The 89,996-nt window shown below is 40.4% G+C and carries 79 protein-coding genes, 3 tRNA genes and 2 pseudogenes; 74 read left to right on the top strand and 10 right to left on the bottom strand.

Annotated elements, in window-relative coordinates; all coding sequences use genetic code 11:
* The 21 genes and pseudogenes from ACLR96_RS01760 to ACLR96_RS01860 form a co-directional block, all read left to right on the top strand.
* Window positions 1-334 (top strand): annotated as a pseudogene (locus ACLR96_RS01760) (2-iminoacetate synthase ThiH); the annotation flags it as partial.
* On the top strand, window positions 327-953 hold the full coding sequence (locus ACLR96_RS01765; protein WP_177268791.1) for a thiamine phosphate synthase: 627 nt from the start codon (window positions 327-329) through the stop codon (window positions 951-953). The pseudogene ACLR96_RS01760 and the gene ACLR96_RS01765, both read left to right, overlap by 8 nt.
* Entirely contained in the window at window positions 934-1,581 is a 648-nt protein-coding gene (gene thiE, locus ACLR96_RS01770) for a thiamine phosphate synthase (protein WP_207722958.1), read from the top strand. The genes ACLR96_RS01765 and thiE overlap by 20 nt, the downstream gene beginning before the upstream one ends.
* 26 nt (window positions 1,582-1,607) lie before the next feature.
* Window positions 1,608-2,417: a bifunctional hydroxymethylpyrimidine kinase/phosphomethylpyrimidine kinase gene (thiD, locus tag ACLR96_RS01775; protein ID WP_177268789.1), complete on the top strand. Its 810-nt coding sequence runs from the start codon at window positions 1,608-1,610 to the stop codon at window positions 2,415-2,417.
* A 266-nt stretch (window positions 2,418-2,683) separates the two neighbouring features.
* Window positions 2,684-3,943, top strand: coding sequence for a CNNM domain-containing protein (locus tag ACLR96_RS01780; RefSeq protein ID WP_177268787.1), 1,260 nt, complete (start codon window positions 2,684-2,686; stop codon window positions 3,941-3,943).
* A gap of 18 nt (window positions 3,944-3,961) precedes the next feature.
* Window positions 3,962-6,734, top strand: a pseudogene (gene secA / locus ACLR96_RS01785) (preprotein translocase subunit SecA).
* A 64-nt stretch (window positions 6,735-6,798) separates the two neighbouring features.
* A protein-coding gene (prfB, locus tag ACLR96_RS01790; protein WP_177268785.1) for a peptide chain release factor 2 occupies window positions 6,799-7,900 on the top strand; the annotation gives its coding sequence in 2 pieces (ribosomal slippage) (window positions 6,799-6,873 and window positions 6,875-7,900; 1,101 coding nt in all).
* A 3-nt stretch (window positions 7,901-7,903) separates the two neighbouring features.
* Window positions 7,904-10,165 carry a Tex-like N-terminal domain-containing protein gene (locus ACLR96_RS01795; protein WP_177268783.1) on the top strand — a complete coding sequence of 754 codons (2,262 nt, stop codon included), beginning with the start codon at window positions 7,904-7,906 and terminating at the stop codon, window positions 10,163-10,165.
* A 26-nt stretch (window positions 10,166-10,191) separates the two neighbouring features.
* Window positions 10,192-10,842, top strand: a complete 651-nt coding sequence (locus ACLR96_RS01800; protein WP_177268781.1) for an HAD-IA family hydrolase — start codon at window positions 10,192-10,194, stop codon at window positions 10,840-10,842.
* 241 nt (window positions 10,843-11,083) lie between these two features.
* The gene (gene fabK / locus ACLR96_RS01805; protein ID WP_412265089.1) at window positions 11,084-12,037 is read left to right on the top strand and encodes an enoyl-[acyl-carrier-protein] reductase FabK; all 954 of its coding nucleotides are present in this window, start codon (window positions 11,084-11,086) and stop codon (window positions 12,035-12,037) included.
* Entirely contained in the window at window positions 11,994-12,974 is a 981-nt protein-coding gene (locus tag ACLR96_RS01810) for an acyltransferase domain-containing protein (protein WP_177268777.1), read from the top strand. Before fabK ends, ACLR96_RS01810 begins: the two co-directional genes overlap by 44 nt.
* 25 nt (window positions 12,975-12,999) lie before the next feature.
* Complete coding sequence (gene fabG, locus ACLR96_RS01815) at window positions 13,000-13,743, top strand: 3-oxoacyl-[acyl-carrier-protein] reductase (RefSeq protein ID WP_177268775.1); 744 nt, start codon at window positions 13,000-13,002, stop codon at window positions 13,741-13,743.
* A gap of 28 nt (window positions 13,744-13,771) precedes the next feature.
* Window positions 13,772-15,004, top strand: a complete 1,233-nt coding sequence (fabF, locus tag ACLR96_RS01820) for a beta-ketoacyl-ACP synthase II (RefSeq protein ID WP_177268773.1) — start codon at window positions 13,772-13,774, stop codon at window positions 15,002-15,004.
* Window positions 15,005-15,025: 21 nt separating this feature from the next.
* Window positions 15,026-15,445: a 3-hydroxyacyl-ACP dehydratase FabZ gene (gene fabZ / locus ACLR96_RS01825; RefSeq protein ID WP_346727770.1), complete on the top strand. Its 420-nt coding sequence runs from the start codon at window positions 15,026-15,028 to the stop codon at window positions 15,443-15,445.
* Window positions 15,446-15,454: 9 nt separating this feature from the next.
* Window positions 15,455-16,921 carry a geranylgeranylglyceryl/heptaprenylglyceryl phosphate synthase gene (locus ACLR96_RS01830; protein WP_412265090.1) on the top strand — a complete coding sequence of 489 codons (1,467 nt, stop codon included), beginning with the start codon at window positions 15,455-15,457 and terminating at the stop codon, window positions 16,919-16,921.
* A gap of 15 nt (window positions 16,922-16,936) precedes the next feature.
* Complete coding sequence (locus ACLR96_RS01835) at window positions 16,937-20,266, top strand: PD-(D/E)XK nuclease family protein (RefSeq protein WP_177268767.1); 3,330 nt, start codon at window positions 16,937-16,939, stop codon at window positions 20,264-20,266.
* 91 nt (window positions 20,267-20,357) lie between these two features.
* A tRNA-Thr gene (locus ACLR96_RS01840) sits at window positions 20,358-20,433 on the top strand.
* 3 nt (window positions 20,434-20,436) lie between these two features.
* Window positions 20,437-20,512: transfer RNA gene (locus tag ACLR96_RS01845), tRNA-Ala, on the top strand.
* Window positions 20,513-20,687: 175 nt separating this feature from the next.
* Window positions 20,688-20,969, top strand: coding sequence for a hypothetical protein (locus ACLR96_RS01850; RefSeq protein ID WP_177268765.1), 282 nt, complete (start codon window positions 20,688-20,690; stop codon window positions 20,967-20,969).
* Between the two features lie 6 nt (window positions 20,970-20,975).
* Window positions 20,976-21,239 (top strand): hypothetical protein, encoded by a 264-nt coding sequence (locus tag ACLR96_RS01855; RefSeq protein WP_177268763.1) that lies wholly within the window; start codon window positions 20,976-20,978, stop codon window positions 21,237-21,239.
* A 26-nt stretch (window positions 21,240-21,265) separates the two neighbouring features.
* The gene (locus tag ACLR96_RS01860; protein WP_177268761.1) at window positions 21,266-22,402 is read left to right on the top strand and encodes an MBL fold metallo-hydrolase; all 1,137 of its coding nucleotides are present in this window, start codon (window positions 21,266-21,268) and stop codon (window positions 22,400-22,402) included.
* Window positions 22,403-22,420: 18 nt separating this feature from the next.
* On the opposite strand, the gene ACLR96_RS01865 is transcribed toward ACLR96_RS01860, so the two are convergent.
* Window positions 22,421-23,296 carry a hypothetical protein gene (locus ACLR96_RS01865; protein ID WP_177268759.1) on the bottom strand — a complete coding sequence of 292 codons (876 nt, stop codon included), beginning with the start codon at window positions 23,294-23,296 and terminating at the stop codon, window positions 22,421-22,423.
* A 212-nt stretch (window positions 23,297-23,508) separates the two neighbouring features.
* On the opposite strand from ACLR96_RS01865, the gene ACLR96_RS01870 reads away from it, so the two are divergent.
* The 19 genes from ACLR96_RS01870 (at window position 23,509) to tuf (ending at window position 41,263) form a co-directional block, all read left to right on the top strand.
* Complete coding sequence (locus ACLR96_RS01870; RefSeq protein WP_177268757.1) at window positions 23,509-24,471, top strand: hypothetical protein; 963 nt, start codon at window positions 23,509-23,511, stop codon at window positions 24,469-24,471.
* A 14-nt stretch (window positions 24,472-24,485) separates the two neighbouring features.
* Complete coding sequence (locus ACLR96_RS01875; RefSeq protein WP_177268755.1) at window positions 24,486-25,058, top strand: xanthine phosphoribosyltransferase; 573 nt, start codon at window positions 24,486-24,488, stop codon at window positions 25,056-25,058.
* Window positions 25,059-25,348: 290 nt separating this feature from the next.
* Window positions 25,349-26,761 (top strand): glutamate synthase-related protein, encoded by a 1,413-nt coding sequence (locus ACLR96_RS01880; RefSeq protein ID WP_177268753.1) that lies wholly within the window; start codon window positions 25,349-25,351, stop codon window positions 26,759-26,761.
* A gap of 112 nt (window positions 26,762-26,873) precedes the next feature.
* The gene (locus ACLR96_RS01885; protein WP_177268751.1) at window positions 26,874-27,977 is read left to right on the top strand and encodes a BMP family ABC transporter substrate-binding protein; all 1,104 of its coding nucleotides are present in this window, start codon (window positions 26,874-26,876) and stop codon (window positions 27,975-27,977) included.
* Window positions 27,978-28,094: 117 nt separating this feature from the next.
* On the top strand, window positions 28,095-29,615 hold the full coding sequence (locus ACLR96_RS01890; protein WP_346727753.1) for an ABC transporter ATP-binding protein: 1,521 nt from the start codon (window positions 28,095-28,097) through the stop codon (window positions 29,613-29,615).
* On the top strand, window positions 29,615-30,691 hold the full coding sequence (locus ACLR96_RS01895; protein WP_177268749.1) for an ABC transporter permease: 1,077 nt from the start codon (window positions 29,615-29,617) through the stop codon (window positions 30,689-30,691). Before ACLR96_RS01890 ends, ACLR96_RS01895 begins: the two co-directional genes overlap by 1 nt.
* Before the next feature lie 2 nt (window positions 30,692-30,693).
* The gene (locus ACLR96_RS01900) at window positions 30,694-31,620 is read left to right on the top strand and encodes an ABC transporter permease (protein WP_177268747.1); all 927 of its coding nucleotides are present in this window, start codon (window positions 30,694-30,696) and stop codon (window positions 31,618-31,620) included.
* 3 nt (window positions 31,621-31,623) lie between these two features.
* The gene (locus tag ACLR96_RS01905; RefSeq protein WP_177268745.1) at window positions 31,624-32,169 is read left to right on the top strand and encodes a DJ-1 family glyoxalase III; all 546 of its coding nucleotides are present in this window, start codon (window positions 31,624-31,626) and stop codon (window positions 32,167-32,169) included.
* An 8-nt stretch (window positions 32,170-32,177) separates the two neighbouring features.
* Window positions 32,178-33,029 carry a PHP domain-containing protein gene (locus ACLR96_RS01910; protein ID WP_177268743.1) on the top strand — a complete coding sequence of 284 codons (852 nt, stop codon included), beginning with the start codon at window positions 32,178-32,180 and terminating at the stop codon, window positions 33,027-33,029.
* A 180-nt stretch (window positions 33,030-33,209) separates the two neighbouring features.
* Entirely contained in the window at window positions 33,210-34,310 is a 1,101-nt protein-coding gene (locus ACLR96_RS01915) for a peptidoglycan DD-metalloendopeptidase family protein (RefSeq protein ID WP_177268741.1), read from the top strand.
* Between the two features lie 174 nt (window positions 34,311-34,484).
* Window positions 34,485-35,273 (top strand): serine O-acetyltransferase, encoded by a 789-nt coding sequence (gene cysE, locus ACLR96_RS01920; protein ID WP_177268739.1) that lies wholly within the window; start codon window positions 34,485-34,487, stop codon window positions 35,271-35,273.
* Window positions 35,260-36,657 (top strand): cysteine--tRNA ligase, encoded by a 1,398-nt coding sequence (gene cysS / locus ACLR96_RS01925; protein ID WP_177268737.1) that lies wholly within the window; start codon window positions 35,260-35,262, stop codon window positions 36,655-36,657. The genes cysE and cysS overlap by 14 nt, the downstream gene beginning before the upstream one ends.
* Window position 36,658: 1 nt before the next feature.
* Window positions 36,659-37,045, top strand: a complete 387-nt coding sequence (locus ACLR96_RS01930) for a Mini-ribonuclease 3 (protein ID WP_177268735.1) — start codon at window positions 36,659-36,661, stop codon at window positions 37,043-37,045.
* Between the two features lie 18 nt (window positions 37,046-37,063).
* Window positions 37,064-37,894 (top strand): thymidylate synthase, encoded by an 831-nt coding sequence (gene thyA / locus ACLR96_RS01935; protein ID WP_177268733.1) that lies wholly within the window; start codon window positions 37,064-37,066, stop codon window positions 37,892-37,894.
* Between the two features lie 30 nt (window positions 37,895-37,924).
* Window positions 37,925-38,410 (top strand): dihydrofolate reductase, encoded by a 486-nt coding sequence (locus ACLR96_RS01940; RefSeq protein ID WP_177268731.1) that lies wholly within the window; start codon window positions 37,925-37,927, stop codon window positions 38,408-38,410.
* A gap of 18 nt (window positions 38,411-38,428) precedes the next feature.
* Complete coding sequence (gene rlmB / locus ACLR96_RS01945; protein WP_177268729.1) at window positions 38,429-39,154, top strand: 23S rRNA (guanosine(2251)-2'-O)-methyltransferase RlmB; 726 nt, start codon at window positions 38,429-38,431, stop codon at window positions 39,152-39,154.
* A gap of 3 nt (window positions 39,155-39,157) precedes the next feature.
* Window positions 39,158-39,778 (top strand): sigma-70 family RNA polymerase sigma factor, encoded by a 621-nt coding sequence (locus ACLR96_RS01950; RefSeq protein ID WP_177268727.1) that lies wholly within the window; start codon window positions 39,158-39,160, stop codon window positions 39,776-39,778.
* Between the two features lie 91 nt (window positions 39,779-39,869).
* Window positions 39,870-39,946, top strand: a tRNA-Thr gene (locus ACLR96_RS01955).
* A 123-nt stretch (window positions 39,947-40,069) separates the two neighbouring features.
* Window positions 40,070-41,263 (top strand): elongation factor Tu, encoded by a 1,194-nt coding sequence (gene tuf / locus ACLR96_RS01960; protein ID WP_177267439.1) that lies wholly within the window; start codon window positions 40,070-40,072, stop codon window positions 41,261-41,263.
* A gap of 137 nt (window positions 41,264-41,400) precedes the next feature.
* On the opposite strand, the gene ACLR96_RS01965 is transcribed toward tuf, so the two are convergent.
* Complete coding sequence (locus tag ACLR96_RS01965; RefSeq protein WP_177270325.1) at window positions 41,401-43,155, bottom strand: hypothetical protein; 1,755 nt, start codon at window positions 43,153-43,155, stop codon at window positions 41,401-41,403.
* Window positions 43,156-43,561: 406 nt separating this feature from the next.
* Here ACLR96_RS01965 and nifJ point away from each other — a divergent pair, with 406 nt between their 5' ends.
* The 3 genes from nifJ to ACLR96_RS01980 all read left to right on the top strand — a co-directional run bounded on the left by nifJ (window position 43,562) and on the right by ACLR96_RS01980 (window position 50,713).
* The gene (nifJ, locus tag ACLR96_RS01970) at window positions 43,562-47,104 is read left to right on the top strand and encodes a pyruvate:ferredoxin (flavodoxin) oxidoreductase (protein WP_187525303.1); all 3,543 of its coding nucleotides are present in this window, start codon (window positions 43,562-43,564) and stop codon (window positions 47,102-47,104) included.
* A gap of 230 nt (window positions 47,105-47,334) precedes the next feature.
* Window positions 47,335-49,053: an amidohydrolase family protein gene (locus ACLR96_RS01975; RefSeq protein WP_177270329.1), complete on the top strand. Its 1,719-nt coding sequence runs from the start codon at window positions 47,335-47,337 to the stop codon at window positions 49,051-49,053.
* 13 nt (window positions 49,054-49,066) lie between these two features.
* Window positions 49,067-50,713 (top strand): amino acid permease, encoded by a 1,647-nt coding sequence (locus tag ACLR96_RS01980; RefSeq protein WP_177270331.1) that lies wholly within the window; start codon window positions 49,067-49,069, stop codon window positions 50,711-50,713.
* 20 nt (window positions 50,714-50,733) lie between these two features.
* On the opposite strand, the gene ACLR96_RS01985 is transcribed toward ACLR96_RS01980, so the two are convergent.
* From ACLR96_RS01985 to ACLR96_RS02010, 6 genes are read right to left on the bottom strand one after another with little or no spacing between them, the layout of a single operon-like run.
* Complete coding sequence (locus tag ACLR96_RS01985) at window positions 50,734-51,675, bottom strand: helix-turn-helix domain-containing protein (protein WP_177270333.1); 942 nt, start codon at window positions 51,673-51,675, stop codon at window positions 50,734-50,736.
* Window positions 51,676-51,695: 20 nt separating this feature from the next.
* Window positions 51,696-54,107 (bottom strand): Sua5/YciO/YrdC/YwlC family protein, encoded by a 2,412-nt coding sequence (locus ACLR96_RS01990; protein WP_177270335.1) that lies wholly within the window; start codon window positions 54,105-54,107, stop codon window positions 51,696-51,698.
* Window positions 54,065-54,520: a hydrogenase nickel incorporation protein HypB gene (hypB, locus tag ACLR96_RS01995; RefSeq protein ID WP_412265094.1), complete on the bottom strand. Its 456-nt coding sequence runs from the start codon at window positions 54,518-54,520 to the stop codon at window positions 54,065-54,067. The genes ACLR96_RS01990 and hypB overlap by 43 nt, the downstream gene beginning before the upstream one ends.
* Window positions 54,487-54,735 carry a hypothetical protein gene (locus ACLR96_RS02000; RefSeq protein ID WP_412265091.1) on the bottom strand — a complete coding sequence of 83 codons (249 nt, stop codon included), beginning with the start codon at window positions 54,733-54,735 and terminating at the stop codon, window positions 54,487-54,489. The genes hypB and ACLR96_RS02000 overlap by 34 nt, the downstream gene beginning before the upstream one ends.
* 33 nt (window positions 54,736-54,768) lie before the next feature.
* Complete coding sequence (hypA, locus tag ACLR96_RS02005) at window positions 54,769-55,110, bottom strand: hydrogenase maturation nickel metallochaperone HypA (RefSeq protein WP_177270339.1); 342 nt, start codon at window positions 55,108-55,110, stop codon at window positions 54,769-54,771.
* A gap of 32 nt (window positions 55,111-55,142) precedes the next feature.
* Window positions 55,143-55,499 carry a molecular chaperone Hsp90 gene (locus ACLR96_RS02010; RefSeq protein WP_177270341.1) on the bottom strand — a complete coding sequence of 119 codons (357 nt, stop codon included), beginning with the start codon at window positions 55,497-55,499 and terminating at the stop codon, window positions 55,143-55,145.
* A 215-nt stretch (window positions 55,500-55,714) separates the two neighbouring features.
* Between ACLR96_RS02010 and ACLR96_RS02015 the strand changes: the two genes are divergently transcribed.
* The 6 genes from ACLR96_RS02015 (at window position 55,715) to ACLR96_RS02040 (ending at window position 60,751) form a co-directional block, all read left to right on the top strand.
* Window positions 55,715-57,220: a sodium-dependent transporter gene (locus ACLR96_RS02015; RefSeq protein ID WP_177270343.1), complete on the top strand. Its 1,506-nt coding sequence runs from the start codon at window positions 55,715-55,717 to the stop codon at window positions 57,218-57,220.
* Window positions 57,217-57,324 (top strand): methionine/alanine import family NSS transporter small subunit, encoded by a 108-nt coding sequence (locus ACLR96_RS02020; protein WP_177270345.1) that lies wholly within the window; start codon window positions 57,217-57,219, stop codon window positions 57,322-57,324. The genes ACLR96_RS02015 and ACLR96_RS02020 overlap by 4 nt, the downstream gene beginning before the upstream one ends.
* A gap of 278 nt (window positions 57,325-57,602) precedes the next feature.
* Complete coding sequence (locus tag ACLR96_RS02025; protein WP_177270347.1) at window positions 57,603-57,818, top strand: HypC/HybG/HupF family hydrogenase formation chaperone; 216 nt, start codon at window positions 57,603-57,605, stop codon at window positions 57,816-57,818.
* 4 nt (window positions 57,819-57,822) lie between these two features.
* On the top strand, window positions 57,823-58,869 hold the full coding sequence (gene hypD / locus ACLR96_RS02030; protein WP_177270349.1) for a hydrogenase formation protein HypD: 1,047 nt from the start codon (window positions 57,823-57,825) through the stop codon (window positions 58,867-58,869).
* An 11-nt stretch (window positions 58,870-58,880) separates the two neighbouring features.
* Complete coding sequence (gene hypE / locus ACLR96_RS02035; protein WP_177270351.1) at window positions 58,881-59,861, top strand: hydrogenase expression/formation protein HypE; 981 nt, start codon at window positions 58,881-58,883, stop codon at window positions 59,859-59,861.
* A gap of 20 nt (window positions 59,862-59,881) precedes the next feature.
* A complete protein-coding gene (locus ACLR96_RS02040) occupies window positions 59,882-60,751 on the top strand; it encodes an MBL fold metallo-hydrolase (RefSeq protein WP_177270353.1) in 870 nt (289 codons plus the stop codon).
* On the opposite strand, the gene deoC is transcribed toward ACLR96_RS02040, so the two are convergent.
* Window positions 60,752-61,417 (bottom strand): deoxyribose-phosphate aldolase, encoded by a 666-nt coding sequence (deoC, locus tag ACLR96_RS02045; protein WP_177270355.1) that lies wholly within the window; start codon window positions 61,415-61,417, stop codon window positions 60,752-60,754.
* Between the two features lie 164 nt (window positions 61,418-61,581).
* On the opposite strand from deoC, the gene metF reads away from it, so the two are divergent.
* The 7 genes from metF to ACLR96_RS02080 all read left to right on the top strand — a co-directional run bounded on the left by metF (window position 61,582) and on the right by ACLR96_RS02080 (window position 68,327).
* Complete coding sequence (metF, locus tag ACLR96_RS02050; protein ID WP_177270357.1) at window positions 61,582-62,448, top strand: methylenetetrahydrofolate reductase [NAD(P)H]; 867 nt, start codon at window positions 61,582-61,584, stop codon at window positions 62,446-62,448.
* 11 nt (window positions 62,449-62,459) lie between these two features.
* Complete coding sequence (locus tag ACLR96_RS02055) at window positions 62,460-63,101, top strand: vitamin B12 dependent-methionine synthase activation domain-containing protein (RefSeq protein ID WP_177270359.1); 642 nt, start codon at window positions 62,460-62,462, stop codon at window positions 63,099-63,101.
* Entirely contained in the window at window positions 63,097-65,508 is a 2,412-nt protein-coding gene (locus ACLR96_RS02060) for a homocysteine S-methyltransferase family protein (protein WP_412265095.1), read from the top strand. Before ACLR96_RS02055 ends, ACLR96_RS02060 begins: the two co-directional genes overlap by 5 nt.
* Window positions 65,505-65,939, top strand: a complete 435-nt coding sequence (locus ACLR96_RS02065) for a hypothetical protein (RefSeq protein ID WP_412265092.1) — start codon at window positions 65,505-65,507, stop codon at window positions 65,937-65,939. The genes ACLR96_RS02060 and ACLR96_RS02065 overlap by 4 nt, the downstream gene beginning before the upstream one ends.
* Window positions 65,940-65,967: 28 nt before the next feature.
* On the top strand, window positions 65,968-66,714 hold the full coding sequence (gene lgt, locus ACLR96_RS02070) for a prolipoprotein diacylglyceryl transferase (RefSeq protein ID WP_177270361.1): 747 nt from the start codon (window positions 65,968-65,970) through the stop codon (window positions 66,712-66,714).
* Between the two features lie 312 nt (window positions 66,715-67,026).
* Window positions 67,027-68,118: a redox-regulated ATPase YchF gene (gene ychF, locus ACLR96_RS02075; protein WP_177270362.1), complete on the top strand. Its 1,092-nt coding sequence runs from the start codon at window positions 67,027-67,029 to the stop codon at window positions 68,116-68,118.
* A gap of 68 nt (window positions 68,119-68,186) precedes the next feature.
* Window positions 68,187-68,327 carry a CDIF630_02480 family spore surface protein gene (locus ACLR96_RS02080; RefSeq protein ID WP_177270365.1) on the top strand — a complete coding sequence of 47 codons (141 nt, stop codon included), beginning with the start codon at window positions 68,187-68,189 and terminating at the stop codon, window positions 68,325-68,327.
* A gap of 101 nt (window positions 68,328-68,428) precedes the next feature.
* Here the strand turns inward: ACLR96_RS02080 and ACLR96_RS02085 are convergent, their stop codons facing one another.
* Window positions 68,429-68,917 (bottom strand): hypothetical protein, encoded by a 489-nt coding sequence (locus ACLR96_RS02085; RefSeq protein WP_177270366.1) that lies wholly within the window; start codon window positions 68,915-68,917, stop codon window positions 68,429-68,431.
* A gap of 152 nt (window positions 68,918-69,069) precedes the next feature.
* Here ACLR96_RS02085 and sfsA point away from each other — a divergent pair, with 152 nt between their 5' ends.
* From sfsA to ACLR96_RS02175, 18 genes are all read left to right on the top strand, one after another.
* Window positions 69,070-69,783 (top strand): DNA/RNA nuclease SfsA, encoded by a 714-nt coding sequence (gene sfsA, locus ACLR96_RS02090; protein WP_177270368.1) that lies wholly within the window; start codon window positions 69,070-69,072, stop codon window positions 69,781-69,783.
* A 314-nt stretch (window positions 69,784-70,097) separates the two neighbouring features.
* The gene (mraZ, locus tag ACLR96_RS02095; protein ID WP_177270370.1) at window positions 70,098-70,541 is read left to right on the top strand and encodes a division/cell wall cluster transcriptional repressor MraZ; all 444 of its coding nucleotides are present in this window, start codon (window positions 70,098-70,100) and stop codon (window positions 70,539-70,541) included.
* Window positions 70,531-71,472 (top strand): 16S rRNA (cytosine(1402)-N(4))-methyltransferase RsmH, encoded by a 942-nt coding sequence (gene rsmH, locus ACLR96_RS02100; protein WP_177270458.1) that lies wholly within the window; start codon window positions 70,531-70,533, stop codon window positions 71,470-71,472. The genes mraZ and rsmH overlap by 11 nt, the downstream gene beginning before the upstream one ends.
* Window position 71,473: 1 nt before the next feature.
* Complete coding sequence (locus ACLR96_RS02105; RefSeq protein ID WP_177270372.1) at window positions 71,474-71,926, top strand: cell division protein FtsL; 453 nt, start codon at window positions 71,474-71,476, stop codon at window positions 71,924-71,926.
* A 113-nt stretch (window positions 71,927-72,039) separates the two neighbouring features.
* Window positions 72,040-74,031, top strand: a complete 1,992-nt coding sequence (locus ACLR96_RS02110) for a penicillin-binding transpeptidase domain-containing protein (protein ID WP_177270374.1) — start codon at window positions 72,040-72,042, stop codon at window positions 74,029-74,031.
* 10 nt (window positions 74,032-74,041) lie between these two features.
* Window positions 74,042-75,436 (top strand): UDP-N-acetylmuramoyl-tripeptide--D-alanyl-D-alanine ligase, encoded by a 1,395-nt coding sequence (locus ACLR96_RS02115; protein WP_177270376.1) that lies wholly within the window; start codon window positions 74,042-74,044, stop codon window positions 75,434-75,436.
* An 8-nt stretch (window positions 75,437-75,444) separates the two neighbouring features.
* The gene (gene mraY, locus ACLR96_RS02120) at window positions 75,445-76,413 is read left to right on the top strand and encodes a phospho-N-acetylmuramoyl-pentapeptide-transferase (RefSeq protein ID WP_177270378.1); all 969 of its coding nucleotides are present in this window, start codon (window positions 75,445-75,447) and stop codon (window positions 76,411-76,413) included.
* Window positions 76,414-76,440: 27 nt separating this feature from the next.
* A complete protein-coding gene (murD, locus tag ACLR96_RS02125) occupies window positions 76,441-77,820 on the top strand; it encodes a UDP-N-acetylmuramoyl-L-alanine--D-glutamate ligase (protein WP_177270380.1) in 1,380 nt (459 codons plus the stop codon).
* Between the two features lie 9 nt (window positions 77,821-77,829).
* Window positions 77,830-78,984, top strand: coding sequence for a putative lipid II flippase FtsW (ftsW, locus tag ACLR96_RS02130; RefSeq protein ID WP_243206936.1), 1,155 nt, complete (start codon window positions 77,830-77,832; stop codon window positions 78,982-78,984).
* A complete protein-coding gene (gene murG / locus ACLR96_RS02135) occupies window positions 78,985-80,094 on the top strand; it encodes an undecaprenyldiphospho-muramoylpentapeptide beta-N-acetylglucosaminyltransferase (protein WP_177270382.1) in 1,110 nt (369 codons plus the stop codon).
* A 58-nt stretch (window positions 80,095-80,152) separates the two neighbouring features.
* Window positions 80,153-81,409, top strand: a complete 1,257-nt coding sequence (gene murA / locus ACLR96_RS02140; protein ID WP_177270384.1) for a UDP-N-acetylglucosamine 1-carboxyvinyltransferase — start codon at window positions 80,153-80,155, stop codon at window positions 81,407-81,409.
* The gene (locus ACLR96_RS02145; RefSeq protein ID WP_177270386.1) at window positions 81,399-82,151 is read left to right on the top strand and encodes an FtsQ-type POTRA domain-containing protein; all 753 of its coding nucleotides are present in this window, start codon (window positions 81,399-81,401) and stop codon (window positions 82,149-82,151) included. Before murA ends, ACLR96_RS02145 begins: the two co-directional genes overlap by 11 nt.
* Before the next feature lie 168 nt (window positions 82,152-82,319).
* Entirely contained in the window at window positions 82,320-83,432 is a 1,113-nt protein-coding gene (ftsZ, locus tag ACLR96_RS02150) for a cell division protein FtsZ (protein ID WP_177270388.1), read from the top strand.
* Window positions 83,433-83,494: 62 nt separating this feature from the next.
* Window positions 83,495-84,271 carry a TrmH family RNA methyltransferase gene (locus ACLR96_RS02155; RefSeq protein ID WP_177270390.1) on the top strand — a complete coding sequence of 259 codons (777 nt, stop codon included), beginning with the start codon at window positions 83,495-83,497 and terminating at the stop codon, window positions 84,269-84,271.
* Between the two features lie 12 nt (window positions 84,272-84,283).
* The gene (gene pheS, locus ACLR96_RS02160) at window positions 84,284-85,306 is read left to right on the top strand and encodes a phenylalanine--tRNA ligase subunit alpha (protein ID WP_177270392.1); all 1,023 of its coding nucleotides are present in this window, start codon (window positions 84,284-84,286) and stop codon (window positions 85,304-85,306) included.
* A gap of 12 nt (window positions 85,307-85,318) precedes the next feature.
* Window positions 85,319-87,790, top strand: coding sequence for a phenylalanine--tRNA ligase subunit beta (pheT, locus tag ACLR96_RS02165; protein WP_177270394.1), 2,472 nt, complete (start codon window positions 85,319-85,321; stop codon window positions 87,788-87,790).
* A gap of 11 nt (window positions 87,791-87,801) precedes the next feature.
* A complete protein-coding gene (locus tag ACLR96_RS02170) occupies window positions 87,802-88,365 on the top strand; it encodes a cell division protein ZapA (protein ID WP_177270396.1) in 564 nt (187 codons plus the stop codon).
* 6 nt (window positions 88,366-88,371) lie between these two features.
* Window positions 88,372-89,996 (top strand): endonuclease MutS2 (locus ACLR96_RS02175; RefSeq protein WP_412265093.1); only part of this gene is annotated, 1,625 nt, incomplete at its 3' end.

An 89,996-nucleotide genomic window follows, 5' to 3' on the forward strand; every position in this document is an offset into this window, starting at 1 on the left:
TGATAAGATAAACCCGCTGGATGTCCATGAGAAACAGCTTTGCCAGATAATCTGTGCATATAGGATCTTCCTGCCTTTTGCAGGGATTACCGTATCGTCAAGGGAAAGTGAAAGCTTTAGAAATGGTATTGTAAAAATCGCAGCGACAAAAGTATCCGCCGGTGTTTCTACGGGAATAGGCGATCATGAGAGCAAGTATACAGGAAAGGAGAGCGGCAGTAAGGAAGGCGACGAGCAATTTGAGATAAATGATGACAGAAGCTTTGAGGAAATGTATAAAGATATTTCCCAAGAAGGACTGCAGCCTGTGCTGAACGATTATCTTTATGTCTGATATAATATGTGTTACCAATAGACATTTATGCGACGGAGATTTCATTGAAAGGATAAATAAAATAGCAAAGTGCAGTCCTGCCGGAATAATCTTGAGAGAAAAAGATATGACAGAAGGACAGTATGAGAATCTTGCAGGTGATGTAATGGAAATTTGCAGGAAATCAGGAGTTATATGCATACTGCATAGCTTTAAAGATGTGGCGGCAAGATTATCAGCGCGGGCTCTGCATATGCCGATGGAACTTTTGAAGAAAATGCCTGAGAAAGAAAAAGCAAGATTTGACATAATAGGAGCATCGTGCCATTCTGTCGAGGAAGCGCGGAAAGCCCAGAGACTGGGATGTACATATATAACAGCAGGTCATATTTTTCCTACTGGCTGTAAGAGAAATCTGGAACCGAGAGGAATTGAATTTCTCAAAGAGGTATGTGTGGCAGTGTCTGTTCCGGTGTATGCAATAGGAGGAATAGGACCTGATAATATCGGAGAAATAAAACAGGCAGGAGCAGAAGGGGCTTGTATAATGAGCGGCATGATGACATGCAGAGAACCGGGTAAATATTTTCAGAGCATTGAGACAAGGAGTGGAAAGGATTATGGGGACAGTGAAATTTGAAAAGGAACAATTGCTGCTTTATGCTGTGACAAACCGTGTTCATGCAGTTAAAGAAACCTTATATTCGCAGGTGAGGGATGCTCTTGAAGGCGGAGTGACATGTGTTCAGCTGAGAGAAAAATATATGAAAGAAGAGGATTTCACAGCGGAAGCGGTAAAGCTGAAAGCTCTGTGTAAAAATTACAGTGTACCTCTTATAATAAATGATAATTTGAATGTTGCTTTAAGATCCGGAGCGGATGGGATACATGTCGGCCAGGAAGATATGTCGGCTGAAGAAATCAGGAAACTGGCAGGCAGAGAGTTCATAATAGGTGTCACGGCAAAGACTGTGAAACAGGCAAAAATGGCAGAAGCGGCAGGAGCGGATTATATAGGAGTAGGTGCGGTATTCCCTTCTCCTACTAAGCAGGGCGCCATAAGAATAACCAGACAAGAACTGAAAGATATATGTGAAGCAGTATCCATTCCTTCTGTAGCTATAGGCGGCGTCAATATTGAAAATATGAAACAGCTGAAAGGAATGGGTATGGATGGTTTTGCCGTCGTTTCCGCATTGTTTGCAGCAGAGGATATACAGTCTGCGGCAAGAAGTCTTATATCAGAGGCTCGGGCTGTTGTTTATTGAAACTGAATTAAAAAAGGTGAAAGAATATGAAAAAGAAAGCTGTGCTGACAATAGCAGGAAGTGATTGCAGTGGGGGAGCGGGAATACAGGCGGATCTGAAAACCATGATAATGAACGGTGTATACGGGATGAGCGCTGTAACTGCATTGACTTCTCAGAATACCATGGGTGTATCAGAGATAGTAGAGGTGACTCCGGAATTCCTGAAGAGGCAAATAGATGATATTTTTTGTGATATACGGCCGGATGCGGTAAAGATCGGAATGGTATCTTCTCCTTCTCTCATAGAGGTTATAGCCGGCAGGCTGAGCGAATACAATGCACAAAACGTAGTGGTTGATCCTGTCATGATATCGACCAGCGGGTCGAGACTTATGCAGGAAGAAGCAGTCTGGACTTTGAAAAACAAGCTCTTTCCGCTGGCTGCAATAGTAACTCCTAATATACCGGAGGCGTCAGCTCTGACAGGTTTTGAGATTGCAGAAAAGGAAGATATGGAGATGGCGGCTATGGCGATAAGTAAAAATTATGGCTGCGCTGTGTTGTGTAAAGGCGGGCACAGTGAATCAGATGCTGATGATATATTGTATTCCAAAGGAAATATCAGCTGGATCGGCGCAAGACGTATAGACAATCCCAATACACATGGTACAGGATGTACGCTTTCAAGTGCCATAGCATCAAATTTAGCTAAGGGATTTGATCTTAAAGATGCTGTAGCTGAGGCTAAGGCATATATATCAGGGGCATTGTCGGCGATGCTTGATTTGGGACACGGAAGTGGGCCTGTAGATCACGGGTTTGATCTCAGCGGGAGATTTGCGGAAAAAAAATAATATTGCAGATGATGAAAAAACTGAGACAGCTGTTTTACCAGAACAGCTGTTTTTTTGTATAAAGAATCGAACCGGATCAGGGTACAAACTTCGTATTTTGTTTGATATTCGAGAAAAGAGTAAAGCACCGACACATTATTTTCAGAGAATTTAACATAATAAATCTCCTGTTATTTATTCCATTTCAAGGTAAAATAAGGTATACTGATTAATTAGATAATTTATAAATATAAAAGATGTGTTTTGAAAGGGGAGAATTGCGTTTAATGGGCAGTGTCATTATCAAAGATACAGTGATAATAATAGTGCTTATAATGTTTTCAGCATACTTTTCAGCAACTGAAACTGCATTTACATCGGTAAACAGAATAAGACTTAAGAATATGGCCGGCGAAGGCAATAAGAAGGCGGATCGGGTTCTGAAACTTTCTGATAAATACGATAAGCTCCTGACTACTATACTGATAGGAAATAATATCGTCAATATTGCAATGACATCTATTGCTACGATGTTGTTTGTAAATCTCATGGGCTCGTATGGGGCTACTGTCGCTACTGCAGTCATCACTGTGGTTGTGCTGATATTCGGAGAGATAACGCCTAAGAGTATATCTAAGGAAAAACCTGAGAGCTTTGCCATGCTTTCGGCTCCTATGCTGAAAAAGCTTATGACTTTAATGACTCCGATAAATTTTTTGTTTACGAAGTGGAAGCTATTTATATCGAAATTGTTGAAATTAAATAACGCAGATATTATTACAGAAGATGAAATCAAAACTATGGTTGAGGAGGCTGAAACCGCAGGAACCATTGAAGGAAAGCACAGTGAGCTTATTCAGAATGCCATAGGATTTTTTGATCTTACAGCAGAAGATGTAATGACTCCGAGACCTGAGATCTGTGCGGCAGATGTCAGATGTTCCAACGAGGAATTGGCGAAGATATTTGTAAAAACAGGTTTCTCGAGACTTCCCGTCTATGAGGAAGATATAGATAGGATAACGGGCGTCATAAATCAAAAGGATTTTTATAATTATGTGATGGGGACTGAAAAAAGTGTTGCTGATGGGGTTGTCCCTGTAGTTTTTGTCAGTACTGTAATGAAGATATCCGATCTTCTTAGAAAAATGCAGCATTTAAAGACACATATGGCCATAGTGACAGATGAATACGGCGGGACCGAGGGATTGGTCACAATGGAAGATATCATAGAAGAACTGGTGGGAGAGATATTTGATGAGCACGATGCAGTAATATCAAATGATATAATACCGCTTAACAACGGCAGTTTCAGAGTAAAGTGCAGTGCTAATATCAATAAGGTGTTTGATTATTTTGGCATAGATGATATACCAGATGTAGTTACCGTAAACGGATGGGTCGTTATGAGCATGGACAAGCTTCCGGCTAAGAATGACACCTTTGAAGAAATAATAGGAGATAAAAAGCTGAGGGTACGGATAATTAAGGCCAACGAAAGAAAGGCTATAGAAATAAATCTGAAAGTGGAAAATGCAGGAAGTTAAAAATAGAAAGGGGAAGTCATAATGGGTTTAATGGAAAAGATCTTTGGTGATCTTAATGAAAAAGAAGTAAAAAAGGTTTCGAAAATAGCAGACCGGGTTATGAGTCACGAAGACGAGATGGCGGCGCTTACAGATGAACAGCTTCGTGAAAAAACGGAGGAATTCAAAAAACGTGTGCAGGAAGGCGAGTCTCTTGATGATATATTGCCTGAAGCATTTGCTGTATGTAGAGAAGGCGCGTGGAGAAGTCTGGGAATGAAACATTTTTATGTGCAGGTAATAGGAGGTATCGTTCTTCATCAGGGAAGGATATCAGAGATGAAGACTGGTGAAGGTAAGACTCTTGTGGCTACGCTTCCGGCCTATCTCAATGCGCTTGAAGGTAAAGGTGTGCATGTGGTAACTGTAAATGATTATCTGGCAAAGCGTGACATGGAGTGGATGGGCAAGCTTTATACATTCCTGGGGCTTACGGTGGGATGCGTCGTACACGGAATATCTGAAGATGAGCGGCGTGCGGCATATCAGGCTGACATTACTTACGGAACAAACAATGAGTACGGATTTGACTACCTTAGAGACAACATGGTTATATACAAGGAAGCTATGATGCAGAGAGAACTCAATTATGCCATCATAGACGAGGTAGACTCCATTTTGATAGATGAAGCAAGAACACCACTGATAATATCGGGAAAAGGTGACAAATCAACAGATATGTATAAGAGGGCTGATGGGTTCGTCAGAACTCTTAAAGAGGGCGAGGAGGCGGACTTTACCATAGAGGAAAAGGATAAGCAGATAGCTCTTACCGATGAAGGTGTTGCAAAATGTGAGAAATATTTTGACGTAGAGAATTTTTCCGATCCTGAGAACATGGAGATAAACCATCATGTGCTGCAGGCTTTGAAGGCAAGAAATATGATGAAGCGTGATGTGGATTATATCGTTAAGGACGGAGAGATCGTTATTGTAGATGAATTTACAGGACGCCTTATGTTCGGAAGAAGATACAGCGATGGACTTCATCAGGCTATTGAAGCAAAAGAAAATGTTCTTGTCCGTTCTGAATCAAAGACTTTGGCTACTATAACGCTGCAGAATTATTTCAGGATGTATCAGAAATTGGCAGGCATGACAGGTACAGCCAAGACTGAAGAGAGTGAGTTCAGAGATATATACAATATGGATGTAGTGGTTATTCCTACCAATAAGCCAATAGTCAGGGAAGATCTTCAGGATGCGGTGTATGCTACAGAAAACGGGAAATATAAATCTATAGTTGATCGTGTAGAGGCGGCGCATAAGGAAGGACAGCCGGTTCTTGTAGGTACGATTTCCATAGAGAAATCGGAGCTTATCGCCGATGCTCTTAAAAAGCGGGGAATTAAAGACTTCAACATACTGAATGCCAAGCAGCATGAGAAGGAAGCACAGATAATCGCTGAAGCAGGACGTCTTGGCGCCATAACCATAGCTACTAACATGGCCGGAAGAGGTACCGATATCATCTTGGGAGGAAATCCGGAGTTTGAGGAAAGAGATGGTTCAAAAAGGATATGACGAAGAATCGATAGCCTTTGCTACAAGTTTTGTTCAGTCTGATGATGCCGAGCTTCTTAAAGCGCGGGAGGAGTACAGAAAACTTCTTGAGAAGTACAAGGAGGAAAGAAAGGCAGAGCAGGAAAAAGTTGTTGAGCTGGGAGGTCTGTGTATAATAGGTACAGAGCGACACGAATCTCGAAGAATAGACAATCAGCTGAGGGGACGTTCCGGAAGGCAGGGAGATCCCGGACAGACGCAGTTCTGTATATCAATGGAAGATGACCTCATGAGACTTTTCGGCGGAGAGAGGATGCAGGCTATCGTTCAGAGACTTGGCGTAGAAGAAGATGAGGCTATTGAAGCCAAGATGATTACCAAGCAGATAGAAAACGCACAGAAAAAAGTAGAGGGTAAAAACTTTTCAATAAGAAAATATGTGCTTCAATATGATAATGTGATGAATAAGCAGCGTGAAATCATCTATGGCGAGCGTAAAAAAGTGTTGTTCGGAGAGAACCTCAGAGAAGATCTTATATCTATGACACATCAGCTGGTAAATGAAGTTGTAGATCCTGTAGTAATACAGTCTAAGTTTGCAGAAGAGTGGGATTTTGACACTATAAATAAAGGTCTGAGAAAAATTTCGCCTAAGTTTGAACCTTTGAATTTTGATCAGGAAACACTCTCCGATATGGATGAGGAAAGCCTTAAAGCCGGAATATATGCGGATTTTGAAGATCTTTATCAGCAAAAAGAAGAAGAGATCGGCATAGACAAGCTCAGAGAAGTGGAGCGAATGATACTTATAAGAGTTGTCGACAATAAGTGGATGGATCATATAGACGCTATGGATCAGCTTAAAAGCGGAATAGGACTCAGAGGGCTTGGAGGACAGGATCCTGCGGCAGCATATGCGCAGGAGGGCTTTGATATGTTTGAACTGATGATAAATTCCATTAAGGAGGATTTTGTTAAATTCTGCTATAACGTGACTGTTCAGACCACTACAGAGAGGAAAGATGTGTTGGGAAGCGGAGAAGGTCATAAAGATGAATTCTCGGAGGAAGACGCACTTATGGCAGGCGGAGGTCAGGATGTTCCGGCAGAAGCGGTGATTCCGCAGAGAGAGCATAAACAACAAACAGTCAGAAGGGATGCTCCGAAAGTAGGAAGAAACGATCCATGCCCATGCGGAAGCGGTAAAAAATATAAACACTGCTGTGGGAGGACGACTCCCCAAGAATAGCTTGCGAAGCAAGGTATGACATCATAAAGATATATTAAAATAAAAATAAAAAGGATGTGAGAATATGATACAGCTTGACCAGATAAAAGGTCAGATACCTGCACTGCAGGGGCTGCTCAAAGAGGCAGGTGAGTCCCTTTGACCCGGAAGGGCTTAAAGGAAGACTTGAGGAGATAGAATCCGAAATGAACAAAAGCGGTTTTTGGGATGATCCTGAATCCGCTCAAAAGATAATGAAGGAGAAAAAATCTCTGGACGATAAATTATCCGAGCTGGATAGTTTAAGCGGACAGATGGAAGATCTGGAGGTCATGATTGAGATGGCTGATGAGGAGCAGGACGAGTCATTGGCTGAAGAGGCACAGGAAGCTTTTGACAAACTGTCAGCGGATCTTGAGGATCTGAGACTGAGGACCCTTTTAAATGGCAAATATGATAAAAATAATGCCATAATTTCCGTACACGCAGGCTCCGGAGGTACAGATGCTCAGGATTGGGCGGAAATGCTTTTCAGGATGTATACCAGATGGTGTGAAAAGAAGGGTTACAAAGCGAAGCTCATAGATATGCAGGAAGACCCGGAGGGAGGAATAAAGAGTGCAACACTTCTTGTGGAAGGGGAGAACGCCTATGGATATCTTAAGAATGAAAAAGGCGTTCACAGAATAGTAAGGATATCGCCTTTCGATTCATCAGGTAGAAGACATACATCATTTTCATCGTTGGACGTGGTACCGGAAATCGATGATGATGTGGATGTGGAGATAAACAGTGAAGATCTAAGAATAGATACTTTCAGATCCAGCGGCGCAGGCGGGCAGCATGTTAATAAGACGGACTCTGCCATAAGAATAACCCATATACCGACTAACATAGTAGTAACGTGCCAGAATGAAAGATCACAGCACCAGAACAGAGAAACTGCAATGAAGCTGCTGATGTCGAAGCTGATAGAATTAAAAGAGCAGGAAAAGAAGGAAAATCTGGATGAGCTTAAAGGCGACTACAGTCAGATAACATGGGGAAGCCAGATAAGATCGTATGTCTTTCATCCGTATACTATGGTAAAAGATCATAGGACTGGAGCAGAAGTCGGCAATGTGGAAGCGGTGATGGATGGCGACCTGGACTATTTTATTAACGAAAAACTAAAGCAAAAGGAGTAGCAGATGAACATCATTGAGATGATTGCAAAAGAGTTTCAGCTTAAAGAAACTCAGGTGCAGCAGACGGTGGCCCTTATAGACGAAGGAAACACCATACCTTTTATAGCCAGATACAGAAAGGAAGTTACCGGAGGGCTCAGTGATGTGGTCCTCAGAGATATGGATGAGCGACTCACTTATCTGAGAAATCTGCAGGAAAGAAAAGAAGAAGTCATAAGACTTATAGAGGAACAGGGAAAGCTTACAGATGAACTTAGACAGCAGATAGAGGAAGCAGAAGTTCTTCAGAGAGTAGAGGATCTGTATAAGCCTTATAAAAAGAAAAAGGCAACCAGAGCTTCAAAGGCAAAGGAAAAAGGGCTGGAGCCGCTGGCTTTGAAGATTTTGGAACAGAGACAGGAAACCGGAAAGGCCGAAGATTTTGCGGCGGAATTTGCAGATGCCGAAAAAGGTGTTGAATCAGCAGAAGATGCTATTCAGGGCGCATGTGATATAATCGCCGAAATGATTTCTGATGATCCTGAGCTGACAGCAGCCATAAGAGAAAAAACCAGAGATACAGGAGTAATAACTACGGAGGCGGTAGATCCTGAGGAAAAAACTGTATACGAAATGTATTACGAATACAGCGAAGGAATAGATAAGATACCTAATCACAGGATTTTGGCCATTAACAGAGGTGAGAAGGAAAAGAAACTCAAGGTAAAGGTGAAGACTGATGCCGGCAAAATGGAAGAGCTTTTATGTGATTCGGCAATAACTAATGAGAAATCTATATTTACAGAGCTTATCAGAGATACTGTTGCAGATGCTTATAAAAGGCTGATAGCACCTGCTGCCGAGCGTGAAGCACGTAATATGCTGACAGAGAGAGCCGAGGCAGAAGCGGTTAAGGTGTTTGCTAAAAATACGGAAAAGCTGCTTATGGTACCTCCTGTAAAAGGAGCGAGGATTATTAGCATAGATCCGGGATACAGGACAGGATGCAAAATCGCTGTTCTTAATGAAACCGGAAAGTTGCTGGCGTATACAACTGTTTATCCTACAGAGCCAAAAAAGGACATCAAAGGAACAGAAGCTGTGCTGGCTAAACTGGCAGATAAATTTAAAATAAGCACAATCGTAATCGGCAATGGAACGGCATCAAGAGAGACAGAAGAAGTAGTTGCGGATTTCATCAGAAAGTCAGGCAGAGATATAAATTATACCATAGTAAATGAAGCAGGAGCATCAGTGTATTCGGCATCAAAGCTGGCAACTGAGGAATATCCTGATCTGGATGTTACCGTAAGAGGCGCCATGTCTTTGGGCAGACGTCTTCAGGATCCTCTTGCAGAACTGGTGAAAATCCCCACAAAGAGCATAGGTGTGGGGCAGTATCAACACGATATCAATCAGGGGCTTCTTGAAAATGCTCTTGACAATGTGGTGGAAGACTGTGTAAACAGAGTAGGTGTCGAGCTTAACACGGCATCACCTTCACTTCTTGCTCATGTGGCCGGAATAAATATGAGTATTGCCGGAAATATAGTAGATTACAGAGAGAAGAATGGGTCTTTTAAGGAGCGTAAAGAGCTGAAAAAGGTTGCAAAGCTGGGGGAAAAAACTTTCAATCAGTGTGCGGGATTTATAAGAATTTCTGATGGAAAGAATCCTCTTGACAGTACTTCAGTTCACCCTGAATCATATTCTGTAGCTGAAGCAATGCTGTATAAGCTGGGAATAGATAAAACAGAGCTTCAGCGAGGAGGAATTCCAGATATAGACGACAGAATATGGGCAGTTTACGGAGAAGAAGAAAAATCTAAGCAGCTAAAGACAAGAGCTAAAGGTCTTGCTGCTTTGAAGGAACTTTCAAAAAAGAATGAAAAACCTAAGAGAAATATGAAAAGAGCCATAGAAAAAATGGCGGCCGATCTGAATGCAGGAGTGCTCACACTTTCAGACATAGTAGCGGAAATGAAAAAGCCGGGACGTGATCCGCGTGAGGACGCTCCGTCTGTGGTTTTTCGAAACGATGTAAAATCATTTGACGATCTTAAACTTGATATGGAACTTGAAGGAACCGTTAGAAATGTGGTGGATTTCGGAGCGTTCGTAGATATTGGGGTCAAAAATGACGGACTTGTTCATATATCTCAGATGAGCAGCAAATATATTAAGCATCCTATGGATGTGGTGTCGGTGGGCGATACAGTAAAGGTCAAAATAATAAATATAGATCGTGACAAGCAGAAAATAGGACTGACAATGAAACTTAAATAATATATTTACCGGAGGATATTTTTCATATGAGCAATATAGATACAGTGCTTTTCGATTTTGACGGGACCGTTATGAATACAAATGATGTTATACTGATGTCCTGGCAGCATACTTTCAGAACACTTGAAAATCGCGAAGAAGATCCCGAACGGCTGATAAATACTTTTGGGGAACCTTTGGAGCAGACCATGAAAAAGTTTTTCCCGGATGTACCGGCAAAAGATTCGCTGGAGGTATACAGGAGTTTTCATCGTGATAATTTCGGTGAACTTATAAATTTGTTCCCGGGAATGAAAGAACTGTTGGCGGAGGTCAAAGGAAGAGGGTACAAGACAGCACTGGTAACATCCAGACTGTACAGCACCACTATGCAGGGTCTGGAAAAATATGAAATAAAAGATTACTTTGATACAGTGTTGACGGCAGATGATACTACGAGACATAAGCCTGATCCCCAGCCAATAAATATAACATTGGAAAAATTGGGATCTGTCCCTGAAAATGCTATAATGTTGGGAGATACGCTATTTGATTTGCTTTGTGCAAAAAATGCAGGTGTAAAGTCGGTTCTGGTTTCATGGTCACTGGCTCTTGGCGGAAAAACGAAAGAAGAATTGGGAGATGCGGCTCCGGATTACATACTGGAAAAGCCGTCAGATTTATTGGAAATAATATAGAAAAAGTGTGAAGAGGTGTATATTGACAGTGCATCTCTTTTTTATTTAATTTGTTGACGAGGAGAGTAAGCGTATTTTGTCTCTGGCATTTTAAGCTATTGATAAAGCGGGACAGCGGCTGTTGGGGACAGTACTTGACTAAATCAACTCTAAATAGTATCATATAATTTAGTTTGATAATCAAAGTATTTGAACTTACAATTAGAAATTAGAATAAAGAACATTAAACAGGAGGAATAACATGTTGAATGTCTGTGAAATTTTAGGAACAAAATATCCTATTATCCAAGGTGCAATGGCGAGAATAGCAGAGTATCATCTTGCGGCAGCTGTGAGCAACGGCGGCGGACTCGGAATAATTGCTGCCGGAGGGCAAAGCGGAGATTGGCTGAAAGATCAGATAAAGAAAACGAGAGAAATGACGGATAAGCCTTTCGGCGTTAATATAATGCTGATGGCGGACAATGTAGATGAACTGGTTGAGGTGGTATGTGAAGAAAAGGTTCCGGTAGTTACGACAGGAGCAGGAAACCCGGGTAAATATATTGCAAAGATGAAGGAACATGGAATTAAGGTGAGTCCCGTAGTTGCCAATGTGACTTTGGCTCTCAGAGTGGAGCGTGCGGGAGCGGATGCTGTTGTTGCGGAAGGAACAGAGGCGGGAGGACATATCGGAGAGACTGCGACTATGGCTCTTGTTCCGCAAATGGTAGCTGCTTTGAATATACCTGTAATTGCAGCAGGAGGCATTGCTGACGGCAGAGGAATCGCTGCGGCATATATGCTGGGAGCGAAGGGTGTTCAGCTTGGAACGAGATTTCTGGTAGCTGAGGAATGTATCATACATCAGGGATATAAGGACGCAATTCTTAAAGCGAAGGACTCTTCAACAGTGGCTACGGGGAGAAGTACAGGACATCCGGTGAGAATAATCAAAAATAAGCTGGCGAGAAAAATACTTTCTTTGGAGAAGAAGAACGCTCCGGAGGAAGAAATCAACGAGCTGTGTACAGGAACGCTGGCTGCTGCGGTAAGAGACGGCGATGCAGACAATGGCAATATCATGTCCGGTCAGATCGCAGGACTGGTGCATAAAGAACAGACAGCAGCTGAAATGATAGAAGAAATGTTCAAGGAGGCGGAGAAGATTTATGAAGATAGGAATAGTATTTGCAGGTCAGGGAGCACAGTATAGCGGAATGGGAAAGGATCTTTACGAGACTTATCCGGAAGCAAAGACCATATTTGATATGGCAGGAGATCAGGTGAAGGCATGGTGTTTTGAAGGAGATGAAGAAACTCTTAAGCAGACGCATGTTACACAGCCTACGATTTATACTACCACTATGGCAGCCTATGAAGCTTTCATGGCGGAAATAAAAAAACAGGCAATGACAGATGATCTGGAGGTGGTGGCTCTTGCAGGATTCAGTTTGGGAGAGTATTCGGCACTTACGGCAGCAGGAGCCATAGACGAAATAAGCAAAGGAATTGATATTGTTTCAAAGCGAGGTGTTCTCATGCAGCAGGCGGGCCTTGATGAAGAAGGCAATGCCAAAGGCGGAATGGCGGCAGGTATAGGAGACCGCAAGGCAATACTTGAAGCGGTAGAAGATGCGAGAGAGGACGGAATTCTTGAGGGGGTCAACTTCAATTCACCTGTTCAGACTGTAGTGGCAGGGGATAAGGCGGCTTTGAAGCGTTTCAGAAGGGCTGCAAAGGCAAAAGGCGTAAAAGCGATTCCTTTGGGCGTAAGTACAGCCTTTCACAGTCCTATGATGATATCGGCGGCGGAAAAGCTTAAAGACGTTTTGCTTGAGGCGGATCTTAAGGCGCCGAAAAAGAAGGTATATGCAAATGTAACTGCAGACGATATCATGAAAGATTTTGATGGTCAGGATGAAGGACAATATCTTACCGATATGCTGGCAAAACAGGCCATGAGTCCGGTATACTGGGAAGAAATAATAAAGAAATTTCAGACAGAAGGAGTAAAGGCTATCGTAGAAGTCGGACCGGGGAAGACATTGACAGGACTTACGAAAAAAACATGCCCCGAAATAACGGCTCTCAATGTAGAGAATGTTGAAACACTACAGAATGCAGTTGCACAGCTGAAAGAGCTTATTTAGATTCGTTAAATGATCGGAGGAAATAATGTTAAAAGATAAAACAGCAGTGATAACAGGAGGCGTAAGAGGTATAGGAAAAGCCATCGCCAGAGTTTTCTGCGAGAACGGCGCTAATGTTGTCCTGTGCTACAGAAGCAATGATGCAGAAGCAGAAAAAACTGCAGATGAACTTAAAGAGATGGGAACGGAGGTTCGCGTACTAAAAGGTGATGTAGCTGATCCCGAAACAGCCAAGAAAATTGCGGAGCTTATAAAAACTGATTTTGACAAAAAAGTCGACATACTTGTCAATAATGCGGGGATTACAAATGATAAACTCATGATGAGAATGAGTGATGAGGATTTCACAAAAGTGATAAATGCGAATCTTAACGGAGCATTTTATATGATGAAGGAGCTTTCTGCGCTGATGGTGAAAAAAAGAAGCGGATCTATAATCAATATGGCTTCTGTATCAGGGCTTAAAGGAAATCCCGCTCAGGTAAATTACAGCGCATCGAAGGCAGGAATAGTAGGCATGACATTGTCAGCGGCAAAGGAACTGGGCAGACGCGGAATAAGAGTTAACGCGATTGCTCCCGGATTTATTGAGACAGATATGACGGCGGTACTGACAGATGAACAGAAAGATAATGCGGCTAAGAACATAACGCTTGGAAGGCTGGGGCAACCGGAGGATATAGCTAATGCAGCGCTTTTCCTTGCTTCAGGCATGAGTTCATATGTTACAGGACAGGTAATAAGTGTGGATGGCGGATTGATAATGTAGATAGGCAAGTTCATAAGGAGGAATTGATATGGAAAAGAGAGTTGTAGTTACAGGGCTCGGCGTTGTCTCCCCTGTAGGAAACGACATAGAAACTATGTGGGAATCTATAAAGGCCGGAAAACACGGCATAGGCAGAATTACAAGATTTGATCTTGAAGGACATAAAGTTACTTTAGCTGCTGAGGTAAAAAATTTTGATTTCGGAGATAAGAGAGCAGCAAGGAGACTTGATATAGCAGATCAATATGCTCTCGTGGCTGCGAGAGAAGCTGTAGCTGACAGCGGAATCGTAAGCGGAGAGAATGTAGATTCTGACAGATTCGGAGTATATGGCGGTACAGGGATAGGCGGCTTGGCTACTCTTGAAAGCGAAGTTACTAAATGTGTGAAAAAAGGGACCACTGCAAGGGCGTCGGCTCTTTTAGTACCTATGATGATGCCAAATGCTGTCGCCGGTAATATTTCAATGGAATTTAAAGCAAAGGGAGCCAGCTTTGGTATTGTATCGGCGTGCGCTGCAGGAACTCATAATATAGGAGAAGCATACAGAAATATTAAACATGGATATAATGATGTTGTGATAGCGGGAGGAGCTGAATCGGTTCTCGCCCCTGTATCGTTTTCCGGATTTTCCAATATGACAGCTATGAATACTACAACTGATCCTGACAGAGCTTCTATTCCTTTTGATGAGGATAGAGCTGGGTTTATTCTCGGCGAAGGTGCAGGGTTCCTTATTCTCGAAGAACTCGAACATGCAGAGAAAAGAGGCGCTGAGATATATGCAGAGATTGTAGGATACGGCGCTACATCTGATGCTTATCATATTACTTCACCTGATCCTGAAGGCGAAGGAGCAGCGAAAGCAATAAAGATGGCAATAGAGGATGCCGGAATAACTCCCGATGATGTGAATTATATTAATGCTCACGGTACAGGTACTCCATATAATGATGCTTTTGAAACTATTGCTATAAAAAAGGTGTTCGGAGAAGATACAAAGGTACCTGTAAGTTCTACTAAGAGCATGACCGGGCATTTGCTGGGAGCAGCAGGCGGACTTGAAGCTGTTATTTGTGCGAAAGCTATAGTTGAGAATTTTATCCCGCCGACTGCGGGTCTTCAGAAACAGGATCCTGAATTGGATCTTGATTATGTTCCGAATGTGGGAAGGAAAGCAGAGCTTAATTATGTTCTCTCAAACTCTCTCGGTTTTGGCGGGCATAATGCAACCCTTATCATGAAAAAATACAATAGATAGAAAGAGGTAGCCAAGATGTTGATGGATAAAGAACAGATAAAGGAAGTGCTTCCTCACAGAGAGCCGTTCCTTCTTGTAGATCAGGTGGAAGAAATGGAAGTAGGAAAATCCATCGTTGCCACCAAGTTTGTTACAGCAGATGAGTATTATTTTAAGGGACATTTTCCGGGCAGGCCTATAATGCCCGGAGTCCTCATTGTGGAATCACTGGCGCAGGCCGGAGGAATAACTGTGCTTTCTATGCCGGAGAATAAGGGCAAGCTGGCTGTCTTTGGAGCTATAAAGAATGCGAAATTTAAAAAACAAGTGGTTCCGGGAGACACTCTTACGCTTAAAGTCAGCATGGAAAGGCTAAGGAGTAATTCAGGCATAGGACTGGCGGAAGCTTATGTCGCAGATGTGCTGGCCTGTAAATGTGAGATAATGTTTGCCTTCAGTTAGGAAACCGACATGGATAGGGAAATAAAAAAACTCAATGATATATTTGTAAATCTTTTCAATACTGTGCTGAGGCTTGAGGAAGAAGCTATTCAAAATGCGTCTTATGGAGATATTTCCATCACGGAAGTTCATACTTTGGAAGCTGTAGGAACAGGAAGACCCAAAACCATGACTCATATAGCCAATATACTTGGTATAAAGGTCAGTACTCTTACGACAGCTATAAACAGACTTGTAAAAAAGGGATATGCACAGCGTCTGAGAGATGAAAATGACAGACGTATAGTGAAAGTCAGTCTTACAGAGCGCGGAATGGATGCCGTAAAGGAACATGAGGATTTTCATGAATCCATGATACGTGAAGCTATCGCTCAGATACCGGAGGAAAGTATAAGACAGTTTGTCTCTTCGGTGGACAATATAAACAATTTTCTGGTGATGAGAAGCAGTATGGCTTACAAGAAAGATACTTCTTTTGAATTGGCTCCTATGGAGCTGGCCGGAAACCATCTGCCTGTTCCTATAGTACAGGCGGGAATGAGTATAGGTGTCGCCGGCAGCAGTCTGGTGTCCGCTGTAGCTATAGAAGGAGGGCTTGGCCTTATAGGGACTTCTGAAATAGGATATGGTACGAATGATTATGAAGAGAATCCTCTTAAAGCAAATTTATCAGCTATAGAGAAAACTGTGTCTGAGGCGAGAAATATGGTAAAAAAGGCGAAAGGAAAAGGCCTCGTAGGAGCAAGCATCATGTGGAATAATCCTAATGCCGGAGAGTACGTGAAAGCGGCTATAAGAGGAGGCGCTCAGGTTATAGTAACAAGCGCAGGAGTTCCTAAAAATCTTCCCGAATATTGTTCTGACAGGAAGATTGCACTTATGCCAACTATATCATCAAAAAGAGCAGCTTCCGCCATAACAAAAGCTTGGACTCAGAAATACAACAGAACTCCTGACGGATTTATTTTCCAGGGTCCTCTTGCGGCGGGACTTTTAGGTTTTAAAGAAGAAGAGCTGGAGAAAGCTACGGGAGACAGGTATAAAATAATAGCAGAAATAAAAGCAGAGCTTGCTAAACTTGAAAATTGCCCTCTTATAGTAGGAGGAGGGATATTTCACAAATCAGATGCAGAAAAGGTATACAGATATGGAGCCGATGGGATCCTAATGGGAACGAGATTTGTTACCACTGAAGAATGTGATGCCTCTGATGAGTACAAAAAGCTGTATTTGAACTGCACTGAAAATGATGTTACAATAATCAGAAGTCCTATGAAAACATCAGTGAGAGTAATGAAAAATTCTTTTTCCGATATGTTGGCAAGTACAGGAAAAGATCAGTATGATATAATAGGCGCAGTTAAACGTGGTGTTTGTGGAGATTACGATAGCGGACTGATTTTTTGCAGCACCGGTGTGGACGGGATCCGAAAAATAGATACCGTAAAAGATGTTTTCAGGGAATTTATTACTTAAATAAGGAGATTTTCCATGCTTAATATCTATTACGGCGGAGAACAGACAGATAGAGAAAAATTTATATTTGAACATATGAAAGGCAATACCTTGCTGCTTGTACCGGATCAGTTTTCCCTGCAGGCCGAAAGGGATGCCTTTTTTTATCTTAAGAAAAACAGTCTCATAGATCTTCGAGTCATAGATTTTTCTACTCTCGGTCATAAGGTGATAAGGCAAGCAGGAGGCAAAACTCCTGATCTTGTAGATAAATACGGAAGGCATATGCTCCTTACAAAGATCGTGTCAAAAATGGAGGACAGGCTTAATATTTACAAAGGACTTAATTGGAAAAGTTCTTTTATAGAGATGCTCAACAGCGCCATCTCTGAGATGAAACGATATGATGTTTCTGAAGAAGATCTTGAAAGAACTCTTGACTTGCTTGACGATAACAGTTATCTGAAATACAAGCTCAGCGATATTCTCACTATATACAGAGCTTATCAACAGCAGATACAGGGAAAATATCTTGATTCAGAGGATTATATAACATTTTATGGCGATAAGATCCTTGAGGCTCCGATAGTACGTGAATCAGAGGTATGGATATATGGGTTTGATACGTTTACTCCGAAAAATTTTCTGGTGATAGAGCGCCTTCTGAGAGCTTCCAGAGGGGTCAATGTTGTTATGACATATGAAAAGGATAATGAAATATTTTATCTTACAGGATATGTTATGAGACAGCTTTCTGAACTGGCAGAGAAGGCTGGGATATCTTCTGCCATAAAGAGCATAAGCGGAAAACCGAGGGAAACTGTGTGGAGTCATAGGGGAATTCCGGCTCCTGTTACACTTGTGTCAGCCTCAAATATGTATACGGAGGCTGACAGGGCGGCAGCATATATTCTTAAATTGGTAAGGGAGAAAGGCTATAAATTCGGAGATATAGTCGTGGTGTGTAATGATACTGATATCAGGGGCGGTATTTTAAGGAGAACTTTCATGAGATGGGGGATACCGGTTTTTATGGATAAAAAACGTAAAGTCCTGCATCATCAGGCTGTAAGTTTTCTTCTGGCTCTTATGGAAGTGATTGCAAAAGGTTATCGTGATGACGCTTTGATGAGACTTGTAAAGTCCGGGATAATGGATTTTAATGATGATGAGAAGGAGCTTCTTGAAAATTATGTGAAGCAATTTAGGATACATGGTTTCGCATGGAAAAAAATTTTTTCCAAGGGTACTGATACATATAGCGCAGAGGATCTTAATAAAATCAATGATTTGAGACAATATGTGGTAGATATGGTTGAGAAGGCCAGACTTTGTATGGGAGGGCGCAATACTGCCGGAGATAAAATAAGAGGTCTTTATGATTTCCTTGAAAAGGATTTTGCCATGACAGAAAGACTGGAAGAGATAATCAGAAGGCAGGAGGATATGGGGCTTGCAGAAAGCGCCGCTGAGACATCTCAGAGTTGGGATGTGATATGTAATATATTTGATCAGATCGTTGAGATAATAGGAAACGAGAAAAGCTCCAATGAAGAGCTTCTGAGTCTTATGACTTCCGGGTTTGAAGATGTTGAAATAGGTTTGGTCCCTGTGAGTCCTGACTGTGTATTGATTGGAACATTGCAGAGAACAAGGCTTAGCCGTTTGAAAGCTCTGCTGGTTGTAGGAGCCAACGAAGGTGTACTGCCTTTAAACAGAAATGATGAGGGGCTTTTAAGTGAGCATGAAAAAGCGATTCTTCAGTCAATGGATTTGGAAATTTCGAAAAGGGATGAGATCGTAAAGCAAGAGGAACAATTGGCTGTTTTAAGAACATTATATCTACCTGAGGAATATCTTTATGTCAGCTGCAGCGGAGTGGATGAAAAGGGTGAAGAAAGCAGACCGTCAGAGGTTTTTACAGAATTAAAAAAATATCTTCAAAAGATGAATGGTGGCGAAAGTGAGGAAAGTATATCGGTTTTTGGTGATCTTTCTGATTCTGATTGTTTTCTGGATAAAATAACGTCGAAAGAGGGGACATTGTCTTATATGGCTGATGCTCTTAGAGAATATCATGACGGAGGGCAGATAGATACCGGGTGGCTTCAGGTTATGAACTGGTATGAAGATAAAGAAGACGCTGATTTTAAACGTGTTAAAAAAGGGATGCTTTTTGACAATAAAATGGAAATGCTGGGAAATGATTTTGCTGATAGTTTGTATCGAGGGGAACGGGCTATGTTGGAAGTCAGCTCTTCAAGATTGGAACAATACAGTAAATGTCCTTTTGCTCATTTTATCATGTACGGTCTCAGAGCAGAGCAGATAAGAGTATATGAGATGGGAGCAAGAGAAATAGGTGATATCTATCACAGATGCCTCATGAAGCTATCTCAGAATTTGACACCTGACAGAAAGAGCGGTATGTCGGTAAATGATGAAGTTTCCCCATGGATGACTATAACTCAGGATGAGTGTTTTGATCAGATAGAGGAAATTATAAAAAATGATTTACTTTCTTACAGAGAGGGAATTCTTATTTCCGGAAAAGAGGAAGAATACAGAACAGAGAGAATAGCTGAGATATGCTCAAGGATAGCATGGTCTATGATACAGCAGGTGAGAAAAGGCAATATTAAAGCGATGCGGTTTGAGTATCCTTTTGGTTCAGGAAAAGATTTGCCCCCTGTAAAAGTGGATATAGGAGAGCAGCAAGTATTCATACAGGGTAAGATAGACAGACTTGATATTATAGAGGGTGAAACAGATGCAGTTAGGATAATAGATTATAAGACAGGTGATGATTCTATAGATCCGGAACATTTTATAAAAGGGTATAAACTTCAGCTTATGGTATATCTGAAAGCAGCGCTGGAATCATCATATGAGGCTGCTCAGCCTGCGGGTATATTTTATTTTAAGATAAAGGATATAGATATGGACGCTGATACAACTTCTATACCTCAAGATTCTGAGGATTTTGAGCGTAAGATAGCCGATGCCTATAAGCTTGAGGGAATATTGCTCGATGATGAAAGTGTGATAAATTCTATGGACACAGAGATAAATGGAGCATCCCACGTAATTCCGGTAAAGGTGAGCAGGAAAGAGGGGAGATATGTTTCGTCTTCAGGAGGATACCTTATGTCAAAGGATGAATTCCGAAATCTGTATCAGCAGGTAGATATGCAGGTGAAACGTATATGCAGGGAACTGTGTGAAGGGAAAATAGACATAAAGCCAAAGCGGGAAGGGAAAAGAGATATGGAGGGGAATTTCAAAACCGCATGCAAATATTGCAGTTATAAAAGTATATGTATGTTTGATACTTCTTTTGATGGATGCCGGTATGACCCAGTATGATATAAAAGTTTTCTTTACGATGAAAATTTTTGTCTGTCAGCTTGACGTTATATTTAACACATAGTAAAATGTCATTATACTTTTGCGGTAAGCCACTGTAGCTCATCTGGCAGAGCAGCACATTCGTAACGTGCAGGTGGCCGGTTCGACCCCGGCCAGTGGCTCCATGAGGGGCATTGGCGCAGCTGGGAGCGCGCATGACTGGCAGTCATGAGGTCAGGGGTTCGATCCCCCTATGCTCCACCATGAATTTAAGATGCAGAACGTTGTTTTGCAGAAAAATTGCGTAGACGTATTTGTGAAAAGAGGATGTTCGCTCAGAGCATCCTTCTTTCGTTTTAAGATCAAAGTCAAATATCTGTTAAATATCGATATACCGTGATATAATAAATATATTTATTATACAAAAAGGAAATGAAATATGGACGATAAACAAATAATACTTTACGGAAAGAAAATGTTCAGGATTACTGTAGACAGCGCTGATGGGGATAAGATAAATATACAGCTTCCGGTAGCTGCTGTAAAAAGGCTCTTGGAGAATTCAGGGAAACTGCCGATTCCCGATGGGAACCTTAATGGCATACAATTTGAAGAAATAATGTCAGCAGTAGCTGAGTGTATTAACGAAGGAATGGAAGGAGATATTGTCAGCATTGATGCGGCTGACGGAACAAAAGTCCGCGTCTTTGTGGACAAATAGGGATTTATGAAGATAGAAGTCAGAAGCGGGAAAACGAATTTCTCTATGCCGGTGCCTCTGGCTATGGCTGATATGGCCATAAAAGCTATGCCCGAAACGGTTTTCGCAAAGGTAAGAAAAAAATTAGGACATCCTTATGACACTTTGTTCACAAAGGAAATCATATCATTGATGTTTAGAGAGTGTAGGGATATATTTCAGCAAAATAAAGGACTTGAGATAATTCATGCAGAAGGCCGCGGCGGAACATATATATCAGTGATATTGTAAAAAGCAGGCCGGAAGAGATGACATATATGGTAAACAGGGAAGATCTTGATAAAATGATTAGTTGCGGAAAAAAAGAATATAAAAAGAATACCGGGTGTATTGCGCGAAAATGCTCAGTATTTCCGGTATTTTTCATGCTGCTGATGGTATTGCTGCTTTTCAGTTCGTGTGGTATGGATACATTGAAAGACAGTTCTTCAGTTAAGTCGCCGGTGAAAGAAAATCTGACCATTTACTTTCTTGATGTGGGGCAGGCAGATTCTACATTGTTGGTTTCACAGGATGAAGCAATGCTTGTAGATGCGGGAAACAGAGATGATGCAGAATTTATTACAGGGTATCTTGATGATTTGGGGATAAGCAGGCTTAAATATATAGTTTTTACTCATCCTCATGAAGATCATATAGGATCCGGAGGAGATATCATAGATAGCATTGCTGTAGATAAGATATTTATGCTTGAAGGATATGATGATGGTATTGAAGGATATCTCAAGACAGTGATAGATAGGATGGGAATACAGACACAGGCTCCTTTGCCGGGAGATACGATATCTTTAGGAGAATGCAGTATCGAGTTTCTGGGACCTTTGGAGAAATCCGATGATGAAAATGATAATTCCATATGCCTTAAGGTGATGCATGGGGAGAACAGTATCATTTTTACAGGGGATGCGGGAAGTTCCTGTGAACGTAAGATGATAGAAAGCGGAGAGGCACTTGAAGCTGATATTCTGCAGGCAGGGCATCATGGAAGCAGTACTTCAAACAGTTATTATTTTTTGCGTGAAGTAAATCCAAAATATGTAGTCATATCCTGTGGGAAAGATAATATGTATGGGCATCCACATGAAGAGTCCATGAGCAGATTCGGAGATCTTGGAGCTGAGATTTTCAGAACAGATGAACAAGGGACTGTAATAGCTGTATCTGACGGTGAGGATATTACATTCAACTGTGAAGGGAAAAAATCTGAAAGGTCTCATGTTGAAGAGTACGAAAACGCTAAATATATAGGAAATATAAATTCAAGGAAGTATCATTTTCCGGATTGCGGAGGTCTTCCCAATGAGGAAAACAGGATTTATTTTATGGATATACAAACTGCCCAAGAGGCTGGATATGAACCATGCGGAAGATGTCATCCCGATAGAATGAATTAAAAAACGATCTGCAGTAATTTACTGCAGATCATCTATCAATTCATCTATGTTTTCATATGTTTCGGAATTAGTTGAGGAAGGATTTATTGATGAAGGTTTGTCTTTGGTTCCGAATATTAGGAAATATATGAGTGAGAGAGCGACTATCACAGCAACTATTATAGCGAATATTATGATGGATTTTTTGAAACGGGTTTTCTTTTCGGCAACGTTTGGATCACTGTTTTCGGAATCTGCATTATCTATATTTTCGGACAGCTTGTCCGAGTTTTGATCTAAGTCTTCAAACAATGAGAATTTATCGGAGAGTTCTTCTTTGTTTTCATCTGTAGCTGTGTTATCACCGGATTGCTGATTTTCTTTTGTTATTATGTCAGGATTTTCTGTTTTTGATTTTTCAATTTTTTTTCGTTCTTTTTCTTTTTCCTTTTCAGCTTTTTTCTCCGCTTTAAGTCGTTCCTTTTCAGCTTTAAGTCTGGCTTTTTCGGCTTTTTTTTCGGCTTTTGGATCAAGAGGATCGTCTTTTTCGGATGATATATCTGGTTTTTCTGAATGTTCGGGATACAGAAGTTCTTTTTCCGAATCCGGTTCGGATGAAATCCCGTGGTTTTCAACTTTTGATTTCTCAGTAGTTTTAGAAACTTCACTTATATGCTTTTTTTTAACCTGCAGATTCTGAACTTGGCTGAATATCGCATTTAGGATCCGAGCATCTTTTGCTTCATAGGGCAGAGTTTTGATTTCATTTTCATATGTAAATGTATACACACATTCTTCTGTATTATGTGTTACATCAGACATCTTGATATAAAGGTACTCTTTTCCGTCAAAAGTAACGGACTTAGTGGTAAATCGCGCCTTTTGTTCTCCTGATATTATTTCAATAGTTTTCATAAATATTGACCTCAACTTTACATAAAATTCATGAGAAAATAAAGCTCCTTGATAAAAGACCTTTTTGTTATGGTAACCTTTTTGAGTGGTAAAAGTCAATAAAAAATGAGACATAATTACAAATAAAGGAAGACAAAGCAGTTTAATGATGTTATAATATAGCATATTATTTATTCGCATTATAATAATGAGAAGAAAAAGAGGTTACGGAAATGAACAAGAATGCATTAACTGAGCAAAGACGTGAAACGGTTATCGGGCTTCTGAAAAATATGAATATCAAGAAGAACCCGGCTGGGGGATTTGACAAAGATGATGTATACGAATGCATGCAGCAGCTGTGCGATTTGTACGAAAATAATATAGAAGAGCTGGAAAACGCTTATGAAGTAGAGATAAATGAACTGAGAGAAAGATATCAGAAATATGATGATAACAACGAACTGTATGTAAGCTTGATCATGGAAGCTAAAAAGAGCAGCAATGAGATAATCAATCAGGCGAAAACAGAGGTAGAGACAATCTTATCAGAAGGCAGAGAACATGTGGCTAAGCAGGAAAAAGAACTGGAACAAATGAGAAATGGTATGGAGGCCGAAAAAGAGGCCATCACAGCAGAACTCAATGCTTCCAGAGAGGCTGTAGAAGCTGAAAAAGCTGCTATGAAAGCAGAAGTTCAGGCTGAGAAAGAAAAAGCCGAGGCTCTTAAGAATAAATACAAGCAGCAGCTCAATGCTATGGAAGAAGAGTTTGCTGAGATAAAAACAAATATACTTCGTACTGCAGGAAGAGTGGACAGCCTTAAGAGCAAACTGGCAGATGACGAAGAAGCAGCATGGAATGTTGCACAGGATCTTGATGCCGTTGATATCCCGATGGCAGAAGAAGGTGTGGAGGAGATTACGCTTCCGCAGATACATACAGAACAGCCTGCTGCAGATGAAATTGCCGAAGAACCTGCTGAGGAAGAATTCACGGAACTTAAGCTGGAAGATCTCGTTCAGACAGAGAATACTGATGGGAAGCCGGTTGATGATATACAGGAGCTTAAGCTCGATGATATACAGGTCGATATGCCTGAGTTAAAAGAGGAGCCTGTAGAAGAAGCACCTAAAGAAGAAGCCGGAGAGATTTCTTTTGAGGGGCTGGAAGATTTGTTTAAGGAAGATAAATAGAAAACAGGTCAGATATGCAGGAATTAAAGGAAAAGATCTTAAAAGAAGGCTTGGCTATAGGTACAGAAGTAGTAAAAGTCGATCGTTTTCTTAATCATATGCTTGATGTGGAGTTTCTTGAGCGTATAGGCAAAGAATTCAGAAAACGATTTGAAGATTGTGAAATAGACAAGATATTGACTGTGGAAGCAAGCGGTATAGCCGTGGCATGTCTTGCCGCCCAGTATTTTGAATATCCTCTCGTAGTGTTTGCAAAAAAAACCTCACCTAATACTATGACGGAAGATTTTTATGAAGCGGATGCCAGATCATTTACGAAAGGAACCGTTTCTAAGTTCAGAGTTTCCAAGAATCTTCTTCATGCCGGTGAAAAGGTGCTGATAATAGATGATTTTATGGCCCACGGAGAAGCATCTCTTGCACTCACAGAGATAGTTAAGCAGGCGGGAGGCGAAATCATAGGTATCGGAGCTGTTATAGAAAAAGGGTTTCAAGGCGGGAGCAGGAAACTCAGGGACAGAGGTTATAAAGTTGAATCTCTGGCGGTTATCAGAGAGATCTCTGATGGAAATATAATCTTTGACTAATAAGTTTTGAAGAAAGTTAAGATAAAATGAAGTTCGATAACGTATGGGCTTCATTTTTTTATAATTTAGCCGTAGCTGTTTATTTTTCCATGCAAATCACTTATGACATACGGCAACGGAAAGAAATGGCATAAAAACTGAAACAGCGTTGTTTTTAATAAAAATTTTTAAGAATATAAAAGCCGTTTTTGAAGAAGGTATTGCTATTGACATTATGGCAAAAATAAGATATATGATTAGAATAGGTAAAAAAGGATGTTGTCTTCAAGTAAGATGAAAGGGGAGACGAAATGAAAAAATTTAAATGTTCGGTATGCGGATACGTATACGAGGGCAATGAACCGCCTGAAAGATGTCCGGTGTGTTTTCAGCCGGGGGATATGTTTATAGAATTGGAGCCGGAAGGAGATGAGAAAAAGGGCCCTGAAAAGAGTGCGGATTCCTTTATATCTCCTGATGATGCAAGAGAGGCAGAGCAGGATCTCAGTTATGATCAGAATTTCATAAGACATGATAAATCATGCAGATATATGGAAGAGATACATGAAATGGCAGTTACAGGGAAATCTCTTGATTCAGCCATGTGTACTCAGATGCCTATGCCTAATTGGGATGATATACTGATATTAGGCGCACAGCTTAATCCTCCTCCGCTTGATGATGAAGATGAAGTAGATACAAAAACAGTTATAGGCAAAAATGCAAAAAAACCTATGGTAATAGATAATCCTGTTTACATTTCTCATATGTCTTTCGGAGCTTTATCAAAAGAAATAAAAACGGCGCTATCGAAGGGGTCGGCTATGGCGCATACTGCAATATGCAGCGGAGAGGGAGGAATTCTTCCTGAAGAAAGAGCAGAAGCATATAAATATATTTTTGAATATATTCCAAATAAATACAGTGTTACTGATGAAAATCTCAGATCATCTGACGCCATAGAGATAAAAATAGGACAGGGGACAAAACCCGGAATGGGAGGACATCTTCCGGGAGAGAAAGTAACCGATCAGATAGCTGAAATAAGAGGGAAAAAACAGGGTGAAGATATACAGAGCCCCAGTAAGTTCCCTGAGATAAATTCCAAAGAGGATCTTAAAGATATGGTGAGTATGCTTCGAAGGCGTTCGGAAGGCAGACCGATAGGAATCAAGATTGCAGCGGGGAGGATAGAAAAGGATCTTGAACATTGTGTATTCGCAGAGCCTGATTTCATAACAATAGATGGGAGAGGCGGAGCAACAGGATCGAGTCCTTATATGCTTAGAGAGGCGACAACAGTACCTACAGTTTATGCGCTTTATAGAGCAAGAAAATATCTTGATTCGGTGGATTCTGATATTTCACTTGTTATAACGGGCGGTCTGAGAGTATCCGCTGACTTTGCAAAAGCTCTTGCTATGGGAGCCGATGCTGTGGCAATAGCTTCGGCAGGACTTATGGCGGCAGCATGCCAGCAGTATAAGATCTGTGGAACGGGAAACTGTCCTGTGGGGATAGCAACCCAAAACGAGGATCTCAGAAACAGACTGAAGGTGGATGCGGCAGCTCAGAGAGTGGCTAATTTTCTTAATGTTTCGCGGGAAGAATTAAAAATGTTTGCAAGGATAACAGGAAATAAATCTGTTCATGACTTGTCAACAGACGATCTTGTAACAGTGAATCACGAGATATCAAGATATACAAATATAAGTCATGCGTAAAAATCCTGACAAAAAAATTACTTTTAATACATTTTTTTGTTGGACTAATGAAAAATAAATATTATAATATACGAAGAAATATCACAATAATTTACACGGAGGAATTAGAAAGATGAAAAAAGTACTAACAGTATTGTTAGCCGCAATTATGGTATTTGCTTTGGCTGCATGTGGAGGAGACGACAGCAGCAAGGGTGAAAACGGTAAAGTGGGAGCGCTTTATATCGGAAATGTAAACGATGGCGGTTTCACGCAGAGTATGAATGAAGGCCTTGAAAAGGCAACAGAGGAAAATGGTCTTGAGCTGCTTATAAAAGAAAATTTAGGTGAAAATGATGCACAGGCCATTAAGGATGCTGTAACGAACTTTATTGATCAGGGATGCACTATCGTGGTAGGATGTTCGTTCGGATATGGGGAGATCATGGATGAACTGGCCAATTCCGGAGACTATGATGACATTACGTTCCTGCACTTTTCCGGAACGTATCAGAATGATACAAATATGGAAAACTTTTTCGGTTCTATGGAAGAAGCCAGATATCTCAGCGGGATGGCTGCAGCAGCAGCCAGTGAGAAAGGCGTTCTCGGATATGTGGCAGCATACCCTTATACAGAAGTACAGATAGGGATTAATGCATTTACTTTGGGAGCTCAGGCAATAAATCCGGATGTTGAGGTAAAGGTTATCTATATCAATACATGGGGAGATGCTGAGATTGAGAAGACAGGCGCTGAGCAGCTTATTGCGGCAGGATGCGATGTGCTGACTTATCATGCTGATTCGACTGCTACACAGCTTGCTGCTAAAGAAGCAGGAATCTATACTACAGGCTGGAACTCTGATAACAATGTTGCAGGAGACAGCTATCTGACAGCCCCTTATTGGGATATGGCAACATACTTTACTCCGACATTCGAAAAGATTCTCGCCGGTGAGTGGAAACCGACAGGGAATAAGCCTTTCAGCTATTACGGTTCTATGGAAAGTGGTCTGATCTGTATAGATGATTTTGGATCGGCAGTTCCTGAGGATGCACTGAAGAAGATTGAGGAAGTAAAGGCCAAGATGGAAAACGGCGAATTTGATGTATTCTCCGGAGAAATCAAATATACTGACGGAAGCCTTCTCTGCAAGGACGGACAGACATTGACAGATGAAGAGATCTGGAAGATCAACAAAGAGATTGAAGGCGTGACAGCAACTTCCAACTAGTAAAATTATCATATTTATAAAAAACTAATATTATGATATAGTAATAAGGGGAACTATATAGTTCCCCTTATACTATTTATAAAGGAAGTATCGGTGCAGCGTATACGGAGGAATACAGTGGAGCAGAATCTTGCAATAGAAATGAAAAATATCAGCAAAAGCTTCGGATCGCATAAAGCCAATGATAATGTGGATCTTTCTGTCAGAAAAGGGGAGGTTCATGCATTACTTGGCGAAAACGGCGCAGGGAAGTCAACACTGATGAATATGTTGTCTGGAATATATACACCTGATTCCGGACACATTAAGATCAACGGAGAAGAAGTCCATTTTTCATCGCCAAAGGATTCGATAAGAATGGGCATAGGAATGATACATCAGCATTTTAAACTTGTAGACGTGATGACTGCTAAGGAAAATATTATAATAGGGCAGCGCACGAATTTTTTCGTTCATGGCAAAAGTCTTACAAAGAAGGTTAAAACCCTTTCAGATCAGTATGGCCTTGACGTGGATCCTGATAAAAAGGTCTATGATATGTCAGTGGGAGAAAAACAGACACTGGAAATAATAAAGGTTTTATATAGAGGAGCGAAGATCCTTATCATGGACGAGCCTACCGCAGTATTAACTCCACAGGAAATAAAAAAACTTTTCAGGGTAATAAGAAATATGAAGGAACGAGGCTGTTCTATAGTAATTATTACACATAAGCTCAATGAAGTGATGGAGATTTCCGATAGAGTTACGGTACTTAGGAAAGGACAGTCCATAGGAACTGTTGAAACAAAAGATATTCAGGTTTCCAATCTTATAGAGATGATGGTAGGAAAAAAAGTTGACCTGTCTATAGAAAAGGAGAAATTCCGGGATAAAAAAACGCTTCTTAATCTTGATGAAATAACGGTTCTTGACGGAGAGGGAAAGGAAGCTGTTTCTGATATAAGTTTTGAATTGTCGTCTCATGAGATTGTGGGTGTGGCAGGAGTAGCCAACAGTGGGCAAAAAGAATTGTGTGAAGCTATAGCGGGTTTGATAAAAGCTCAAAAAGGAAGAATCTTTTTTGATGGGGAAAATATAGTGGGGAAAACTCCCAGGGATATAATAAGACTTGGAATACGTATGGGATTTATACCTGAAGACCGTCTTGGAATGGGGCTTGTCGGAGGAATGGATATAGTGCATAACATAATACTGAAAGATTATCAGAATCGTCCCGGTTTTATACTTCATAGAGGACCCTGTATCAAAAAAGCTGAAAGACTGGTGGAAGCTTTGGACATTCAGACTCCGAGTATATATACTCCGGTTAAAAAGCTGTCAGGCGGAAATGTTCAGAAAGTATTGCTGGGCAGGGAAATAGATTCATCGCCAAAGGTCCTGATAACGGCATATCCTGTTAGGGGACTCGATATTGGAGCTTCTTATAAGATTTATGAACTTCTCAATGAACAGAAAAGAAACGGCGTAGGAGTATTGTTTGTCGGTGAGGACTTAGATGTATTGATGGATCTGTGCGACAGAATAGTTGTCCTGTGTCATGGAGAAATAACGGGGATAGTAGATCCTGATAAGGTGACAAAAGAAGATATAGGTCTTCTGATGACAGGAAAAACAGAAGAGGAGGTGAGTGCGTAATGGATTTTATAAGACTTACTAAGCGTGACGATCTTCCCAGAAGCAAAGAATTATTGATAACAGTATTGGCTGTTTTTCTTTCAATAGTATTCGCAGGAGTTATTCTCGCTGTTTTTGGATTGAATCCGTTTCATATTTTTAAGGAAGTCATATTAGGGTCCCTGGGAACTGAACTGAGAATAAAGCAAACCATAGTCAAGGCCGTACCATTGATAATAACATCACTGGGGATAATTGTAGCATTTAAAATGAAGTTCTGGAATATCGGAGCAGAAGGACAAATAACAATGGGAGCTCTGGGAGCTACATGGGTGGCGCTTAATCTCAGCCCGGATCTTCCGCAGCCCGTAATGCTTTTTCTCATGATAGTGGCGGCAGTTATATGCGGAGGAATATGGGCTTTTATACCGGCCATATTTAAAGCGAAATTAGGGACTAATGAGACAATATTCACACTTATGATGAATTATGTGGCTATAAAGTTTGTTACATATCTTCAGTATGGTCCATGGAGAGATCCGTCTGTCAATGGATTTCCGAGGATACCCAGATTTCCTGCAAGTGCTGAACTTCCGGTGCTGGGAGGTATACATATAGGTTGGATACTGGCTATACTTGCTACTGTAGCTGTATATTTTTTCATGAAGCATACCAAGAAAGGGTACGAAATAGCTGTAGTAGGAGAGAGTGTCGAGACTGCAAGATATGCCGGCATGAATATAAGCCGGATAATAGTTACTGCTATGCTGATATCGGGAGGCTTGTGTGGAATAACAGGAATGATACAGGTTTCTGCAGTAGAGAAGTCTTTGGTATATGGAATAGCCAATAACTATGGCTTCACTGCTATAATACCTGCGTGGCTGTCTAAACTTAATGCTGGAACAGCATTTTTTGTATGTATCGTATTTGCTATGCTCGTACAGGGAGGAGAATATATACAGATTGCACTGGGAGTTCCAAGTGCGGTATCAGATATTGTACAGGGGCTTATTCTGTTTTTCATCTTGGGAAGCGAGTTTTTCATGAGATATAAAGTACATATAGGAAGAAATAAAGAAGAGGAGGTGGCATAATCATGACTGATTTTTTAGCGGCATGTATAGTAGCGGGAACTCCGCTGATTTTCGCCACTCTCGGTGAACTCATAACTGAAAAATCGGGAAGCACTAATCTGGGTGTGGAAGGAATGATGCTCATAGGAGCGGTGATGGGGTTTGTAGCGGCTTTGAATACAGAAAACGCCATTGCGGCAATATTGGTTGCCGCTGTGGCAGGAGCAGGAGGAGCGCTGATTTTTGCTGTGCTAACCGTTACTCTCAGAGCGAATCAGATTGTCTGTGGGCTTACATTGACTATATTCGGAACGGGGTTTGCTCAATTCGTAGGTGAATCAATGCTTGGGACCAGTGCGCCTTCTCAGATAACTGAGTTTTTCGCTAAGATATCGATCCCGCTTTTGAGAGATGTACCGTTTATAGGGCCTATATTTTTCAGACAGGATATGTTCGTATATCTAAGTTATATATTATGCGCTCTTGCAGCCGTCTATATGTATAAGACACGGATGGGCATGAACCTTAAAGCTCTTGGGGAAAGCAATGCAGCAGCTGACGCTTCAGGTATAAATGTAACGTTGTATAAGTATGTACACATACTTATAGGAGGAGCTCTTTGCGGTCTTGGCGGAGCGTATCTTTCCCTTGTACGTATGCCGATATGGCAGGAAAATATAGTAAACGGAAGGGGCTGGATAGCTGTAGCTCTCGTTATCTTTGTAGCATGGAATCCTATAAAAGGCTTTTTCGGAGGGGCGCTTTTCGGAGGCCTCAGCATATTGGGGCTCAAACTTCAGGCAATGGGATTCAATATATCACAATATCTTGTTGATATGATTCCATATGTAGCTACGATTTTGATTGTTATATTCAGTACATATAAAAAGAAAAAAGATAGTCAGCCTCCCGCTGATTTGGGGAATAATTACTTTAGAGAGGAGCGATGATTAATGGTATATGTTCATCTGGCTGAAGGATTTGAGGAAATAGAAGCGTTGACTGTAGTGGATGTTCTTAGAAGAGCCGGCATAGATACGAAAACGGTTTCCGTTTCCCGGAACCGTATTGTTACAGGGACACATGGTGTGCCTGTGGAATCAGACATTCTTTATGAAGATGCGGATTATGGCAGATGCGATATGATTGTTCTTCCCGGAGGAATGCCCGGAGCGGCAAATCTGCAGGCTCATGATGGTCTCACATCACATATAAAAGATTTTGCTCAAAAGGGTAAAAAGCTTGCGGCCATATGTGCAGCTCCTATGATATTTGGATCATGTGGAATCTTGAAAGGAAAGAAAGCCACTGTTTATCCGGGGATGGAAGAAACTCTGGAAGGCGCTGAAGTTAGCGCAGAATCTGTGACAGTAGACGGGAATATTATAACAGGCAGAGGACCGGCTCTTGCTATGGAATTCGCTCTGACTCTTGTAAAAAGTATAATGGGAAAGGAAGTATCCGATGACGTAGCAAAAGATATGCTGTGCATCAGATAGAGAAAATCATGAGCATGATTGAAAGGGTTGTAGGGGAGAGGGATATTCATAAGGTGGATCTTCATATTCATACTTATTATTCCGACGGACAGGCAAGTCCGTCATTTATAGTAAAAAAGGCCGCAGTTATGGGATATTCAGTTATAGCTATAACTGACCATGATGGAACAGGCGGAGTAAAAGAGGCTTTGGCTGAGGGAAAAGAAGAAGGCCTTGTGGTAATACCTGGTATAGAACTGGCAACAGAACTGGAAGCTGGCATAGGACTTCACATATTGGGATATGATATGGACACAGATGATCCTGGTTTCAGAAAGATTGTTTCAGATCTTGCGAAACGGAGGCATAGTCGTAATGAGAAACTTATAGGTGTTTTGCGGGATATGGGATATGATATATATCTTGACGAACTGGAAAAAAAGCAGCCGGGCGGGTTCGTAGGCAAACCTGTAATAGCCAGAGCTCTTGCGGAAAAAGGATATGTGAAAGATTATCGGGAGGCTTTTGAAGATGGTCATTTTTTAGAAAGCTTTAAGGCTAAAACTGTTAAGAAAGAAAAGTTGTCTGCAGAGCAAGCCATTGATGTTATAAACAGGGCAGGAGGCTTTGCGGTGCTGGCACATCCTATACAAACCAGGCATATAGGCAAGCCCGGCAGTGAAGAATTTTTCTTTAATATGGAGAAAATAATAACAGAGTTAAAAAATAAAGGGCTTAAAGGTTTGGAATGCTATCATCCGGATCAGAATTCTGAGCATACTGTCCGATTTATTAAAATAGCTGAAAAGTATGATCTTTTGATAACCAGAGGTTCTGATTTTCATGGGGCTGATTACAGTTATGCTGAACCGACAGCATAAAGTATTATAAAAAATAATAATGAAAGCATTTGAGATTTGATGAGGATTCAATATTTCAGATGCTTTTTCTTTGTGTGTATGAAGAAAAAGGATATGGGAATAATAGTTAAGGAAACTATTTCCTAAAGGAAATGGAAAACAAATCCCGAGAGGGAAAAAATCACAAAGGAAGAATTTATTATGAAAAGCTTTATGGAAAGCGGGGCGCCCGTCCCCCGCAGGGGAATGTTGATTTTTGTTATCGCAGGCGCATTACTGATGGCAGCTTCTATAACGGCAGGAGCAATAATGTCACCTGAGGGAAAGGATATCCCGGTAGTTTTGGCTGATGGAGAAGTAATAACACCTCCTTGGTATATAACGATAGATGGAGAAAAGATCGCATTGGTAGACTCCCAGCAGACGGCTCAAGAAGTGGTCGGCGACGTGATAGAAGAGTACCGCAGAGGTAGCGGAACTGTTTTGGATATCGAGGTGAAGGAAGAAACACAAACGGAGAAGATGGAGATCAAAAATGGAGATAAAGCTCCGGATATCCTGACCGAAAAAGAAGCGAAAGAACTTTTATCGGAAGGAAAAAATGGTGAAAGTTATCTTACAGTAGTTACTACTGAAGAACAGGTGCAGCAGGAACCTATAGAGTTTGAACAGGAATATAAACCGGAGCCTGATATGTATATCGGAGAAAAAAAGGTGGAGACAGAGGGAAAGGAAGGAACAAAGGAAGTTGTAAAAAAAGTAGTTAAAGAAAACGGCCGAAGCATCCGAGAAGAAGTACTTGAAGAAGAAGTTCTCGAAGAACCTCAGGAAGAAATAGTTCTGACCGGAACAAAAAATTATGATGGGTATGGAGGCGGAACCGGCAATTACAGCGGAGACAATGTTTCATATGATCCGTCGGCTGTCTATGAGACTCTTGGCAATCCTATAGATAATATATATATTTCATCCGGATTCGGACAGAGATGGGGAAGGCTGCACAGTGGCATAGATTTTGCTTTGGCTCAGGGAAACTCTATATACGCTGCAGATGATGGTCAGGTGTATTTTTCGGGAGTTTCCGGAGGATATGGTAATCTTGTCAAAATAGATCACGGCAATGGTATGCAGACCTATTATGCTCACTGCAGCAAATTACTTGTATCTCAGGGGCAGCATGTGAGTAAAGGAGAAAAGATAGCGCTCGTAGGATCCACAGGCAATTCCACAGGACCACATCTTCATTTTGAGGTGATAATAAACGGAAATTGTGTCAATCCTCTGGATTTTCTGGATTTGTAAGATGCCAATCGAAATTTTTGAAAGATAAAGAGCAGGCAGACGATTTAACATGGTACTTTTTAAGAACCTTCATTGAATCCACCGAATAGATATGATATTATAAAAAGCAGGTATGGATACCTGCTTTTTCAGTTTCAAAGGGGAACCGAAATTCATGTATAGAAGGAAGATATAATGGCATTTTTCAGAGACGTTAGAGAGGATATAAAAGCGGTATTGGAGCAGGACCCGGCAGCAAGATCAAGCCTCGAAGTATTATTGTGTTATCCTGGCATTTGGTCGCTCATCTGGCATAAACCTGCTCACTGGCTTTATAAACATAAGCTTAAGATGCTTGCGAGAATGATATCCCAGCTTACAAGGTGGTTCACAGGTATTGAGATACACCCGGGGGCTGTCATCGGCAGGAGATGTTTCATAGACCATGGAATGGCTGTAGTTATAGGAGAAACTGCTGAGATTGGAGACGATGTGACTATATATCAGGGCGTCACTCTGGGAGGTACAGGCAAAGATGTAGGAAAGAGACATCCTACCATAGGTAGCAGAGTCGTTATAAGCAGCGGCGCTAAAGTACTGGGACCTTTCAAAGTAGGGGATGATGTAAAGATAGGAGCAGGGTCTGTAGTGTTGAAGGAGATCCCGGATGGTTGTACAGTCGTAGGGATACCGGGTACCATAGTAAGAAGACATGGTAAGCCTACCAAGGAACTGGATCAGGTAGATCTTCCGGATCCTGTGGCCGTAGAGCTGGAGTGTCTTAGAAGGCGAGTAGTGGAGCTGGAAGAACTGTTCATAGAGAAATTCGGCGAAGAGACTCATGTCAGATGCGACAGCGATTGTCAGTATGCCAATATTGTGAAGGAGATCCAGGACGGGACTTTTGTTCAGATATATGAAGAAGATATATACGGAGATAAAAGACCGGATGAGGAATCGGAGGAAAAAGATGAAGGTATATAATACACTTACGAGAAAAAAGGAAGAACTCAGACCGATAGAGGACGGCATTATAAAAATATATGTGTGCGGGCCTACAGTATATAATTATTTCCATATAGGAAATGCAAGGCCTTTCGTGGTTTTTGACACATTGAGAAAATACTTGGAATATAGAGGATATAAAGTGAAATTCGTTCAGAATTTTACGGATGTGGACGATAAAATAATAAATAAAGCTAAAGAGGAAGGCATAACAGCTTCTGAAGTCAGTGAAAAATATATAGAAGAATATTATAAGGATGCAAAGGCTCTGAATGTTAAAAAGGCGGATGTTCATCCTAAGGTTTCAGAGCATATTCCTGAGATCATAGATTTTGTCAGTACCCTTGTAGATAAAGGATATGCCTATGAAGCAGATGGTGATGTTTATTTTTCGACAAGAAAATTTGACGGATACGGAAAACTTTCAAGGCAGAATGTAGAAGATCTTGAGTCGGGAGCAAGGATAGCAGTGGGTGATATAAAACAAGATCCATTGGATTTCGCATTATGGAAGGCCCAGAAGGAAGAAAGCGAAATAGCATGGGAAAGCCCTTGGGGAAAAGGTCGTCCCGGCTGGCATATAGAGTGTTCTGCCATGTCAAAAAAACATCTTGGAGATACTATAGATATCCATGCAGGAGGTCAGGATCTTCAGTTTCCGCATCACGAAAACGAGATTGCTCAGTCTGAATGCTGCAATGGAGCACCATTTGCCAATTATTGGATGCACAATGGATATATAACGATTGATAATGAGAAAATGTCGAAATCAAAGGGTAATTTCTTTACGGTCAGAGATATACTTAAGGATTATGACGGAGAGGTTATCAGATTTTTTCTGCTTTCAGGACATTACAGGAATCCGATAAATTTCAGTGATGCTCTTATGGAGCAAGCCAAGGCAGGACTGGCAAGAATGGAAAATGCGAAGGAGAACCTCAGACATCTTATGGAAAATGGATCGGGAGAAATGACAGACGCAGAGAGAGAAACATTGTCAGGTTATGATAAATACAGGAAGGCATTCATCGCTGCGATGGACGATGACCTTAATACGGCGGATGCTATTTCTGCCATATTCGAGCTTATAACAGCTATAAATACAGCAGTAAAAGACGGCGCCAGCAAAGAGTTTGCTAAAAAGAGTCTTGATATGTTGATGGAGCTGGCTGACGTGGTGGGGCTTCTGCAAAAGGATGATACAAATGAAATCGACGATGATATACAGAGTTTAGTTGATGAAAGACAGGCGGCGAGGAAAGCGAAAGATTTTGCAAGGGCTGATGAAATTCGAGACCTGCTGAAGGAAAGAGGAATCACTCTCAAAGATACGCCTCAGGGAGTCCAGATAATCAGGGAATAACATGAAAATACAAAACTTGAACGAGATCAATACTACAGCTCTGGCATATATGGGAGATGCCGTGTATGAACAGGCAGTAAGGGAACATGTAATAAAAAAAGGATCGTATCATGTCGGTAATATGCATAAGCTGTCAACGGACTTTGTGAATGCTTCAGCACAGGCTAAAATAATAAGAACCATGTTTGATGAACTTTCTGAAGTGGAACAGAAACTTGTGAAGAGGGCAAGAAACAGAAAATACAATACAAAAGCAAAAAATGCCGATCCTGTAACATATAAGTGGGCGACTGCCTTTGAAGCTCTGGTGGGATACTTGTATTTGGCAGATGAGAATGAACGTCTGGAAAGTGTTTTGTCAAAAGCTATAGCGATAATAGGCAAATGAGACATGGGAGGAGATAAAGTGAGTAAAGCTGATAAATTATTTGTAAATATGTGTCGGGACATTCTCCGTGACGGGTTTTCCAGCGAAGGACAGATAGTCAGAGCCAGGTGGGAGGACGGAACTCCTGCTCATACGATAAAGAAATTCGGTATTGTCAATAGGTATGATTTGCAGGAAGAATTTCCGGCTTTGACACTAAGGCCTACAGCTATAAAATCTGCAGTTGATGAAATGCTATGGATCTGGCAGAAAAAGTCAAACAATATAAAAGACTTAAACAGCCATATCTGGGACGAGTGGGCAGATGAAGATGGGTCTATAGGCAAAGCTTACGGCTACCAGCTGGGTGTAAAATATAAGTTCCCTCATGGCGAAATGGATCAGGTGGACAATGTGTTGTGGCAGCTTAAGAATACTCCGTATTCCAGAAGAATTATGACAAATATATATAAATTTGACGATTTAATGGAGATGGGACTTGAACCATGCGCTTACAGCATGACTTTCAATGTTACCGGAAACAGATTGAACGGTATACTGAATCAGAGGTCTCAGGATATTCTGGCGGCAAATAATTGGAATGTAGTGCAGTATTCGGTATTGATTCATATGATGGCGCAGGTGTCAGGTCTGAAGCCGGGAGAGCTTGTTCACGTTATTTCTGATGCTCACATATATGACAGGCATGTGGATATTATAAGTGAAATGATAGAAAGACCTCAGTATCCGGCTCCTAAATTCATACTAAATCCTGAAGTAAAGAATTTTTATGATTTTACAACAGATGATATTAGGGTTGAAGATTATCAGAAGAATCCTCAGATAAAAAATATACCTATAGCAGTCTGAAATAAAAGGCACATGCGCGAAGGAGAAAAGATGAATGCAATTGTAATTGTGGACAAAAACTGGGCCATAGGGAAAAACGGAGGTCTTCTGGTGCATTTACCCGGGGATCTTAAATATTACAGACAGAAAACCACAGGTAATATTATAGTAGTGGGCAGAAAGACGCTGGAATCATTTCCCGGAGGAAAGCCGCTCCCTGACAGGACCAATATAGTCATAACTTCCGATACAGACTATGAGAAAGAAGGATGTCTTATATGTCATTCGAAAGAAGAGGTTATGGAAAAATTGATGGAATATAATACGGAAAAAATTTTTATTGCAGGGGGAGCGCAGGTGTATGAACAGTTTATGGATGACTGTGATACCTTTTATGTCACAAAGATAGACGCTGAGTTTGAAGCTGACAGATATTTTCCTGATCTTGACAAGCTTGGATATACTGTGACATGGGAAAGTGAACTTCAGCAGGAAAAAGGTATATTCTACAGATTTTTAAAATACAGCAGGCCATAATGACATTTGTGAGGTAGTATGTCGGAAATAATAATAGGAAGAAACGCTGTGTTGGAAGCGTTGAAAAGTAATAGAGAAATAGAAAAAATAACATTGGCTAAAGGCGCTGAGGGATCGGTAAAGCAAATAGCCGCTAAAGCGAGGGATAAACATATTCCTGTTTATTACAGTGAAAAAAAAAGGATGGATAAAACTGCATCAGGAGGAGTACATCAGGGTGTCATAGCCATTGTATCGGATTATAAATATTGCAGTGTGGAGGATATTTTAAAACGTGCGGCCTGCAGAGGTGAGGAGCCATTTATTCTTATTTTGGATGGTCTTGAAGATCCTCATAATCTGGGAGCAATCATGCGTACTGCCGAGTGTGCAGGGGTTCATGGGATAATCATTCCCAAAAGACGTTCTGTATCTGTTACAGAGACTGTGGCAAAAACATCTGCCGGAGCGGTGGAATATATGCTTTGTGCAAAGGTCACCAATATAGCCGGTGAAATAGAAAAACTTAAGAAAAAAGGCATCTGGATAGGAGCATGTGATATGGGAGATAATCTGTACTATGAGCATGATCTTACAGGACCTCTGGGTATTGTTATAGGAGGAGAGGGAGCGGGAATAAGTCGGCTTGTGAAAGAAAAGTGCGATTTTGTCGTATCTATTCCTATGAAAGGACAGATAAGTTCTCTGAATGCATCTAATGCAGCATCTGTATTAATGTATGAAGTTGTAAGACAGAGGAAGTAATGTATGTGTAAAATTGACTGCAACAGTTGTATTCTCTCTGACAGCGATCTGGCGGTTATGGCGCAAGACGGCGACCTTGATGCTGAAGAAATGCTGATGAGACGATACAAGGAAACTGTCAGGATAAAATCAAAGATGTATTACATGGCAGGTGCCGATGAAGATGATGTAGTCCAGGAGGGTATGATAGGACTGCTTAAGGCAATCAGACAGTTTGATGCCGGAAAAGCAGCATCATTTGAAACATTTGCCAATATATGTATAACACGGCAGATAATAAGCGCAATCAGATCAGCGGCAAGGGACAAACACAGGGCGCTTAATACATCTGTTCCTTTGAGCAATCCTCTGAAGCCGGAAAATGAGGATTTAACTATAGCGGATACGCTCAAGACAAATATGGAAGAAGATCCGGAAGAGCTTCTTGTACTTAAGGATATAGCTTATTATATAAGAAATAACGGGGATAATGTTTTCAGTGATTTTGAGATGCAGGTTTTAAGTGAAGTACTCAAAGATAATGATTACAGAAAGATTTCAGCGAAGTTGGGAAAAAGTATAAAATCTATAGATAATGCTATGCAGAGAGTCAAGAAAAAAATAGTAAATTATTTATGGAACTAACGTGTGAAAAACGTGTTCTAAAATCGGCTCAAGAGATTGCAATTTAGTTGACACGTCATATAAAATATAGTACCATAATTAATATTGGTATGCTGCTGTAGCTCAGTAGGTAGAGCACTTCATTGGTAATGAAGAGGTTCGGCAGTTCAAGTCTGCTCAGCAGCTCCATTTTAATATGTATGGATATCGCTTTGCGATATTGACGGACTGTGAATCAAAGTCCACCATCGAAAAGAATCGGCGGAGGCCGACTTTGTTCTTTACGCATTATTTTAATTAGGAGGAATTAAAATGGCAAAACAGAAATTTGAAAGAAACAAACCGCATATCAATATCGGAACGATCGGTCACGTAGACCATGGTAAGACGACGCTCACAGCAGCAATCACAACAGTACTTCACCAGAGATACGGACTGGGATCAGACGTAGCATTCGATCAGATCGACAAAGCGCCTGAAGAAAAAGAAAGAGGAATCACAATCGCAACAGCTCACGTAGAGTATGAGACGCCAAATAGACACTACGCGCACGTAGACTGCCCGGGACATGCTGACTATGTAAAGAACATGATCACAGGAGCAGCCCAGATGGACGGAGCGATCCTGGTAGTGGCAGCAACAGACGGCCCAATGCCGCAGACAAGAGAGCACATTCTGCTTTCAAGACAGGTAGGAGTACCATACATCATAGTATTCTTAAACAAGTGCGATATGGTGGATGATGAAGAGCTTCTTGATCTGGTAGAGATGGAAGTAAGAGAACTGCTCGACCAGTATGAATTTCCTGGAGACGACACACCAATAGTAAGAGGATCAGCGCTGATGGCGTTGGAAGATCCTGCAGGTCCATGGGGAGATAAGATAGTAGAGCTGTTCGAAGAGATTGACGCATATATACCTGAACCGGAAAGAGATAATGATAAGCCGTTCATCATGCCGGTAGAGGATGTATTCTCTATCACAGGAAGAGGAACAGTAGCGACGGGAAGAGTAGAGAGAGGAAGCCTTACAGTAGGAGCGGAAGTAGAGATCATAGGACTTACAGAAGAGAAGAGGAAGGTAGTAGTAACTGGAATCGAGATGTTCAGAAAGCTGTTAGATCAGGCTGAGACAGGAGATAACATCGGAGCTCTTTTAAGAGGAGTACAGAGAGATGAGATCGAAAGAGGACAGGTACTGGCGCAGCCGGGAACAATTCATCCGCATACAAAGTTCAAGGGAGAAGTATACGTACTGAAGAAGGAAGAGGGCGGAAGACATACACCGTTCTTTAACGGATACAGACCGCAGTTTTACTTCAGAACAACAGATGTAACAGGAGATCTTCAGTTACCGGAAGGAACAGAGATGTGTATGCCTGGAGACAACATCACAATGACTATCGAACTTATAACACCGATAGCAATTGAAGAAGGACTGAGATTCGCTATAAGAGAAGGCGGAAGGACAGTAGGATCCGGAGTAGTAACAGAGATCATAGAATAAGGGTAACACCTATAGGAAACGAGCCTTACTTAAGGCTCGTTTTTATTTGTGTCTTAAACTGTGCTGATTTTATTATCGATAGAATAATAAAAACCCTATTGCAATGAAATTGGCTATAGGGTTTTTATTTATATATACTAATTTTTAAATATTATACTGTCGCTTCCAAGAACTTCATTCGTACTTCTGTCATAGAGCTTGAATGTAAGTTTTCCTTCTTTGCCGAATAATGGTATAGGATACTGAAAACGAGCTGTTATATTTGATCCGTCTTTCCAGGTGGAATCCAGATTATATATTTGGCTTGATCCACTTGGCCATGTGATTTCATAATAAAGCATAATTTGTTCAGAGGGTTCTCCTCCGCTTAGTGTAGCGTGAAAAAATACTGTATCTTTTCTGCTGACAGTATCCATATCAGTAGAATAATCAGTTTCAGAAGTATTGGCGACGATTTTTACATGCCATGCATAATAATCGTCGTATATTTCCTGTATACCTGAATATTTGATTGACATAAGATCTGACATATATTCTTCAACTTTTGCCGTTCTGTCTTTCTGGTACGTTTTTACATAATTGAATTTGGCAAGATTTATTTTTTCCTGGATCTCGTCATTATCTTTTAGATCTGCGGCCACATAATATGTACTTAAAGCTTTTTCGTATTCCCCGTTTTCCATATGGAGGTCACCGATACCGCAATAACACTGCCAAATTTTATCGTGAAGTGATTCATCATCCTTCAAATCTATGGCGATATTATAGGTGTCTATTGCTTTATCATAATCCTTTGACTGAAAGTATTGGTCGCCCATGCTGATATAACATTGCCAGATTAATTCTTCGCAATTTTTGTAATCTCCCAGAGATTTGTATTTTGCAATTGCCTTTTCATATTTACCGTCGGCTTGGAGCTGCTGAGCTTCCTGATACTGCATAGCAGGAGCAGCCATATAATGATATATGGCTGTACCACATCCTCCTATCAGAACAAGACATGCTATGATAGCGATAATTAGTTTTGCTCTGAAATTCAGCTTGTGCTGTTTTTTCTGCGGCGGAGAAAGATGTTTGGGGGCCGGAAGGGCAGCTACAGCTTTTTGGTTGGGTTCATTGGAATCTTTAGGTTGAGATATTTCTTCGTTGGATTTTTCTCTGTATTCGTCATTGTTTTGAGACTCCATATCAGAGGATATTGGTGAGGTATCATCGGATATGATATTTTCATCGGGATTTTCTTTAAGAGTTTCGCTTTCGGGAAATTGGGACTCCGGAGTATCATGTACGTCAGACGGATTTTCGGAGGACTCTATAGGAATGACTTTGAGACTATCATCTCCTGATTCTTCACGTTTTTTTCTTCTGTTTTCTTTAGCTGCCAGTTGCTGTTCTTCTTTATCTATTTTTTCTTTCGCGGCTTTGTTTAGTTTTTTGTTAAGTTTTCCGGGAGTGCCGGCAGGTTTATGCAAAATAAAAAGAGATCTGAGAAGATCACGTTCCAGACCGCAGCTTTTGCAGCGGTCGCCTTTATTTATATGGCCACAGCTACATGACCAGTAATCTCCGAATTCCTCGAACCAGTATTTTGGTTTTGTGGGCGCTGAAGCAAATTGTTCTATGATATCTTCATATATATCGTCATCCGGAGTAAGTGGACGAGGCTCATATACTTGTGTTACTTTTTCTTCTGTTGCTTTGTTTTCTATATCCGAAAGAGTTTTCAAGTCTATGGCTTTTCGTGTTTCCCTGCATTCGTCATTGGAATCGCTTGAATTTTCGGCTGGATCTTTCTGATCGTTATTGCCGTCTGAAGCTAAAGAGGTGATATCTGACATGAGAGTTCTTGTATCAAATTCTTTTTCGTGTTTCCATCCTTTGATCTTTTTCAACGTTTTATGCTCCCTGATTTATTAAAACACTTTCTGAGTAATATGATGTACAGAATTACCGATGTCAATATACTGGTAAAACTGTATTGATTCATAGCGTTCATTATACCAGTAAATCGCTGTTATAACAAGCATGCAAAGCGTGTTAAAAATTTACATTATAATGGGCACTGTTATATTGGTTATCAATAGGGATTATAAGGAATATTTTGGTCGATTTCTTGTATGATTGTATTTTGCATGTATATTGTATAATTTTTGGTACACGGTTGACGGAGGGGCTGGATTAAGTTAAAATTAATGGTAATGTGCTATAATAGGAATAATTTTAAATAGCTTAATAATTGCGTGATATTAGAATTTAGATCAATAATCGTGCAATATACATAATTAAATGGAGGTAATTATGGCAAACAAAACAATGAAGACGATGGACGGTAATACGGCTGCGGCTCACGTTTCTTATGCGTTTACTGACGTGGCTTCAATTTATCCGATAACACCGTCCTCTACTATGGCTGAAGTAGTAGATGAGTGGGCTGCCTATGGAAGAAAAAATATATTCGATCAGACAGTCAAGGTAGCTGAGATGCAGTCAGAGGCGGGAGCAGCAGGTGCGGTACATGGATCGCTTGCAGCAGGTGCGCTTTCAACTACATACACAGCATCACAGGGATTATTACTTATGATTCCCAATATGTATAAGATAGCTGGAGAACTTTTACCTGGAGTTTTCCACGTTGCTGCAAGAAGTGTATCAACTCACGCTCTCTGTATTTTCGGAGATCATTCCGATGTTATGGCCTGCAGACAGACAGGGTTTGCTATGCTGGCATCAGGTTCGGTACAGGAGGTAATGGATCTGGGCGGTATCGCTCACCTTGCGGCAATTAAAGGAAGAGTTCCTTTCCTTCACTTCTTCGATGGATTCAGAACATCACATGAAGTTCAGAAGATTGAAGTTTTCAGTTATGATGACTTTAAAAAATTAGTGGACTGGGAAGCTTTGCAGGAATTCAGAGACAAGGCGCTTAATCCGGAGCATCCTGTTATCAGAGGTACAGCTCAAAACCCTGATGTTTTCTTCCAGGGAAGAGAAGCTTCCAATAAATTCTACGAAGCTGTTCCTGAGATTGTAGTGGAATACATGGATAAAGTCAGCGAAATAACAGGAAGAAGCTACAAGCCATTTGACTATGTAGGCGCTCCTGATGCTGACAGAATTATTGTTGCAATGGGTTCTGTATGTGAAACTATAGAAGAGACTATTAACCACATGAACGCTCAAGGCCAGAAGGTAGGTCTCATTAAAGTGAGACTTTACAGACCGTTTGTAAAAGAGTATTTCATGAACGTTCTTCCTGAAACGGTTAAGAAGATTGCTGTTCTTGACAGAACTAAAGAACCTGGTTCACTGGGAGAGCCGCTTTATCAGGATGTAAAGACTTTACTCTTTGATGAGGACAATGCTCCTAAGGTTTACGGCGGACGTTACGGTCTCGGTTCAAACGATACTAACCCTGGTATGATTGAAGCTGTTTATGACAATCTTAATAAAGAAAAGCCGATGAACCATTTTACGGTAGGTATAGAAGACGATGTAACTAACCTTTCACTGCCGTACACACCGGGTATCGCTATGGAGCCGGAAGGTACGATCAAGTGTAAGTTCTGGGGTCTTGGCTCTGACGGTACTGTAGGCGCTAACAAAACTGCTATTAAGATTATCGGTGATAAGACTGATATGTACGCACAAGGGTACTTTGCTTATGACTCCAAGAAGTCCGGCGGAGTTACGATTTCACATCTGAGATTTGGGGAAAAACCTATTCAGTCAACATATCTTATAAATAGAGCTGACTTTGTGGCATGCCATAATCAGGCGTATATCAGACAGTATGATATGCTTAAAGACCTGAAAGAGGGCGGTACATTCCTGATGAACTCACTGTGGTCAGATGCCGAAATGAATGAACATCTGCCTGCTAAGGTAAAGAGAGACATTGCAAACAAGAAAATTAATTTTTATGCTATAGATGCAGGTGCAATTGCCGACAGCATAGGTCTGGGAAGCAGAATCAACATGATAATGCAGGCTGCATTCTTTAAGCTTACCAATGTAATTCCTATTGATGATGCTGTTAAGTATCTTAAAGAGGGTATCGAGAAATCATACGGTAAGAAGGGTAAGAATATAGTAGATATGAACTGCGCTGCCGTAGATCAGGGAATCACAGCTATAAGAAAAGTTGAGGTTCCGGCTGACTGGGCAAATGCAGAAGATCCTGCAGGCGAGAAGGTAGAGCTGCCTGAATTCATAGAGCAGATTCTCATTCCTATGAACAAGCAGGAAGGTGATTCACTGCCTGTAAGCGCATTTGACGGAATAGAAGACGGTACGTTCCCTTCAGGAACGGCAGCTTACGAAAAGCGTGGCGTAGGAGCACACTTGCCTGAATGGAAGCCTGAAAACTGCATACAGTGTAATCAGTGTTCATTCGTATGTCCGCATGCTGCAATCAGACCAATGCTTCTTGACGATGCGGAAAAAGCTAACGCTCCTGAGGGCTTTGAGACTATCAAGGCTACAGGAAAGGGTATGGAGGGACTTCAGTACAGAATGCAGGTTTCGGCTCTTGACTGCTTAGGATGTGGAAACTGTGCCGACATTTGCCCTTCAAAGAACAAGGCTCTCGTAATGAAGCCGTTTGCAGAGGTGGAAAAGGAAAGCAAGAACTGGGATTACGGTATTAAGCTTCCGAGAAAAGAAGAGAAGGTAAATACTCATACAATCAAGGGAAGCCAGTTTGCTAAACCTTATATAGAATTCTCAGGCGCATGCGCAGGTTGCGGAGAGACTCCTTATATCAAGCTGGTAACTCAGCTCTTTGGTGACAGAATGATGATTGCCAATGCAACAGGATGTTCATCAATCTGGGGTGCTTCGGCTCCTTCAATGCCTTACTGCAAGGATGAGAACGGCAGAGGTCCTGCATGGGCAAATTCTCTGTTTGAGGATAACGCAGAGTACGGCTACGGAATGGTAATGGCAGATAAGCAGCTGAGAAATAAGCTTGAAGAAATGATGAGAGAGTTGCTTGAGCTGGATGCTGATGAAGCGCTTAAGACGGCAATGACAGAATGGATAGAATATAAGAACGATGGAAGCGAAACGAGAGAAAAGAGTGATAACGTAATCGCAGCTATCGCAAATCTTAAGTCTGATGATGCAAGAGTTAAAGAGCTTTGCGGAAAGATTATGGAGTTTAAGGATCACCTTGTTAAGAAGTCATTCTGGGCTCTCGGCGGTGATGGATGGGCTTATGATATCGGTTATGGCGGTCTTGACCACGTACTGGCATCAGGCGAAAATATCAATATTTTGGTATTCGATACAGAGGTTTACTCCAATACAGGCGGTCAGGCGTCAAAGTCAACTCCTGTAGCAGCTATAGCCAAGTTTGCGGCAGCAGGTAAGAGAGTGAAGAAGAAGGACCTTGGTCTCATGGCAATGTCATATGGATACGTATATGTAGCTCAGGTAGGAATGGGTTCCGATAAGAACCAGCTTATGAAGGCTATAATAGAGGCAGAGCAGTATGACGGACCGTCCATCATTATCGCTTACGCTCCTTGTATCAACCATGGCCTTAAGAAGGGTATGGGTAAGGCACAGGAGAACATCAAGGATGCTGTAGATTCAGGTTACTGGCATCTTTACAGATACAATCCTGAGCTTAAGGAAGAAGGAAAGAATCCGTTTATTTTAGACTCAAAAGAGCCTACAGAAAGCTTCAGAGACTTTATCATGGGGCAGGTAAGATATTCCTCACTGGCTAAGGAATTTCCTGATGTAGCGGAAAGACTCTTTGAAATGACGGAAGAAAACGCTAAGTCTAAGTACTACACTTATAAAGAATTAGCTGATAGAGATAAGGCATTGCTGTAACATCATAAAAAATCAGATGATTGCAGAAATCCATTAATTAAAAGTATAAAAAACGACGTTTTATCATGTGATAAGACGTCGTTTTTTATTTCAGAAAGTAGTCGAATTCTTATGAAAATAACTGATTTTTTAAGATAAAAAGAGTCTTTAAATTTTTTTATCGTAAATATATCATAAAATAAAAAATCAGATAATTCTAAATAAAATCATTAGATTGTGGAGGTACCTTTATGTATGCGGATTTGGCTTTAATAAATGGAAAAGTATACTCTCCCATTGCAGGAGAGGAGATTTTGAGAGGAGAAGCTGTGTTGGTAAAGGAAGGGATAATAAAGAAAGTATGCAGTAATGAAGAAGCTTATGAATACATCGATAAATATACAGAAGTAATTGACTGTAAAGGGAATTCTGTATTGCCAGGACTTTGCGATGCACATTGCCATCCTAATTGGGCGGCCGGGATATTTGAATCATGTCAGCTTTTTGATATAGATGGAAGTGAAAAAGAATATAGCAATGATGTAATAAAGAGATATCTGGAGAGGATAAAAGAGTATTTGGATAAAAATAAAGAAGCATATGTGATAAGGGGAACGGGATGGAATAGAGCATTTTTTTCAGGAGTATGCAAAGAACCTCGATGGCCTACACGTCACGATTTGGATAAAGTTTGTAAGGATAAGCCATTGGTGATGGAGTCATATTGTCAGCATGTATTATGGGTTAATACGAAGGCGATAGAATTATCGGGATTATCCGAGAAAACCATATCTCCTAAATCAGGAGGATTTACAAGGGAAAAATCAGGATATCCGGCAGGTATATTTTTTGAAATGGAAGCACAGGACTTAATAAAAGAAAATTTACCCGGATATGACTATTCGGTAGAACAATATAAAAATACTATCTTGAGATTCCAAGAAGAGTTGGCTAATCCGTATGGAGTAACATTGATAAATGACTGCTTGCATACAAAAAATGCTGCAGATGCTTATAAACAGTTGGCAGAGGAAGGGAGGCTTACGTTTAGAGCAAGGGGTGTATATCATTTCAATGATTGCCGTGACTTAACTCAAATAGATGATATTAAGAAAGATATTGGTAAATATGATGTAAATGATATGTTTCAGATAAACACGATAAAAATTTTTGCGGAAGGAGAATTCATGACTTTGCAGCCATATGAAGAAAAGTTTTTGAAAGAACAGAATCTTTCGGATGGATATTGCGGAAAAGCTTTTTATGATGACGCTGTAATTATGAAGGCAGTAACCGAGGCAATGAAAACCGGATTGCAGATACATATACATGCTATGGGAGATCGTGCGGTGAGACAAGCAGTCAAGAGTATAGTTTATGGACAGAATATAACAAATATAAGGAAAAGAAATGTGATAGCTCATTTAATGATTGTCAGCGAAGAGGACATGAGAATGATGGGAAATAATGATATTATTGCCAACTGCCAGCCGCGATGGATGATATATGATTCAGATGCAGATGAGTTTTATCAAAAAATTTTTGGGAGAGAACGGACTCTTAGATGTTATCCTAATGGGAGTTTGCTTGACTCAGGCTGTGTAGTTTCATATGGAACTGATTTTCCCGTAACACCTCCGCCTAATCCTTTTCATGGGATACAGTGCGCAGTAACAAGAAGTGTTTTTGTAGGAGATAGTAAAGAATATGAAAAATATAAAGGCTATGTTCTCGGGCCGGAAAATAATCCGGCAAAGGAGTGCGTATCTTTGAGACAGGCCGTAAAGAGTAGTTCATGGAGCGGAGCATACCAGATGTTCACGGAAGATATTACAGGAAGTGTTGAGGAAGGAAAATCGGCGGAGCTGATTGTTCTGGATAGGGATATAGAACAGTGTTCTGCGGATGAGCTTTATGATATCAAAGTGAATGCGACGGTATTCAAAGGGAAAGTTGTTTATTCATCATAGGAAAGGAGAAAAAATGGAACATAATAATTCTGTAAATATCGTTCGCGGAGTTGACGGGCTGAAAAAAAGAAAAATGAGTGTATGGGCAATAGCATTTATTATTTACTGCATGACAGCAGCCGGAGCATTCGGAATCGAAGCAATGATACCATCATGTGGTCCGGGAATGACTATTGTGATTCTTGCCGTGCTGCCAATAGTATGGGTAATACCAATATGCCTTGCAGTGTCAGAGCTGTCAGCATTCATGCCTGAAGAAAGTGGGATGTATGTATGGACAAAAGAAGCCTTCGGAGAGGCGTGGGGATTCTGCATGGGCTGGTGGGGCTCTTTATCAGTTTATCTTGGTATGGCTTCATATGTAGTTCTGGTTGTGGGGTATGTAGAGAAATTTATAGATTTGAGCCCGACAGCGGCTATGTGTATCAAAATGGGAATGGTATTGATATTTACTTTGGTTAATTTGTTGGGGATAAAAGAGGTTGGGATTATAAGTACTGTTTTTTCTGCTATAATACTTGCGGCATTTGCTCTTGTTACGGTAGTTGGGTTTGCTAACTGGAATTATAATCCGGTGAGCCCCTTTATTCCGGAAGGACAGGGAATTCTTGAAAGTATAGGGACAGGTCTTTGCATAGGAATATGGATGTATTGCGGGTATGCCGTTGTTTCAAATATGGCGGGTGAAATAGAGAACCCTAAGGTGATTCCAAAGGCATTCAAAATCATAATACCGATAATAGCTTTAAGCTATATATTGCCCACCTTAGCGGGTTTATGTTCTTTAGGCAATTGGCAGCTTTGGGGAATAGATACAGGTAATGGGGGATTTGACTATGCCAGTGTTTTAACCTCTAATATAGGAAAGGGATGGGGAGTGGTATTTCTCATATGTGCGATAATTGCTCAATGCGGCATATTTAACTCATATATAGCTGCAGGTTCAAGAAGTTTCTTTGTTTTAGGAGATGACAGATTGTGTCCGCATTTTCTTACTAAGCTGTCAAAAAAGAGAAAAATTCCATATTGGCCTATATTAATATTAGCGGCTGTAACAATGATGCTGATGAATCTGGATTTTTCAATGTTGCTTACTATAATAGCTCCTCTGGGACTGATTTGTTATGTAGTGCTTGCTTTTGTATTTGTAAAAATGCGAAGGAAGTATCCTGTGAAAAACAGGGGAGATGTATATTATGCAAAAGGCGGAAAAGTTATAGAGGTTTATATAGTTGTATGCCCGATACTGGTAGGGATATTGGCATTGCTTGTCAATGGCACAGAGTATTTTCTTATAGGATTTATTTCAATAATATCGGGTATGGTGTTTTATGTAATATTTAAATTTTTTTATGGAGGCATGGCCAAATGTGATCCCAAGAAATATCCTTTGAATGAGAAAACAAGGCTGGCTAAAGGAGATTCTGTGAGGATAGGGATTTTTTTCATGCTGTTTGGGATACTGCTTATTATAGGAGGGTTTTTCCTAAACTGGTACGAGGGGGATTACGGCGCAGAATATTATATGACAATGTATGGATCGGGTGTAATGAGTGATTTTAAGCTAATGATAAGCATTGCGAAGATAGGTGGTTTAATACTGACTTTAGGTGGAACGATTTTGTATATTGTAGGAAAGAAAAAAGATCCTATAATATAAAAATGAAAAAGGCAAGTTGTTTATTTCAGCAACTTGCTTTTTAAGTATTCACAAATTTTTTTTTCGATTAAAGGCAGAGATTCTTCCGGGGAAAAATAATAAAAGTCATTTTGAATAAGTGAATTTTCATGACTTTTTTTTCTATGCTGGAAGGGCGTTGTTTTCCAAAACTCTTTAAAATATTTATGAAGATATTTCTTGGAAGAAAAGCCGCAGATGTCGGAAATCTCTTGTATAGGCAGATCTGTTTTCAGTAAAAGTTTCTCTGCTTCAAAACAACGTATATAGTTGAGCATTTTCGTGAACGAATGAAAGGATGTTCTTTTTAGAAACTGAGAAAAATAATTTTCGTTGATATATTCGTTTTGAGCGATCTGAGAAAGTGTTATTTTTTCGTTATAGTGTTTTTGTACATAAGAAAGTATACGGTCAAGCCTGTTTTTAAATTTTTTGCTGTCTTCAGATGTGAATGTTTCGATAGAAAACCAAGTAAAGTAATTTACGACCAGATCTAAAAGGATATTGGCTATCTTGTTATATGATTCTGTAAAATGTGTATCGCGGGATGCATAAATATATGAGGCTGTAAGAAGGGCTTCATATATTTTCTGTAAATGTGGTATATGATGAGGCTTACATAGTTTGGTAGCACATGAAAAATACATGTATTTGATTTTCTCCCATGGATATATACAGTTTTTTATATCTATGTGAAACAGCAAAATAATATTGTCGGAATCAGCTTGTATAGAATGAAAATTTTCGTGTTCTATGAGAACTACTTCACCTTCATTGAGTATCATATGCTCATGGGCTATGTTGAAAACAGCGCTGCCTGAAAGACAATAAGCGAATTCTATGGCATTTTCATGACAGTGAAGGTTATAATTTCTTATATTTGCGATTGCGATATTTACAGGTGTTCCTGCTATATAACGGAGGCGTTCATTTTTTGTATACATTATATTTTCCTTTTGTATCATCATTTTTTTAGAAGGTCTTGTATTTCATGCATTGCCACATAGGCCTGCCCCAATGCAATACCTCCATCGTTAGGGCTTACTGAAATATTATAATATGGTATGAAGCCGCAGTCTCTTAATTTCTCAAGTACGCCTTCCATGAGAATTTTGTTTTGGAAAGTACCTCCGGTAAGAACTATTTGTGAAAGACCATATTTTTTACGTGTTGCAATACATTGATTTACGATGGCATCAATGACTTTGTTGTGAAATTGTAGTGCGAGGTCGGAAACAGTATCGACTCTGGGATGTTTTTTTGCAAATGAAGCAGCATCTTCAAGCATAACGGCGCATTGGCCTTCGTAGTCATTGTGGTTTTTTATTCCCAGCAAAGCAGATACCCCATCGAAAAGCCTTCCCATGCTGGAACTGCGAACTGTATTGACTCCGGAATTCAAAGCGGCGGTTATAAGTTTTGAGTCAGGTTGGTCTAATAAACTTTTTCTGCCAAAAGATATTATGTCAGAAATATCTATTGTTATATCTTTGCAGTGGCCTTCAACGGAAGGATTATTTTTAAGATATCCGTTATCGTATGCATGAATATAACTGATAGCTGAGCGTCTTGCATCTCTTACAGATGAGTCGCCTCCTATCATATCTACATATTTCAAATGGGCAATTCTTTTGGCTTTTGATTTATGGCATATGAATATTTCTCCACCCCATATACATCCGTCAGTACCATATCCTGTACCATCGAAACTTATCCCTATAACCGGTTGTGACAGATTGTTTTCAGCCATTACCGAAGCAACATGAGCGTGGTGGTGCTGAACTCTTATCAACGGCAGATTATAAGTTTTAGCGTAATTTTCGGCAAAACCTGTTGTGTAATAGAGCGGATGCATATCACAAACGACTGCATTGGGTTTTATTCTGAAAAGCCCGCAAAATCTGTCGATATTTTCACTGTACAGATTCTGGTTTTCAACAGTATCCATGTCTCCGAAAAACTGGCTCATATAAACGAAATTTTCTTTGGTAACAGCGAAAGAATTTTTCAGCTGGCTGCCGGATGCAAGGATCATAAGAGGATCAGTGCTGTTTTTAACATTTTTTAATTTTTTGGCGATATTGCTGTCTGATACAGGAGATGAATTGGTATCAGGGTGATTCTGATGAAAATTTATAGCGAAATCATTGTTATTGTTTTTTGTGTCTGAAATATCGATATAAAGCGGGACAGGGGCATAACCTTTTGACCTTCTTATCATCTGAGGCTGGCCATCTATAACGCGTACTACAGAATCATCTGCTCGGACTCTTATCTGGCGAGCATTATATATCATACCGTCTATAAGAGGGTTTTCATTCATCATCTCAATCATTTCGCCTTCATCTTTTATCATAGGCATATCTGAAATATTGGCACTGGTAAATATGAGAGGACTTATACGGTCAAGGAGTATATATTGAGCGGCGAAGCTTGGCAGAAAGCTGCCTATGAAGCGGCTTTTTTTTATTTCTTCATACGGAAGTTCTTTATGTTCCAGCAGTATTATAGGGCGAGCTGAAGAATTCAGAAGTTTTTCCTCAATATCGTCTATGCTACAGTAATTTTTAACTTGATCAACATCTCTGAACATCACTGCGAAAGGTTTTGATTCCCGATTTTTGATATGTCTGAGTTTTGCAGTAGCTTTATCATTAAAAGGGTCAGCAAGGAGATTATAGCCTCCGACGCTTTTAAATGCTATTATACCGCCATTTTTTAATATTTTCGAGGCATTGTCCAGTATTTCACTATCACCTTCTAAATTTGATATTACAGTGTCTGAGGCATTGGGATTTTCCTTCCATAAAAGCTGCGGTCCACAGTTGTGGCAGGATATAGTCTGGGCATGATATCTCCTGTCGTGAAGATCTGTGTATTGATTTTTACAGAAACTGCACATAGAAAAATCCATCATAGCTGTATTTTCTCTGTCATAAGGTATTTTATCTATGATGGTGTACCTTGGTCCGCATATCATGCAGCTTATAAAAGGATGCTGATAGCGTGGATCTGTTTTGGTGTAAAGTTCGCGGAGACAATCAGGGCATATAGCCAGATCTGCCGGAAGCATAGCTGCCTCATTATCTCCTCTGTCACTTTTGATAATGGTGAAAGTATCGAAATCACAATATTTAATAGGTTCGCGTTTGATGTGAACAATTTCTGCAGGTGCAGGTTTGCTGCGGACAAGTTCATCTATGAATGAAGATATACGAAGGGGTGTATCTGTTACGGTTATTTCCACCAGGCCGCCTATATTCAGAACTTGCCCCTTCATATTGAACTTATCGGCTATTTTTGCGACATATGGTCTGAATCCTACTCCTTGGACTATTCCCCAGAGTTTAATTCTTTCGCTTTGTTTTGCAGCCACTTAGCTACCTCCTCGTAACCTTCGCCAGTCTTTCCCGAAACTTTGAATACGGGAACATTCTTGTTGAGTGCTCTTACACCCTTCATAAAATATTCTTCATCAAAATCCAGATATGGTACCAGGTCAATTTTGTTAAGGAGGATTATATCTGCTTTTTCAAATGCCAGAGGATATTTATAGGGTTTGTCGCTTCCTTCAGTAACAGTGGAAATCAGCATCATTATATGTTCACCTATGGTGAATTCTGCAGGGCATACAAGATTGCCGATATTTTCGATAAAGAGGATGCCCGGTTCGCTAAACGCTATATGTTCTGTGGCGTGTTGCACAAGAGGAGCATCAAGATGGCATTCGCCGTGAGTATTGATCTGATGAGTTTCTATTCCAAGTGAATTGAGATCTTTGGTATCGATATCAGACTCTCTATATCACCTTCGATTACATATGGTTTGATGTCCAGATGTTTGGCTAAATTCTTCAGTGTAGTGGTTTTGCCTACTCCCGGTGCACCCATTTCATTTACTACTAATATACCGTGAGCAGTCATATGCTCATTGACATGTCCGGCTATGTGATCATTTTCATCTAATATGCCTTCCATTACGTTTATTTTTTTTATGTCATGCATTTTTATTCCCTCCGCTGTATTTGCTTAAATAATCTATTCTATTTCTATGCTTTCGATGTAAAACTCCTTGCCTATTTCGGTAGGTTCTCCTTGCTCTCCGCATTTTGGGCATTCAAAGGACATGGGCTTTTTTTCGAAAAGCTCTCCGCAGTGCGGACATTTGAGCTTGGGTTTTATATGGTTTATGTTTACAAGAGCACCTTCGCATATAGTATCCTGAGCTATTATATCAAAATACATCTGGACAGATTCACCTACGTATCCGGAATAGTCTCCAATCACAAGATTTACTGTTGTTACTTTTTTTCCGCCGGATTTTTTGCAGTGATCTGTGGCTATTTTTATTATTTGTTCTGTTATTGGATATTCATGCATATCAGTATTTTCCCCATAAAAGTAAAATAGATTTAAAGCATTTCATTTTTTCTGTCCAGTATATCGGAAACAATCAAGCATGCAGGGCAGTCGCAGTATTTGGCGCCGTTGGCCTTTATCTGTATGGCATGTTTTTCTATGCTTGATGCATTATCAGCTCCGAAATATTCCTTCCCTTTTTCAGAACTCGCAAAATTTATGAGATTATCTATAGGCATGATATCTGCTTCAAGCTCAGCAATGTATCTTATGGTTTCTTCCTTTTCGTTATCGGTTCCGACTGCATTGAGCCATCTTTCTGCAGATTCTTTTGTTTCTGCACTGCAAGTAGGAGCGTTTATAAGTTCGTGAGTTTTTTTGACAATATAGTCTAAAGTTTCTTTTTTCATAAATTAAGAACACCTTCTTTCTTTTTTATGTAATATTATATCATGTTCATAAGGGTCTGTACAATTATGTAAATGGTCATCGAGGGAAATTTTGATCGGATAATCTTTGAATATATTGACATTTCCTGCTTTGTCAATATATAATTATTGGACACATTACGTGATGATTATGTGGTTGTTGTCATCATTATTTTTTTTGAGGAGAGTGAAATATTTTGAGAGACCAATGGAATAACAAGCTGGGCTTTTTAATGGCGGCTATAGGCTCGGCAGTAGGACTGGGGAATTTGTGGAGATTCCCGTATGTTGCAGCTACCAACGGAGGCGGAGCATTTTTGATTCCGTATTTTTTTGCTATTATTACGGCCGGTATACCTATTTTGATTCTGGAATATACTATGGGAAAGACATACAGAGGAGGAGCTCCGGTTACTTGGGCAAGGATTAATCGTAAGTTCGAGTGGATCGGATGGTTTCAGGTAATGGTGGCGTTTGTCATAGGGACATATTATTTCGCTATCATTGTATGGGTACTCAGTTACATAGGATTTTCGTTTACACAGGCGTGGGGCGCTGATCCTTCCGGATTTTTTATGGAATATCTGGGTCTTACGGACAGTGCTTTGAACTTTGGAGGGATCAGAACTAATTTGATACTGCCGTTTATAATAATATGGGCTATTGTCGCCTTTGTTATGTATAAAGGTGTGAGCAAGGGAATAGAGATGATATGCAGGATATGTCTGCCTATATTATTTGTTCTTACTCTTGTGCTTGTAATACGGGGAATAACTTTGCCCGGAGCTGTTGATGGACTTGAATATATGTTTAAGCCTGACTGGGAGGCGCTTAAGGATCCGGGAGTATGGGTAGCTGCTTACGGTCAGATTTTTTACAGTCTGTCTATAGGCTTTGCTATAATGTTGGCGTATGCCAGTTACTTACCGCGAAAAACAGATGTGGTAAACAGTGCGTTTATAACAGCTACAGCGAATCATGGATTCGAAGTATTTGCAGGTATTGGAGTTTTCAGTATTATGGGATTTATGGCCATGCAGCAAGGCGTTTCGGTAGAGGAAGTGGCATCATCGGGCATAGGATTGGCGTTTATGACGTTCCCGACAGCTATAAGCGAACTTCCCGCTCTGAACGCATTGTTTGGAATCTGTTTCTTCGGAGCGCTGCTTACAGCAGGGATAACGTCAATGGTATCGATCCTTCAGGCAGTTGTTTCGGGCTTCCATGATAAATTTGATATAGAGCATAAAAAAGCTGTGACTATTGTTCTTGTTCCGACATTTGTTATCAGCATACTGTTTATTACAGGAGCCGGAATGAATATACTTGATATAGTCGATGCCTTTATCAATAATATAGGTGTTGCATCAGGCGGAGTTATAGAAGTGATTCTTATCACGAGATTCTTTAACCCCGAGAAACTACGTAAAGAGGCCAATGAGTTTTCTAATTTCAGTATAGGTCAGTGGTGGACATACTCTCTGAGAATTGTAACGACGATAGTTCTGGGAGTAATGTTGTTTCTTAATACAAAGGATTTTATTGTTAATGGATACGGTAATTATTCATCTGCTGATGTAAATGTTTTTGGATGGGGATGTATATTGTTTGTCGTTGTTCTTGCAGATTTTCTTACAACAATGAAAGGCAAGGAAGGATATGCGGACCTTGATAAAATCTCACAAAAGGAGGCAGCGAAATGAGTACAAGCGCAATCATTTTGATGGTGATCGGATGTGTTGGATTATGGGGAGGTTTCGCAGTATCGTGCGCCATAGCGTTTAAACACAGTAAAAAAGAAAAATAGTTTCATGGTAAGTGGATTTTAATTCTGACAGTTTTGATACACTCGGTATATAAGTATACCGAGTGTTTTTGTTATACAGTAAGTATGTCAAAAATCGTTTAAATCTCAAAGATCGAGAAAATAAATATAAATATTTTTCAGAAGAGTATTTCTGTGCAATTGGTAATAAATATAAGGTCCGAATGTGTTTACGAATCATGCAAATAATTGTATAATGATGAAGGTTTGGAAAATCATATTAAGGGATCTGATGTTTTCTGATCCCTGAGGAGGAAAATATGTGTATAGCTATACCCGGAAGGGTTATGGAGCTTTCAGACGGTAAAGCAAAAGTAGATTTTAACGGAAATACGGTTGATGTAAATACAGGGCTTGTGGAACCTAAAGTGGGGCAGTATGTACTGGTACACGCGGGCTGTGCCATAGAAGTTATGGAACAGGACAAGGCTCAGGAATTGATAGAGTTGTTTACCGAACTGGAGGAATTACAGTAAAATAATGGATATAAAAGAGATAATTGATTATCTGAAGGCGTATGACGGTAAAAAGTTGAAAATAATGGAAGTATGTGGGACTCATACGGCGGCTATATTTAAAAACGGCATAAGGAGCTTGATATCAGACAGAATAAAGCTGATATCAGGACCGGGCTGTCCTGTATGTGTTACGCCTACAGCATATATAGACAGATGTATAGAGTATGCGTCAAAAGAAAACCATACACTGCTTACGTTTGGGGATATGATGAAAGTACCGGGGGAAAAAGGCAGCCTGTCAGAGGTGAAAGGAAATGGCAATGTGAATATACAGATAATGTATTCACCTTTTGAAGCTATAGATAAGGCAAAAGCAAATCCGGATATCACATATGTTATAGCTGCGGTAGGGTTTGAGACTACTGCGCCTGCATATGCTCTGATGATAAAGGAAGCTCGCCGGGAGGGTATAGAGAATATAAAACTGGTTACAGCTTTAAAAAAGGCTATACCAGCTTTACAGTGGATATGTGAAAACCAAGAGGATGTGGATGGTTTTATATGTCCAGGTCATGTGAGCGTTATAACAGGTAGCCGTGTTTATGAACCTTTGGCCCGATGTTATAATAAGCCTTTTGTGGTAGCGGGTTTTGAAGCTGAACATATACTGGCAGCCATATATAGGATTGTAAGACAACTGGAAAGCGGTGAGGCTAAAGCAGAGAACCTTTATAAAAACGCAGTGAAACAGAGCGGCAATGAAAAGGCGGTAGAAGTCATGGAATACGCTTTTGAAGAAGGTCCGGCTATGTGGCGGGGTCTTGGTATAATAGAAGATTCGGGACTGTATCTTACAGGACCGTTCAGCCGGTATGACGGGGGCAGCAGAGATCTGTATGAAGATATGGAGCTTCCTTCAGAATGTCGATGCGGTGATGTGATAGTAGGAAGAATGAATCCGGATCAATGCCCTATGTTTGGAAAAAAGTGCAGTCCTATGAATCCTTTCGGACCTTGTATGGTTTCATCCGAGGGAGCATGTGGCATATGGTACAGGAATGTTCATTAAGGAGAATTGCGATGAAAATAACTATGGCTCACGGAAGCGGAGGTAAATCTTCTGCTCAGCTTATGAGCGATATATTCGGAAAATATTTTAAAAATGAGATTTTGGACAGAATGGAGGATGCGGCAGTTCTTGATGTAAGCGGTAAAATTGCGTGCAGCACTGATTCATTCGTAGTTACACCGCTGATATTCAGCGGCGGGGATATAGGCAAGCTGTGTGTATGCGGCACAGTCAATGATCTTCTGATGATGGGTGCAGTTCCAAAGTATATAACATGCGGTTTTATCATGGAGGAAGGGCTTGAAACGGGGCTTCTTGATAAAATAGTGGAGTCTATGGCAAGACAGGCTCGTGAAGCCGGTGTTGTTATAGTTGCAGGAGATACAAAGGTTATTGAAGGAAACGGGGGGCTGTATATAAATACGACAGGCATCGGTGAGATACCGGCCGGAAGAAATGTCAGCAGCAGCAACTGTGAACCGGAAGACGTGGTGATAGTGTCAGGAAACCTCGGAGATCATCATGCGTGTATATTGAGCCATAGAATGGAGATTGAAAACCATATAAAAAGCGATTGTGCAGCTTTAAATGACGTTGTGGACAGTCTTTTTGAAAACAGTATAAATGTTAAAACGATGAGAGATGTTACAAGAGGAGGACTTGGTACGGTTCTCAACGAAATTGCCGATAGTTCGGGATGCATGATAGAATTGAATGAAGAAAGTATTCCCGTAGATGATGAGGTAAGAGGATTCTGTGACATCCTTGGTCTTGATCCTCTATATATGGGAAACGAGGGCAAAATGATAGCAGTCGTTTCGGGAAAGGATGCAGATAAAGCTCTTGAGGCTATTAGAAACACGAAGCATGGAAAAAATGCTGAGATTATAGGAACTGTGAAAACGGGGAGCGGAGCTTATATAAAAACAAGACTGGGAGCCACCAGAAGGTTTGATGTGCTTTACGGAGAGGGACTCCCGAGAATATGTTAAATCAAGGAGAGATCTGAGGTATGAGGCTTAAACAAGTAGGGGAGAAGACATATTATATTGAACATGATACCAATATAGGCGTATATATGACAGGCAGGGACAGAGTATGTCTGATAGATACAGGTTCCAAAGGGGACGGAGAGAGCATAGATGAGATCATAAGCAATCAGGGATGGTCTGTGGATTATATAATAAATACCCATACTCATATAGATCATCTTGGAGGCAATGAGTATCTCATGAAAAAATATCATATTCCTGCATATTGTACGGAATATGATATGGCTTTTGCGCATTATTCAGATCTGGAGGCTGCCTATATGAATGGAGGATATCCATGCAGGAGACTTCGCAATATATTTTCTCATCCCGGGATGATAGGATTTGAGTCTATTGAAAGAAATCACTTGGAAGGCATAAGCTGGATATATCTTCCGGGGCATACATTTGGAATGATAGGATTGAAAACTTCCGATGACATCTGGTTTTTGGCTGATTCATATCTCAGCAGAAAATATCTGCAAAAACGAAGTTTCGGATATCTTTATGATGTAGAAGGATATTTGAATACACTGAAATGCATAAAAACTCTTGAGGGAGTCCTTTTTATACCGGCCCATGGTGTAGCTGAAAAGGATATAACAGAGATATCAGATTTGAATACAGCCAATATAATGAAAATGATTGGAATGATAAAAGATATATGTACCGAGTATATGTCTATTGACGGTATTCTGAAAAAAATGTATGAAAAAATGGGCATGAGATCAACTGTTTCTCAGCATGCGTTGCTTTCATCTACAGCAAAAAGTTATATAACTTATCTTCAGGATAGAGATGAGCTTGAATGTAGATTCATAGACAATATAATGATGTGGAAAGCTAAGTGATCATTTTTTGTTAAGATAATCTTTCATGATAGAGACTGAAGCGCTGCATCCAAGTCTGTCGGCGCCGGCTTCTATCATTTTTAATGCATCTTCAAGAGTTTTGATGCCTCCGGAAGCCTTGACCTTTACATTGTCTGAAGAAGATTTTGCCATCAGTTCAACGTGATGTGGGTAGGCTCCTCCTTCGCTGAAGCCTGTGGAAGTTTTTACAAAATCAACTCCTGTTGATGAGGCTATTTCGCATGCCTTTATGATCTCATCATTTGAAAGAAGGCATGTTTCAAGGATAACTTTGATCTGTGCGTTTTGTTTATGACACAGATCTGACAGCATAGACAGTTCATTTTCTATATAGTCATATCGGCAGTCTTTCAATGCACCGATGTTTATGACAATATCTATTTCATTTGCTCCATCTGAAAGAGCGTTTTCTATTTCGAAAGCTTTGGCTTCAGTAGTCATAGCGCCGAGAGGAAATCCGGCTACTGAGGTTATTTTTACATGGGTATTTTTAAGATTTTCGGCGGCAGTTTTTACGTAACAGCTATTGATACATACGGAAGCAAAGTCATATTCAGCGGCTTCTTTGCAGAGTTTTTTTATATCCGCTTGTGTTGATTCAGGTTTTAAAAGTGTATGATCAAAGTATTTGCTGAACTTTTTCATGTCAATATCCTCTTTTCTCTTGTTATAATGGTCTATGTAGTATATCATAATTGCTAAAACATTGCATTGCTTTATATTAGCATGTATAATATATTGTTAAATAATGACCGGTAAAATATGTTTTTATCAGCATTTTAAATAAAAAAATATAGGAAGTGATTATTATGAAAATACCTGAAATGTTTCAGCAAAAAAAACCTGTTTTTTCTATGGAGATTTTTCCTCCGAAAAAAAAGGCTAATATAGATTCGATTTATGAAACTGTAGAAAAACTGAAAGTGTGTGATCCTGATTTTATAAGTGTTACGTATGGGGCCGGTGGGAGTATGACGGACAATTATACATGTGAAATAGCATCCAATATTAAGAAGCGATTCGGCATAGAGACTCTGGCACATTTAACATGCATAAATTCATCCAGAGAAGATGTTAAAGAGATGATAGGGCGCTTTCAAGCGGCCGATATAAAAAATGTTCTTACCTTGAGAGGAGATATTGTTCCGGATCAGGATATAAAGAAGGATTTTCATCACGCTAATGAGCTGGCTATAGAGGTGCAGAGAAAATGCAATGACGATCTTGAGATCTTAGGCGCATGTTATCCTGAGGGTCATTATGAGAGCAAGTCTTTGGATGAGGATATTCAGAATCTTAAATATAAGATAGGCGCCGGAGTAAAGGTTTTGATATCTCAGCTTTTCTTTGATAATCAGCTTTTTTATGAATTTGTTGGGAAAGCCAGAATGATGGGGATAAATGTACCTGTATCAGCGGGGATAATGCCTATAATAAACTCAAGGCAAATAGAGAGAACGGTCGCTCTCAGCGGGGCGAGTCTTCCTCATGATTTTACAAAGATGATAGGTCTTTATGAAAATAAGCCGGAAGAACTCTTTGAGGCAGGTATTCAGTATGCGTCGGATCAGATAAGAGATCTGATAAAAAGCGGAGTGGATGGGATACATCTTTATATAATGAATAATCCTAAAGTAGCTTTGAGAGTTTATGACAATATAAAGGATCTTTTATAAGGTATTAAGCGATGAATATAGATATAACAGAACCTATTTCCAGAAAGAGATGGCTCAATGCGCTGGGAGCAGGAGATAAAGATGATTATTCTTTGATAGCGAGGCTGGATAAAGCTGAGAAAATTCTGTTTGAGTCAGCAAAACCTAAAGCAGTGTATCGTGTGATGAACAGGAAAGATGTTAGAGTAGAAGGGTTTTCTCTTCAAAAGCATCTCGAAGGATGCCATAAAGTTGCAGTGATGGCTCTTACGCTTGGCATAGGTGTGGATAATGCCATCAGAAAGATGCAGATATCTGATATGGCTGAAGCAGTGATAATGGACAGTGGTGCGTCTGTTTTGGTGGACAGCCTCTGTGATAAGTTTGAAGAATACATCAGAAACAATGTTGATGAATACGTTACTTCAAGATTCAGTCCTGGATACGGGGATTCACCGCTCAGAATGCAGAAGAGTGTTATATCATATGTTGATGGACAGCGAAAGATAGGTCTCAATGTGACTTCAAGTAATTTGATGATACCGAGAAAATCTGTAACGGCGCTGATCGGCCTTTCCGAACATCCGGTAACAGGGCGGCTGGCTACGTGCGGGGAATGTGTTTTAAAAGATAAATGTACACTCAGGAAAGAAGGAAAATTTTGTGGCTATTGATTTTAGAGATAAGATATATATATTAGACGGAGCTATGGGGACCATGCTTCAGAAAGCGGGGATGAATCCGGAAGAAACAACTACTCAGTTTGGATTGAAACATCCGGAAATTTGGTATGACATTTTTACTCAATATATAAATGCAGGAGCGGATATAATATATGCAGGGACGTTCGGAATAAATAAGTTCAAGGCGGATGAGCTTGATATGTCTTTGGAGGAAGCGGTTGTCTGTGCCATGAATGTCGCAGACCGAGCGCGGAATGAGGCGTCAAAAGCTTCGGGAAGAGATGTAAAGATAGCTCTTGGCATAGGACCGCTGGGAGAATTGCTTGAGCCGATGGGTACATTGACTTTTGAGGAAGCCTATGATGCTTTTTCGCAGATCGTGAATGCCGGAAAAAACTGTGGCGCAGATCTTGTGGTCATAGAGACAATGACGGATCTTTATGAGGTGAAGGCGGCTGTACTGGCTGTAAAGGAAAATTCAAAGCTCCCTGTTATGGTATCCATGACTTTTGAGGAAAATGAGAGAACTTTTACTGGAGTCAGCCTTGAGGCGATGGCTCTTACACTTGAAGGATTAGGTGTTGACGCTATGGGAATAAATTGTTCATTAGGTCCGGTAGAGATACTGCCTATGGCAAGAAAGCTCAGGAGTCTTACATCGATTCCGGTGTTTGCTAAACCAAATGCAGGTCTTCCTGATCCTGAAACAGGTAAATACGACATAACCTGCGATCAGTTTATAGACACCATGAAAGAATATATAGACTGCGGAATAAATATGGTGGGCGGCTGCTGCGGAACAACACCTGAATATATATCGGGGATTGCCAGGTACAGAGACAGCCTTGTACAGAAACCGCAGAAAGAAGAAAGTATAAAACATGGTCTCCGTATATGCAGCAGTACTGATGTGGTTACGGTGGATCATGTCACGGTGATAGGAGAGAGGATAAACCCTACCGGAAAGAAAAGGCTTAAACAAGCACTTTTAGAAAAGGATTTTGATTATCTACTTAATCAAGCTATAGAACAGATAGATGCAGGCGCTGAAATACTTGATGTCAATGTAGGTGTCCCATCTCTTGATGATGTTGAAATGCTGCCTGAAGTCATCAAAAAACTTCAGTCTGTAACTGGGCTGCCTCTTCAGATAGATTCGTCAAATCCTAAGGCTATTGAAGCGGCATTAAGGGTGTATAATGGCAAGGCTATTGTAAATTCTGTAAACGGAGAACCTGAAGTTATGGACAGTATATTTCCCATAGTGAAGAAGTATGGGGCGGCAGTTATAGGGCTTACTCTGGACAGCGCAGGTATACCTGACAAAGCTGAGGACCGATTTGCCATAGCACAAAGAATACTTGATAAAGCTCTGGAATACGGAATTCCCAGGGAAGATCTTATAATAGACTGTCTTACTTTGACAGTGTCTGCTCAGCAGAAAGAAGCAGGAGAGACGCTTAAAGCTGTCAGGATGATCAAAGACAGACTCGGCCTCAAAACAGCTCTGGGTGTTTCAAATATTAGTTTCGGATTGCCTATGAGGATTCTGGTGAACAGGACTTTTCTGGCGATGGCTATGGAGTGCGGCCTTGATCTGCCTATAATAAATCCTAATGATGAAGATATGATGTCCGCGGTTTTTGCCTTTAATGTTCTTAAAAATGTAGATGAAAATGCTGTCAGATACATAGAAAGATATGGAGACTGTCAGCCGGAAATTTCTAAAACTGTTAAAAAGAGAGCTGCAGATTCTTCAGATACAAGTTCTTACAGTGATTCGGATATATTTTATTGTATAGAAAAAGGAATGAAAGCTGATACTGTAGCTGCTGTTAAAAAACTTCTTGAAAATCACAGTGAGATGGAGTTGGTAAATGATTTTCTGATTCCGGCTCTTGATAATGTGGGACAGGGGTTCGAAAAAGGAACCATATTCCTTCCTCAGATGTTGCAGGCGGCAACCGCAGCGCAGGCGGGATTTGATATAATAAAAACCAGACTCGCCGAATCAGATAAGGAATCAGTATCACTGGGAGAAGTTGTTATTGCTACTGTAAAGGGGGACATTCACGATATTGGGAAGAATATAGTGAAGGTAATAATGGAAAACTACGGGTATAAGATGATTGATCTGGGAAGAGATGTACCATCCGAGAAAATTGTTGAGACAGTAGTAGAAAAAAATATAAAATTGGTGGGATTAAGTGCATTGATGACAACTACATTAAAAAGTATGGAAGAAACCATAATAGCTGTTAAAACAGCGGCTCCTGATTGTAGGATTATGGTGGGAGGAGCAGTGCTTACAGCTGATTATGCAGAAAAAATAGGTGCGGATTTTTACTGCAAAGATGCTATGAAATCCGTAGAAGCAGCACAGGAGGTATTTGGATGAACAGATTTGGAATGTGGTTTGCTAATTTAATGAGAGGACGGTACGGGACTGATAATTTAAATAGATTTCTTTTGGTTATTGCTCTTATACTTGTGATAGCTGATATGTTTATAAGATGGAGGGTTTTGTATCTGATCGCAGTAATACTGTTGATATATGTATACTGCAGAATGTTTTCGAGAAACGTAAATGCCAGATACAGAGAGAATCAAAAATTTCTCCAGTTGACTGCAAGATTCAGAAAGAAGTCATCGGGGGTAGGAGGATATGCCGGTGGCAGTACATCCAGATGGAATGGGAAAGTAAAGGACAAGGATCATAAGATATTGAGATGTCCGGGCTGCGGTGAGAAACTCAGAGTTCCCAAAGGGGCAGGGAAAATAAATATAAGCTGTCCGCATTGCGGGACTAAGTTTATTAAGAAGGTTTGAACGAGACTGTCAGTAGAAGGAGGAAAATATGCCTACACCTGATCCGGTAGCTTTCTCTGTTTTTGGTATTGATATAATGTGGTACGCGGTTCTGATAACTTCGGGAATGATCATTGCCACAATAATATGCTGCAGACGAGCTCCTAAACATGATCTGACTTCAGATCAGATTCTTAATTTTGTTATAATATGTATTCCCTTGGCAATAATAGGCTCACGGATTTATTATGTGATGTTTAACTGGTCTATGTATTCAGGAAATATAAAAGACATATTAAATATCAGAGCCGGAGGCCTTGCTATACATGGGGGGCTTATAATGGGATTCATCACTGTGATGATACTCTGTTCTATATGGAAAATACGGCCTCTTAATGTATTGGACTTGGCGGCCCCCTGTATAGCTGTCGCTCAGTCTATAGGAAGGTGGGGAAATTATTTTAATTCAGAAGCTCATGGTGGGCCTACTGATCTGCCCTGGGCCATAACTGTAAATGGGCAGTCGGTTCACCCTACATTTTTATATGAGTCTATCTGGTGCTTCTTGTTGTTCCTTTTTCTCATATATATAGATAACAGGCGTAGATTTGAAGGGCAGACATTACTGCTGTACTGCGGGCTGTATTCAGCAGAAAGGTTTTTCGTGGAAGGGCTGCGGACTGACAGTCTTATGATAGGTCCATTCAGGCAGGCGCAGGTACTTAGCGTAACAGTGATAATACTTTGCGTCATTGCATATATTATATTATACAGACGTCATAGTAAAAACAGTTAAAGAAAAAGTCGGAAGTTCCCATATATAAGTTGATATGTGGGAACTTTTTCAATGCCTTCAATATTTTTTGAAATTCTGAAAATCAAAGACGCAGTATTTTAAATGTATCACATTGAAAAAGCCAGAGCAATACTATATAATAAGACACGCAAGTATTGAGACAGAAATGGGCAGATATGTTCATGTTATGAATGAATCACTGGCAAACGCAGTACACAGTTTCTAAAACAGGTGTGGCAGAGGCGTACAATAAATTTAATGAAAGGAAGAAATCTTTAAAGATCAAAGATTTCCGTACAGGTAGAAGATAAAATGAAATTAGGAATCGTAGGTTTGCCTAATGTAGGAAAGAGTACACTTTTCAATGCTATAACAAGAGCCGGAGCAGAGGCGGCCAATTATCCTTTCTGTACTATAGAACCGAATGTAGGGGTAGTCACTGTTCCTGATGAAAGGATCAAGGTTCTTCATGAGGTATATAATTCAAAAAAAACAGTATATGCCACTATAGAGTTCTACGATATTGCAGGACTGGTAAAAGGAGCATCAAAAGGTGAAGGCCTTGGCAATAAATTTCTGGGGCATATAAGAGAAGTAGCCGCCATCGTTCATGTGGTAAGGTGCTTTGATGATGCCAATGTAGTTCATGTAGACGGCAAGATCAATCCGATATCGGATATAGAAACTATAAATACCGAGCTTATTTTGTCTGATATGGAGGTTTTGGAAAGACGTATACAGAAAACGACAAAAAATTTGAAGGGTGATAGAAGTCTTCAGAAAGAATTGGATCTGCTTAAACGTATAGCGGAGTTTCTTGGAGAGGGAAAATCTGCGAGAGCCATGGATCTTACTGAGGAAGAAGCCGAGTTTGTAAAGAATCTTGAACTTCTTTCATATAAACCCGTGATTTATGCAGCCAATGTTTCAGAAGATGACGCAGCTGCCGAGGATAATGAGTATATCAGACAAGTCAGAGATTTTGCGAGGAGTGAGGGATCTGATGTTATTGTGGTATGTGCTAAGATAGAAGCTGAGATGGCGGAGCTTGAGGATGATGAAAAGATTATGTTCCTCGAAGAGATGGGAATAAATGAATCCGGTCTGGATAAGCTTGTAAAAGCTTCATACAAGCTTCTGGATCTTATTTCTTTCCTTACTGCAGGAGAGCCTGAAGTAAGAGCGTGGACAGTAAAAAGAGGAACCAAAGCTCCGGGGGCAGCAGGAAAAATACATACAGATTTCGAGAAGGGATTTATAAGAGCAGAAACAATAGCGTATGATAAATTGATGGAGTGCGGAGGAAACTTGGCAACCGCAAAAGAAAAAGGTCTTGTACGGTCAGAAGGGAAGGAATATATCGTGAAAGACGGAGATGTGATGCACTTTCTGTTTAATGTGTAGAAAACTAAAGATCCCTGAGAATAGGAAATACTTTCTGTGGCAGAATAAGCTTAAAAGGAGAAGTATCTATGAAAGAAAATCTAAAAGAAGCTTTCAGGACATTCCCTCTTGCTAATGCCGCAAAAAGAGAAAAGGGATCTAATGTAGCGATTCCTTCGGAGCAGGATGTGGAAGATGCCAAGGAATGGGTCGATTTTAAAGAAATGTAGAAAAAAACCTTCTGTGAAAAATTTTCTCAGAAGGTTTAAATTTTATTATATGAGAAATATTTACAAAAGACTGCTGCTGAAAAAAACAGTGAAGGCAAATATTATTCCGTAATTACATCTTTGGGTTCTGTGGCAAGTATTAGTTCGGCAGAATCGCCCATAAGGTATACAGTATAGAGTTGTTCCGGATTGTTTTCATGGTTTTTTATGAAATCGCCGGCTTTAATGACCTGTTCTTTTCCATCGACTTGACATGTCATTCTGGCATCTGAACCGAGCGTTGCTTCTTTTGTAACATTTGTGTCGGCAATATAATATCCTTCGTCATAACTGGAACTTGGAACGACTTCTTTTTCTGTTATTGTGACATTATAAGAATCTTCGTTTTTATTAAGTTCCACAGTCCCCAGCATTATCTCGGCTCCGTCAGTAGTAAGCTGCTGGGCATAGTCTGTTCTGAGATAATCGACAGTTATCTCAGGTTCATTAATCGTGTTTCCTGATTTTTCTTCTCCGCATCCTGTAAGAACTGACATTGAGAATATCACTACAGCCAGGAACACGAAACTCAATCCCTTTAATTTGTTCATCATAATTCTCCTATATACGTCTTTGTATGAAATGCTATACTTTACCGATATTCTACACTTAAAAATGAAGCCTTTCAAGAGAATTAAAGAAAATATAAGAAAATTGTAAGAAAGTTTTTCCATTTAGCATTAGTATTTGGTAAAATTGTTATATGAAGTATGAAAAAGTATGTTGCGGAAAATTTATAAAAAGACACAATAGATTTCTTGCTGATGTTGAAATGTCAGGTCGGATTTTCAAAGTACATGTTAAAAACACAGGGCGGTGCAGAGAATTGCTTGTTCCGGGAGCAGAGGTGTTTTTGGAAGATTTTGATGCAAAAATGGGAACTCGGAAGCTCAGGTATTCGCTTATAGGTGTAAGAAAAAATATCTCGAAATATTCTGTAATAGTAAACATGGATTCGCAGGCGCCTAATAAAGTGGTCAGGGAGGCTTTGGAATCCGGAAAACTTGTGCTTCCGTCAATGGATAAGACAGAATATGTGAAAGGTGAGTATAGCTATGGAAATTCAAGGCTCGATTTTTATGTGAAGGATTCAAAAGGCAGAAAAGCGCTTGTGGAAGTAAAGGGTGTGACCCTGGAAAACAATGGAGTAGCAATGTTTCCTGATGCGCCTACGCAGAGAGGTGTAAAACATATAAAAGAACTGATTAAAGCTGCAGATGATGGGTACCGGTCATATGTGATATTTGTCATACAGATGAAAGGTGTGGATATGTTTATTTCTAATGATAAGACACATGAAGATTTTGGACAGGTACTGCGCTTGGCAGATACTGCAGGAGTCAGGATATTGGCTTACGATTGCGTTACAGGAGAAGATTTTCTTTGGCTGGATGAGCCTGTGGCTGTGAAATTATAAAATATAATATCTCTAAATTGAGTTGTTTATGAGAGCAGAACGAAGGAAAGAACGTTCTGCTTTTTTTGTAGAAAATATCATTTTTTTACTTCCGAATTGAACCACTTTAAGGGGAATTGATAAAAATACAATATGGTGCCGTATTCTTTGTTACTGATACGATATATAGTATTGTGGACAGAGTAAATGGAAAAGAATTCTTGTGTATTTTTTATTTTTGGAGTAAAATTAATCATCAGTGGAGTGAATTTGTTGATAAATGGTTTGAAGTGGTTTAAAATGGAGTAAAACAAAAATGGGAGGGAACTAAATAAATGTTTGTAGGCAAATATTACAACTCAATAGACAGCAAGTCGAGAATAATAGTGCCTGCAAAATTCAGAGATGATCTTGAAGGCAGATGTATCATAGCTAAATCTTTGGACAAGTGTCTCACCATTTATCCCAGAAAACAATGGGAGAAATTCGTTGAGGAAAAACTGGATATTCTTCCGACGGGAAACCCTCAAGCCAGAAAACTGAAACGTCATTTCTATTCATCGGCAGCAGAATGTGATGTGGACAAGCAGGGACGGCTTACCATACCGCAGGAACTTAAAGAATATGCAGGAATAGAGAAAGATCTCATCACAGTAGGAAGCGATAAGACCATTGAAATATGGAGCAGGCAGAACTGGGATGATGAACTTGATCCTGACACAGGAGAATTGATGAATGCCAGTGAAGTGGCGGAAAGCATGGAACAATATGGATTTTAATCATGTCCCCGTTCTTTACGAAGAATGTATTTCAAATTTAAAGATAAAAGAAAACGGAATTTATGTTGACGGCACTCTGGGAGGGGGCGGTCATGCACTGGGTATTGCAGAACATCTTGGTAAAGACGGTACTCTCATAGGTATAGACAGAGATACAGATGCAATAGAGGCAGCCGGAAAGAGGCTTTCAGATGTAAGCTGTGCAGTGAAGCTTGTTCATGATACATATTCCAACATAAGAGGAGTGCTGGAAAATCTGGGAATAGACGGCATAAACGGAGCACTTCTGGATATAGGCGTTTCTTCGTTTCAGCTTGATAATAAAGGCAGAGGGTTCTCATATATGCAGGATGCCCCATTAGATATGAGGATGAACAGAGATGATGAATTTTCAGCATATGACGTTGTCAATGGATATGATAAGAATCATCTGGCCGAGATTATAAAAAATTACGGTGAAGAAAAATGGGCATCACGTATAAGTGATTTTATCGTTAACAAACGAAAGAACGGCAAGATAGAAACTACAGGGCAGCTTGTGGATATAATAAAGGCGGCAATTCCGGCATCAGCCAGAAGAGATGGTCCCCATCCTGCCAAAAGGACATTTCAGGCCATCAGAATAGAAGTAAACAGTGAACTGGAGCAGTTGAAACATGCCATAGATGAATTCTGTGACATATTACTTCCGGGAGGAAGGTTATGCATAATAACTTTCCATTCTCTTGAAGATCGCATAGTCAAGGAATCTTTTAACAGAAGACTTAATCCATGTACATGTCCGAAAGAGTTTCCTGTATGTGTCTGTGGAAAAGTGTCTGATATGAAGAAAGTTACAGGAAAACCGATAGTTTCCGGAAAAGATGAACTGAATGATAATCCCAGAGCGAGAAGCGCTAAGCTGAGGGTTATAGAAAAGAAGAGGTATTGAGATGATAGCACCTGAAAGATGGTATGAATATCAAAAAAATTATCAAAAATATGGACTGGATATGAAACCGAAGCCTGAGACCAGGATACGCTCAAGGAGGAAACGGAGCTCCAAAAAGATTACTCTTCCTATAGGAAGCGGAAAAAAAGTGGCGTTTTCCATGGTGTTGGCTGTAGGCATAGCAATGATAGTCTTAATAATAATAACAGCATATACAGCTAATCTCAGATATAATATAAATTCTATGATAAAAGAAAACAGTGCTTTAATGGGAGAGATAGAGAATCTTCAAGTTAAGGTTTACAGTGCCAATAATGTGGATTACATAGAAAGCAAAGCGACAAGCGAACTGAAAATGGCATATCCGAGCGATAAAGACAGGGTATATATAACAAGCGATGATATCCCCGAAGAAGGGTTTTCCGATATAATAAAGGAAAAGGCATATAATTGATCAAAAAAAATATAATATGTCGTAGTTGATGATAATAAAATGTAACTATGGTACCCGGACAGATAAAACTGATAAATATGTCCGGGATCACTTTTTATGTAGAGGGGAGTAAAGTGACGACATTAAATAGCAGTAAAAAAAATTTGATAATAATCTTGATTATTGTTTTTGTCTGCCTTTTGATACTATGCATTAGATTAGGCTGGATACAGATCGTAAAGGGGAGCGAATATTCGGAAAAAGCAGTTGAGCAGCAAACAAGAGACACGCCGATAGAAGCAGAACGGGGAATGATCTATGATACAAACGGCAATGAGCTTGCTGTCAGTGTGACATGTTATACTATATGGGCAAGACCTACGGATGTAAAATCAGGGGAAACTAAGGAAGAGAAGAATGCTAATATAGAAAAGGTTGCCAAAACTCTCTCACAGACACTGGAACTTGATTATGAGGATGTGAAAGAACAGGTAACTAAAGAACAGAGCATAGTCAAAATAAAAAAAGGTGTAGACAAGGATACCGCTGATAAAATAAGAGAAGCTAAACTTTCTGGTATTGAAATAGCGGAAGATACGAAACGAAGTTATCCTTTGGGAGCTTTTGCATCCCACACTCTTGGAACAGTAACAGATGATAACTCAGGTCTTTCGGGATTAGAGTTGCAGTATAATACATATTTGAGCGGCGTTTCGGGAAGGTGGATAAATTATACTGACACCAGTGGAAACAGGCTGTCTTACGGAAAAGAAAAGTATTATCAGGCAGAGGACGGATATAGTATAGTGACTACTATAGATCAGGTGATACAGCATTATACGGAAAAGGCTATAGCGCAAGTTCAGGAAAAGACCAGTTCCAAAAGAGTCATGGCTATAGTTATGAACCCCAAAAACGGAGAAATACTGGCTATGGCACAGACTCCTGAGTTCGATCTGAATGATCCTAAGACACCTCTTGATAAAGAAGAACAGAAAAAGCTTGAAAAGATGTCTGACAGTGAAAAAGTAGCATATTGGAATAAAATGTGGAGAAACTCATTAATATCGGACGTATATGAGCCGGGATCCACATTTAAACTTCTTACAACTGCTATAGCTCTTGAGGAGGGTATTACTGATCTTGATGCTACGTTTACTTGTACGGGATCTGTAGTAGTAGCAGGTCAGACTATCCACTGCTGGAGGAGTGAGAATCCGCATGGAACTCAGAACCTGAAACAAGCAGTCGGTAATTCATGCAACCCTGTTTTTGTCAAGTTGGCAACTGATATAGGTATAGATAAATTCTATAATTACATGGCAACCTTTGGTATAACAGGAACAACAGGTATAGATTTTCCCGGTGAAGGTACTGCTATCTTGCAGTCAAAGGAAACGGCGGGTCCTGTTGGTCTTGCTACCATAGGATTCGGGCAGGGTGTTGCGCTGACACCTATACAGTTGATAACAGCTGTAAGCGCCTTCGGAAATGAAGGAAAACTGATGGAACCGCGGCTTGTCAAAGAACTCAAGGATTCCGACGGCAATACAGTAGAAAAATTTGATGAAAAGGTAGTAAGACAGGTGGTATCTAAAGAAACTGCTGACGAGATATGTGATATAATGCAGTTTGTAGTAGATGAAGGCGGCGGCGGAACTGCTGCCGTTGAAGGATACAAAGTCGGAGCAAAGACCGGTACAGCTGAGAAAGTAAAGGAAGACGGTTCGGGATACAGTGGAGATACTTATTCTTCCTGTATTGCCATGGCGCCTATGGATGATCCCCAGATTGCAGTCCTTGTAATAGCCGACAGTCCTGAAGGTGTAAGATACGGAAGCGTTACTGCTGCTCCGGGAGTGCAGCAGATCCTTTCGGATTCGCTGAGATATCTCAATATTTCTCCTGATGAAGAAAGCCAAAAGGAAGCAGATAAAGAAAAAGTGGAAGTGCCTGACGTAGTAGGCCAGCAGATAAGTGAAGCCATTGGAATATTGGCCGGTGATTCATTGTCTTATGATACAGATGAGGATGCTGCAGCTGAAAGTAATTTCATAGTTACTAAACAGTATCCTGCGGCAGGAACTAAAGTAAAAAAAGGCAGTAAAATTTATTTATATAAATAAGCAGGTATATATGGATAAAATATCAATAGACGCTGTTGTTAAAGCAGTAAACGGTTCTTTAATAAAAAAGTGCGGTGAAAATTTCATAACAGGAGTCAAGCATGATTCGCGTGAGTGCGGGGCCGGAGATATGTTCGTTGCTGTGTCGGGAGAGAAACAGGACGGCCATAAATACATACCTCAGGCATTAAGATCCGGGTGCAGAACTGTTTTGGTATCTCATCAAAATGGATGGCCGGATGATGTGGATGCAATAGATTTTAATGTTATAGAAGTAGATGATACTGTTTATGCCATGGGAGAGCTGGCTAAATACTATCTTGATACTTTAGATCTCATAAAGATTGCAGTTACTGGAAGCGTGGGAAAGACTTCCACAAGGGATATGATATACTATGTCCTGAAAGAAAAATTCTCATGTGGAAGAAATATGAAGAATTTTAATAATGATATAGGTCTTCCGCTTTCAATATTTCAATTTGACAGCAGTATGCAGGCTGCTGTACTCGAAATGGGTATGGACAAATTCGGAGAGATTGACAGACTGGCAGAAATAGTGAAACCTCACATAGCAGTTATAACAAATATCGGAGTTTCACATATAGAAAATCTGGGGAGCCGTGAAGGTATATTCAAAGCTAAGATGGAAGTGACAAAACATATAACTTCTTATAAGGGGAATCCCGGAACACTGATATTTCCGTGGGATGGAGAATTTTTGACCAGAGAAAACACAGAAGGCCAATATAGTCAGATAGTAGTGGGATCGGATGGAAAAAGTGATTATATAATATCCCATATTGATGATTTTGGGTTAAAAGGTATACAGTTTACTCTTGAGCATATGGAAAAAAACAGAAAGATCAGGATCCCTGTTCCAGGAAGGCATAATGCTGTAAATGGAACACTGGCGTTAGCTGTTGGTGATCTTCTGGAAGTTTCTGAAGATCAGGAGAACATAGGCCTTTCAAAGGTTGAACTTACGGGGAGCAGGCTTAAATGCCTTGAAAATCATGGAGTTACGGTTATTGATGATACTTATAATGCAAGCCCGGATTCCATGAAAAGCGCAATGAAAGTTCTGGAAAAAAGCCCCTGCAGCGGCAGTAAAACAGCAATACTTGGAGATATGTATGAACTTGGAGAGCAAAGTCAGAGACAGCATTTGAGCGTCGGGCTTTTTGCAAGAGGACTTCGTATAGATAAAGTGATAGCTGTGGGCTGTATGGCAAAGTATATAGCTGAAGGGGCTTCAGGAGGAAAGCCTGAGGCTATCTATTTTGAAAAAAAAGAAGATTTATATGATAAAATGAATCAACTGATAGGTCCTGGGGACATAATCTTAGTTAAAGGTTCCAGAGCAATGAAGATGGAACAGATAGTAGAAAAAGTTTTAAAAATTTAGGAGACGCCATGAGTTACATTAATATCGGAATAATTATTATAATAGCGTTTATAATCTCTGTTGTTTTGACAAAGCTGGAGATTCCTATTTTGAGGGCTAAGGCGGGACAGAATATAAGAGAAGATGGTCCTCAGTCCCATTTGTCTAAAGCGGGTACTCCCAGTATGGGAGGTATAGCCATAATAATAAGTGCAGTGGCAGCCACTCTTATTGCGGGTCTTGTGTGGGGTGGCAGTGTATCAGATATGCTGGTTATTCTTTTCGTATTTCTGGGATTTGGATTTATAGGTTTCTTTGATGATTATCTTAAGGTTATAAAGAAAAATAATCTGGGGCTGCGAGCATATCAAAAATTCGGTCTGCAGATAGTTATATCTGTTGCTTTGGCAGTATTTCTCGCCAACTACGCCCAGGGAAGCACTAATGTATATATTCCAATAGCTGATGTTTATGTGGATTTTGGCATATGGTATATTCCTTTTATTGTTTTCGTGGTACTGGCCATGACGAATGCTGTGAATTTAACTGATGGACTTGATGGGCTGGCTTCAGGTGTTACAGCTCTTGTTACGCTGTTTTTCTCAGTGGGCGGACTTACTTATGGAATAGCTTCAGGAACATATTTCTGTGCGGCTGTCTGTGGGGGATGCTTGGGATTTTTGGTTTTTAATAAGAACCCGGCTAAGATATTTATGGGTGATACAGGTTCATTGGCGCTGGGAGGCGGTCTGGCAGCGGCGGCAATAGTCATGAAAATGGAGCTGCTTCTTCCTATAGTAGGACTTATATATGTGATAGAAGCGTTGTCTGTAGTGCTTCAGGTGGGTTATTTCAAACTGACTAAAGGAAAGAGGATTTTTAAAATGGCTCCGATACATCATCACTTTGAAAAGTGCGGATTTAAGGAAGTTCATGTAGTTATAGCATTTTGGATATTTACAGTCATATGCTGTGTAATAGGTTTGGGAATTATTTAAATATTCGTTAGGTTAGGAGAAGGTACAATGTCAAAGGGAAACGTAACAGATATAACAAATAAGAAAATACTTGTAGTAGGCATGGGCAAATCAGGAAAAGCAGCAGCGCAGGCGATGGTTAAACTCGGAGCTGATGTATCGGTTCAGGATAATAAAGCAGAAGACAGCATAGACTCCCAGCTTTTGGCTTTTCTCAGAGACAAGTCAGTAACATGTTATCTGGGCTGTGAACCTGATGATATGAGTATATTCGATATGCTTATACTCAGCCCGGGAGTATCTCCCGAATTGAACTTTATAAAAAAAGCAAAGACTGCAGGTGCTGAGATAATCGGTGAACTTGAGATTGCGTATCGAATAGGAAGCGGCCAATATGTAGCTATAACCGGTACTAACGGTAAGACTACCACTACTACGTTAGTGGGAGAGATATATAAAGAGGCAGGTAAGAAGACTTATGTGGTCGGCAATATAGGGGTAGCTGTCATATCAAAGGCTTTGGCAGCAGAAGAGGACAGTTGGCTTATAACAGAAACAAGCAGCTTTCAGCTTGAGACAATAAAGGATTTCAGACCTGAAGTATCAGCAATTTTAAACTTGACTCCTGATCATATAGACAGACATAAAACCATGGAAAATTATGGAAGAGCTAAGGCCGCAGTTTTTAAGAATCAGACTCCTGATCAGTATTGCGTAGTAAATTATGATGATAAAGAATGCCTTGGGCTGACGGAAAACTGTAATGCCAAAGTAGTTCCTTTCAGCCGGAAGACAACTCTTGATTTTGGCGTTTATGTAGATGGAGATACGATAATAATAAAAGATGAAGATGGAAAAATAACAGAGATCTGCAGACCTGTTGATCTGCAGATACCAGGAGCACATAATTTGGAGAATGCTCTTGCGGCTTGTGCTATAGCGTATTTCGGAGGAATAGAACCGGAAGTGATCGGAAAAGTTCTAAGAGAATTCAGAGGAGTGGAACATAGAATAGAACTTTGTAATACTATAGATGATATAAGGTTTGTCAACGACTCTAAAGGAACAAATCCGGATGCATCCATAAAAGCTATAGAAGCCATGAAGGAAAATATAATACTTATAGCGGGAGGATATGATAAAGATGCTTCTTTTGATGAATTTGTAAAAGCCTTTGAAGGAAGAGTAAAAACTCTTCTTCTTATGGGGAAGACCGCAACAAAAATAAAAGAGGTCGCTGAAAAAGAAGGATTTACCAATTCTATAATATTAAAAGATATGGAAGCTTGTGTAAGGGAAGCTTACAGAATAGCTCAGCCCGGGGATGTTGTGCTGCTTTCGCCTGCATGCGCCAGCTGGGATATGTATACGAGTTTTGAACAGAGAGGAAAGCATTTTAAAGCTTGTGTTCAAGCTTTGGAAAGGTGACGAACATAATTGGAAAGAGCAGAAAAGAAGGTTAAGAAAAACAGAAAAAAAATAAAACTTAAATCAGGGGACTTCTGGCTGATGCTTTTTACATTAATGCTGGTGATATTCGGACTGATAATGGTTTTCAGTGCAAGTTATTATTATTCAATAAGTCAGGACGGGACTGCATACAGTTATCTGCTGAGGCATGGCATGTGGGTGATTATAGGGCTGGGTGCCATGATATTCGGCGCAGCCTTTGATTACAGAAGGTATAAAAAATTGGCTATACCTGTTTGTATCCTAAGTGTCATTTTGCTCATATTGGTTTTGACTCCGCTCGGCCAGACTACAAACGGAGCTACGAGATGGCTGAGGCTGGGGCCGATTACTATAATGCCGGGAGAAATAGCTAAGCTGGCGGCTATATTATTTGTAGCATGGTTTTTAAGTGAAGACACTAATCGCATAAAGTCCATATTGAGAGGCATATTGCCTCTCATTGGAGTTGCAGGTGTATATGGCGGGCTTATAATAATGCAGCCTAACTTGTCCACAGCTATAACAGTATGTGGAATTATCATAGCCATGATGCTTGTAGCAGGACTGAAATGGCGGTATGTTGTTACTGCCGGAGGTGTAGGGATAGCAGGTATACTCAGCATAGTGCTTTTTATGAAGGATAGCTATTGGTATACAAGGTTGACCAGCTTTACAGATCCTTTTGCCGATCCTCTCAATGAAGGTTATCAGGCAGTTCAGTCACTTCTGGCTTTAGGATCAGGAGGTTTGTTCGGTGTGGGGCTTGGTAAGAGCGTGCAGAAAAACCTGTATCTTCCGGAACCTCAAAATGACTTTATTCTTGCCATAATAGGCGAAGAACTCGGCTTTGTAGGACTTCTTTTGCTTATAGTTCTGTACTGTCTTTTTATATGGAGAGGTACACATGTAGCTATAAATGCGCCGGATCAGTTCGGTATGCTGCTGGCATCGGGAATAGTTCTCATGGTAGCCATACAAGTTATTTTGAACATAGCGGTGGTAACATCATCTATGCCTCCTACAGGAATAAATCTGCCTTTCATAAGCTACGGCGGAAACGCATTGCTTATATTCATGTTTTCCGCAGGAGTACTGATAAATATATCAAGGCATGGGCCGAAAAATATGGGAGTGAATTAAATGAAAGTAATAATGACTTGTGGAGGTACAGGAGGCCATATATATCCTGCCATAGCCATCGCTGATGAGATAAAAAAAAGAAAGCCCGATTCCCGGATACTTTTTGTAGGCTCTGAAATAGGGCTGGAAAGCACACTGGTTCCGGAGAACGGATATAATATTGAACTTATATCGGCAGATGGATTTAACAGACAACATCTTTTGAAAAATATTGAAGTCATGAAAAAATTGAGGAAAGGGGGCAGACGCTCCCGTGAAATACTTAAGGAGTTCAGGCCTGATGTGGTCATAGGCACCGGCGGCTATGCCAGTGCTCCGATAATGAAGGCGGCTCAGAAGATGGATATACCTACTTATGTCCATGAGCAGAATGCTGTTCCCGGAATGGCTAACAAATTGCTGGAAAAGAATGTAAAAAAGCTTTTTTTGGGATTTGAAGAGGCATCCAAATATTTTAAATATCCAGAGAAACATGTGGTTGCAGGAAATCCTGTAAGGAGTGAATTCATTACGACGAGCAGAGAAGAGGCAAGGGCTGAACTTGGTTTTAAACCAGCTGACTTTGTTCTGCTGGCTTTCGGAGGCAGTCAAGGCGCTGGCAGGGTAAATAAAGCTATGCTTAAAATAATAGAAACTTTTAATGGTGTAAAAGATTTTAAGATATGTCTTGCCACAGGAGGGTATTATTACGACGCTATAAATAAAGAGCTTGAAGACAAAGGTATAAAAGTAGAAAACAATGTCAGAATAATGGAGTATATTTATGATATGGCTAAATATCTGGCCGCATCTGATCTGGTCATAAGCAGAAGCGGGGCGCTTACAGTGGCTGAAGCTACTGTCTGCGGCAAACCGGCTATCTTCATACCATCGCCTCTTGTAACAGGTAATCATCAGTTTTTTAATGCAAAGGCAGTTGCTGATAAAGGCGGAGCTATAGTGATAGAAGAAAAGGAACTTAATAATGATAAGCTGGTGTCTGAAATACTTAAACTCAAAAATAATTCAGGAATATTAAAAGATATGTCAGAAAAAAGTCGCTCATGTGCGCCTTTAAAGGCAACAAAAATAATATGTGATAATATAATGGGTTCTGAAATAAGACAGTAAACAGTAACGATAAAGACACCTCCGACATATTATAGAATATGGTTCGGAGGTGTTTTTTTTGAGTGATTATCATGTAAAGGGCGGCAATCGGCTTTCGGGTGAAGTGAAGATCTCAGGGGCAAAAAACGCGGTGCTTCCTATACTTGCAGCGTCTGTCATTACTAAAGGGGAGAATATATTTACTATGTGTCCTGATATATCGGATGTAGAAAGCATGGTAAAGATATTGAATGCTCTGGGCTGCAAAGTAATCCGTGACGGAGATACTTTGTGTGTCAATGCATCGTATCTTTCTGAATGCAGGATACCGGATGAGCTGATGAAAGAGATGCGTTCCAGTGTCTTTCTGGCAGGATCACTTCTGGCCAGATGCGGTGAAGCTGTTATAAGTAATCCGGGAGGCTGCAGGATTGGAGAAAGACCTATAGATCTTCATATAAAAGGCCTTAGAAAGATGGGAGTACATGTAGTACATACAGCAGAGACTATAAAGCTGCAGGCGGAAAATTTAAAAGGAGCCCATATCAGTTTGGATTATCCCAGTGTGGGTGCGACGGAAAATCTAATGCTGGCGGCAATGGCCGCTGAAGGTGTCACAAGAATAGAAAATAGTGCCAGAGAGCCGGAGATCATCGATCTGCAGCAGTATATAAATCGCTGCGGAGGATGCGTGAAAGGAGCTGGTACTAATGTGATAGAAGTGATAGGCGGTAAAGATCTCAAGGGATGCGAACACAAAATAATTTCTGACAGAATAGAAGCGGGCACGTATCTTTTGATGGCTCTGGCTACGGAAGGAGAGATACTTCTTAAAGAGACTGACCGCAGGTTAATAGCTCCACTTATATCAATCCTGGAGCAGAGCGGTTATGGCATAGGATACAGTAAAAATGAAATATGGGCGAAAGCCAGTGGAAGCGAACATGTGAGATGTCATATACATACAGCTCCTTATCCGGGATTTCCTACGGATTTGCAGCCTCAGCTTACAGCTTTTCTCACTAAAGCCGGCAGAGGATCGTCAGTAGAGGAAAATATCTTTGAAAACAGAATGGAATATGTAAAACAGCTGAAAAAAATGGGGGCGGATATTGAAATATCCGAAAAAAAAGTTATAATAAATAATAACAATATATTGTGTGGCACAGATGTCAAAGCCGAAGATCTCAGGGGAGGTGCGGCTCTTATTATTGCAGGTCTCATGGCTGAAGGAGATACTGTCATAAGAAACACTAAATATATTAAAAGGGGATATAGCAAATTAGAAGAAAAGATAAGACTGTTAGGCGGAGAAATTAGAGAAAATGAGAAGTGATAACCGTACGGAAAAAATGGCGAAAAAAAAGAAGCGGCGTAAAAAACATTATCTGCTGAGATTTATATTGTTTATCATGATATGTACAGGGTTATATTTTGCGTCGCATATCGATTATTTTGACGTAGACGGTATTGCAGTAGTAGGGAATAAAGAAATTTCGGATGAAGAGATAATAAAGCTTTCAGAGCTTAAGACAGGAATGAATCTTTTTGATGTGCATCCATGGTTTGTCCAGAGAAAAATAAAGAAGAATCTTTATGTAGAAGACGTGGATGTAGACAGAAAGCTTCCCGATAAGATTGAAATACATGTTACTGAGCGCAGCGGCAAGGCACAGTTTGTCAAAGGAAAGAAATATTTGATTACTGACAATGATGGAATGGTGCTTGAGGTGGCTGAAGAAGCTCGGGAAGTCACTCTTGTGGAAAATGTAACTGTTAAGAACGCTGAACTCAAGAAAAATATAGAAGTAGAAGAGACAGGCATATATGATAAGGTAATGGAGCTTATCAAGACTACAGAGGAGAACGATCTTTATTTTAAAAAGATAAAAATCGAAAAAAATAATGTAGAAGCATATGTTTATGATGATCTTGTATGCAAAGGAAAATATGATAATGTATTGGAAGCGATAAGATCAGATGCTTTGAGAACGGTTATTTACAACTTATATCAGAAAAGCGTGGAAAGCGGTGTTATCAATATAAGCAGTAATAATTATTGTTCCTTTACGCCATAAAATTTGTATGTTATAATGTAAATGTTTATTACGTAGGAATATGGAATATCGTTTTTGACGATATGACAGGCAACCGTGTAAACCGGGGCCTGTTCTTAATTTAAAAAAATGCTTTTAAAATTTGCATTTTCAAACTATGAAGTATAAAAATATAGGAGGTACCTCTGGATGTTACAATTTGAGATGAATGACTCGACGCTGCAGACGATAAAAGTAATTGGTGTCGGTGGCGGCGGATGTAACGCAGTTAATAGGATGATAGACGGAGGCATGAAAGGCGTTTCTTTCATAGCCGTAAATACAGACAAGCAGGCTCTTGCTAAGAGTAAGGCCGAAACCAAAATACAGATAGGTGAGAAGCTTACGAAAGGTCTGGGGGCGGGAGGAAATCCTGAGGTAGGTCAGAAATCGGCAGAAGAAAATCTGGAAGATCTTGAAAAATTCATCGCAGGTTCTGATATGATCTTTGTCACATGCGGAATGGGAGGAGGTACCGGTACCGGAGCAGCTCCTATAATAGCTAAGATAGCTAAGGATATGGGGATTTTGACCGTGGGTGTTGTTACAAAGCCTTTCAGATTTGAAGGAAAGAAGAGAAGTGAACATGCTGAACTTGGAATAAAGTTTCTTAAAAAGTATGTTGATTCTCTCGTAGTGGTTCCTAATGATAAACTACTTGAGACTGTTCAGGAACAGACCTCTCTTTTAGAGGCTTTTGAACTCGCCGATGAGGTTCTCAAAAAAGGTGTTCAGGGTATTTCCGATATCATAGTTGATGATGCCCTTATAAATCTTGACTTTGCCGATGTTACTACGATTATGAAGGATAGAGGAATCGTACATATGGGAGTGGGAGTCGGAAAAGGCGAGGACAAGCTCAACGATGCGGTCAGAGATGCTATTGACAGCCCTCTTCTTGAAACCAAGATATCGGGAGCAAGAGCGGTTCTTATCAATATAACAGGCGGCAGGGATCTTACCATGTTTGATGTGGACAAAGTCGCAAGTCAGATTGATGAAGAAGCTGATAAAAATGCTATAATTATTTTGGGAGCGTCCATCAAGGAAGATCTGCAGGATGAAATATCAGTGACGGTAATTGCTGCCGGATTTGAGAAAAGCAACAGTGATTTGCTTAACAGTTCTGTTATCCCTGGAACAAGTCCTCTGGAAAACAGCACAAATGTGGAAGAACCACAGGAACAGAAGACTGCGGCTGCTGAGGATGATGTTTACAAAGGATCGTCACGCATTGACATTCCTACTTTCTTGCAGAGATAGAGAAAGGAAAAGAGTATTCCAATAGCCGGTTATGACCGGCTATTGTTCTGATTTCATAAATAATGAAAATTATTACGTCAAAGAATAATTCTATATACAAAAAAGCTCTCAGGCTTTTAAAAAAGAAATACAGAGATGAAACAGGCATGTATCTTCTTGAAGGCGTTAAACCTCTCGAGGATGCGTTTTATATGGATGTAAAAATAAAAACGGTATTTTTGCGTGAAGGAACGGAAAACAGACCGGTTTTTACGGAAACGGATACTATTATTCTGAGCCGTGATTTATTTAACAGGCTTTCTGATACTGAGTCGTCTCAGGGGATAATAGCTGTTGCTGAGAAATATTCGTATGATAATAAAAGTTTTTCTGAATCTGTTAAAGATGGTAATATATTGATCATGGATAGGTTGCAGGATCCGGGGAATATAGGGACGATAATAAGGACTGCCGAGGCTGCAGGTTATAAGGGAATTATCATGATGCGAGGGAGCGGAGATGTGTATTCGCCAAAGGTTGTAAGAGCTGCGGCAGGATCACTTTTCAGAATGCCTGTCATAAATGCAGACACAGTTGCTGAGGCGACAGAGCTGATTAAGATTACAGGGAAAAAAATGGTCGTTACATGTTTTGATACGGATGTCAGTTGTTTTGATGTTGACCTTACATCGAATGTTGCTGTTGTTATAGGCAACGAAGGACAAGGTGTAAGGGATGATTTTATAAACAGCGCAGATTTAAAAATAAAGATCCCTATGGAGGGATCTATAGAGTCGCTTAATGCGGCGGTGGCTGCCGGCATACTTATGTACCAGTCACAAAAGATAAATTTTAAATGAGAGGTAGATAAAATGCAAGCTCAGTTGAACAAGATTTTAGAAGAGGTGAAGGTACAGCTTAAAGAAGCGTCCACGCTGGCTCAGACTGATGATATAAGAGTCAAGGTTTTAGGAAAGAAAGGCAGACTTACAGAAATCCTAAGAGGGATGGGCAAACTGTCTCCTGAAGAGCGAAAAGAAACCGGTCAGATGGCCAATAAGGTCAGAGCCGAAATAGAAAAGCTCCTGGAGGAAAAATTTGAAACTGTGAAAGAAGCAGCAAAGGAAGCGCAGTTTAAAATTGAAAGACTTGATGTGACCGAGCCTGGAAAAGAAATAAATCTCGGAGTTAAACACCCTCTTACCATAACTATAGAGGAAGTTTCAAAAGTTTTCATGAATATGGGATTTTCAATAACAGAAGGTCCCGAGGTTGAAACGGTGTTCAATAACTTTGACGCATTGAATGCCGGACCTAATCATCCGTCAAGAGATATGACCGATACTTTTTATATAACAAAGGATACACTGCTGAGAACTCAGACTTCGCCGGTACAGGTGAGAACACTGCTTAAGCAGGATCCTCCTATAAAAGTTGTTTCTCCGGGGAGATGTTTCAGATGTGATACCCCTGATGCCACTCACTCACCTATGTTTCATCAGATAGAAGGTTTGGTGGTAGATGAAGGGATCACGATGGCTGATTTGAAAGGAACTCTTGACAGTTTTGCAAAACAGCTTTTCGGTACAAGTACAAAAACTAAATTCAGACCTCATCATTTCCCATTTACGGAGCCGAGTGCCGAAATGGACGTATCATGCTTTAAATGCGGCGGGAAAGGATGCAGAGTGTGTAAAGGAAGCGGATGGATTGAAATATTAGGCTGCGGCATGGTGCATCCGCATGTGCTGGAAGTAGGCGGTATTGATACGGAAAAGTACACCGGATTCGCTTTTGGTATGGGAGTGGAGAGAGTTGCTATGCTCAAATATGGCGTCGATGATATAAGATTATTTTATGAGAACGATATGCGCTTCATAAATCAGTTCAAATAGGAGGGTTAATAGATGTTAGTTCCAATAGAATGGCTGCGAGATTATATAGATCTGGATGTTACTACAGAAGAATTCTGTGACAGGATGATCATGTCAGGGTCTAATCTGGAAACCTGTGAGCATTTCTGTGAGGAAATGGAAAATGTAGTGGTAGGAAAGATCGAGAAAATAGAAAAACATCCGGACGCTGACAAGCTTGTTATCTGCAGTCTCAATGTAGGTAAGGATGAGCCGGTTCAGATAGTTACGGGAGCTCCTAATGTATTTGAAGGCGCACTTGTTCCGGTGGCTCTTCATAAGAGCAGGATACCGGGTCCTCTTCATGGTCAGCCGAAGCAGGAAGGCGGAGTGAAGATAACAAAAGGAAAGCTTCGTGGCGTAGAATCATTTGGTATGCTTTGTTCTGCCGGGGAGCTGGGTTTTGAAGATAAAGTTGTGCCGGTAGCTCATAAAGAAGGCATATGGATACTTGAAGGCGATTACAGTATAGGGCAGGATTTTGCAGAAGCTCTGGGGCTGAAGCAGGCTGTAGTTGATTTTGAGATAACGCCTAACAGACCTGATTGTTTAGCCATGGTGGGGATGGCAAGAGAAGCAGCAGCCACATTTAAAAAGCCTTTTGCATATCCTGATACAGATATAAAAGAAGAAAATGGCGAGGGAAAAACAAAGGATTACATATCTGTAGACATAAAAAATCCTGAAAGCTGCAAAAGATACGTGGCGAGAGTCGTTACAGATGTAAAAGTGGAACAATCTCCGTGGTGGCTTCAGAAAAGGCTGATGTATGCCGGAATGAGACCTATTAATAATATAGTAGATATAACCAACTTTGTTATGCTTGAATATGGACAGCCTATACATGCTTTTGATATTAACCAGGTGAAAGGAGGCAGGATCATAGTTGAAAACGCCTCAGAAGGCGAGAAATTTGTTACACTGGATAATAATGAGAGAACAATGACAAAAGATATGCTTCTGATAAAAGATGCCGAAAGAGGGATTGCTATAGCGGGAGTAATGGGAGGTCTGAATTCAGAGGTAGAAGAGGATACAACTACAATAATAGTAGAGTCGGCAAATTTCAGCGGCGACAGTGTGCGAGCCACATCCAAGAAACTTGGACTTCGTACAGAGGCTTCTTCAAGATTCGAAAAAGGAATCGATCCAAATCTTTGTGAGGTTGCTGCAGACAGGGTCTGCAGACTGATAGAGCTTATCGGAGCAGGAAAAGTCTGCAAGGGAAGCGTGGATAATTATCCTTCCCCTGAAATTTCAGAAAAAATAGACATAAGAGTAGACAGGATAAATCATGTTTTGGGAATAGAGCTTTCCAGAAAGGAAATGGTTGATATTCTTGAAAGCCTTGAAATAAAAGTGAGCGGAATAGGTAACACAATGACGGTAACACCGCCGACTATAAGACAGGATCTTGTGGCTGAAGAAGATTATATTGAGGAAATTGCAAGGATATATGGATACGATAAGCTTCCTGTTACATTGCCTAAAGGTAATTGTGAGGCGGGGATATCATATGAAAGAGCACTCAGGGATCTTACGAGAAATTCACTTTGCGGAATGGGGCTTAATGAAATACAGACTTATTCATTTGTGAGTCCTAAGGGTGTGGATAATGTCAGAATAGACGAGGATGCATGGGAAAGAGCATTTGTTAAGATCATAAACCCTTTAGGTGAAGAAAATTCAGTGATGAGAACGATACTTACCCCGAATATGATGGAGGTTCTCGCAAGAAATTATTCAAGAAATATCGATAAGGTAAAGGCATTTGAAATAGGAAATACATTTATGGCCAATATGCTGGACAGCGATGCTTTGCCTGATGAACAGTATTCACTATGTATAGGTATGTATGGAAAAGACGAAGACTTTTTCAGCTTAAAAGGCGTAATTGTTGAGCTTTTAAAAGTTTTAGGAATCAAGGAGGCTGTATTTGAGGCCGAGTCTCAGTACGGCGTTTACCATCCGGGAAGATGCGCAAGAATTGCTGTATCATCAGAACGAAAGAATGAAGACGGAGAGGCTCTTTTCGATGAGTTGGGAATAATGGGTGAGATACATCCGGATGTAGCGGAAACTTACGGTATGGATGGCGTAAGAGTTTACTGTTGTGAGCTGATGTTTGACGCTATTATGAGGCATGCAGATACGGAGAAGACCTATACACCTCTTCCTAAATATCCATCCACTTCAAGAGATATAGCTCTTCTTGTAGATGAGGATATGGCGGTAGGAAGAATAGAAGAAATTATCAAAAAGTACGGAAAATCAATACTTGAGGATGTCAGGTTATTTGATGTTTACAGAGGAAAACAGGTAGAAGAGGGAAAGAAGAGCGTTGCTTTCAACCTTATATACAGAGATAAGGATAAGACGCTGACTGATGAAGAAGTGACATCTGTACACGGAAAAGTACTTGAAGCGCTGAAGGAAAAACTTAACGCAGTCTTGAGAGAATTATAGGAGAGTTTCGTATGGAGAATAATAAAGTAAAGGTTAAAATTTACGGTCAGGAATACGTTATAGCAGGGGAAAAGACAAAAGAAGAGATTATGCAGGTGGCTGCCCATGTTGATATGAAGATGCAGGAAGTCACCCAAGCGGCAAAAACTGCCGGAGTTGTTCCGTCTAACATAGCAGTACTTTCAGCTATAAATATAACCAGCGAATATTTTCAGGTTTTGGAAGAAATGGAAGAATTGAAGCGTATGAATATGCAGCTTGAAAAGGATGCACAGCATTATGTTCAGCTCTGGGACGAGTCTAAGAAAAACTACATGGATTATAAAGAAGAGACTCAGGCTATAGTATTGCAAAAGGATGAGCTTATGAGTCAGCTTAAACAAAAGGATGAAGACATCCAAAAATTAATGCAGGCTGCTGAAAATGCCAAAGCTCAGGCGCAGACCAGTATGGACGAGGTAGTGAAAGAAATCGAAGGAAAATGTAAAGAGCTGGAGAACAGTTTCTTTGATCTTCAAATGGAGAACCTCCAGTTGAAGAAGGAATTGGAAAAGTATAAGAATAATAACGGATAATTCTAAATGAAAGAAAAGACTTTAAATGTTTTAGAATATGACAAAATAATAGACATGCTTGCAGAAAAGGCAGGCTCTGAAATGACAAGAAAAATCATTTCAGAGCTCAGGCCTTTTGATAATGTGTCTCAAATAAGAGAAAGTCAAGGTGAAACCACAGAAGCGGTAAGGCTGATTAATTATAAAGGGCCATTACCTGTCGGTGGTTTTTATGATATTGAGGAAAGTGTATCATTTGCCAGAAAAGGCGGAACACTTACTATGGCGCAGCTTTTGAAAATCCTCTATAATATGAAAACTGCAGAAAGAGTTGTATCATTTTTGAAGGGCGATATACCTGAAGTTCCCATAATATGTTCGGTGACAGAACTTCTGGCTGTTCATAAACGACTGTCGGAAGAGATCGACAGATGTATTCTCTCAGAAGATGAAATGTCAGATAATGCCAGCGGTGAGCTTAGAAGCATAAGACGTGCCATGGTAAGACAGAATGAAGCTTTGAAAGTTAAACTAAATCATATTCTGAATTCTGCTGATAATAAAACTATGTTACAAGATTCCATCGTTACCATGAGAAACGGCAGATATGTCATACCGGTAAAGCAGGAACACAGAGGTCGTGTTCCGGGTATAGTACATGATCAGAGTGGCAGCGGAGCAACACTTTTTATAGAGCCTCAGGCAATAGTGAATCTTAACAACGAACTGAGACAGCTGGAGCTTGACGAAAAAGCTGAGATGAACAGGATTCTTAAGGAGCTTTCCGAGGGAGTGTCTGAGTATTATCACGATCTTGTCAATAATCAGAAACTTTTGCTTACTCTCGATTTGTTTATGGCCAAGGGTAAGCTTTCTATGGATATGGGTGGAGAAGAGCCGGAGATAAATGAAGATGGAATAATGGATCTTAAGTCCGCAAGACATCCTCTTATAGCTGCGGATAAAGTTGTTCCCATAGATATATCCATCGGCGGAGAGTACAGGACGCTGGTAATAACAGGACCTAATACAGGTGGCAAGACTGTGACTCTTAAGACAGCAGGACTGCTTTCACTGATGTCGCAGACCGGTCTTCATATCCCCGCGGCAATAGGAAGTAGGCTTCCGGTTTATCATCAGATATTCGCAGATATAGGCGATGAACAGAGTATTGAGCAGAGTCTCTCAACATTTTCGTCTCATATGACCAATATTGTCGACATAGTACAAGAGGCTGATAAAGAGAGCTTGGTGCTGCTTGATGAACTTGGGGCGGGAACAGATCCCACTGAGGGAGCGGCTCTGGCAATAGCCATATTGGAACGTCTTTACAGCATGGGAGCTTATTCCGTATCCACAACACATTATACAGAGCTTAAAAAATATGCCATATCTACTGATGGAGTTGAAAATGCTTCCATGGAGTTTGACGTGGAGACGCTTAGTCCTACGTATAGGCTTATTATAGGCGTACCGGGCAAATCCAATGCTTTTGAGATATCTCGCAAGCTGGGGCTTTCCCGGGAAATAACCGACAGAGCGAGAGAACTTCTGCAGGAAGGAGATATTGCTTTTGAAGATGTGATATCGGCTCTTGAAGAAGATAAACGGATAGCCGAGGAAGAACGTGATGAAGCTATTTTGATAAATAT

The sequence above is a fragment of the Lentihominibacter sp. genome (assembly GCF_046951855.1).
GTDB lineage: Bacteria > Bacillota > Clostridia > Peptostreptococcales > Anaerovoracaceae > Lentihominibacter > Lentihominibacter hominis.

Bases quoted from the DNA above. Each gene is read 5' to 3' on its own strand.
- ACLR96_RS01975 (WP_177270329.1), top strand. From the start codon at position 47,335: ATGTATGCGGATTTGGCTTTAATAAATGGAAAAGTATACTCTCCCATT.
- thiE (WP_207722958.1), top strand. From the start codon at position 934: ATGGGGACAGTGAAATTTGAAAAGGAACAATTGCTGCTTTATGCTGTG.
- ACLR96_RS01865 (WP_177268759.1), bottom strand. From the start codon at position 23,296: ATGAAAACTATTGAAATAATATCAGGAGAACAAAAGGCGCGATTTACC.
- ACLR96_RS02010 (WP_177270341.1), bottom strand. From the start codon at position 55,499: ATGAAAAAAGAAACTTTAGACTATATTGTCAAAAAAACTCACGAACTT.
- ACLR96_RS01860 (WP_177268761.1), top strand. From the start codon at position 21,266: ATGGTAAACAGGGAAGATCTTGATAAAATGATTAGTTGCGGAAAAAAA.
- ACLR96_RS01900 (WP_177268747.1), top strand. From the start codon at position 30,694: ATGACTGATTTTTTAGCGGCATGTATAGTAGCGGGAACTCCGCTGATT.
- metF (WP_177270357.1), top strand. From the start codon at position 61,582: ATGAAAATACCTGAAATGTTTCAGCAAAAAAAACCTGTTTTTTCTATG.
- hypA (WP_177270339.1), bottom strand. From the start codon at position 55,110: ATGCATGAATATCCAATAACAGAACAAATAATAAAAATAGCCACAGAT.
- ACLR96_RS02145 (WP_177270386.1), top strand. From the start codon at position 81,399: ATGAGAAGTGATAACCGTACGGAAAAAATGGCGAAAAAAAAGAAGCGG.
- fabG (WP_177268775.1), top strand. From the start codon at position 13,000: ATGTTAAAAGATAAAACAGCAGTGATAACAGGAGGCGTAAGAGGTATA.
- ACLR96_RS02155 (WP_177270390.1), top strand. From the start codon at position 83,495: ATGAAAATTATTACGTCAAAGAATAATTCTATATACAAAAAAGCTCTC.
- ACLR96_RS01765 (WP_177268791.1), top strand. From the start codon at position 327: ATGTCTGATATAATATGTGTTACCAATAGACATTTATGCGACGGAGAT.
- ACLR96_RS02055 (WP_177270359.1), top strand. From the start codon at position 62,460: ATGAATATAGATATAACAGAACCTATTTCCAGAAAGAGATGGCTCAAT.
- ACLR96_RS01780 (WP_177268787.1), top strand. From the start codon at position 2,684: ATGGGCAGTGTCATTATCAAAGATACAGTGATAATAATAGTGCTTATA.
- ACLR96_RS01875 (WP_177268755.1), top strand. From the start codon at position 24,486: ATGCAGGAATTAAAGGAAAAGATCTTAAAAGAAGGCTTGGCTATAGGT.
- ACLR96_RS01980 (WP_177270331.1), top strand. From the start codon at position 49,067: ATGGAACATAATAATTCTGTAAATATCGTTCGCGGAGTTGACGGGCTG.
- ACLR96_RS01905 (WP_177268745.1), top strand. From the start codon at position 31,624: ATGGTATATGTTCATCTGGCTGAAGGATTTGAGGAAATAGAAGCGTTG.
- ACLR96_RS02115 (WP_177270376.1), top strand. From the start codon at position 74,042: ATGGATAAAATATCAATAGACGCTGTTGTTAAAGCAGTAAACGGTTCT.
- fabK (WP_412265089.1), top strand. From the start codon at position 11,084: ATGTTGAATGTCTGTGAAATTTTAGGAACAAAATATCCTATTATCCAA.
- ACLR96_RS01885 (WP_177268751.1), top strand. From the start codon at position 26,874: ATGAAAAAAGTACTAACAGTATTGTTAGCCGCAATTATGGTATTTGCT.
- ACLR96_RS01915 (WP_177268741.1), top strand. From the start codon at position 33,210: ATGAAAAGCTTTATGGAAAGCGGGGCGCCCGTCCCCCGCAGGGGAATG.
- thiD (WP_177268789.1), top strand. From the start codon at position 1,608: ATGAAAAAGAAAGCTGTGCTGACAATAGCAGGAAGTGATTGCAGTGGG.
- ACLR96_RS02105 (WP_177270372.1), top strand. From the start codon at position 71,474: ATGATAGCACCTGAAAGATGGTATGAATATCAAAAAAATTATCAAAAA.
- tuf (WP_177267439.1), top strand. From the start codon at position 40,070: ATGGCAAAACAGAAATTTGAAAGAAACAAACCGCATATCAATATCGGA.
- cysE (WP_177268739.1), top strand. From the start codon at position 34,485: ATGGCATTTTTCAGAGACGTTAGAGAGGATATAAAAGCGGTATTGGAG.
- ACLR96_RS01835 (WP_177268767.1), top strand. From the start codon at position 16,937: ATGCTTAATATCTATTACGGCGGAGAACAGACAGATAGAGAAAAATTT.
- lgt (WP_177270361.1), top strand. From the start codon at position 65,968: ATGCCTACACCTGATCCGGTAGCTTTCTCTGTTTTTGGTATTGATATA.
- ACLR96_RS02020 (WP_177270345.1), top strand. From the start codon at position 57,217: ATGAGTACAAGCGCAATCATTTTGATGGTGATCGGATGTGTTGGATTA.
- ACLR96_RS01855 (WP_177268763.1), top strand. From the start codon at position 20,976: ATGAAGATAGAAGTCAGAAGCGGGAAAACGAATTTCTCTATGCCGGTG.
- rsmH (WP_177270458.1), top strand. From the start codon at position 70,531: ATGGATTTTAATCATGTCCCCGTTCTTTACGAAGAATGTATTTCAAAT.
- murG (WP_177270382.1), top strand. From the start codon at position 78,985: ATGAAAGTAATAATGACTTGTGGAGGTACAGGAGGCCATATATATCCT.
- ACLR96_RS01870 (WP_177268757.1), top strand. From the start codon at position 23,509: ATGAACAAGAATGCATTAACTGAGCAAAGACGTGAAACGGTTATCGGG.
- ACLR96_RS01795 (WP_177268783.1), top strand. From the start codon at position 7,904: ATGAACATCATTGAGATGATTGCAAAAGAGTTTCAGCTTAAAGAAACT.
- fabZ (WP_346727770.1), top strand. From the start codon at position 15,026: ATGGATAAAGAACAGATAAAGGAAGTGCTTCCTCACAGAGAGCCGTTC.
- murD (WP_177270380.1), top strand. From the start codon at position 76,441: ATGTCAAAGGGAAACGTAACAGATATAACAAATAAGAAAATACTTGTA.
- hypE (WP_177270351.1), top strand. From the start codon at position 58,881: ATGAAAATAACTATGGCTCACGGAAGCGGAGGTAAATCTTCTGCTCAG.
- rlmB (WP_177268729.1), top strand. From the start codon at position 38,429: ATGTCGGAAATAATAATAGGAAGAAACGCTGTGTTGGAAGCGTTGAAA.
- ACLR96_RS02000 (WP_412265091.1), bottom strand. From the start codon at position 54,735: ATGCATGACATAAAAAAAATAAACGTAATGGAAGGCATATTAGATGAA.
- ACLR96_RS01985 (WP_177270333.1), bottom strand. From the start codon at position 51,675: ATGTATACAAAAAATGAACGCCTCCGTTATATAGCAGGAACACCTGTA.
- ACLR96_RS01895 (WP_177268749.1), top strand. From the start codon at position 29,615: ATGGATTTTATAAGACTTACTAAGCGTGACGATCTTCCCAGAAGCAAA.
- mraZ (WP_177270370.1), top strand. From the start codon at position 70,098: ATGTTTGTAGGCAAATATTACAACTCAATAGACAGCAAGTCGAGAATA.
- sfsA (WP_177270368.1), top strand. From the start codon at position 69,070: ATGAAGTATGAAAAAGTATGTTGCGGAAAATTTATAAAAAGACACAAT.
- ACLR96_RS02065 (WP_412265092.1), top strand. From the start codon at position 65,505: ATGAACAGATTTGGAATGTGGTTTGCTAATTTAATGAGAGGACGGTAC.
- ACLR96_RS01800 (WP_177268781.1), top strand. From the start codon at position 10,192: ATGAGCAATATAGATACAGTGCTTTTCGATTTTGACGGGACCGTTATG.
- cysS (WP_177268737.1), top strand. From the start codon at position 35,260: ATGAAGGTATATAATACACTTACGAGAAAAAAGGAAGAACTCAGACCG.
- ychF (WP_177270362.1), top strand. From the start codon at position 67,027: ATGAAATTAGGAATCGTAGGTTTGCCTAATGTAGGAAAGAGTACACTT.
- nifJ (WP_187525303.1), top strand. From the start codon at position 43,562: ATGGCAAACAAAACAATGAAGACGATGGACGGTAATACGGCTGCGGCT.
- ACLR96_RS01830 (WP_412265090.1), top strand. From the start codon at position 15,455: ATGGATAGGGAAATAAAAAAACTCAATGATATATTTGTAAATCTTTTC.
- ACLR96_RS01880 (WP_177268753.1), top strand. From the start codon at position 25,349: ATGAAAAAATTTAAATGTTCGGTATGCGGATACGTATACGAGGGCAAT.
- hypD (WP_177270349.1), top strand. From the start codon at position 57,823: ATGGATATAAAAGAGATAATTGATTATCTGAAGGCGTATGACGGTAAA.
- ACLR96_RS01940 (WP_177268731.1), top strand. From the start codon at position 37,925: ATGAATGCAATTGTAATTGTGGACAAAAACTGGGCCATAGGGAAAAAC.
- ACLR96_RS01810 (WP_177268777.1), top strand. From the start codon at position 11,994: ATGAAGATAGGAATAGTATTTGCAGGTCAGGGAGCACAGTATAGCGGA.
- ACLR96_RS01930 (WP_177268735.1), top strand. From the start codon at position 36,659: ATGAAAATACAAAACTTGAACGAGATCAATACTACAGCTCTGGCATAT.
- ACLR96_RS02040 (WP_177270353.1), top strand. From the start codon at position 59,882: ATGAGGCTTAAACAAGTAGGGGAGAAGACATATTATATTGAACATGAT.
- ACLR96_RS01910 (WP_177268743.1), top strand. From the start codon at position 32,178: ATGAGCATGATTGAAAGGGTTGTAGGGGAGAGGGATATTCATAAGGTG.
- ACLR96_RS01950 (WP_177268727.1), top strand. From the start codon at position 39,158: ATGTGTAAAATTGACTGCAACAGTTGTATTCTCTCTGACAGCGATCTG.
- fabF (WP_177268773.1), top strand. From the start codon at position 13,772: ATGGAAAAGAGAGTTGTAGTTACAGGGCTCGGCGTTGTCTCCCCTGTA.
- ACLR96_RS02170 (WP_177270396.1), top strand. From the start codon at position 87,802: ATGGAGAATAATAAAGTAAAGGTTAAAATTTACGGTCAGGAATACGTT.
- mraY (WP_177270378.1), top strand. From the start codon at position 75,445: ATGAGTTACATTAATATCGGAATAATTATTATAATAGCGTTTATAATC.
- deoC (WP_177270355.1), bottom strand. From the start codon at position 61,417: ATGAAAAAGTTCAGCAAATACTTTGATCATACACTTTTAAAACCTGAA.
- ACLR96_RS02085 (WP_177270366.1), bottom strand. From the start codon at position 68,917: ATGAACAAATTAAAGGGATTGAGTTTCGTGTTCCTGGCTGTAGTGATA.
- ACLR96_RS01850 (WP_177268765.1), top strand. From the start codon at position 20,688: ATGGACGATAAACAAATAATACTTTACGGAAAGAAAATGTTCAGGATT.
- pheT (WP_177270394.1), top strand. From the start codon at position 85,319: ATGTTAGTTCCAATAGAATGGCTGCGAGATTATATAGATCTGGATGTT.
- ACLR96_RS02025 (WP_177270347.1), top strand. From the start codon at position 57,603: ATGTGTATAGCTATACCCGGAAGGGTTATGGAGCTTTCAGACGGTAAA.
- pheS (WP_177270392.1), top strand. From the start codon at position 84,284: ATGCAAGCTCAGTTGAACAAGATTTTAGAAGAGGTGAAGGTACAGCTT.
- ftsZ (WP_177270388.1), top strand. From the start codon at position 82,320: ATGTTACAATTTGAGATGAATGACTCGACGCTGCAGACGATAAAAGTA.
- ACLR96_RS02080 (WP_177270365.1), top strand. From the start codon at position 68,187: ATGAAAGAAAATCTAAAAGAAGCTTTCAGGACATTCCCTCTTGCTAAT.